General features: G+C 35.7%; 86 protein-coding genes and 2 pseudogenes (1 of these 88 cut by a window edge). 36 read left to right on the top strand and 52 right to left on the bottom strand.

What is annotated here, in order from left to right; all coding sequences use genetic code 11:
- Positions 1–183: 183 nt before the first annotated feature.
- The 7 genes from KZH69_RS12025 to KZH69_RS11995 form a co-directional block, all read right to left on the bottom strand.
- Positions 184–792 carry a putative outer membrane beta-barrel protein gene (locus KZH69_RS12025; RefSeq protein WP_219317722.1) on the bottom strand — a complete coding sequence of 203 codons (609 nt, stop codon included), beginning with the start codon at positions 790–792 and terminating at the stop codon, positions 184–186.
- A gap of 174 nt (positions 793–966) precedes the next feature.
- The gene (locus KZH69_RS12020) at positions 967–1626 is read right to left on the bottom strand and encodes a CoA transferase subunit B (RefSeq protein ID WP_219317721.1); all 660 of its coding nucleotides are present in this window, start codon (positions 1624–1626) and stop codon (positions 967–969) included.
- 121 nt (positions 1627–1747) lie between these two features.
- On the bottom strand, positions 1748–2449 hold the full coding sequence (locus tag KZH69_RS12015) for a CoA transferase subunit A (RefSeq protein ID WP_219317720.1): 702 nt from the start codon (positions 2447–2449) through the stop codon (positions 1748–1750).
- A gap of 247 nt (positions 2450–2696) precedes the next feature.
- Positions 2697–5015, bottom strand: a complete 2319-nt coding sequence (locus KZH69_RS12010) for a penicillin-binding protein 1A (RefSeq protein ID WP_219317719.1) — start codon at positions 5013–5015, stop codon at positions 2697–2699.
- A gap of 9 nt (positions 5016–5024) precedes the next feature.
- Complete coding sequence (locus KZH69_RS12005; protein ID WP_219317717.1) at positions 5025–5504, bottom strand: gliding motility lipoprotein GldH; 480 nt, start codon at positions 5502–5504, stop codon at positions 5025–5027.
- Positions 5488–6873 (bottom strand): PSP1 domain-containing protein, encoded by a 1386-nt coding sequence (locus KZH69_RS12000; protein ID WP_219317715.1) that lies wholly within the window; start codon positions 6871–6873, stop codon positions 5488–5490. Before KZH69_RS12000 ends, KZH69_RS12005 begins: the two co-directional genes overlap by 17 nt.
- A 328-nt stretch (positions 6874–7201) precedes the next feature.
- On the bottom strand, positions 7202–9445 hold the full coding sequence (locus KZH69_RS11995) for a tetratricopeptide repeat protein (RefSeq protein WP_219317713.1): 2244 nt from the start codon (positions 9443–9445) through the stop codon (positions 7202–7204).
- Between the two features lie 422 nt (positions 9446–9867).
- Here KZH69_RS11995 and KZH69_RS11990 point away from each other — a divergent pair, with 422 nt between their 5' ends.
- Positions 9868–12258 (top strand): arylsulfatase, encoded by a 2391-nt coding sequence (locus KZH69_RS11990; RefSeq protein ID WP_219317711.1) that lies wholly within the window; start codon positions 9868–9870, stop codon positions 12256–12258.
- A 128-nt stretch (positions 12259–12386) separates the two neighbouring features.
- Here KZH69_RS11990 and KZH69_RS11985 read toward each other — a convergent pair whose 3' ends face one another.
- From KZH69_RS11985 to KZH69_RS11960, 6 genes are all read right to left on the bottom strand, one after another.
- Positions 12387–13880, bottom strand: coding sequence for a hypothetical protein (locus KZH69_RS11985; protein WP_219317709.1), 1494 nt, complete (start codon positions 13878–13880; stop codon positions 12387–12389).
- Between the two features lie 70 nt (positions 13881–13950).
- Entirely contained in the window at positions 13951–14181 is a 231-nt protein-coding gene (locus tag KZH69_RS11980) for a ferredoxin (RefSeq protein WP_219317708.1), read from the bottom strand.
- Positions 14181–15422 (bottom strand): peptidase U32 family protein, encoded by a 1242-nt coding sequence (locus tag KZH69_RS11975; RefSeq protein ID WP_219317707.1) that lies wholly within the window; start codon positions 15420–15422, stop codon positions 14181–14183. Before KZH69_RS11975 ends, KZH69_RS11980 begins: the two co-directional genes overlap by 1 nt.
- Before the next feature lie 6 nt (positions 15423–15428).
- On the bottom strand, positions 15429–16787 hold the full coding sequence (gene trhO / locus KZH69_RS11970; RefSeq protein WP_219317706.1) for an oxygen-dependent tRNA uridine(34) hydroxylase TrhO: 1359 nt from the start codon (positions 16785–16787) through the stop codon (positions 15429–15431).
- Between the two features lie 387 nt (positions 16788–17174).
- Positions 17175–18857 (bottom strand): SulP family inorganic anion transporter, encoded by a 1683-nt coding sequence (locus KZH69_RS11965; protein WP_219317705.1) that lies wholly within the window; start codon positions 18855–18857, stop codon positions 17175–17177.
- A 23-nt stretch (positions 18858–18880) separates the two neighbouring features.
- Positions 18881–19852, bottom strand: coding sequence for a polyphosphate kinase 2 family protein (locus KZH69_RS11960; protein WP_219317704.1), 972 nt, complete (start codon positions 19850–19852; stop codon positions 18881–18883).
- Between the two features lie 327 nt (positions 19853–20179).
- On the opposite strand from KZH69_RS11960, the gene KZH69_RS11955 reads away from it, so the two are divergent.
- From KZH69_RS11955 to KZH69_RS11945, 3 genes are read left to right on the top strand one after another with little or no spacing between them, the layout of a single operon-like run.
- Positions 20180–21301, top strand: coding sequence for an efflux RND transporter periplasmic adaptor subunit (locus tag KZH69_RS11955; RefSeq protein WP_219317702.1), 1122 nt, complete (start codon positions 20180–20182; stop codon positions 21299–21301).
- A gap of 19 nt (positions 21302–21320) precedes the next feature.
- Positions 21321–24491 carry an efflux RND transporter permease subunit gene (locus tag KZH69_RS11950; protein ID WP_219317700.1) on the top strand — a complete coding sequence of 1057 codons (3171 nt, stop codon included), beginning with the start codon at positions 21321–21323 and terminating at the stop codon, positions 24489–24491.
- The gene (locus KZH69_RS11945; protein WP_219317698.1) at positions 24484–25851 is read left to right on the top strand and encodes an efflux transporter outer membrane subunit; all 1368 of its coding nucleotides are present in this window, start codon (positions 24484–24486) and stop codon (positions 25849–25851) included. Before KZH69_RS11950 ends, KZH69_RS11945 begins: the two co-directional genes overlap by 8 nt.
- Positions 25852–25919: 68 nt before the next feature.
- Here KZH69_RS11945 and KZH69_RS11940 read toward each other — a convergent pair whose 3' ends face one another.
- The 4 genes from KZH69_RS11940 to KZH69_RS11925 all read right to left on the bottom strand — a co-directional run bounded on the left by KZH69_RS11940 (position 25920) and on the right by KZH69_RS11925 (position 30355).
- On the bottom strand, positions 25920–26330 hold the full coding sequence (locus KZH69_RS11940; protein ID WP_219317696.1) for a BrxA/BrxB family bacilliredoxin: 411 nt from the start codon (positions 26328–26330) through the stop codon (positions 25920–25922).
- 100 nt (positions 26331–26430) lie between these two features.
- Positions 26431–27594 carry a lycopene cyclase family protein gene (locus tag KZH69_RS11935; protein ID WP_219317695.1) on the bottom strand — a complete coding sequence of 388 codons (1164 nt, stop codon included), beginning with the start codon at positions 27592–27594 and terminating at the stop codon, positions 26431–26433.
- A gap of 16 nt (positions 27595–27610) precedes the next feature.
- Positions 27611–28078, bottom strand: coding sequence for a thioredoxin family protein (locus KZH69_RS11930; protein WP_219317693.1), 468 nt, complete (start codon positions 28076–28078; stop codon positions 27611–27613).
- Positions 28079–30355, bottom strand: a complete 2277-nt coding sequence (locus KZH69_RS11925; RefSeq protein WP_219317692.1) for a TonB-dependent receptor — start codon at positions 30353–30355, stop codon at positions 28079–28081.
- An 88-nt stretch (positions 30356–30443) separates the two neighbouring features.
- Here KZH69_RS11925 and KZH69_RS11920 point away from each other — a divergent pair, with 88 nt between their 5' ends.
- The 3 genes from KZH69_RS11920 (at position 30444) to KZH69_RS11910 (ending at position 34224) form a co-directional block, all read left to right on the top strand.
- Positions 30444–32315: an Nramp family divalent metal transporter gene (locus KZH69_RS11920; RefSeq protein WP_219317690.1), complete on the top strand. Its 1872-nt coding sequence runs from the start codon at positions 30444–30446 to the stop codon at positions 32313–32315.
- Positions 32316–32385: 70 nt separating this feature from the next.
- The gene (locus KZH69_RS11915; RefSeq protein WP_219317689.1) at positions 32386–33039 is read left to right on the top strand and encodes a metal-dependent transcriptional regulator; all 654 of its coding nucleotides are present in this window, start codon (positions 32386–32388) and stop codon (positions 33037–33039) included.
- A 105-nt stretch (positions 33040–33144) separates the two neighbouring features.
- Positions 33145–34224, top strand: a complete 1080-nt coding sequence (locus tag KZH69_RS11910; protein WP_255557899.1) for a hypothetical protein — start codon at positions 33145–33147, stop codon at positions 34222–34224.
- Between the two features lie 402 nt (positions 34225–34626).
- Here the strand turns inward: KZH69_RS11910 and KZH69_RS11905 are convergent, their stop codons facing one another.
- The 9 genes from KZH69_RS11905 to KZH69_RS11865 form a co-directional block, all read right to left on the bottom strand.
- Positions 34627–35112, bottom strand: a complete 486-nt coding sequence (locus KZH69_RS11905) for a YybH family protein (RefSeq protein WP_219317688.1) — start codon at positions 35110–35112, stop codon at positions 34627–34629.
- A 314-nt stretch (positions 35113–35426) separates the two neighbouring features.
- A complete protein-coding gene (locus KZH69_RS11900; protein ID WP_219317685.1) occupies positions 35427–35549 on the bottom strand; it encodes a FeoB-associated Cys-rich membrane protein in 123 nt (40 codons plus the stop codon).
- Between the two features lie 6 nt (positions 35550–35555).
- Positions 35556–37655 (bottom strand): ferrous iron transport protein B, encoded by a 2100-nt coding sequence (gene feoB / locus KZH69_RS11895; protein ID WP_219317684.1) that lies wholly within the window; start codon positions 37653–37655, stop codon positions 35556–35558.
- Entirely contained in the window at positions 37652–37894 is a 243-nt protein-coding gene (locus KZH69_RS11890) for a FeoA family protein (RefSeq protein WP_219317681.1), read from the bottom strand. The genes feoB and KZH69_RS11890 overlap by 4 nt, the downstream gene beginning before the upstream one ends.
- A 71-nt stretch (positions 37895–37965) precedes the next feature.
- The gene (locus KZH69_RS11885) at positions 37966–38643 is read right to left on the bottom strand and encodes an SCO family protein (RefSeq protein ID WP_219317679.1); all 678 of its coding nucleotides are present in this window, start codon (positions 38641–38643) and stop codon (positions 37966–37968) included.
- 115 nt (positions 38644–38758) lie between these two features.
- Positions 38759–39709: a DMT family transporter gene (locus KZH69_RS11880; RefSeq protein WP_255557897.1), complete on the bottom strand. Its 951-nt coding sequence runs from the start codon at positions 39707–39709 to the stop codon at positions 38759–38761.
- 1 nt (position 39710) lies between these two features.
- Entirely contained in the window at positions 39711–40535 is an 825-nt protein-coding gene (locus tag KZH69_RS11875) for an NAD-dependent epimerase/dehydratase family protein (protein ID WP_219317677.1), read from the bottom strand.
- A 20-nt stretch (positions 40536–40555) separates the two neighbouring features.
- Positions 40556–41005: a GNAT family N-acetyltransferase gene (locus KZH69_RS11870; RefSeq protein ID WP_219317676.1), complete on the bottom strand. Its 450-nt coding sequence runs from the start codon at positions 41003–41005 to the stop codon at positions 40556–40558.
- Positions 41002–41892 carry a LysR family transcriptional regulator gene (locus KZH69_RS11865; RefSeq protein WP_219317675.1) on the bottom strand — a complete coding sequence of 297 codons (891 nt, stop codon included), beginning with the start codon at positions 41890–41892 and terminating at the stop codon, positions 41002–41004. The genes KZH69_RS11870 and KZH69_RS11865 overlap by 4 nt, the downstream gene beginning before the upstream one ends.
- 146 nt (positions 41893–42038) lie before the next feature.
- On the opposite strand from KZH69_RS11865, the gene KZH69_RS11860 reads away from it, so the two are divergent.
- Complete coding sequence (locus KZH69_RS11860) at positions 42039–42434, top strand: rhodanese-like domain-containing protein (RefSeq protein WP_219317674.1); 396 nt, start codon at positions 42039–42041, stop codon at positions 42432–42434.
- A gap of 119 nt (positions 42435–42553) precedes the next feature.
- On the opposite strand, the gene KZH69_RS11855 is transcribed toward KZH69_RS11860, so the two are convergent.
- The 3 genes from KZH69_RS11855 to KZH69_RS11845 form a co-directional block, all read right to left on the bottom strand.
- The gene (locus KZH69_RS11855; RefSeq protein ID WP_219317673.1) at positions 42554–44947 is read right to left on the bottom strand and encodes a M20/M25/M40 family metallo-hydrolase; all 2394 of its coding nucleotides are present in this window, start codon (positions 44945–44947) and stop codon (positions 42554–42556) included.
- A gap of 11 nt (positions 44948–44958) precedes the next feature.
- Positions 44959–45306 (bottom strand): DUF2116 family Zn-ribbon domain-containing protein, encoded by a 348-nt coding sequence (locus tag KZH69_RS11850; RefSeq protein WP_219317671.1) that lies wholly within the window; start codon positions 45304–45306, stop codon positions 44959–44961.
- A 255-nt stretch (positions 45307–45561) separates the two neighbouring features.
- A complete protein-coding gene (locus KZH69_RS11845) occupies positions 45562–47091 on the bottom strand; it encodes a bifunctional GNAT family N-acetyltransferase/carbon-nitrogen hydrolase family protein (protein ID WP_219317669.1) in 1530 nt (509 codons plus the stop codon).
- 374 nt (positions 47092–47465) lie between these two features.
- Here KZH69_RS11845 and KZH69_RS11840 point away from each other — a divergent pair, with 374 nt between their 5' ends.
- Positions 47466–47789 (top strand): single-stranded DNA-binding protein, encoded by a 324-nt coding sequence (locus KZH69_RS11840; protein ID WP_219317668.1) that lies wholly within the window; start codon positions 47466–47468, stop codon positions 47787–47789.
- Between the two features lie 704 nt (positions 47790–48493).
- Here the strand turns inward: KZH69_RS11840 and KZH69_RS11835 are convergent.
- Positions 48494–49009: a ferritin gene (locus KZH69_RS11835; protein ID WP_219317667.1), complete on the bottom strand. Its 516-nt coding sequence runs from the start codon at positions 49007–49009 to the stop codon at positions 48494–48496.
- A gap of 253 nt (positions 49010–49262) precedes the next feature.
- On the opposite strand from KZH69_RS11835, the gene serS reads away from it, so the two are divergent.
- The 11 genes and pseudogenes from serS to KZH69_RS11780 all read left to right on the top strand — a co-directional run bounded on the left by serS (position 49263) and on the right by KZH69_RS11780 (position 60272).
- A complete protein-coding gene (serS, locus tag KZH69_RS11830; protein ID WP_219317666.1) occupies positions 49263–50534 on the top strand; it encodes a serine--tRNA ligase in 1272 nt (423 codons plus the stop codon).
- Positions 50535–50605: 71 nt separating this feature from the next.
- Complete coding sequence (locus KZH69_RS11825) at positions 50606–52384, top strand: tetratricopeptide repeat protein (protein ID WP_219317664.1); 1779 nt, start codon at positions 50606–50608, stop codon at positions 52382–52384.
- Positions 52385–52451: 67 nt separating this feature from the next.
- Positions 52452–52763 (top strand): DUF4286 family protein, encoded by a 312-nt coding sequence (locus KZH69_RS11820; protein WP_219317662.1) that lies wholly within the window; start codon positions 52452–52454, stop codon positions 52761–52763.
- Positions 52764–52845: 82 nt separating this feature from the next.
- On the top strand, positions 52846–53625 hold the full coding sequence (rsmA, locus tag KZH69_RS11815; protein ID WP_219317660.1) for a 16S rRNA (adenine(1518)-N(6)/adenine(1519)-N(6))-dimethyltransferase RsmA: 780 nt from the start codon (positions 52846–52848) through the stop codon (positions 53623–53625).
- On the top strand, positions 53615–55021 hold the full coding sequence (gene mgtE, locus KZH69_RS11810; RefSeq protein WP_219317659.1) for a magnesium transporter: 1407 nt from the start codon (positions 53615–53617) through the stop codon (positions 55019–55021). The genes rsmA and mgtE overlap by 11 nt, the downstream gene beginning before the upstream one ends.
- Positions 55022–55067: 46 nt before the next feature.
- A complete protein-coding gene (gene proC / locus KZH69_RS11805; RefSeq protein ID WP_219317658.1) occupies positions 55068–55844 on the top strand; it encodes a pyrroline-5-carboxylate reductase in 777 nt (258 codons plus the stop codon).
- A gap of 258 nt (positions 55845–56102) precedes the next feature.
- Positions 56103–56684: an LOG family protein gene (locus tag KZH69_RS11800; protein WP_219317657.1), complete on the top strand. Its 582-nt coding sequence runs from the start codon at positions 56103–56105 to the stop codon at positions 56682–56684.
- 73 nt (positions 56685–56757) lie between these two features.
- A pseudogene (locus KZH69_RS20690) lies at positions 56758–57060 on the top strand (glycoside hydrolase family 92 protein); the annotation flags it as partial.
- A pseudogene (locus KZH69_RS20685) lies at positions 57055–57359 on the top strand (glycoside hydrolase domain-containing protein). The pseudogenes KZH69_RS20690 and KZH69_RS20685, both read left to right, overlap by 6 nt.
- A gap of 192 nt (positions 57360–57551) precedes the next feature.
- Positions 57552–58289, top strand: coding sequence for a hypothetical protein (locus KZH69_RS11785; RefSeq protein WP_219317655.1), 738 nt, complete (start codon positions 57552–57554; stop codon positions 58287–58289).
- A gap of 441 nt (positions 58290–58730) precedes the next feature.
- Positions 58731–60272: a hypothetical protein gene (locus tag KZH69_RS11780; RefSeq protein WP_219317653.1), complete on the top strand. Its 1542-nt coding sequence runs from the start codon at positions 58731–58733 to the stop codon at positions 60270–60272.
- Between the two features lie 28 nt (positions 60273–60300).
- On the opposite strand, the gene KZH69_RS11775 is transcribed toward KZH69_RS11780, so the two are convergent.
- The 4 genes from KZH69_RS11775 to metG form a co-directional block, all read right to left on the bottom strand.
- Positions 60301–61710 carry a hypothetical protein gene (locus KZH69_RS11775; protein ID WP_219317651.1) on the bottom strand — a complete coding sequence of 470 codons (1410 nt, stop codon included), beginning with the start codon at positions 61708–61710 and terminating at the stop codon, positions 60301–60303.
- Positions 61711–61787: 77 nt separating this feature from the next.
- A complete protein-coding gene (locus KZH69_RS11770) occupies positions 61788–62417 on the bottom strand; it encodes a chloramphenicol acetyltransferase (RefSeq protein ID WP_219317650.1) in 630 nt (209 codons plus the stop codon).
- A gap of 133 nt (positions 62418–62550) precedes the next feature.
- A complete protein-coding gene (locus KZH69_RS11765; protein WP_219317649.1) occupies positions 62551–63240 on the bottom strand; it encodes an HAD family hydrolase in 690 nt (229 codons plus the stop codon).
- A gap of 73 nt (positions 63241–63313) precedes the next feature.
- Positions 63314–65374 carry a methionine--tRNA ligase gene (gene metG, locus KZH69_RS11760; RefSeq protein ID WP_219317648.1) on the bottom strand — a complete coding sequence of 687 codons (2061 nt, stop codon included), beginning with the start codon at positions 65372–65374 and terminating at the stop codon, positions 63314–63316.
- Positions 65375–65709: 335 nt separating this feature from the next.
- On the opposite strand from metG, the gene KZH69_RS11755 reads away from it, so the two are divergent.
- The gene (locus KZH69_RS11755) at positions 65710–66132 is read left to right on the top strand and encodes a lipocalin family protein (protein ID WP_219317647.1); all 423 of its coding nucleotides are present in this window, start codon (positions 65710–65712) and stop codon (positions 66130–66132) included.
- Between the two features lie 106 nt (positions 66133–66238).
- Here KZH69_RS11755 and KZH69_RS11750 read toward each other — a convergent pair whose 3' ends face one another.
- Both KZH69_RS11750 and KZH69_RS11745 read right to left on the bottom strand, forming a co-directional pair.
- A complete protein-coding gene (locus KZH69_RS11750) occupies positions 66239–67123 on the bottom strand; it encodes a 3-keto-disaccharide hydrolase (protein ID WP_219317645.1) in 885 nt (294 codons plus the stop codon).
- Between the two features lie 168 nt (positions 67124–67291).
- The gene (locus KZH69_RS11745; protein ID WP_219317643.1) at positions 67292–68194 is read right to left on the bottom strand and encodes a PhzF family phenazine biosynthesis protein; all 903 of its coding nucleotides are present in this window, start codon (positions 68192–68194) and stop codon (positions 67292–67294) included.
- A gap of 226 nt (positions 68195–68420) precedes the next feature.
- On the opposite strand from KZH69_RS11745, the gene KZH69_RS11740 reads away from it, so the two are divergent.
- Together KZH69_RS11740 and KZH69_RS11735 are read left to right on the top strand one after the other, a co-directional pair.
- Positions 68421–68591 carry a hypothetical protein gene (locus KZH69_RS11740; protein ID WP_219317642.1) on the top strand — a complete coding sequence of 57 codons (171 nt, stop codon included), beginning with the start codon at positions 68421–68423 and terminating at the stop codon, positions 68589–68591.
- A 69-nt stretch (positions 68592–68660) separates the two neighbouring features.
- The gene (locus tag KZH69_RS11735; RefSeq protein ID WP_219317641.1) at positions 68661–69200 is read left to right on the top strand and encodes a DMP19 family protein; all 540 of its coding nucleotides are present in this window, start codon (positions 68661–68663) and stop codon (positions 69198–69200) included.
- 115 nt (positions 69201–69315) lie between these two features.
- Here the strand turns inward: KZH69_RS11735 and KZH69_RS11730 are convergent, their stop codons facing one another.
- Positions 69316–71232 (bottom strand): M1 family metallopeptidase, encoded by a 1917-nt coding sequence (locus tag KZH69_RS11730; RefSeq protein WP_219317640.1) that lies wholly within the window; start codon positions 71230–71232, stop codon positions 69316–69318.
- Between the two features lie 240 nt (positions 71233–71472).
- On the opposite strand from KZH69_RS11730, the gene KZH69_RS11725 reads away from it, so the two are divergent.
- Positions 71473–71916 (top strand): hypothetical protein, encoded by a 444-nt coding sequence (locus tag KZH69_RS11725; protein ID WP_219317638.1) that lies wholly within the window; start codon positions 71473–71475, stop codon positions 71914–71916.
- Between the two features lie 84 nt (positions 71917–72000).
- Here the strand turns inward: KZH69_RS11725 and KZH69_RS11720 are convergent, their stop codons facing one another.
- The 7 genes from KZH69_RS11720 to nhaA all read right to left on the bottom strand — a co-directional run bounded on the left by KZH69_RS11720 (position 72001) and on the right by nhaA (position 81795).
- Positions 72001–72519, bottom strand: coding sequence for an outer membrane beta-barrel protein (locus KZH69_RS11720; RefSeq protein ID WP_219317636.1), 519 nt, complete (start codon positions 72517–72519; stop codon positions 72001–72003).
- A gap of 236 nt (positions 72520–72755) precedes the next feature.
- Positions 72756–74363 carry a DUF1501 domain-containing protein gene (locus KZH69_RS11715; protein ID WP_219317635.1) on the bottom strand — a complete coding sequence of 536 codons (1608 nt, stop codon included), beginning with the start codon at positions 74361–74363 and terminating at the stop codon, positions 72756–72758.
- Between the two features lie 87 nt (positions 74364–74450).
- Complete coding sequence (locus tag KZH69_RS11710; RefSeq protein WP_219317634.1) at positions 74451–76292, bottom strand: DUF1800 domain-containing protein; 1842 nt, start codon at positions 76290–76292, stop codon at positions 74451–74453.
- Positions 76293–76468: 176 nt separating this feature from the next.
- Entirely contained in the window at positions 76469–77836 is a 1368-nt protein-coding gene (locus KZH69_RS11705; protein ID WP_219317633.1) for a hypothetical protein, read from the bottom strand.
- A 3-nt stretch (positions 77837–77839) separates the two neighbouring features.
- Positions 77840–79858 carry a hypothetical protein gene (locus tag KZH69_RS11700; protein ID WP_219317632.1) on the bottom strand — a complete coding sequence of 673 codons (2019 nt, stop codon included), beginning with the start codon at positions 79856–79858 and terminating at the stop codon, positions 77840–77842.
- A gap of 6 nt (positions 79859–79864) precedes the next feature.
- Positions 79865–80524: a hypothetical protein gene (locus tag KZH69_RS11695; protein ID WP_219317631.1), complete on the bottom strand. Its 660-nt coding sequence runs from the start codon at positions 80522–80524 to the stop codon at positions 79865–79867.
- A gap of 104 nt (positions 80525–80628) precedes the next feature.
- The gene (gene nhaA, locus KZH69_RS11690) at positions 80629–81795 is read right to left on the bottom strand and encodes a Na+/H+ antiporter NhaA (RefSeq protein WP_219317630.1); all 1167 of its coding nucleotides are present in this window, start codon (positions 81793–81795) and stop codon (positions 80629–80631) included.
- 123 nt (positions 81796–81918) lie between these two features.
- Between nhaA and KZH69_RS11685 the strand changes: the two genes are divergently transcribed.
- The 3 genes from KZH69_RS11685 (at position 81919) to KZH69_RS11675 (ending at position 83786) form a co-directional block, all read left to right on the top strand.
- Positions 81919–82869: a 2-hydroxyacid dehydrogenase gene (locus KZH69_RS11685; protein ID WP_219317629.1), complete on the top strand. Its 951-nt coding sequence runs from the start codon at positions 81919–81921 to the stop codon at positions 82867–82869.
- 91 nt (positions 82870–82960) lie between these two features.
- Positions 82961–83344, top strand: a complete 384-nt coding sequence (locus KZH69_RS11680) for a DUF4234 domain-containing protein (protein WP_219317628.1) — start codon at positions 82961–82963, stop codon at positions 83342–83344.
- A gap of 4 nt (positions 83345–83348) precedes the next feature.
- A complete protein-coding gene (locus KZH69_RS11675) occupies positions 83349–83786 on the top strand; it encodes a DUF2752 domain-containing protein (RefSeq protein WP_219317627.1) in 438 nt (145 codons plus the stop codon).
- An 86-nt stretch (positions 83787–83872) separates the two neighbouring features.
- On the opposite strand, the gene KZH69_RS11670 is transcribed toward KZH69_RS11675, so the two are convergent.
- Positions 83873–85675, bottom strand: coding sequence for a GNAT family N-acyltransferase (locus KZH69_RS11670; protein WP_219317626.1), 1803 nt, complete (start codon positions 85673–85675; stop codon positions 83873–83875).
- A 202-nt stretch (positions 85676–85877) separates the two neighbouring features.
- Here KZH69_RS11670 and KZH69_RS11665 point away from each other — a divergent pair, with 202 nt between their 5' ends.
- From KZH69_RS11665 to KZH69_RS11655, 3 genes are all read left to right on the top strand, one after another.
- Positions 85878–86639 carry an exodeoxyribonuclease III gene (locus KZH69_RS11665; RefSeq protein WP_219317625.1) on the top strand — a complete coding sequence of 254 codons (762 nt, stop codon included), beginning with the start codon at positions 85878–85880 and terminating at the stop codon, positions 86637–86639.
- 212 nt (positions 86640–86851) lie between these two features.
- Positions 86852–87790, top strand: coding sequence for an OmpA family protein (locus KZH69_RS11660; protein WP_219317624.1), 939 nt, complete (start codon positions 86852–86854; stop codon positions 87788–87790).
- A gap of 184 nt (positions 87791–87974) precedes the next feature.
- On the top strand, positions 87975–89012 hold the full coding sequence (locus KZH69_RS11655) for an aldo/keto reductase (RefSeq protein WP_219317623.1): 1038 nt from the start codon (positions 87975–87977) through the stop codon (positions 89010–89012).
- A gap of 61 nt (positions 89013–89073) precedes the next feature.
- Here the strand turns inward: KZH69_RS11655 and KZH69_RS11650 are convergent, their stop codons facing one another.
- Entirely contained in the window at positions 89074–90729 is a 1656-nt protein-coding gene (locus tag KZH69_RS11650; RefSeq protein ID WP_219317622.1) for a DUF4139 domain-containing protein, read from the bottom strand.
- 128 nt (positions 90730–90857) lie between these two features.
- On the bottom strand, positions 90858–92018 hold the full coding sequence (locus KZH69_RS11645) for a vWA domain-containing protein (protein WP_219317621.1): 1161 nt from the start codon (positions 92016–92018) through the stop codon (positions 90858–90860).
- A gap of 375 nt (positions 92019–92393) precedes the next feature.
- Here KZH69_RS11645 and KZH69_RS11640 point away from each other — a divergent pair, with 375 nt between their 5' ends.
- Positions 92394–94211: a tetratricopeptide repeat-containing sensor histidine kinase gene (locus KZH69_RS11640; RefSeq protein ID WP_219317620.1), complete on the top strand. Its 1818-nt coding sequence runs from the start codon at positions 92394–92396 to the stop codon at positions 94209–94211.
- A complete protein-coding gene (locus tag KZH69_RS11635) occupies positions 94208–94954 on the top strand; it encodes a LytR/AlgR family response regulator transcription factor (RefSeq protein ID WP_219317619.1) in 747 nt (248 codons plus the stop codon). Before KZH69_RS11640 ends, KZH69_RS11635 begins: the two co-directional genes overlap by 4 nt.
- Before the next feature lie 27 nt (positions 94955–94981).
- Here the strand turns inward: KZH69_RS11635 and KZH69_RS11630 are convergent, their stop codons facing one another.
- From KZH69_RS11630 to panC, 5 genes are all read right to left on the bottom strand, one after another.
- Positions 94982–96943: a transglycosylase domain-containing protein gene (locus KZH69_RS11630; protein ID WP_219317618.1), complete on the bottom strand. Its 1962-nt coding sequence runs from the start codon at positions 96941–96943 to the stop codon at positions 94982–94984.
- A 174-nt stretch (positions 96944–97117) separates the two neighbouring features.
- Positions 97118–98479 (bottom strand): DNA repair protein RadA, encoded by a 1362-nt coding sequence (radA, locus tag KZH69_RS11625; RefSeq protein ID WP_219317617.1) that lies wholly within the window; start codon positions 98477–98479, stop codon positions 97118–97120.
- Positions 98480–98481: 2 nt separating this feature from the next.
- On the bottom strand, positions 98482–99753 hold the full coding sequence (locus KZH69_RS11620; protein WP_219317616.1) for an alpha/beta hydrolase: 1272 nt from the start codon (positions 99751–99753) through the stop codon (positions 98482–98484).
- Between the two features lie 90 nt (positions 99754–99843).
- Positions 99844–100194, bottom strand: coding sequence for an aspartate 1-decarboxylase (gene panD / locus KZH69_RS11615; protein WP_219317615.1), 351 nt, complete (start codon positions 100192–100194; stop codon positions 99844–99846).
- A 9-nt stretch (positions 100195–100203) separates the two neighbouring features.
- On the bottom strand, positions 100204–101052 hold the full coding sequence (gene panC / locus KZH69_RS11610; protein WP_219317614.1) for a pantoate--beta-alanine ligase: 849 nt from the start codon (positions 101050–101052) through the stop codon (positions 100204–100206).
- Positions 101053–101159: 107 nt separating this feature from the next.
- Here panC and KZH69_RS11605 point away from each other — a divergent pair, with 107 nt between their 5' ends.
- From KZH69_RS11605 to KZH69_RS11590, 4 genes are all read left to right on the top strand, one after another.
- Positions 101160–101966 carry a glycogen/starch synthase gene (locus tag KZH69_RS11605; RefSeq protein ID WP_219317613.1) on the top strand — a complete coding sequence of 269 codons (807 nt, stop codon included), beginning with the start codon at positions 101160–101162 and terminating at the stop codon, positions 101964–101966.
- A gap of 21 nt (positions 101967–101987) precedes the next feature.
- On the top strand, positions 101988–103571 hold the full coding sequence (bamH, locus tag KZH69_RS11600; protein ID WP_219317612.1) for a BamH family beta-barrel-assembly machinery protein: 1584 nt from the start codon (positions 101988–101990) through the stop codon (positions 103569–103571).
- A gap of 8 nt (positions 103572–103579) precedes the next feature.
- Complete coding sequence (glmS, locus tag KZH69_RS11595) at positions 103580–105427, top strand: glutamine--fructose-6-phosphate transaminase (isomerizing) (RefSeq protein ID WP_219317611.1); 1848 nt, start codon at positions 103580–103582, stop codon at positions 105425–105427.
- A gap of 302 nt (positions 105428–105729) precedes the next feature.
- A protein-coding gene (locus KZH69_RS11590) for a TonB-dependent receptor (RefSeq protein ID WP_219317610.1) crosses the window boundary here: on the top strand, positions 105730–106617 show its 5' portion. 1950 nt of this gene lie beyond the right edge of the window; 888 of the gene's 2838 nt are visible here — the first part of the coding sequence; its start codon is at positions 105730–105732; the stop codon falls past the right edge of the window.

Raw genomic sequence — 106617 nt, 5'->3', positions numbered from 1 at the left:
TGACGTATCGAATAAATACTCTTAGCAAACAAGCGATTGAGAATAGAATTTCCTCTATTCAACAATCGCTTGTCTTTTAAATCTTCAAAATGTCTTGTCTGCATTTTTTTATCTCAAAGATAAAAAAAGTTGTGTCCAGACGGTAGCTCAATTGAGTTGCTTTTTTTTATGTAGGTTTCTTTCTTATTTAAAGTTGAAACCAAAGATAGCACCCAGCCCAAATTGATAAGAATAGGCATAATCCTGCACTGCTACAGGGCCCCAATATCCCCAATAGGTGTCCGTGCCAGAAGGAGCAACAGTTGATATAAGATTAGCTTGAAGGCTTATAGAAACAATAGAAGCAGTTTTTATTTTTACACCTCCTTTTATTTCCCACGCAAAGTTGGTATCACTTCCTCCGTATGGACCTTCAGTAATTGCAACACCAAGTCCACCTCCTAAATAAGGAACCGCATTATTTCCGTTATCAAAGTAATGATTGCCCCCTATTAAGATATAGTTGAAAGCTCCGTCACCATTAACATCGTTAGCGGCAATTGGTACATCTACATCCATTGAAGTGTCAAACCTTAAATATTTAAGTTCTACAGATGTTGATTTTTGAGGAAAAAATTCAAATCCGGCACCATATGTAAGGCCATCTCCAATTTTAAGGTCTCCATAATCAAAGTTAACGTTATTTGAAAACGTGTAGCTGCCATAAACATCAAGCACTACTGAACCTCTATCTTGAGCCATCATACCTGTTGAAAATAAAAGCGCGATTAGTATTAATTTGTAATTTTTCATAATTTTTTGTTTTGTTTGTTTCTAACAAATATAAATAAAAAATTAAAAAGATTACAAATTATATGTTAAAGAAACTGTTTAAATGGTTTATATTTTGGCTAGTTAGGTTAATCTTGTTTTAAGTCTAAAAACAATTCCTACGAGTAATTTTTTTAATCTAAATTGGACCGTTTGTTAATTAATTATCATTTCTGGTATTTCTCCTTCTATGATTAAGTCAGCTTCAGTAGATGCAATAATATGTTCAACTGTAACTCCTGGTGCGCGTTCCAATAACTTAAACCCTTTTGGGGTAATCTCTAAAACGGCTAATTCTGTGACTACTTTTTTTACACAACCCACACCGGTTAAAGGCAAAGTGCATTTTTTAAGAATTTTGGACTCACCCGCTTTGTTGACGTGCATCATGGCAACTATGATATTTTCGGCGGAAGCGACTAAATCCATAGCACCACCCATTCCTTTTACCATTTTCCCAGGGATTTTCCAGTTGGCGATGTCTCCATTTTCTGAGACTTCCATAGCACCAAGAATGGTCAAATCGACATGTTGTCCACGAATCATTCCGAAACTGGTTGCGGAGTCAAAAAAAGAAGCTCCCGGTAAGGTCGTTATGGTTTGTTTTCCTGCATTGATGATGTCGGCATCTTCTTCGCCCTCAAAAGGAAATGGCCCCATGCCCAGAACGCCATTTTCGCTTTGAAATTCGACGTCAATTCCTTTCGGAATATAGTTGGCAACCAATGTCGGTATTCCAATCCCTAGATTAACGAAATAGCGGTCTTTTAATTCTTGTGCAATTCGTTTTGCAATTCCTATTTTATCTAATGCCATGTGCTTTTATGTTTTAAAATCTAAGATTATCTGTTTTCTAAAATCCGACGGCTATATTCTGTGCTCTCATATTTGCAGTCTGAAATCTGGGTCTGCTCCCGAAAGCCTTCGGAACTAAAATTTATTCTCTTTTTCTGGTTGTACGTTGTTCAATTCGTTTCTCATATTTTTTTCCTTGGAATATACGTTGCACCAAAATTCCTGAGATATGAATTTGGTTTGGATCTAATGTTCCAGCTTCAACCAATTCTTCGACTTCGGCCACCGTAATTTTGGCGGCACCACACATACAAGGATTGAAGTTTCTGGCTGTTCCTTTGAAGATGAGGTTTCCTGCGGTATCTCCTTTCCAGGCTTTTACTATGGCAAAATCGGCTTTGAAGGCGTGTTCCATAATGTGCATTTTACCATTGAATTCCCGAACTTCTTTTCCTTCAGCAACTTCGGTTCCATAACCGGCGGGTGTGAAAAAGGCAGGAATACCCGCTTGTGCCGCTCGGCATCTTTCGGCCAAAGTACCTTGTGGGATGAGGTCTACTTCAAGTTCACCGGAAAGCATTTGGCGTTCGAACTCAGCATTTTCCCCTACATAGGAAGAGATCATCTTTTTGATTTGTTTTTTTTGCAGAAGCAATCCAAGTCCAAAATCATCAACACCTGCATTATTGGAGATGCAGGTCAAGTTTGTGGTTTCTTTTTGAACCAATTCGGCTATAGAGTTTTCGGGTATGCCACATAATCCGAAGCCACCAAGCATAAGGGTCATTCCGTTTTCAATTCCTTTTAGTGCTTCTTGAACGGTATTTACTTTTTTGTTAATCATAATGATTTATTTATAACTATATCGATTTCGTTTATGAGTTTTGAAAATTAGTGCATTTCGATTTTCTGTGAAGTATTACTATTTAATGTATTAAAAAAAGGACCTCAATTGAAAATAACTAATTTTTAAAGCAAATTTAGTAAAATAATCACATTATTTGTTTTCAAAAATTTTATTAAATGTGGACAAACAAAAAAAGCCATTTTAGATTGACTAAAATGACTCTTTGAATTCTATTATGTATTTTTTACAATGAAAACTCTTCGGTATCTTGTTCCGGAGTGGCAGTGGAGTCTTTAACTACGGCTGCTCGTGGGGTATAACAATCTACTTTGATGGAAAGATTCTTAGGTCTTTCAAAATCTTCCTTGGATATGTTTAATCCTTTGTCATCATAGCATTTTTTCATGAAATAACCCCAAATTGGTAATGATGTAGCTGCTCCTTGTCCAAACGTAAGCGTTTTGAAATGTGCAGAACGGTCTTCACAGCCTACCCAAACACCTGTTACTAGGTTGGGTACCATTCCCATGAACCAACCATCGGATTGATTTTGTGAGGTTCCTGTTTTTCCGGCAATTGGATTTGTAAACATATAAGGATATCCTGTCCAGCGTTTGTCCCCGTTTCCTCCATTTTGAGTTCTCAATCTGGCACCAGAACCAGTTTCGGTTACACCTTCCAATAATTTAATTACTGCAAATGCGATGTCTTTGTTCAAAACGTCATGCGATTCTGGGATAGGTTCGTAAATAACTTCACCGCTTTTATTTTCAATTTTAGACAAGAATTGCGGTTTGGTATAAACTCCTTGGTTAGCAAATGTACTGAAGGCAGCCACCATATCTTCTACTGTAATTTCCACAGCTCCCAAAGCGATTGACGGCTGATTGATGATTTCAGATTTCACTCCTAATTTATGCGTCAGTTCAATTACGGCTTCTGGGCCAACTTTGTCAATCAATTTGGCCGAAACAGTATTAATTGAGTGAGCCAATGCTTGTTTTAAAGTTACCATTCCTCGATAGTTATTATCGGAGTTTCTAGGTTCCCAATCTTCGGTTACGTGGTGACGTCCTTTGCGAATGATAAATGGACCGTCAAGTATCGAATCGCAGGGAGACATATTCAATTGTTCTATAGCGGTTGCATAAACAAAAGGTTTGAAGGTAGAACCAACTTGTCTTGCACCTTGCCCTACGTGGTCGTATTGAAAATACTTGTAGTTGATACCACCAACCCAAACTTTAATATTACCCGTTTGAGGTTCCATAGACATTACACCTGCTTGTAAAAAGTGTTTGTAATAACGAATGGAATCCAGAGGAGTCATGATAGTATCTCTTTCTCCTTTCCAAGTGAAAACGGTCATTTTTGTTTTTTCGCTGAAAGTTTTGATGATTTCTTCGTCGCTTTTATCTTGTTCTTTCAATGCGGTCCATCGGTTAGACGATTTCATAGCCTGATTGATGATACGTTGTGTTTCTGCTTCAGAAATGTTTACAAAAGGCGCGTTTTTATTGCCTTTGGCTTGATCGAAAAATTCTTCCTGCATATTGGCCATGTGGGCCGCAACTGCTTCTTCGGCGTACGCTTGCATTCTGGAATCGATAGTGGTGTAGATTTTAAGTCCGTCTTTGTAAATGTCGTAATCAGAACCATCAGGTTTTTTGTTTTCTTCCACCCATTTTTTCATATAATCACGAAGGTATTCTCTAAAATAAGTAGCAGTTCCTTCTCTATGGCTTTCTAGTTTGAAATGAAGCGTGATAGGCAAGCTTTGCAATTTAAGTTTTTGGTCTTCGGTAATAAGGTTTGCTTTTTCCATTTGCAAAAGCACTACATTTCTTCGGTTTTTTACTCCAACTGGATTTTTTACTGGATTGTAAAGCCCTGAGTTTTTGAACATACCCACTAAAATAGCGGATTCGTCAATGGTTAAATCTTTGGGCTCCTTTGAAAAATAGGTTTTTGCGGCGGAACTAACCCCTACGGAATAGTTTCCAAAATCATACACATTACAATACATGGCAATGATTTCGTTTTTGGTGTATTGTCTTTCCAAACGAATAGCGATGATCCATTCTTTGGCTTTTTGTACAATTCGAAAAGGCAAAAACTTAGACCCTTCACCGTGAAATAACTGTTTAGCCAATTGTTGGGTTAAGGTACTGGCTCCTCCACTAGTTCCCAAACTGGCGATGGCTCTTAGGGTTCCTCTTCCATCAATTCCAGAATGCTCATAAAAACGAGCATCTTCAGTAGCAATCAAGGCTTGAACTAAGTTTTTTGGTAAGTCAGAATATTTTAATGCAGAACGGTTTTGTTTAAAATATTTCCCCAAAACCACTCCATCAGAAGAGATGATTTCGGTGGCAAGATTGGAATCTGGGTTTTCTAAATCTTCAAATGAAGGCATAGATCCAAAGAGACCCCAAGATGCAAACAGGAAGAATAAAGCGACAATTCCCAATCCATAAAAGTAAATTTTCCAAAATTTATTGGAATAATATTTAACATCTTTATCGATGCCTTTTGTCTGAGCGTTACTTTTTTTAATAGCCATAATCGTGTTCTAATCTTTATTTTCTATTCTAAAACCTACCTCTGTGATTCCTTCTAAAAAAGTAACTCCTGGCACTTTTCCGTTTTCTCTCACTGCTTGTTTGATATGTACTTTGTATTTACCTCTAAAACGAACATTTTCTTTGTAGTAGAGTTTGCTTTCTTTGAGATCAGTAAAGCCATCGCCTAATAACGTCCCGTCAGGTTCGGCCATTTGGTATTCTAAAGTATCTACTTTAGTATACCCATTTGGACTTTCTAAGGACACAATTAGAAACAGATTGTTGTATTTGTAATTGTTGTTATTTCTTAAATTTACAAATAAATTGTATCTTTTTGTTGAATCCAAATCAGGCAAATCAAAAGTGACTATGCTGTCTTTGTTCCAGGCGCTACCCACAGATTTATACTCGTCAAAAACTCTTTTTTTATCACATGAAAAAAGGAGTGCTGTTACAAAAAGGAGTAAAAGACTATTCTTTATTGTCATTTTTTTTAATAATTATTGGTTTTCTAGGCTGTTCTGTTTTGTTCTCAGCTGAAGGAGGACGATTGTTGTTGGGTTTCTTGCGATTATTTTTATTACGATTTCTATTTCCATTGTTGCCGTTAGGATTTTCCTTAACAGGATTCTCTTTGTTGGGAACGTTAGCGTTTACATTGCTCGGGGGACTATTTTTTTGAATAGTTGGTTTATTTGTACTATTAGGCACGATTGCATTTTCTCCAGCTACTCTAGGTTTTTTGGCTGGTTTTTTCTTTCTCTTTGGTTGGTCAAAACGAGTTAAACTTTCTTGACCCATCGCATTATTGAAATTTTGCTCTGGTTCTGCAACCTCTTCAATAGCATAATCTTCTAGTGACGAAACTTTGTTTTTTAATTTGTTTTCGGCAATAATTTCTTTGACTTGGTCAATTTTTAAAATGTGCCAATTAGCAAAATTATTGGTGTAGGCGAACCACATTAAACCTTTAAAAATGTCTTGCTTTTGACAAATAGCATCCCCTTTTTCGGTAATCAATTTGGTGTCAAATTCTGGAAAATCTTTCAAAGCATCCATGTAAGTGTCCAATTCGTAATTCAAACAACACTTCAATTTACCGCATTGACCGGCTAGTTTTTGCGGGTTTAAGGACAATTGCTGGTAACGCGCCGCAGAGGTGTTAACACTTCTGAAATCTGTTAACCAAGTAGAACAACATAATTCTCTACCACAAGAACCAATTCCGCCCAAACGAGCTGCTTCCTGACGGAAACCAACTTGTTTCATCTCAACTCTGGTACTAAATTCTTTGGCAAAATCTTTGATTAAAAGCCTAAAATCGACTCTGTCATTGGCCGTATAATAGAAAGTAGCTTTCGACCCGTCACCTTGAAATTCAATATCAGAAATTTTCATTTCCAGTTTTTGTGCAATCGCCAATTCTCGTGCACGCACTTTCATTGGTTCTTCTTTGTTTCGGGCTGTTGTCCAAATATCGATGTCTTTTTGAGTTGCTTTTCGATATACCTTCGGTACTTCATTACTCAAATGATTTACCCCCTTTTTCTTCATTTGAATTTTTACCAATTCTCCTGTAAGTGTTACAATTCCAATATCATGACCAGGTGAAGCGACAGTTGCCACAATATCACCCATGCTTAAAGTCAAATTCTCGGTATTGCGGTAAAATTCTTTTCTACCATTCTTAAATCGGACTTCGACACAGTCAAAAGGAGCTTCACCATTGGGTAAACTCATGTTCGAAAGCCAATCAAAAACAGTCAATTTATTGCAGCTATCGGTGCCGCAAGTCCCATTATTTTTACAACCCTTTGGTGAACCACCGTCTGAAGTTGAACAACTTGTACATGCCATAATGATATATGTAGTATTGCTATTGAAGCAATTTAAGTTCGTATTACGTTTAATGGGTAAAGATAGTATTTTTTTGGTTTATGTTACAAGAGCTGAAAACGCCAAATATTCATAAATTTATGCTAAAGAAAAACTATAGAAATTCGCGATTTAATAAAAACCATTGTAGTCCAAATTAGATATTTTAAACCTAAAAAATTCTCTTTTGAACCCTTTTTTGTAAATGGATTATGCCGAGTTTAATCGAATACAAAATTATTTATGATGTGTTTTTTTTTACATTTTTTTATGAATTAGCGTTGTGTTTTTGCTATTGCTTTTAGATCCATTAGTATACTCCCATATTTTTAAATAATCCTTGGTATTCAGGATTGTTTGGATCCAATTGCTTCAATTGAAGTACTGCTTTCTGTGCTTTTGTTGTGTCGTTGGTTTGTATATAAAGAAAGGTCAATGCATAATAAAGTTCAGGTGCCGATGGATTTATTGCGATTCCTTTGTTTAGCACCACTTCAGCTTCTTTGAATTTTTTGCTTTGAATCAAAAGTAAGCCGTAATTATAGTAAACCCTTGGATTGTCTGATTTCAGAGCGACCGCTTTTGCAAAAGCTTTTTCTGCTTCGGGCTGGTTGCTCATTTCGTTATAAAGCAATGCCATATTGTAATAAATACGCGCGTTTTTTGAATCGTTTTTCAAGGCTCTTTCCAATGATTTTAAGGCTTGTTCATTATTTCCCTGCAAATTGTAAGTTGTAGATAAATTAAGTAAAGCATAATTCATTTGGCTGTCTTTTTTCAATCCTTTTTCATAATAATTTACCGCATTGCCATAATCCTTCAGCTTAAGGTAGTAATCAGCCAGCATTACGTTTCCGACAGAAAAATCGGTTTGATAGTGCAAATATTTTTTTAGCTCTTTGTGCGCGGCCACAAAAGCATCTTTGTGCTGACTTGGTATTTGTTCTTGGGGAATAGTAATATAAAGATCGGCTGCCGCTATTCTCACAGCTCTTACTTTATCCGAGAGTAAATATCCTACTTGATTTATCCAGCTCCTTGGCTCAAAATTTGACAGACTTCTCAATGAGCGGTATCTTACTTGCGCATCTTTATTTTTTAAAGATTTTAAGAGTATATTTAGGCTAGGTTCTGTTTGAATGTTCCCCAGATAAAAAGCGGCAGTTGCTTTAATTATGTCTGGTGTTTGACTGTTTTCAATCAGTTTTATCAGGTGCGCTTCACTTTTTGAGTCCAATTGACTTCCCGGAATAAGATCATCGGAAAAATGGTATTTTCTTTTTGGCCCATACCATTTTACTATTGCATCAGCTAGATACTTGTTTGATTTTTCCTGATGACAGCTGCTGCAGGCATTTGGCGTTCCATACTTTTCGGATAAGTCTGGCCTTGGCACTCTGAAACTGTGGTCGTGTCTCAAATCGTTACCCATATATATTTTTCCTGGCATGTGACAGCTCACACAGAGTGCAGATTGGCTTCCCACAGGATGAAAAGTATGAGTAGGTAAATTGTATTTTTGCGGATTATGACATTGTAAGCAGGTCTGATTGTCTATTTTTTTTAGTTTTGTCGAATGCGGATTATGACAATTACTGCATTTTACCCCCTTGCTGAACATTTTGCTTTGCAGGAATGAAGTGTAGATATAATCTTCGTCATCAATTTGTCCATCTGCAAAGAAATTCTCTGTATCGGGAATCTGCGGAATATAATTGTCCATGATTTCATTGCTCCGAATATGATTATTGCTAATCTCAGATGCCCGGGCATGACAAGGAGCACAAGTGTTTATCTGTTCAAGCTGGTTTCCGTTTTTAATCAATTTAAGAAAACTGCCTTTTATTTTATTACCGTCTTTATAATCTTCGTTCTTAATGTAATCACTGTGCTCCTTTCCAGCTCCGTGACAGCTCTCGCAGCTCACATTTATGACACTATAGCTCGTTTTGTAAGTATTTGTTTTGTCATCATATTTTTTTTGGAGATTGGTCGAGTGGCAGGAAGCGCACATCGTATTCCAGTTTTGAGAATTTCCAGTCCAATGCAGCCAGTCGTGTGAAGAGACGGTTTGTTTGGCATATTGGTTAAACCACTTTTTTTGTTTGGTGTCCCAACTCACCCTTGGAACCTGTAGTCTCCCTCCTGGGAATTCAACCAGATATTGCTGTAATGGAGTAAAACCGAAGATGTATTTTACTTCGTAATCATGATTTTTGCCATCCTCACCCTCTGTGTTGATGAAATATTTGTTTCCTTTTTTAAAGAATCTGCTGGTAACTCCGTCGGCTATATGAGTGATGTTATCAAAATTTCCCTTTACTGTTTTTTCCGATGGCGGTAACATTGACATAAAATGATGTGATTCTTTCCATTCCTTATGCTCTGCTTTGTGACATTCTTTACAGGATTGGTCACCTACATAAGTACTTTTTTCATTCGATATTAAACTGTATTTTTCTTCTTTTGAAGAATAACTATCTACTATAAAAATTCTAAATGCAACGAATGAAAGGAGAATTAAAATAATAAATAAGACGTACTTACGCTGCATAAAACAAGATTTTGTTTAAAAATAATTTCAAAATGAGAATAGGATTCGGAATTATAATTCAAGTGTTTCACTATCAATTTAAGATGAATATTTTAATTTATTGATTTTGTATTTTGAAACGTCTGATAGGTAAAGATAGTATTTTTGGGTTAGGTTACAAGGAGTAAAAAAGCCAAAAGAGCATAAAGTTATATATACGAAAAAAGAAGATTTTTTTTACATCAATAATAGTTTTGAGGAAACCAAAAAACAATCGCCTTTGTATTTTGTAATCATTAAATTTAAGTATAAACAATTGTTAATATGTGTTTTAAATGTTAATTAATTATTTCTTACGGGTTGTTGCTTTTTTTTTATCTTTAGTACTTTCTTTTCTAACAGTTTTTTTATATAAATTCTATTAATTTAAAAATTCAGTAATTATGAGTATGAAAATTGTATTATCATTTGTAACAACAGTATTACTTTATCACTGCAGCTACGCACAACAGCCCACTTTTAAAGGAGATGTAAAATTAGATGTCCGGGAATCGAAAGCAGACTGGACGCCATACATTCGCAAAAAAGCCCCAGAAGGTTCGCCTAACGTTCTTATCATTCTTTACGATGATACAGGATTAGCGGCATGGTCACCTTATGGAGGAAGAATCAATATGCCAACGATGGACAAATTGGCTGCCGATGGTTTGACGTACACCCAATGGCATACCGTAGCACTTTGTTCGCCAACTCGTTCATGCATCAATACAGGTCGTAACCATAATTTGAATGGAATGGGTTCTATTACAGAAGGAGCTAATGGATTTCCGGGTTACAGTTGTCAATTGCCTCCACAGGCAGCTACGATGGCACAAATTCTTAATGATAACGGATGGAGTACTTTTTGGTTAGGAAAAGACCACAATGTTCCCGAAACCGATCTTTCTGCGGGAGCGAATAAAAGTCAATGGCCTTTGCAGCAAGGTTACGATCGTTTTTATGGATTTATTGGTGGAGAAACAAACCAATGGTATCCTGATTTAACTGAAGACAACCACGCGATCGAACAACCGTATGGTCCTGAAAAAGGATACCATTTATCTAAAGATTTAGCGGATCAAGCGATTAAGATGATTAGTGATCAAAAATCGGCCAATCCTTCTAAACCTTGGTTTATGTGGTTTTGTCCAGGAGCGAATCACGCACCACACCAGGCGCCAAAAGATTATATTGCAAAATACAAAGGAAAGTTTGATGATGGTTATGATTCGTATCGCAAATGGGTATTACCTCGTATGATTCAAAAAGGAATTTTACCTGCTGGTACTAAATTAACAGAGTTTAATCCGATGCCAACAGATCAGGCTGCTCCTGGTGATTTTGTGCGCCCGTGGGATAAACTTAATCCAGATGAGAAGAAATTGTTTTCGCGTTTGTGTGAGGTGTATGCTGCTTTTTCAGAATATACCGATGTTCAGATTGGCCGTCTTATTGATCATTTGAAAGCAACAGGACAATATGATAATACCGTTATTATGTATGCTTCTGACAATGGAGCGTCTGGAGAAGGAAGCCCTAGTGGTTCTGTAAATGAGAATAAATTCTTTAATGGTTTTCCTGATGAATTATCAGAAAACATGAAATTAATTGACGAGTTGGGGGGACCCAATACTTACGAGCATTATCCAACCGGATGGGCAGCAGCCTTATCCACTCCTTTCAAAATGTTCAAACGTTATTCTAATTATGCCGGAGGAACAGAATGTCCGTTAACGATTACTTGGCCAAAAGGAATTAAAGCCCGAGGTGAAATTCGCAATCAGTACCACCATGCGGTAGATATTGTTCCGACTATTCTTGATATTTGTGGGCTTGAGATGCCAAAGGTGTACAAAGGTGTAGAGCAATATCCTTTATCAGGGGTTTCTATGAGATATTCTTTTGATGCCAAACCGGATACTCCAACTCAAAAACACGTACAATATTACACCATGCTGGGAACTCGTGCCATTTGGCAGGACGGTTGGAAAGCAGTGGCTGTTCATGCACCACTTACTGGTAAAGGTAAATTTGACCAGGATAGATGGGAATTATACCACGTAGATGTGGATCGTTCCGAATCAGTTGACTTGGCCAAGAAAAATCCCGAAAAACTGGAAGCACTGAAGAAATTGTACATGGAAGAAGCGTTGAAAAATAATGCCTTGCCTCTAGATGACCGTTCTGCTACCGATATACTAACTATTGAGCGCCCTACAGAAGAAAAAGAAAGTGATAGCCATACGTATTATCCTCATACCAGTTCAGTACCAGAAGCCGTAGCTGCTAATGTTAGAGGAAAATCATATAAAATTGTTGCCAATGTTGAGATTAAAGATGCTAATGCTTCTGGAGTGATTTTTGCTCATGGTTCTCGTTTTGGAGGTCATAGTTTGTTTATCAAAGACCACAAATTGTATTATGTTTATAATTTCCTTGGAATTACGGAACAGCAACTAGTATCTTCTGAACCTGTTAAAGTTGGGAAATATACAGTTGGAATGGAATTCACCAAAGAGAAAGCTGGAGAATACAACGAATCCATTGGTACTGCCAAATTGTATGTAAATGACAAAGAAGTAGCCAAAAATAATATGAAAGCACAAGTAGGTAAATTTACGCTTGTTGGTGATGGTCTTTGTATAGGTTATGATAGTGGTGATCCTGTAAGTAAGCTTTATTCATCACCGGGCGAATTTGAAGGTGGAAATATTTCTTTCGTAACGGTGAGTACAGGTAAAGAGCAATATCTTGATTTGGAACGAGAAGCGGCGAGAGCTTGTAGTAAAGAATAACTATGTTAAACAATAATGAATTTTTATAGTTTATATAGATTCATAACCTAAAAAAGAAAAGAGGTTATCCATTTGGACAGCCTCTTTTCTTTTTTAGGTTTTAATAATTCACATCTGAAAAACGATATTTAAAGCATGGAATTAAAAGGGACTGTAGAAAGCATAATTAAAATGGACAGTATTTTTTCATCAGTGGGATTGGAATACAATAATCCAAAAACCGGCTTGTTATTGTATATTTTTAATGTCATGATTTCTTGACCACTGATTTCAATGTCCATTTGGTTTCCAGCTTTGCTATTTTCAATGATAAAAGGCACTTTGTTTAATTCTCCTTCAAGACTGAATGGTATTGTTTGTCCATTTTGCCCCGAAAATGTATTATTCCAAAATTCAGGCATCTTGCTGATGGTCGATTCGTTTTTACCATCCCAATATTGTGAAAAGTGTTTTTTTGAATCTTTTCGGTCTCCCATTGTAATTTTAAAACTGCCAATGGTGTCTTTTTCGCAGAGTATGTAATTCTTTTTGGAGTCGTCCAAAAATCTTTTGGTTCGCTCTGATCCACCTTCATGAATAATGGTATTTCCTACTTTCCAATCCGATTCTACCCTGTTTTCTTCAGTAAAAGGAATTTCACACGAATAATGTTTGTTTTCGTTGATGTTTAAAAACCCAAATTTTGTTTTATAAATCTTTGCAGTAATTTGATCTGTTGGTAATCCAAATAGTAAATTAACAGCAACATTTGTTATATTATCCCCTGTTTTACTGACTCTTTTTACTTTTTTGGTTGTACTGTTTTGAATAATCCATTCTTGTTTTAATTGAAGTTGCTCTATAATTGAGTCGTTTTTAGTAACGAAGTTTAACTTTTGAATATTGGGGAATTTCTTGTCAACATCCAAAAACAAACAGGCAGGAATTACTTTTAGTTTTAAATCTTTTTCAGGAGTGCTGGAAAAGAAATTTTGCAAGGCCCTATCAAACGCCTGCAAAAAAGAGTCAGTAAGTGCTGGAATTTTGCGAAGTAAAATTTGTCCATCAGGAATGGCCTCTCTTTGCATTTCGAAAGTCATCTCATTCGAAAAAATTTCAGAACCATTAGTACCATCAACGATTATGGCCTTGAAGCGCATATGATATGGAGCATAATCTAGGTTTTCGAAAAAGGGGCTGGAATCAAATAGTAAAGACAACATATTCTTTTTCTTATCCATCAAAGGATACGGCCCACTATCAGTCACCTGAAAAAATAGATGCCAATTGCCTGGAATTCCTTTTTTTAATTCTGTCTTAAGTTTTGGCGTTTTGTATGAAGGTTCTATTTGTTTTAACTTCCATTGAGGCTCTAGGACGGTTGCATTCCACCGGCTGCTTATTGCTGAAACAATACTTTGTTTCATTTTTTTTGCCAGTATGGAATCCTCTGCCAAAACAACGCGAGAAATTAAACCATAATTTGTGGCTTCTTTGACCCAAGGGTAGTAGTTGTATTCCATTTTTTCAACCCGAATCACTTGTTTATCTGTAGATTGAGAAAAAGAACTATAGGTCAACAAGTAGAATAAATAAGTTGCGAATGAGTGGATTGTTTTTGTAATATTAAAACTGCTTTTCATTATATTTCTAATTAAATTAGTACAGTTTACTACTATCAAAGATACAACTTTATGGAATTACTTAAATTACTTAGGTTTCTTTCACCGAAATGATTTTCACTGGACAAGCTTTGGCAGCCAATTCACAACTTTCTAAAATGGTGTGATCGGGTGATTTCAAAGTATAAAAACCTTTGGCATTTATACTTTTAATCAACACCGATTTTCCATCCTTTTTGGACATTTGAAATTGAACGGGTGCCATTTCCACACAATAATTGCACCCAATGCATTTATCTCTTTGTAGCGTTACAATAACCATTAGGCTTCTACAATTTTATATAATTTGTCAGACATACGGATTCTGAAAGGCAATTTGAAAGTGCAATCATCTCCTTTTGTTGCTTTTTCTGCAGTTACATCATTCACATACATCTCTTCGATAACCATTTCCTGAGCTCCGGTGCTTGGTCCTGTCACCAATATTCTGTCCCCAACTTTAATGTCGTAGGCTTCGATTTTGAATTGGCCAATTTCCGCTTTTGGGAAAAAGTGGGTTCCTTTCCCCACATACACTTTCTTTTGGGTGGCTACAGATCCCGAAACATCGCTCCATTCTCCCAATTCCTGTCCGAGGTAATAACCCGCCCAAAAACCACGATTGTAAACGGTATTCAGCGCTTCCATCCAAACCGCTACTTTTTCTTTGGTAAAAGTACCTTCGTAATAACTGTCTATCGCTTCTCGGTAGGTTTTAATTACAGTGGCCACATATTCAGGTGCTCGGCCGCGACCTTCAATTTTCAGGACTTGAATACCCGAATCAATCACTTGGTCCAGAAAATCCAGCGTGCATAAATCTTTTGGAGACATCATGTATTCGTTGTCCAATTCGATTTCAAAACCAGTTTCCTGATCGATAACAGTATATTTTTTACGGCAATTTTGTTTGCACGCTCCACGGTTTGCCGATGAGTTATTCGAATGTAGACTCAAATAGCATTTTCCCGAAACCGCCATGCACAATGCGCCATGACCAAAGATTTCGATTTCCACCAATTTGCCGTTTGGTCCTTTGATTTGCTCTTTTTCGATTTGTTCCGTGATTTTTTTTACTTGACGCAAACTCAATTCACGGCTCAAAACCATGGTATCTGCAAATAAGCTGTAGAATTTGATGGTTTCGATGTTGGTAACGTTCAATTGGGTCGAAATATGAACTTCTATCCCGATTCCTCTCGCCATCGCAATTACGGCTTGGTCGGAGGCAATTACGGCGGTGATGTTGGTTTCTTTGGCTTTGTTCAACAATGTTTTTACGACTGATAAATCGTGGTCGTAAATGATGGTGTTCAGCGTCAAATAACTTCTAACGTTTTTGGCTTCACAACGACGGGCGATTTCAGGTAAATCATCTATTGTGAAATTGACCGTGGCACGGGCGCGCATGTTCAATTGTTCTACGCCAAAATATACAGAATCGGCGCCATTATCCAATCCAGCCTGAAGCGACTCAAAGTTCCCTGCGGGAGCCATAAGTTCTATTTTATTGATTGTTGTCATGATAAATTAATTTAGAATTTTATATAATTTATCAGACAATCTAATTCTGAAAGGCACTGTGAAGGTTACTTTGTCGCCTATTTTGGCTTGAGTGCTTTCGGTTCCGTTAACCAACATTTTGTCTAAAACCATTTCTTGGTTTCCGGTTGTTGGCCCTACGATTAAGATTTTATCACCCGAATTCAATTCTTGGTTTTCTATGGTGAAAAGGCCCACTTGCGCTTTTACGTAATAATGTTCCGCTTTGCCAAGTAATGCTTTTTTAACTTTTATCTTTTTGCGAATATCAGTTGTTTTTGGAGCTGTTGCCAAAGCTGTGTCTGTCAATTCTCCAGAATGTTTAAATTTTAAACTTTCCGATTTTCCTTTTCTGAAAACTTTATTTCCAACTTGCTTTCCTGTTCTCAATCGTACTTGATCGACCAAAGGCATATGGATAATTTCCAGACATTCGGTAGAACAACAGTTTTCCATGGCTGTTTTGCATTCGTCACATTGAATAAACAACAAATGGCATCCGTCATTTTCACAATTGGTGTGATTGTCGCAAGGTTTTCCACATTGGTGGCATTGCGAAACGATATCGTCTGTAATTCTTTCACCTAAGCGATTATCGAAAACAAAATTCTTTCCAATGAATTTGCTTTCCAAACCTTCTGCTTCAATTTGTTTGGCGTAATTAATGATTCCGCCTTCTAATTGGAAAACATTTTTGAAGCCTTGGTGTTTGAAATAGGCACTTGCTTTCTCACAACGAATTCCACCGGTGCAATACATCACTAGGTTTTTGTCTTCTTTGTGATCTTGAAGTTGCTCGTTGATTATCGGCAGACTTTCTCTAAAAGTTTCAACATCGGGAGTTATGGCACCTTTAAAATGACCCACTTCACTTTCATAGTGATTTCTAAAATCAACTACTATCGTGTTTGGATCATCCAGGATTTCGTTGAATTCCTTGGCTTTTAAGTGAACTCCTTTGTTAGTTACATCAAATGTATCGTCGTTCAAGCCATCTGCAACAATTTTGTGACGGACTTTGATAGTTAGTTTCAAAAAGGCGTGATCGTCATGTTCTACGGCCACATTCAAACGAATGCCTTTCATAAAATCATAAACTTCCAGAGTTTCTCTAAAAGCTTCGAAATTTTCGGCAGGAACATTCATTTGGGCGTTGATGCCTTCATGGGCAACGTAAATTCGGCCCAATGCATCGAGTGCATTCCAAGCAATAAATAAATCGTTACGAAATTGTGTGGGATCTAGAATTTTGGCATACGCATAGAAAGACAACGTAAGACGTTGTTTGCCAGCTTGATCAATAAGCTCGGCTCTTTCTTCTGCGCTTAAGGTGTTATACAGTTGCATGCTATAAACGTTTAAGTGAGAAAATATGTTGTGAGTTCTAAATGGAAGAACTCAAATCGGGTGCAAAATTAGTGAACTTTTGTGATTTTGTATGCTAATTAGCGGAATATTGTGATTTCTGATTTTAGACTTACCCTTTTTGATTTTTAGAAGTGAAAACTAGGTGTAAAATATTTTAAATCATTAACCCGTTAGTTAGGATTATTTTTAACACATAGAAACATAGATTTTGGTAGCTCAAAAGTAGGCGTTTCACTTATTTAAAATACACATAGCTTTCTATGTGAAAGAAATGTATTTCTTTTTTGTGTTCTTTTTTTAAATAAAATCTATGTTTCTAATTAAAATTTCATGAATTACACCCAATAAATCTTAAATCAAAAATCGTTAATGTGCATTCTTTAATTCTTTGGTTGCTTCAACAACTAAATCGTCTACTGCTACAAAACGGCTAATGTGTCCGAGAAGATCTTCAAGGTTTTCGGAACGTAAGATGTCTCGAACTTCGGAGCGGGCTTCGGCAATTTTTAAGGATATATTCTTTGCTTTCAAATCGATAAAAAGTTGTTTTAAAAAGCGGGCACCTGCAATATCAATATGAGGGGAGGAGTTGAGGTCCAGTATTATTGTTTTTAATGTGCTAATTTCACTGTCGATTTTGAGCCATAATTGTTCTTTTATAAATTCACAATTAAAATATAAAATAGCCGATTCAATACGAACAATTAATACTCCTTCAATTTTTTCGTTATCCGGATGTCGTGCCATATCTGTATAACGTTTGGTGCCTGGTATTCTGCCCAAGAAAGCGACATTTGGTGTAGAGGTTGCTTTGATTAACAGCAATAAAGTTACTATGGCTGCCAGTAAAACTCCGGTTAGGATCCCCCAAATGAGTACTCCGATAAGGGCTATCATGGCAACATAAAATTCTTGTTTGTTGATTTTGTACAAATGTTTCATTTCCTTTAGATCAAAAAGACCTCTGATGGCTACCAAGACTATCGATGCCAAGACTACAGTAGGTAAATTTTGTAAGTATCCTGTTAAAAACAGCAAACATATTGCAATTGTTACTGAAGCAAACACTAAGGATAATGGTGTTTTGGCGCCAGCAGTATCATTTACGGCAGATTGTGACAATCCTCCAGCTACGGGGTATCCCTGTCCGAATGCTACGGCAGCATTGGCTATGCCAAGAGCCAGTAATTCTTGCCGAGGGTCAATGTTGTATCCGTTTTTTTGTGCCAATGTTCTTCCTGCCGATACACTTTCGATATAAGAGAGTAAAAAACAAGCCAAAGATAATGGAAGTACTCCGTCTACATCGCGGATGCGGAGTGAAGGCAGATGAAATTCAGGCAGTCCGGTTGGGATAGCTCCGACGGTTTTGAATCCTTGTATCCCTAATGAGGTGGTCGAAATAAGTACTATGGATGCTATTACAATTATAATGGCCACTGGTCGTCCCGGCGCTACTTTTTCGCCAATAATTAGAATGATAATGGCAGAAATTCCGAAAATAAAAACAGCAGTATTCATGTCCGGAATTTGGTGAAAGAGAAAAAAAACTCGTTCTAAAAAATTTTCCCCACCGCCTTTTACTCCAAATAATTTGGGTAATTGGGTTAAACCTATGGTTATAGCGGCACCCGCTTTGAAACCAACCAAAACCGTTTCACTAATAAAATTGATAATACCACTCAATCTTAGAAAATAAGCAAGTATTGCCATTACTGCAAAGATCAATGCAGTGAGCGAAGCAATATCTCCCCAACGTTGTATGTCACCATGAGCCAGATTCGCAATTGTTGTGCCTATAAGAAGCGAGATTGCAGAGGTGGGGCCAATAGCCAATTGTTTGCTGGTTCCTAATAAGGTGTAAAAAAAACCACCAATGAGATAACCATAAATTCCGTATTGAGGAGGCAATCCAGCAAGTGTGGCATAGGCGAGCGAAACAGGAATTCCATAAGCAGCCAATGTTATTCCGGCAATAAAATCACTGTTTAATGTTTTGGTATTGTATGCTGCAATCCAATCAGCTGGAGGGAAAATTTTTAGTGCCATAATTCGAAATTAAATAGAGGAGATTATTTTTTTTCGTCTAGTAATGCTTTTTTAACAGCATTTAATTCGGCTATTTTCTCAGCACTTACTTTTGGATATTCTAATTCCATTTCATCCAATGCGTGAATAATTGCCGAAGCAATGGCGATTCGTGCATAAGATTTATTGTCGGCAGGAATCACATACCAAGGGGATTTTTTGGTCGAGGTGTTTTTTATCAATTCCTCATAGGCATGCATATAGTCATTCCAATATCCTCTTTCTTTGGCGTCTGCAGCACTAAATTTCCAGTTTTTGTCTGGATCATCTACACGCTCGATAAAGCGTTTTTTTTGTTCGTCTTTGGAAACATTAAGGAAAAACTTGAGTACAATAGTTCCGTTTCGGGTTAGGTATTTTTCAAAGTTTCGGATGTCTTGAAAGCGTTCCTCCCAAATGTCTTTAGTGACTAATTTTTCAGGTAGTTTTTGGCCTTTTAAAATTTGTTCATGTACGCGTACTACTAAAACCTCCTCATAATACGAACGGTTGAATATTCCAATGCGGCCCCGCTCTGGTAAATGTTTTTGGCAGCGCCATAAAAAATCGTGGTCTAAATCCTCGGAACTTGGTGCTTTAAAAGAAGAAACTTGACAGCCTTGTGGATTTACACCAGACATAACATGTTTGATAGCCCCATCTTTGCCTGCCGCATCCATCGCTTGAAAAACAAGGAGTAATGACCATTTGTCCTGAGCATACAGTATGTCCTGCATTGCTGCAAGCGCATCAACCCCCATTTGCAAGGTTTGATTTACCAATGGTTTTCCTTCTTCACCTAAATTGAAACTGGCTTTGGTTTCGTAATCTTTAAGCTTAAAGCCATCCCCATCGCCAACACAATATTGTTTTGAAAATTTTTTAGCTCTTTGAATAAGTTCTTTTTTACTTAAGGAAGTTATATCAATTAACTTTTCCTCGAAGTCATTCAATTCTTTTTTATTGCTTTTAGACATGATTTTAAAATTTAATGTTATTAAATGGTTGATTGAGATTAAAAAATAATTAATATTTTTCCGATGTTTTGAATTGTAGAAACCAATGAACTAATTTAGTAAAAATATAATAGCAGGAATTATTTATGAAAAGAATAAATGTGAAATTCGGAAGTATAATTTAAACTAATAATAAATTATTTATTTTTTTATTAGTTATTAAGAATTATTCGCTTGTTTTTTGTAATTTACTGCCACTGATAAAGTTTAATCAGTATTTTTGTTTCTACTAATTTTAATACTAATTTTATGAATGCATTGAAAAAGGTTAAAATATTTTTTTGTGTTATGGTTTTCTCATCCTTATGGATTTCTTGTAAAAAGGAAGCTGCGCCGCAAGCCAAACCACTCGAAATATCGGTTGTAAAAGTGCTGCAGCAGGATGTGAGATTGGAGTCGGAATTTACTGGACAAACCTTTGGGCAATCCGATATACAGATTAACCCTAGAGTTGATGGTGTGATTGAAAGTCTCAATTTTAAAGAAGGAAGTTTAGTGACTAAAGGACAGTTGTTATATACCATCGATCCATTGCCTTATCAAGCAAAATTAAACGAGGCAGAAGGATCATTGGCTGAGGTTGAAGCTCGATTAGCAAAAACCAAATCAGATTATGATATGATGATTCCATTAGCCAAAATGAATGCAGTTAGTCAAAGGGAGTTAATATCAGCAAAAGCAGCTTACAATGCTTCTGTAGCATCTATAAAAGCGGCTTCGGCGAATTTAGAAAACGCAAAAATAGAATTAGGATATTGCTCAATTGTTGCCCCAATTTCAGGATTGATAGGGATATCAAAAGTTAGGGCAGGGGATTATGTCCGCCCGGGTGCCGCATCCGTTTTAAATACCATCTCTGATTTAGGGGATGTGAGAGTTCGTTTTACTTTAAGTGAGCAAGAATTTCTTCGTATTTATAGAGAGGTCAATAAGAAAAATTCATCATTAAAAGGAGCTGGACAATCAATTTCACTAAAATTGTCAGATGGATCAATTTATCCACAAACAGGAAGGATTAGTTTTGCTGACAGACAAATTGATCCTACAACTGGAGCAATTACATTTGAGGCATCATTTCCAAATCCTGATAAATTATTGCGGCCAGGTCAATATGTAAAAGTTGGGTTGGTCACTGATGTTCGTGCTAATACATTTCTAATTCCTCAACGATCAGTAATTGAAATGCAAGGTATATACCAAGTATATGTTTTGGGTGATAGTAGTAAAGTTCATATGCAAATTGTTAAACCAGGACCCGCCTATAAAGATGGTTATGTTATTGAAGATGGTTTGAAAACTGGAGATAAAATTGCAATGGGTGGTACCTCTTTGTTAAAAAATGGTAGTGTTATTACACCAAAACTAATCGAATGGCAACCAGGTCAGCAAGAAACAGCGCCAACTAAATAATTTAGCTAATATATTAATTATGGGAGAATTTTTCGTTAGAAGACCAATTGTCGCTATGGTTATTAGTATCATTATAGTGTTACTAGGGCTATTGGCATTACAAAAAACACCAGTTTCTCAATATCCTGATATTGTTCCTCCAGTTGTAAAAATAACAACAAGTTTCACAGGAGCCAATGCTTTGAATGTGGAACAAGCTGTGGCAACACCTATAGAACAAAAGGTTAATGGTGTTGAGAATATGTTGTATATGAAATCCATCAATACTTCTGATGGAGCCCTAACACTTGAAGTAACTTTTGACGTGGGCACCAACTTAGACAATGCCAATATGCTTACTCAAAATCGTCAGGCACAATCGGCTCCATTTATGCCTGCAAGTGTTAAACAACAAGGGGTAGTGGTAAAAAAATCGCTGTCTTTCCCATTGATGTTGTTTACTTTAACTTCCAAAAACCCTAAATACGATGCAAAATTTTTAAACAATTATGCGAGTATTAATATCGCAGATCGATTAGCTCGTATCAAAGGAGTTGGTGAAGTTACGCTCTGGGGTAGTGATTATTCGATGAGGGTTTGGTTGAAGGCTGATGTAATGTCTAGACTAGGTGTTACTGTTGAAGATGTTAAAAATGCTTTGAATGCCCAAAATATGATTAGTCCAGGAGGAAAGTTTGGGTCTCAACCTGCACCAATTGGCACTGAATTTACCTATGGTGTTACACTCCAAGATCGATTGGTTACTGAACAACAATTTGGTAAAATTGTTGTTAGAAGTAAAGAAGACGGAGCTGAAGTGCTATTAAGTGATATTTCTCGCATTGAATTAGGTACTGAAAATTATAGTACAAATGCTCGAAGAAATGGTAATCCGGCTGCTGCAATTACGATTTTCCAAATGCCAGGAAGTAATGCATTGGAAGTAGCTGCTGAAGCCAAAGCAGCAATGAAAGAAATGTCTCAGAGATTCCCTAAAGACATTGAGTATCAAGAATCATTAGACACCACCCTAGCCATTACAGCTGGTGTAGAGGATATTGTTCATACGCTTTTTGAAGCAGTATTATTAGTTATCCTTGTGGTTTTTATTTTCCTTCAAAATTGGCGTGCTACCTTAATCCCTTTGATCACTGTGCCAGTTTCATTAATTGGAACAATTGCCGTTTTTCCTTTATTAGGATTCTCCATAAACACTCTGTCCTTATTAGGGTTAGTGTTGGCCATTGGTATTGTGGTCGATGATGCCATTGTGGTGGTGGAAGCCGTAATACATCATATCGAACACGGTAAATCCCCTAAGGACGCAACAATTCAGGCTATGAAAGAAGTTTCGGGACCTGTAATTGCTATTGCGTTGATTTTGTGTGCTGTATTTATTCCTGTAGCAATGACTCCCGGAATTACCGGACGTTTTTATCAGCAGTTTGCTATAACCATTGCCGTCTCGGTGGCATTCTCTGCATTTAGTGCTTTGTCATTAAGTCCAGCCTTATGTGCGATGCTCCTAAAACCCACAAAACCAGTCGAAGAGCAAACAGGATGGTTGGCTAAATTTTTCACAGGATTCAATAGAATTTTTGAAAAAGTTACTGGAGGGTATCTTAAAGGGGTGAATTTTTTTGCTAAAAAATCGATGCGTATAGTTGCAATGTTAGGAGTTATATTAATAGCAGTTACATTTTTAGGAATAAAAATCCCGTTAGGATTTATTCCAGAGGAAGATCAAGGGTATGTTTTGTTAAATATACAATTACCACCATCATCATCTTTACAACGCACAGAAGAAGTCTCTAAACAAGTAGATGCTATTTTGAAAAAGGAGGATGCTATTCTCTCTTACACCACAATTAATGGATATAGTTTACTTACGAGTTCGAATCTTCCTAATAATGCATTTATTTTTATAGCATTAAAACCTTGGGAAGAACGTTCTTTTACAGCCAAGGAATTTACGGATCAATTGAATGCTAAACTAGCAATGCAAGTAACCAAAGGAACGGCTTTTGCATTTGGGCCTCCTGCAATTCAAGGATTAGGAGCTTCGGCTGGTTTTAGTTTAATGTTGCAGGATAGAGGAGGAAATACGCCAGAATATTTGGCGCAACAAACGCAATCTTTTATTGCAGCTGCTCAAAAAAGACCTGAAATTCAACGTATTTACACCACATTTAATGCCGCAACACCTCAAATAAAATTAGAAATTGATAATGAAAAAGCGATGAAATTGGGTGTGCCTGTTTCAAGGGTTACGGAAGCATTAGGAGCCTTTTTAGGAGGAACTTATGTAAATGATTTCAACCGATTTGGGCGTCAATATAAAGTGTTCTTACAAGGGGAAGCTTCAGATCGTGTTAAACCTGAAAATTTAAATTTAATTTACATTAAAAACAATAATGGATCTATGTTGCCAATTTCTACGTTGGTTACAGCTACCAAAGTGACGGGTCCAGATTTTACAAATAGGTTAAATTTATTTAGATCAGCCGAAATTGGTGGTAGTGCAAATGAGGGTTACAGTAGTGCGCAAGCCTTGGATGCTCTGGAAGAGGTGGCTAAAGAAACGCTTCCAAATGATATGAGTTTCGATTACATTAACTTGTCGTATCAGGAGAAAAATTCGCCAGGAGGAAGCTCAGTGTTTTTAATGGCATTGGTATTCGTGTTCTTAATTTTAGCAGCACAATACGAAAGTTGGAAACTACCTTTTAGTGTATTGCTTGGAGCACCATTGGCTGTGTTTGGAGCGTTTTTAGGTTTGTTTTTGGCACGATTTACAAGCGACGCTTATGTGAATAACGTTTTTGCTCAAATTGGATTGGTACTGCTGATTGGACTAGTTGCAAAAAATGCTATTCTTATCGTTGAATTTGCCAAAGAAGAACACGAAAAGAAAGGTGTGCCTCTGTATGAAGCGGCAATGGTATCAGCAAAATTGCGTTTCCGACCTATATTGATGACTGCTTTTGCATTTATTCTTGGAGTTGTACCCTTGCTTACCGCTACAGGAGCAGGTTCTCAGGCTCGTATAGTTATGGGAATGGCTGTGTTCAGCGGGATGCTTATAGCCACTATCCTTGGGGTATTAATTGTGCCAGGTCTTTATGTAATGATTGAAAATATTGGAAAAAAGAAAGATGTGGTAGCCTTAAATGATAATAGTATTGAATCAAAAACACCAGATCATGAATAGTAAATCAAAAATAATTGTCATCATTCTTATACTTGCTATACTTCCTGTCGGTTGTTTAGTTGGGCCTAAATATAATAAGCCGGAAGATCAAAATGCAGAAACTTTTCGAAATGGTCCAACAAATGTTGATACCTTGGCTTCTGTTGTTAATGTAAAATGGTTTGACTTATTTAATGATGATGTTTTAAAAGATCTAATCAACAAAGGGTTAGTCAATAATTATGATATGAAAATTGCTATGGCTCGAATTGATCGCTCCAGAGCTGAATTAGGCTATACGAAAGCCGATTTGTTGCCAGCAGTTGGTTACGGTGCTAATTTGAATAGTAATGAAAAAATGGTTCCCACTTCAAATGCTTCAGCTTCTCTATCTTGGGAATTGGACTTTTGGGGGAAAATTCGACACGAAAATAGAGCGGTTCAAAATGAATTATTTGCTAGTGAAGAAGGCCGTAAAGTAATACTTTCTAATTTGGTCAGTGATATTGCGGTAGCCTATTTTCAGCTTCGCGATTTTGACAATCGTTTGCTCATTTCAGAAAAAACTTTAGAATCTAGAAAAAAGGCATATGATATCATAAATAGTAGGTTTAAAGAAGGCTATGTTTCCGAAGTTGATTTGGTGCAAATCGCACAGCAAGTTGCGATTGCAGAAGCTACTATTCCAGCTATTCAGCGTCAAATAACCAATTTTGAAAATATAATTTCAATTTTATTAGGACAAGCTCCCGGTCCAATTCAAAGAGGTAAATCTAATCTTGAACTTCAAGTAGCCAATGAAATACCTGTCTCAATTCCGTCCCTACTATTACGTAATAGACCCGATGTGAATCAGGCAGAAAGAACCTATATGGCAGCAAATGAAAGAGTCGGAGTTGCTCAAGCAATGCGTTTTCCATCGTTTAATATAGCTGCAATTGCTGGATTTGCAAATAGTTCGATAAGTTCATTATTTGATGGTTCTTCATACATACAAAACGCAAGTGCAGGTGTCACTGGTCCAATTTTTAATTTTGGAAAGAATAAAAGAAGAGTTGAGATTTATCGTCAAATTGCCGAGGAATCGAGACTTACTTATCAAAAAACATGCATAGTTGCTGTTGCTGAGGTAGAGCAATCGTTGCAAGATTTAAAAACGTATAGGGCAGAATGGGAAGCAAGAAATAAACAAGTTACGGCAGCTAGAAAGAATTTGGAATTATCAAGTGCAAGATATTATAATGGGTACACTTCATTTTTAGAAGTTTTAGACGTCGAGAGATCTTTATTTGAGGCCGAATTAAGTCTGTCTGAACTTACACAAAATCAACTCAGTTCTTCAATAAAATTGTACAGAGCTTTGGGTGGTGGTTGGAACTAATCCAATTTTTTAAACCCATAAAAAAACCATTCGCCGCGGCGAATGGTTTTTTGCTTTATTAATATTTCTTAGCAATACTCGTTGAAAGCATCTTTTAAGTTCTCTGCAATAGTTTCGGCTGGGCGTCCTTCGATATGGTGACGCTCTAGCATGTGAACCAATTCACCATCTTTGAACAAGGCAATGCTTGGAGAAGATGGAGGGAATGGGAACATGAATCCTCTTGCAGCTTCTACAGCTTCACGATCTACACCTGCAAAAACAGTTACTAGATTTGATGGTTTTTTGTCATTGTCTAAGCTCATTTTTGCGCCTGGACGTGCATTTCTTGCTGCGCAACCACAAACAGAGTTTACTACTACAAGTGTGGTTCCTGCTGATTTTATGGCACTTTCAACAGCGTCAGCAGTATGTAATTCTTGAAAACCAGCAACTGTTAATTCAGCTTGCATTGGTTTTACCATTTCTTCTGGATACATATTTTTTATTTTAAGTTTAACTTTTAGAATTGCAAAGTTACAAAGTTTAGTTGCAAGAACTTAATTTGAATTATAAAGTTTTGTTATAGTTTGATTGCTATTAGTTTACTTTAAAAACGAATCGGAACAGTGCTTTTATGAAAATTGCTTTCGGACATTTTAAAATAACACGTAAATCTTCTAAAAAGGATGTTTCTTCATCTAGGAATTTGAATATAAGTGTGGGGTTGCCTTTTTGAAAAAGGGAAGAAAATATCAAAGAACCTAATTCGTTATTACGGCTTAGGATGTTCAATAGTAATAAATCATAATACCAGAATTTTGTTTTTTTATGAAAGGATTTAAAGTCTTTTTCTGTTTGAAGAAAGGCAACTAATTCAGTTGATTTTTTATCCGAATTTTTAAAAGTATATCCTGTACTGGCTTTTGTCCATCCTCCAGCGGTGCCAATATTCAGTACGCGTTTGGTGTTTTTTTTCCAAAAAGGGAAACAAGTCATCGGGATACTTCCTTGCTCTTTTTCAATAATTTCATAATTTTCAGCTCCTAATTTAGCGAGATACTCCTGAATTTCTTTTTCGTATTCTTCTATTGGAAGCAGATCTTTTGAAAACAGCGTGTATTCTATCAAAGCTTCTTTTTTTGATGCTGGCAACACATACATAAAACGGGTATTCCCTTTTTGAGGAACCGAAAAATCCATAAAAGTTGCCTGATCCGGATTGAATATATCTGTTTCGGTTTTGACAAACCAACCTATGAAATGTTGCTGTAAAACTGGATATTTTTGTTGGGTTTCAACGAATTCTTTTGAGTAAATACTGTTGTACAGCGATTCACAAGTGTATCTATTTGTGTCCGTTCCGACAAAAACGTGAGTGACTAATTCATTGATGTCTATGACTTTTTCATTCAAAAAAGTAATATTTTTTTGCTTCAAAAGGATTTCAAAAATGAAATTGTAAAAATCCAACCCTCGAATCTGATTGTATTGATAGGGTTTTAAATCTAAAACTCGCTTAAAATTTACATCAGCAAACAAGGCTGAATTCCATTTTTGACTTATTATGGAATCCCAAATAGTTTTGTTTTTATCCCAAAAGCACCAAGTTCTGTCGTTTGTTTTTTTGGTATTCGAATCTAAAAGTAAAATGGTTTTGTCTTCAAATTTTTTAGAACAAACCATTTTATAAACTGTCATCAAAGTTGCTAATCCGGTACCGGAAAAAATGTAATCGAAATGTTTTATTTGTGATGAAATCATTCTCAAAAATAGTTTATTATTCGTTTAATTTTTCTAATACAATTAAAAAATCTTTGGTAGGAAGGTAATTGCTTTGTTGAAAAACGATATCATTTTGGGCATTCAAAATACAAATTGTTGGATAAGAAGTTTGATTGTTTATCGTTGCCAGTTCATGAGCCAATTCGTTAATTCCTGCAGTATTTCCATAAGTTTTGAAAATGAATTTTCTTGATTTGAAAGTAATTGCACGTTTTTCTTCGGCATTTAATGATACAAGATAAAAATTTTCGTTAAGATTTTTAATGACTTCTTTGTTTTTGAAAGTACTGTTTTTCATCGCTTGACAATATTTGCACCAATCCGTATGGATAAACATGATTACTTTCCTTTTTTGAATGGTTTGTAAACTGTCAATTTGTTCGAAGGAATAGGTTTTCAGTTGTGCAAAACCATTTGGAATTGCCCAAAAGAATATCAATAGCATGTAAATCCATTTCTTCATTTAAAATAAATTATATCGTAATCCGAAGAATCCCCTAATTCCTTGATTTGGTCCGTAAACATAAGTGGTGTCAAATGTTAAACCATAAGGATTGTCCAGAGTTACCAGTACTTTTCCGTTTGGATCGTATTGCACATTTTTGTCAAACGGATCTTCGGTTCTGGAAATCAGGAAAGGATTGTTTTGTTTTGGAGTAAAGTTAAGCAGGTTTTTGATACCAGCATATAGTTCAAAGCCTTTAATTCTGGTGTAAGTAAACTGTATGTTTTGCAAACTGTACCAAGGAGAGTATGGACTGCGGGGATCTGTCTCACTCAATAATGGTAACTTCATCGGGCTATACACATTCCCAGTGTAGTCAATGGCAAGATCCATTTGCTTTATTTTGTAGGAAGCACTCCACGTAGCCGTGAAATTCTCGGTTAGGTAAGGTCTTGTTTTTATTCCGTTTTCTATATTGGAAACATCCATATATGTGGCCCCAAGTATGAGTTTTAATCCGTTGGTGAAATTTGTATCAATATTACAACTGATTCCCTGACTTAAAGCATAACCGTCTATGTTGTTATAAATAATTTTGTTTGGGTCTGTTGCATAATCAGATACTATTTTATTGCTGAATTGGGTATAAAAAGCGGTAGTTTCGATGCCAAAAAATGTGCCGTTATTTAAGTAGATTTTCTTGATATAATTAAAATTAGCATTCATTGATTTTTCAGGATCCAGATTGCTGGCAATAACCACTTCTCTAGACCCAGTCAAAGCTGCATGGTCTTCGGTGAATAAATTGACAACCCTAAAACCGGTTCCAGCGTTAAATCGCAGAATATTGTTTTCGTTAATTTTTAATTTATAGGCTATTCGAGGTGTGAAAATATTGCCGTGAATTGAATTGTAATCGTATCGCAAGCCGAACAGTACTTTGTGTTTCTCGCTGAACGTAATTTCATCCTGGGCAAATATTCCTGGAAGCCATGTTTTTTCAGGATTGTTTTCGTTTAAAAGCGAGGTAGATTGCGTATTGTCATCATAATAGGTGTAACGTGAGGCTATACCAGTCAGTAAATCGTTTTTGCCTATTTTTTTGTCCCAAGTCAGTTGAAGAAATCCAATTTTTTGATTCGCAATATAGGAGGTTGTTCCATATCGACTGTCTTGAAAATGTATCGTTCCCGAAAAGGAAAGCATTAGTTTTTCGGTGGTTGGCAATTGGTAACTTCCTAATAATTCGCCTCTTTTGGTATAAATGCTCTCTCCATAAATTTCATCGCCCCCACGGTATTTTTTCTCCCAATTTACATCACCGCCCCAACGATCTTCATACATTCCCCGAACGGCAATTGTGAATAATTGGTTTTGAGGCCTGTTGAAATTCCATTTATTGAAAAGCGAAATTCTGTTTTGAGTCGTTACATCCGTAAATCCATCATGGTCATTGTCTATGGTTTGGTTGTAATTGTAATAATTTAGTCCCAATAGAGAAGTTGCCTTTTTAGTAATGTTAAATTTAATTCCCAAATCAGCATTGGTTTCTAGCCAAGAAGTAGTAAATACATCAAAAGAAAAAAGGGGAGCATTAGTTGGGTTTTTGGTTATAATGTTGATTAAACCCCCTACGGCTTCACTTCCGTACAAAGAAGATGCGGGGCCTTTTACAATTTCGATGCGTTCCACCAATGAATTTGGAATCCCTGACAATCCATAAACAGTAGATAAACTGCTCACTATCGGCATTCCGTCAATCATCACCGAAGTGTACGGACCTTCGAGACCATTGATGTGAATGTCTCCTGTATTGCAAATGCCGCAGTTGAGTTGCGGTCTTACTCCGTTTACATTTTGCAACGCTTCATAGATGCTGGGTGTTGGGTTTTTCTTGAAAAAAACTGGGGTGTAGACTTCAACAGGAACGGCACTTTCAAGTCGTTTTACAGCTTTTAAAGTTCCGGAAACTACAACCTCGTTGAGTTCATTGTCTTCTATTTGTAATTCAAAATTCAATTTAATTGTTATTTCGTCTTGTTTTGTGAGGTTTTTTCGCTGGGTTTTATATCCTACAGCAGTTACTAGTATTTTATAGTTGCCTTTTGGAATTTTTTGAAAGGCGTAGATGCCTTTGGAATCTGTTTGAGTGTTGTAATTGGTTCCTATTATCTCTACGGTTGCATTTTCAATTGGGGTTGATTTGTGCATAACTATTCCTTCTATAGTTTTGTTTTCTTGACAGTATATTAATTGAATTGCGAGTATTATTATAAACGAAAATAATTTTTTCATTTTATTAAATTAAATTTTAGACAAAGCTAAAAAAATAATTTCATTAATGTAAAGTTATTTTATATATTTGTTTTTTAAACTATTAAAAATGTCCAAATCACTTGAAGAAGTAAACCAATCGGTCTCTACACAAAATAAAAAAACAGTACTTAAAAAAATATTGGCCTTTTTTGGTCCAGCCTATTTGGTTAGTGTAGGCTACATGGATCCTGGAAATTGGGCGACAGACATCGCCGGAGGTAGTCAGTTTGGGTATGCTTTATTGTGGGTTTTGTTAATGAGTAACTTAATGGCGTTGCTGTTACAAAGTTTAAGTGCCCGATTAGGAATTGTTACACAACGTGATTTGGCGCAAGCGTCACGAGAAACCTATTCGAAATTCATTAATTATATTCTTTATTTTCTTGCCGAAATTGCTATCGCAGCCTGTGATCTTGCTGAGGTCCTAGGAATGGCTATTGGTATCAATTTATTGTTTGGAATTCCATTGGTAGAAGCAGTAATGATTACTGTTTTGGATACCTTTTTATTACTTTTTCTAATCAATAAAGGGATACGCAAAATGGAAGCTTTTATCATTGTATTAGTAATGATTATTGGATTGTCATTTATATTTGAAATGATATTTGCCCAACCCGAAATGGGGAAAGTGCTTTACGGTTTGATCCCTTCTTTACCTAATGAATCGGCACTTTATATTGCTATTGGAATCATTGGGGCCACTGTAATGCCTCACAATTTATACCTTCATTCCTCTCTGGTACAAACCAGAAAATTTGACCGAAGTCCTGCAGGAATCAAGCAAGCTATAAAATATAATTTTATAGATTCAACAATTGCTTTAAACTTGGCTTTCTTTGTTAATGCTGCTATTTTAATTTTGGCGGCAGCCACTTTCTATAAAAACGGAATGTTTGAAGTGGCCGAAATTCAAGATGCTTATCGTTTTCTGCAACCGATATTAGGAACGAAATGGGCACCTATTTTGTTTGCAGTAGCATTAATTGCTGCAGGTCAAAGCTCGACGGTTACAGGAACGTTAGCAGGACAAATTGTGATGGAAGGCTATTTGAATTTGCGAATTCAGCCTTGGGTTCGCCGAATCATTACACGTTTAATTGCGATTGTACCGGCCATAATTGTCATTTTGATTTTTGGTGAAAGCGTAACCGGAAAAATGCTGATTTTGAGTCAGGTAATTCTAAGTTTACAGTTAGGGTTCGCCATCATTCCGCTTATTCATTTCGTGAGTGATAAACGAAAAATGAAAGGTTTTCATATTAGCAAAACCACTCAAATAGCCTCATGGATTGTGGCTTTGATTATTGTTTCGCTTAACGCCAAATTAGTTTATTCTGAAATTCAAGGATGGTTGGAAACTTCAGAAAATCCATTAATTCTTTGGTTAACAGTTGTGCCTTTGGCAATCAGTTTCTTGATTTTATTGCTTTATATCGTAATTAAACCTTTTGTGACGAAATCAAAACCGGATATTCAAAACCATTCTCCGCATCTTTTGGCTTTGAAGTTTTCTTCAACGGGAACCTATTCTTATAAAAACATTGCTGTTTCGGTTGACTTTTCCACTGCAGATGAAGCCGCTTTAAACCATGCTTTTGAATTGGGAGGAATGGATGCAAAATACACCTTGATGCATGTGGTTGAAACCGTTGGCGCTATGATGTATGGCAATGAAGCTGATGATCATGAAACCACAATAGATGAAACGCTATTGCTGGAATATAAGGAAATGCTTTCGCAAAAAGGCTTTAAAATCGAAACAGAATTAGGATTTGGAAATCCAACGAAGATTATACCAACAATAATTAATAATGGCAGTTTTGATATTTTGGTCATGGGAACGCATGGGCATACAGGCTTGAAAGATCTAATTTTTGGAACCACAGTTGACAAACTGCGCCATAAAATTTCAATACCTTTGTTTATTGTAAAAAATTAATTGCAATTGGAAAAATCAATTTCAATTGGAAATCTGCAATCTTAAATCATAAATCTGCAATCTAAATCGCATGACTTTCTCCGAAGAAAATTATCTTAAATCCATTTATCATCTTACCACTAGTTTAGACAGTGAAGTAAGCACCAATGCTATTGCAGAAATGATGGAAACCAAAGCTTCGTCTGTGACCGATATGCTTAAAAAATTGTCTGAAAAAGACTTGGTCAATTATAAAAAATACCAAGGGGTTTCATTGACGGAAAACGGAAAACTAGCTGCCAAAATGATTGTTAGAAAACATCGTTTATGGGAAGTTTTTTTGGTTGAGAAACTTGATTTTTCGTGGGATGAAGTGCATGATATTGCCGAACAATTGGAGCATATAAAATCTGAAAAACTGATTAATAAGCTTGATGATTTTCTAGGAAATCCAACTGAAGATCCACATGGCGATCCAATTCCCGATGCGCAAGGTCGAATAATTGCGATTGAAAAGCAATTGCTATCTGAGTTATTGGCTAATCAATCAGGAATTTGTGTGGGGGTGAAAGACAATTCTTCTGATTTCTTGAAGTATCTGGACAAACAGCAAATTGGTTTGGGAACTAAAATTGTAGTGGTCACAAAGGAACCTTTTGATTTATCCTTAAAAATAATAGTGAACGAAGTAGAATTGTCTATTTCTAATAAAATTGCAAGTAATTTGTTTGTGAAAGTAGTTTAGGATTGATATGATTTTGAACTTTTTGATTCAATATATTCAACTCAGAGAATAATTTATTAAGTTTTGTTTGCTATATTTACACTGCAATTTTAAATCGTAATAATTATGAAAATAAGATTTTTAACTATTATAATAATAGGAATGTGTTTGTCTGGTTTGACCACTTTTTCTCAAAATGAAGCGGCTGCGGGTGAATTGGGTTTGCCTGGAGACAATTTGGATCTTTATGCCGTATTGGATCTTTTTCAAAAATCAAAAACGATTGAAGACTTCGAAAAGTCATTAAATGACGAAAAGAAGAAAATAAATAATTTGGATTTAAACGACGATAAAAAAGTTGATTTTATCAAAGTAGAGACCAAGAAGGATGGTGATGATTTTACATTTATCCTAAGAGATCCTATAAGCAAAACTGAAACGCAGGATGTAGCTGTCATTATGGTGTCAAAAGACAAAAATAAAAAGATAAGCTTGCAAATTATTGGAGATAAAGATTTATACGGAAAGGACTATATTGTTGAGCCTAGTGCAAAAGGTAGCGGTGGAGTTACAGCCAATCCAGCCTATACAGGTGCTGACCCAGTTACCGTGAATGTACCAGCCTCGACTACCACAATAGTAGTTGAGCAAGCCCCAATTGTGCAGTATGTTTATTCGCCTGCTTATGTGCCGTATTATCCTCCGTATTATTACGGGTATTATCCACCTTGGTTTGGATTCGCAACGGTGATGGCAGTTGGTATTTATCGTTCTAATCATTATTATTACCATGGAGGAGGCTATGGTTATCACAATACAAATGTTTATGTGAATCATAATAATTACAATAATTACAATAATAATAGCAGAAACACTTCTAATCGAGTATCGCACAACAACATAAATAATAGTAGGAATAATATTAATATCGGCAATAATAACAACAGAAATAATAATTCGTCAAGAGACGCAAATAGAAATTCTGCCTCAACGCGTGATAATAAGTCTTCAAGTCGCGATGCGAATAGAAATTCAGCTTCAACACGTGATGCTGGAAGGTCATCTACTTCATCAAGACCTTCTGCTTCTAATTCTATGAGTTCTTCCCGTTCCTCAGGCTCGAGCTTTAGTGGGGGCAGTGGCGGTTACCGTTCAGGCGGCGGCGGCGGCGGCTTCAGAGGCGGCGGAGGCGGAAGAAGACGTTAATGTTTTTTTCTATTTATTTAAAAAACAACCATACCATTATAGCTAACCCCGACAACAAATTTTGTGGTCGGGGTTTTTGTTTGGAAATGCAGAGACAATATCATTAATTTAAGGATTTCTTGATCTGCTTTCCTTTGAAGAAATTTACTTTTTTTAAACTAATCCAAAGTAAAGGCAAAGTCGTTAAGAAGCAAAGAAAGTAGTTCTAAATTTTGCGTCCTTGCGCCTTGGCGAGAAAAATAAAAATTTAACTTGATGACATACAGTGCTAAGGTTTGCTCCGAATTTTCAGTAATGGTTTTTTAAGCTAGGTTAGGAGATAAGTTTGACAGTCCAATAGATATAAAAAAGGCTACCCAAAATTAATTTCGGATAGCCTTTTTAGAAAGAAGGGGACTATTTTTAATTGTTTGGCTGATCAGATGCGCTCATATCTCTTAGGCAAACATATTTACCGTCTTTTTTTACAAATAAGCTCATATAATTTCCAGAGTTTACGGTAGTATCTGTAGAATCAACTACTTTGTAATAGCCAAGTTCAACTACTTGTGCCCCATCATTTGATACAAAAACTTCGCTAGTTTTAAACGAAATTTTGTGCCCTACAGAAGTAGAATCTCTATGGGTTTTTAAAAATGTAACGATTGCTGTTTTACCCACTATTGGTTTGCTGTTTTGCGGGTAGGTAATGGCATCATCAGCATGATACCCTATATTTTTCACAATCCCAGCATTGTAAGTATCAGCAAATTCATTCTCCTTGGCTTGAATTTCTTTTTTGATTTGGTTAGTGTCAATAGTAGCTGCTACTGGTTCTTCTTTTTTGCAGGCAATTAATAATAACAATGCACTTGATACAACTAATCCTTTAATAAACGGTTTTTTCATAATAGTAAGTTTTTTTTAAATATAGGCATTAAGTAATTGAAAATTAATGACATAAATTTAAGATAAAAAAATGTAATGAAATGTTTTTTGTACTAGAAATTCGAGTATTTCGTGTCTTTTTGCTTTAAGTTTTTAGAGTATTTTGTGTTTTTTGAGCAAAAAAAGAAGAGAAAGAAGATTAGTTTTAAAAATAATAGGTGGAAAATAACCAAAAGTAAAGCTTTAAAAGTGCTTAATAGAAGTCATTTGCTTACTAATAAGGCAAGTTCATTTTGATAAGAATTGAATTTTTATGAATAAGTTCAAAACTTAAATTAACTACACCCACAGTCTCCGCTTCCACAATTTTTATCCGATTTTTTTTTGAATAAAAACTTTCGAATCAAAAAAGCAAGGGCAATTACAAGTATAATGAAGGCAATTATTTCTTGAATCATAATGTGCTATTTTAGAATTTGAAAAGCAATTAAGGCAACTATATATGCCAAACTACTCATGAAAACCAACTGTCCAGCGGGCCACTTCCAAGAGTTGGTCTCCTTTTTTGTAATGGCAAGTGTACTGGCGCATTGCATGGCAAAAGCATAAAACATCAATAATGAAATTCCTGAGGCAAAATTGAATATTTTTTCGCCCGTTACTGGATTTACTTCTGCCGCCATTTTGTTTTTTATGGTATTTTCATTGTCACTTCCGCCGACACTGTAAATTGTTGCAAGTGTTCCAACAAATACCTCTCTCGCCGCAAAAGAACTGATGATGGCAATGCCAATTTTCCAGTCGTAACCCAAAGGAGAAATTACAGGTTCTATGGTTTTTCCCATTAAGCCAATATAAGAGTTTTCCAGTTTTTGCGAAGCAACAGCATTATTGAACTCGATTGGCGACAATGGATGCGCTTTGGTGTTTTCTAATATTATCTTTTCTGCATTTTTGAACTGTTTTCCAGGGCCGTAAGAAGCCAAAAACCATAATATAACCGATATTGCCAGAATGATTTTTCCAGCCCCAAAAACGAACGCTTTTGTTTTTTCGATTACGTTAATGGCTACATTTTTGAACATTGGTAATTTATAATTGGGCATTTCGACCACAAAGAATGTTTTGCCTTTCACTTTTAGAATAATATTCAAGATATATGCAGCTAATATTGCCGTACCAAATCCAATAACGTACAAAAGCATTAAGGTCAGTCCCTGTACATTTAATATTCCCAAAACATAGGTGTCCGGAATAACCAACCCAATAATAATCGCGTAAACAGGAAGTCGTGCGGAGCAAGTGGTAAACGGAGTCACTAGAATTGTGATTAAACGTTCTTTCCAGTTTTCGATGTTTCGAGTTGCCATAATTGCTGGAATGGCACAGGCTGTTCCTGAAATTAAAGGAACGACACTTTTGCCCGATAAGCCGAATCTACGCATGATTTTATCCATTAGGAAAACCACACGGCTCATATAACCGCTTTCTTCGAGTATGGAAATGAATAGAAATAAGAAAGCAATTTGTGGAATGAATATTAAAATGCCGCCAATTCCGGGAATTATTCCTTGAGAAATCAAATCGGTCAGCATTCCTGGAGGCAAATGTTCACCTGCCAATGTACTTAAAGTGGCAAATGTACTGTCGATAAAATCCATAGGAATTTTAGACCATTGAAAAATTGACTGAAAAATCACAAACAGAATAAGGAAGAAAATAACGTAACCCCATATTTTATGGGTCAATATACGATCTAATTTACTGCGGAAGTCTTTGGCAACACTTGAATCTATTTTTAAACCAACTTTTAATACGTCGTTGATGAACTGATAGCGTTTGATGGTTTCTTTTTGTTGCAATCGTTTCAAATCCGAATGCGATTTGGTAAATGAACTGCGAATTTCGTTACGTTCCAGATTCAAAAAGTTGACGTCTTGGGTAATAACCAACCACAATTTATACAACAATTGGTTGGGGAATGCTTGGCGAAGGCTATTGAAATATTCGGCATCAATAATCGAAGCGTTTAAGCAAGGTTCACTTGAAATGGTTTTGTAACTAACGATTAAATTTTTTAATTCTTCAATTCCGTAGCCTTTTCTGGAACTTATCAACGCAATCTTGGTTTTTAAGTGTTCTTCGAGATAAGGAATATCAAGTGAAATACCTTTGTGTTCCATTCTATCGGCCATATTGATGACTAAAATGGTCGGTATTTCAAGGTCTTTTATTTGGGTATAAAGGAGTAAATTTCGTTTCAGATTCTCCACATCGGTAACCACCAAAGCTACGTCAGGATAGAGGCGGTCATTTTTGTTAAGCAAAAGTTCAATAACAACACTTTCGTCAATAGAACTTGCGTTTAAACTATAGGTCCCAGGTAAATCAAGAATATTCGCTTTGATATTGTTGGGCAGTTTGCAAAAACCCATTTTTTTCTCCACAGTAATTCCGGGATAATTCCCTACTTGTTGGTTCAAGCCTGTAAGTTGATTAAAAACCGAAGTCTTTCCTACGTTTGGATTCCCGATTAGAGCAACGTTTATGTTTTTTAAACTCATTTTTGTTTGTTTTTAATGAGTTCCACGTTAATAAGTTTGGCAGTTTCAATGCGAATGGCAAGATGAGATCCGTTGATATTTAAATACAAAGGGTCTCCAAGGGGTGCAATTTGAAGTAATTCGACTTCATTACCTGGCAAACAGCCCATTTCTAATAGCTTTAATGGAATAACATCAATATCAAAATCCAGTATAATGGCTTTTTGGCCTTTTTTGAGAGAATGTATCGTTGTTTGCAAAGCTTATTTAGATTGAATTAAGATTACAAAAATACATTTTTTATTATAATTAAAGGTGATAATTATCAGTTTTACTCATTTTTTTCATTGGTGCAAAGCCAATTAATATCTTCAATCAATCGTTTTATGTCCTCTTTCTTTGTACCGTCATAAAAACCACGGACACGTCTTTTTTGGTCGACCAAAACAAAATTCTCAGTATGCACCATATCGTACAATTGGTCAGGTCTGCCTAGTTTTACAGCCAAATAGGATTTTCTGGCCATGGTATATATTTCTTTTTTGTCCCCAGTTACCAGATTCCACTTTCCGTCAATGACACCATATTTTTTTGCATAAGTTTTTAAAGCTGGTACACTGTCTGTTTCAGGAAAAACGGTATGGGAAAGCAACATTACTTTTGGATTGTCCTTAATCGCCTTTTGCACATCGATCAAGTTGGTGGTCATTTTGGGACAAATAGAACCGCAAGTGGTAAAGAAAAAGTCCGCCACATATACTTTTCCATTGTAGTCTTTTTGAGTAATGGTTTTGCCATTTTGGTTTACAAATGAGAAATCGGCAATGGTGTGGTATTTGCGAATGTATTGTATAGTAGTGTCGACCAATTCTGGATTCACATCGGCAGGATTGTAGATGGGCAATGTTTTACTAGGTTTTAAAGCACCATAGAACAAGTAAAGGGTTATAATGGAGAAAAGCGATACAATACCAATATAGATTCTGTATTTTTTTAGAATAGACAACATAATTTTAATTTGGTGCAAAATTAAATAAAAAAATCAACCCCTATGAAATTTAAAGAGATATAAGATTATTCACTTTCAATGCTTTTTTTTCAAAACATGTTCTCATTATCTGAAATTAATTAATCTCTGTTATAGGCTCAATGCTATTTCTCTTTTTTCGCATGGCATAATTAATCAAATACAATCCGATTAAAGTGATACTGCCGCCAAAGACAATTGCCACGGTTAATGGTTCACCAAAAATAAAGGAACCCAAAATAACGGCTACTATCGGATTGACATAAGCATACAAACTACTCAACTCAGTAGGGAGTTTTTGCAGGGCATAAATAAAAGCGATAAAGGTTAATACCGATCCTATGATGACCAAATAAGCTATTGATAACCAAGAATTCATTGGGATTTCAGAAAGTGGAATGCTTGCACCTGTGGCACCTACAAAGGCAAACAGGAAAATACTGGAAATAAACATCTGTAATCCTAAACTAAAATAAGGATTGAAACTAGCCGCTTTTTTCTTGGTATATAAAGTCCCAAATGCCCAAGTAATCGTCGCGGCTATCGAAAGTACGATGCCAAATTGAAAGTCAGGTTGTAAAAAATCGAGTAGGTGTTCGTAAAAGATAACACAAACTCCACCAAAACTAATCACAATTCCCAAAATTGCTAATCTGGTAATTCTTTCCCCCTTAAAAATACTGATAAACACAATCCACAAAGGAACCATGGCACCAATAATGGCACCCAATCCGCTACTGATGAATTTTACACCCCAAGTGCTGAGTCCGTTACTTAAAACAAAATTGAGCAAACTAAGGATAATAATGGTTTTCCATTGTTTTCCTTTTGGCCAAGGCGTTCTCTTCAATAAGAAAAAGGTAAGATATAAGGAGCCACCAATAAATTGTCTAATTCCTGCGAGTTGTAAGGCCGGCATGTGTTTGACACCTTCTTTGGAAGCCAGCCAAGTGGTTCCCCAAAAAAAACTAACCCAACATAAGGCCAAAATGGGCAATCCAATGGCATTAACTCTTGACTTAAAAGCGGTTTTTATTTTTGTTCTCAACTTATAAATTGGTTTTAATAAAGGAATAACCCAAAACGTTTTCTATTTTGCTGCTCAAAATTAGTTTTTTAGCAGATGGCTCGCAATGGTCAAATTGCGGCAAAGGTAAGCCTAATTCGGTTGCTTTTTGTGTATAATAAGTTTCTCTTGTGGGATGAAAAGGGCTGACACCATTGTAGATTTCGTCCCAGGAATTCGTAAGTAATATTTTTAGGATAATCCCAATGCAATCCTCTTGGTGAATGAAGTTAATGGGAGTTTCCGGATTTTCCAGATTTGTTTTCCCGGCCATAGACTTGGTTGGATTTCGGTCTTCACCAATGAGTCCGCCAAAACGCAGAATCGTAGTTTTGAAATGCGGATTGTCTCGCAAAAGCGATTCTCCTTCTAACAATTGTTTACCACTTTCGGTATCGGGTTTTGCAATGGTTTCTTCTGTTATTGTTGCGTTGGTTTCACCATAGACCGAAGTGGAACTTACAAAAAGTACGTTCTCAATTGTCGATTTTTCTATATATGGAATAAGTGTTTTTATTTTTTCTACAAAGACCTTTTCATTCACAGTTGAAGAATCATGTTTTTTTCGTCTTAATTGTGGCGGAATATTGATAACTAACGTTTTACTTTCGTTAAGGAAAACTTCAATTGTAGGAGTACTACTTTTGCTATCAAGCGCTATCAAAAACGGATCAATTCCGTAGGCTTTCAATACGGGAAGTTTGTCTTCGGTAGTAGTTGAACCTTTTACAGAAAACCCATTTGTTAATAAGGCTTTCGCCAAAGGCAACCCCAACCAACCGCAACCCAATATGCTTATTTGTCTCATTTTTTGTTTTTTGATACCCATTATAAATCAAGAAAAAAGCGTACTTTTTCTTTTCCAGTTCCGCCAATGCGATGGTAGAATTTAATTGCTCGTCCGTTGAATTTTGGCGTATGCCATTGTATGTTACTGCATTTTCTTTCTATTGCTATTTGTTTTAATTTTTCGATTAGAGCTTCACCAATTCCAAAACCACGAGTTTCTTCTTCAAGAAACAAACAATCCATATACATAAAAGTGGCAGCATCCCAAGTGGAAAAATCAAAAGTATAACTGGTGTAGCCAACGATTTTATTATCAAGCTCGACAACCAAACAAAACAATTTGGGTTGTTTATCAAAGAAGGCCTTTTTGAGTCCATCTTCTTTTCCTATCGGATTAAAAGCAGCTCTTTCATATTCAGCATGTTTTTGGCACAATTGAACCACGTCATTTATATCTGTTGGTTGACAATCTCGAATTAAATAGTTCATTGCAAATTGATTTCGGTTTGTAAAAAGCCAATAAAATGGTTAAAATAATCAGGATATTCCTTTTCAGCTCTAATAGCAATATAATGTTTTCTTTTCAGTCCGTTTTTGCCAATTTTTATGGCTTTGATGGGGCTATTTTTTAAATAAGGCTGCAAGGCCCATTTTGCCATTGACATCACACCCATATCGGCTTTAACCATTTCGATAGAGGCCTCGGTAAGAGGTAATGGAGTTACTTTTTTAGGCGTGATATTGGCGGGAGCCAAAACCATTTGATGAATGGTAACTGTTTCCATCGGTAGTGAATGAATGATTAAATGCTCATTGGCAAAATCTTCGGCAATCACATATTTTTTATTGGCCCAAGGGTGATTTTCAGAAACTGCCATGACCACTTCATCCTGAAAAAGTTCTAGGTATTTTATTCTGTCATCTTTAATTTGGTCACTGACTATTCCAATGTCAATTACATTATCCAATAGTTTTTGAAGCGGATAATGAGTAGCCTCGGTAACGATTTTCAATTCAACATTGGGATACAAATGGTGGAATTGCTTTAAAACGGAAGGCAGCCAATGGTAACTTGAAAAACATTCGGTACTGATTTTTATTTCTCCAAATTCCCCAAAAACCATTTGTTTGATTTGCAATTCTGTTTCCGAAAGTTTATCGAGAATCTCATTGGCAACTTCATATAATTTCTCGCCTGCTTTAGTCAGAATCAGTTTTTTATTGGTTCTCAAAAAAATCTTAGTACCAAGTTGATATTCGGATTCTTTGAGTTGATGGCTTAAGGCAGATTGTGTCAAATGTAGTTTGCCTATCGCTTTTGTAATGCTACCTTCTTCGACAATTGCTTTAATCAATCTTAAATGTCTGATTTCCATTTTTGAGAATTATTTTCACAAAGGAACAAAATTTATGCTTGGATTTGCATGAAAAGAATTCATGTAATGGATGAATTCTTTTCGTTTTTATCCCAAATGCAGTTGACCTAATTTTGAAAAATCAAATAACATTAAAAACAAAACATATGGAAGAACAAATAAAACATTATGAAAACAAGTTGGCATTTGAAATGGATCCGTCCGATTTGTTTGATGCCTTGAATAATGGAGTAAAAGTGATCGCTCTCGATGCCCGGAAAGCTTTTGGGTTTGAGGCTGAACATATTCCAAATGCGATTAATATTCCGCATCGAGAAATGAGTCTGGAAACCACCAGTCATTTGGATAAAGAAGTTTTGTATGTAACCTACTGCGATGGGATAGGCTGTAATGCCTCAACAAAAGGAGCTCTTAATATGACCAAATTAGGATTTAGAGTAAAGGAATTAATAGGTGGAATCGAGTGGTGGAAATTTGACGGTTACGCAACCAACGGAACTCAAGGGAAAAAAGATGGTGAGAAATTTGAGTGTGCATGTTAAAAGAAGAAAGTTTTTTTGCAAAGTGACACAAAGTTAAAACAGAGATAACCAAAGGTTTTTTTTCTTTGGCATATCTCTGTGTTTTTTCTTTGTCTATCTCTGAGACACTGCTTTTAAATTTACTTTATTCGTAAACTATCCTTGATTATTTTCAAACTATCCATCACTTCTGGTTTTATTAGTCTAGTCTTCAAAAGAGGAGCAACCACTTTTGGAGTTCGTCTTAATTTTTGGGTAATGATTATTGCATCATTTAAAACAAAAGGAGTTGGGATCATCCAGTCTTCTCTTGGAGTCATCGCGAATAATGGATTAACCATCAAATCAAACGAACTTTCCATAACATCCATATCAAGGACAGTTGCTCTGTTTATGGTAAATTGTAAAACAAGCGGTTCGTTATTGACCACATAATAACTCAGCAGTTTTTTGCCGTTTCGTTCCAATTCCGTTCCTTTTTGACCCAAAGTTGTTACTCCATTCGCTTTGAAATTGAAAAATGTCATAATTTGGTTGGCAAAAATATCATAGCGATTGACCTTTCGGTTTGGGGTGATTTGTATTTTCAAATATCTTTTGAATCCTACCACACTGTCTTGAATAAAAGTAATTGTTGGTTTAGCAATTCCTTTGTTTGGTGCTTCTGCGGCATAGGTGAACTCCGAATTGTATTTGCTAAACAGCTTCAAATCATTGAATATTTTTGCTCCTTTTGGTTTTTCACCCAGATACCCTTTCGTCCAAGAATCGAGATTGGTGTCGTAAGTAAGCCAATAAGTCCTGTTGTTATCAGCATTGTAGAGATATACCAAACTGTTGGATTTGGCTTCGCCTAATTCGTAACCCGAATGGTATTGTGCTTTGCCTAAAAAGGTAATAGCCGTTAAAAAGAAAAAGAATGACCAAGCTCCTTTTTTGGTAAAAGCCCCAAAAATTGGAAGCAATATGGTAAATGCTAAAACAGTCAAAATGGCACTTCCAAACAGCACTTTCAATCCCAAACCTATTGGGAACATTTGAATAAACGGAGCAATAATCAGCAACGCTGGAATTCCACAAATGAGGTTTACAATCCAATTGGATCTTTGGCTAAACACAAAAACTGCAAAGGCAATCAGTCCAAAATAGACCGGAATAATCAGGAATCCTGCACCACGCAAACTGTTGGCCAGAAATCCATTTAGCACAATCCAAAATAGTAGTGGAATCACGTAATGGTTCATCGTTACTTTTGGCTTGGAGGCTATTTGGTAAAAGAAAAAACAAATCGAAAGGCTCAGCAATACAAAAGCGGCTATGTAATCGTGCCCGTTATACGTAAAGCCAATGAGCAAATCATTGTATTGCGGATTCAACCACAACAACCCTTTCCAGCCGTAATAGGTTATCAAGCCCGTGAAAATCAAAGCACCCAAAAAAGGGAAAAACCCTTTCATAATTTCGTTCAACTTCAGCATTCTTTTGGCTTTGCCCAGAAAAACCAAAATAATTAATAAACCAGCCGCAATTAATGTCATTGGTACTACCCAATCAAAAGGATAACTGATGAAAGTAAAAGGAATTGTAAAATAAACATCATCTGTTGTCGAAGCTGTAGCATTTAAATCGGCATTTGAGAAATAATTCAGCAACGGCATCAAATAAGAGCCTTGGTGTTTCAAAGTGCTTTTGTCCAAATGGGCCACATCATCTTGTTGGGTATGATAATTGAAATGGCCGTCTATAAAAGCAAAATTAAATCCTTGAATATTGCCTTGCTCCCTAAAAACCGTTAAGTCGGTATCATTTGGTAACATTTTGTAAATGCTATACATCAAGGAATTCGAAACCGGATACGTAGCGCCCGCTTTGGCAAATTCCTTAACTAGGCCCGCATTTCCTTTGTTGGTTTCCATCAACATATAACTTGGTCCCGATGAACCTCGTGCCTCAAAATTCAACACCAAACCCACTTCTTTGGCCCACTGATGTTCAGTAACAAAAAGTGCAGCGCCATTCAAACCCAATTCCTCGGCATCAGTAAATAGTATAATGATGTCGTTTTGGTGCTTGGTCTTTGCATTCAAAAAGGCACGAACACCTTCTAAAATTGTAGCTACACCCGATGCATCGTCACTTGCCCCATGCGAAACCGAATGTGGTGCGCTGTCATAATGCGAGAGCAGAAGCAATGCTTTGGTGTTCTTAGTCCCTTCGATGCGGCACATTATGTTTTTTGATTTGACCAAATTCCCCCAATCACTCAGGGTAAAACCTTCCTGAACCGTTGTTTCCAACCCCAGTTTTTGCAATTCATTGATGATATAATTAGCCACAACTTCGTGGTTTTTCGTGCCGACATAATGCGGTTGTTTCGCAATCGCATTAATATGTTCCAATGCTCTGCTAGTCGAAAACTCTGTGACTTTTTTGTCTTCATTAACCGACCACGAAGGCATTAAGGACGCAAATAAAAATCCCAAAATCCCAAGGATGATGACAACACTTATAATAGAAGAATAGTTCTTTTTCATTATTTGAGGTTTTAAATATCTTTTTTAACGAGCATATAATAATCATTGTCCAAAACCATGTAGCCTTGATCATACAGGAAATAGTAGGTATTCCCCGATTTAGTATGGAGAACATTAGTAAAAAACTCAAAATCAAAACCCTTGCTCATCAGCTTGGCTCGAGTCGTTTTCGATTTGCCCTCCAGATTAAGTTCCGACAAAATTCGGTAATTTTTGCGCAATTTGTTGTTGATATTGCGCATATAATTCGTACTATCTTTATTTATTTTGTTGTTGTAGGCATTTCGGCAACCATCGCTGCAGAATTTCTTGTCTTCACGACCTACAATGGGATCTCCACATTCAAGGCAGGTTTTCATAATACTATCGTTTTATGTTCAACGTTATTTCATTTTTTTAGGAGCCAATCATTAGGCTTTATTTTTGGGTATTGGTTCCTGCTCTCATTCCAATCCACGCCCAAAAGCGTGGGATTTTCCCTTCCATCAGGGCTAGTTAGGATTTATGGTTTTGGCTTTGTTTTTCCATCCCTTGTATAATTGGCCATTCCCGATAGCTATTGGGAGTGGCTAATTTATCTATGTAGAATCCGTGCCATCCGTGTCCAATTTGCCTCAATTCTCAATCTTTTTTATTTGATATAAATCGGTTCTTCTGTCTTTCAGGATGCGCACGCTTCCATGTTCGTGCAATTCTTTTAGCAATCGTAAATCGACATCAACAATCAAAGTCATTTCAGTATTTGGAGTAGCTTCGGCTTTGATACCATTACTAGGAAATGCAAAATCCGAAGGTGTAAAAACCGCCGTTTGTGCATACTGAATATCCATATTATTTACTTTAGGCAAATTCCCCACACAACCCGCAATGGCAACATAACATTCGTTTTCTATCGCTCGGGCTTGAGCACAATGTTTTACTCTAATGTAGGCGTTTTGAGTATCGGTCAGGAAAGGAACAAAAAGAATATTCATTCCCTCATCGGCCATAATTCGCGAAACTTCGGGAAACTCCACATCATAACAAATCATAATTCCAATTTTACCACAATCGGTGTCAAAAGTTTTGATTTCAGACCCGCCTTTCATGCCCCAATGCTGTACTTCGTTTGGTGTGACGTGAATTTTGGTATACATCTCCGATGTTCCATCTCTCTTGCATAGAAACCCCACATTGTATAAATTGCCATTTTCCAGGTACGGCATACTGCCCGAAATGATATTGATATTATACGAAATGGCCAATTCCTGAAACCGTTTTCGGATAGGTTCAGAATGTTTCGCTAATTCACGAATCGCTTCAGCTTCGGTCAAATGATTATAATCGGCCATTAAAGGAGCGATGAACAATTCTGGAAAAACAGCAAAATCACAAGTGTAGCCCGAAACTACATCAATAAAAAATTCTGATTGCTCGAATAATGCCTCAAGATTGCCAAGTGATCGCATTTGCCACTGAATTAGGCCTAGCCGAATAACATTTTTTTCAGTATTTATTAATCTTGGACTTTCGTCAAAATAGATATTGTTCCATTCCAGCAAGACTGCAAATTCCTTCGAATCTTCGTCACCAGCCAAATAATTTTTCATGATTCGCAATACGTGAAAATCATTACTCAACTGAAACGATAGCACTGGATCGTGCAATTGTTTACTTTTTACTTTCTCAATGTATTTTGTGGGCGTCAGTTTATTGGAGTATTGACCGTAACTCGGAATTCGTCCCGCAAAAACAATCGCCTTAAGGTTCAACTGTTCACACAATTCTTTTCGGGCATCGTACAAACGCCTGCCCAAACGCAACCCACGATAATTGGGGTGGATAAAAACATCGATACCATACAATATTTCCCCTTGTGGATTGTGTGTCGAAAACGAATAATCACCAATTATCTGTGAGTAATTGTGTTTTTTATCGACCAATTTTTCGGCTACAATCAAAGACAGAGCGGAACCCACCACTTTTCCGTCCACTAAAATAACCAATTGACCTTCGGGAAAAATACCCAAGAGCCGTTCAATATCATTAGCACGCCAATAAGAATCAGCCATTTCTGGATACGATTCCACCATCGAGTTTTTGAGTTGTTTGTAATCCTCAAAAGCTAAGTTCCGCAATTCTACTTTTTTTATTTTGGCCTGCATAATAATGAGAGAATTTATGGTGAGTAATTAATTTAAAATACTTTTTTAGAGCCAATCCTTAGGCTTTCCTCGTAGGTATGGGTTCCTGCTATCGCTTTCTCTCTTCAGTCCGTTATGAGGATATCGGCTCGCGTGAGCGTTGCGAACTGGCAAATAAATCAAGGCTAATTCTGCTTTTTTATGCCATGTTATATTTCAAATATAGTAAAATTTATCCATTTACAAACGGTTACAAGTAATTACAACCGAAAGTAAGTAGTTAGCAACCGAATAATTTTTGCAAGCCATCGCATCTTTGCCCTGTCGAAATGAAACAGTGCAATGTCAATTTCAATAATAATCATATACACACTAACATTTAAATTTTACACGCCATGAAAAACAGAGTACAATTAATCGGAAACGCAGGAAATGACCCAATCATCAAATCGTTTGAAGGAGGAAAAAAATTAGCTAATTTGACTATCGCCACTAATGACAGTTACAAAAACGACAAAGGAGAACGAGTAGACCAAACCGAATGGCACACTATTGTTGCGTGGGGAAAAACAGCCGAGATTATCGAGAAATTCGTGACCAAAGGAAAACAAATTGCCATAGACGGAAAGCTAACCCACAGAAGCTACGACGATAAAAATGGTGAAAAACGCTATATCACCGAAGTGGTTGTTAGCGAAATTATGCTTTTAGGGAAGTAGATTTCTGAGAGTAGATTTAAGAAAGCAGAATTGTGAAGGCAAACAATTATCCGATTTTAGTAGAACAAGAAGGTTTTTTTTGGTCATGCTTTATCACCCAATATTATCATCTCGACGATGGAGAGATCTTTACGATTTACTCAACAATCAATGTTGGCAATGTTGTCAGAAAAACGAGATGACTATATTGAGAAATCCTTTTATCGAAAAGAACGAAACGAGTATTTTTAGTCTCGTTGTTTTCAACAAAAAAAGAGTCCCTTGGGACTCTTTTTTCATTACTATAAATTAACTATTGCGACGGTTCATTTAAAAATAAAGCTACTGCATAACTGATTACTAAACAGAGTACAACTATACGCTGCCAACTGAATTCTGCTAATAAAAAAACTAAGACGCTTTTTTTATTAAATCAAACATCGGGCAACGGCTGCAACGTTTTTTTTCCCCTTTTTTAAATTTTTCGCAACAGCTTGACTTGCAGTTTTCGGCCACTTTTATTTTTTTAAGGAGTTCTTTCTTTTTGTCCTTTTTTTTATCTTTCTCTTTTTCTTTCTTGCTCAATGTGTGAAGAATTAAAAACCAATGCAAAGATAAGTTATTTTTATCTATTCTAAATAAGTTTTAACATTTTTTGGAGCAAAAAAAATCCCAAAATGCAGCTAAAGCATTTTGGAATTATTTTTTAAGAAGTTTTCTCTTAATTATTTGGCTGGTGCGGCAGCGCTTGCAATAGCTACTTGCTGAATGTCTCGGTCAAAAAGGTATAATCCGCCTTTATCGTCACCAATAAGGTTGATTTTATCTAAAATGTTTTTGGCTGTTGCTTCTTCTTCAATTTGTTCGGCTACATACCATTGCAAGAAATTATGGGTAGCATAATCTTTTTCTTCAAAGGTGATGTGTACCAATTCATTTATCGATTCCGAAACAAAAATCTCGTGTTTGTATAGTTCTTCAAACATTCCCTTGAACGTTTCGTAAGTGGTTTTTGGAGCTTTTAAATCGGTTATTTTTGAATGACCACCACGTTCGTTTACATACTTGATTAATTTGAGCATGTGCAAACGCTCTTCATCAGATTGTGCATACATAAACTGCGCAATTCCTTCCAATCCATTTACTTCGGCCCAACAAGCCATAGATAGATAAGTTTGAGAAGATTCGGCTTCTATACGGATTTGTTTGTTTAGTGCGGTTTCGATATTTTTTAATAGCATGATTTCTAGTTTTTAGTAAAATTAGAAAAAAAATAGTTTAATACTATTCTTTTTAAGTCAAAAATGAAACAATCTATATCAAGTTAAAATCTGTAAATACGTTTTCGATGGTGCTAAAATGGTGAAAAGGTGGTGTGTTTTCGTCAAAATTGTCTTGTGAAAACCAAAATGCAACCAGATAAGAAACTTTGTCTCGTTGTTATCAAACATTTCCTTAAATTTGCTACCATTATTTAGGTATAAAAAACAAATTATGTTACAAATCACATTTATTAGAGAGAATCAAGAGAAAGTAATCAACGCTTTGGCCAAAAGAAATATGGATGCCAAACAAGTTGTTGAAGAAGTGGTACAATTGGATGAAAAACGTCGCGCTACACAAGTAGAGTTGGACACTATTTTATCCGAATCTAATAAATTATCCAAAGATATTGGTGATTTGATGAAAGCGGGGGAGAAATCGAAAGCGGCAATTCTTAAAGAAAAAACAGTTTTGTTAAAAGAAAAAAGCAAAATTTTAGCTGAAAATGCTGTTGTTTTGGCCAATGAATTAACAGAGAAACTATATACATTACCGAATCTTCCTGCCGATATTGTTCCTGTTGGAAAAACACCAGAGGATAACCTTAATGTTTTTGAAGAAGGCACTATTCCGGTTTTACACGAAGGCGCACAGCCACATTGGGAATTGGTAAAAAAATACGATATCATTGATTTTGAATTAGGAGTAAAAATAACAGGTGCTGGGTTTCCAGTTTATAAAGGAAAAGGAGCTCGTTTGCAACGGGCTTTAATCAATTATTTTTTAGACAAAAATACTGAAGCAGGATACAAAGAAATGCAAGTGCCGCATTTGGTAAACGAAGCGTCTGCTTATGGAACTGGACAATTGCCGGACAAAGAAGGTCAAATGTATCACGATGCTACAGACGATTTGTATTTGATTCCAACAGCTGAAGTTCCGGTAACCAATATTTTTAGAGACGTTATTTTATCCGAAAGTGAATTGCCGGTTAAGTACACGGGTTATACGCCTTGTTTCCGTCGTGAAGCGGGTTCTTACGGAGCGCATGTACGCGGATTGAACCGTTTGCATCAATTTGACAAAGTGGAAATCGTTCGTGTGGAGCATCCCGATAATTCATATTCTGCATTAGATAATATGGTGGAACATGTAAAAAGTATTTTGCAGGATTTGAAATTGCCATACCGAATTTTACGTCTTTGTGGTGGAGACATGGGTTTCACATCGGCTTTGACATATGATTTTGAAGTATATTCTACAGCGCAGGAACGTTGGTTGGAAATTTCATCAGTATCTAATTTTGAAACTTTTCAGGCCAATCGTTTGAAATTGCGTTTCAAAGACAAAGACGGAAAAAATCAATTGGCACACACTTTAAACGGAAGTTCATTGGCTTTGCCAAGAGTTCTTGCCGGAATTTTAGAAAATTACCAAACGCCAGAGGGAATCGTAATACCAGAAGTATTGCGTCCTTACTGTGGGTTTGATATTATAGATTAATTTAGTTTTCGGTTTTCAGTCACAGTATTCAAAGCTGTGACTGTTTACTGTGACTGCGACTAAAAAAGGAAATGAAAAACCTAATCCTCTATATAATCCTGTTTTGTTCAACGTCAATTTTTGCCCAAAACGAGCAATTGGCGCAGTATTATTATGACAAAGGGGATTTTGATAAGGCATTGGTCAGTTACCAGGAATTATCGGATGGATTGCCAACGAATCCTTTTTATTTTCAACGAAAAATTGATTGCATGCAGCAATTGCTTCAGTTTGAATCTACTGAAAAAGCCATTCAGGAGCGATTGAGCAAATACAAGCAAGCCACACTTTTGGTTGAATTGGGTTATAATTTTCAATTGCAAAAAAATGAATCTAAAGCCAAAAAGTATTACGATGAGGCAATAGACAAAATTAGAAAAAATCCAAACGAAGTGTACGGAGTTGCCAATACCTTTGAAAAAAAGGTATTGCTTGAATATGCTTTGCAATCGTATTTAGTGGCCAGTGAGTTGATACCAACCTATGATTTCAAATACCAAACGGCATTGCTGTATGGTCAATTGGGAAAAAATGATGAAATGATTGCCAATTTTCTGGAAGAAGCAATCGAGAATCCACAATCGGCAGTGATGATTCAAAACCAACTGACACGTTATATGTCAACCGATGGGGATTCCAAGTTCAATGAAAGCCTCCGAAAAGCTTTGATTGTAAGGGTTCAAAAAAATCAGGATGTTTTTTGGAATCAGTTTTTGAGCTGGTTTTACATGCAACAAAAAGAATTCGGAAAAGCCTTTATTCAAGAAAAAGCCATCTACAAACGCAATCCCGAATCACTTTCTAATATCCTTAGCTTAGGACAAATGGCAATTGAGGAAGGGGATAATGAAGTAGCTGCAGAGGTTATGAATTATGTGTTGGAAAATACCACCGATGTAGAATTGATTGTACAAGCCCATACTTATTTAATGAAAATGAAGATGGAAAAGGCGCAAGAAAAAGATTTTGCGGCGATCAATGCTCAATTTGATCTTTTGTTAAAACAATATGGCTTAACTCCAGTTACCTTATCTTTGCAACTAAAACAAGCACATTTTGTGAGCTTCATAATGAAAAATCCTGTTGAGGGAAAATCCATTATTAAGCGAGCGATGGAAATGCAACTGAATCTATACGATCAAGCACAATGCAAAATGGGGTTGGCGGACATTTTACTTTCCGAAGAAAAATTCAATCAGGCCTTGCTTTATTATTCACAAATAGAAGAGAATTTGCAAAACAATGTGATGTCGCATGAAGCAAGTTTGAAATCGGCTAAAACCAGTTATTTTAAAACTGATTTTGAATGGGCACTAAAACAGTTCAAAGAACTGAAATCAGCCAGTACACAGTTGATTGCCAACGATGCTTTAGAATATTTTTTGTTAATCAATGACAATACTGTTGCCGATTCGACCCAAACGGCGCTGAAGCAATTTGCCAAAGGAGATTATCTTTTGTACCAAAACAGAAATCAGGAAGCGATAGCACAGTTTCAATCGATTTTGAAAAGTTTCAAAGGACAGGAAATCGAAGCGGTGACCTTGTTGCGATTGGGGAGATTGTATGAAAAACTTGGTGATTATACATTAGCTTTGGCACAATACCAAGATATAATTGATCATCATAGCGATGGAATTTATATAGATGAAGCGCTTTATTTTTCGGCGGATATTTACAACAAACAGTTGCAGCAACCTGATAAAGCCAAGGCTTTGTATGAAAAAATTATTTTCGGGCATCAGGACAGTATTTATTTTGTAGATGCCAGAAGGAAGTTCAGGGAATTGCGCGGAGATACTAATTTATAAGGGAAGAGTTTAATCGTTTAACAGTTTATTCGTTTCATCGGATCGGTTAAACAAATCAACAGCAAAAATGATAATATATAACGTTACCACAAACATACACGAAAGCGTTCACGACCAATGGATGATTTGGATGCAACACAAACATATTCCGGAAATGTTGGCTTGTGGAAAATTTACCTCGGCTAAATTTGTTCGGGTTTTAATTGAAGAGGAAATGGGCGGAGTCACTTATTCGGTTCAATATACAACAGATAGTAAAGAAACATTAGAGAAATATTATCAAGAGGATGCTCCTAGATTAAGGGAAGAAGGTTTGAAATTGTTTGGCGATAAAATGCTGGCTTTTAGAACCGAATTGGAAGTGATTAGTGAGCATTAATAAATAGATTATTCGATTTTTAGATGGTTCGAGAACTCGAAAAATCTAACGATCTAATATTCGAAAAATCTAAAAAGAAAACATGGAAAAAGTAAAAGCCAAAAAACACCTCGGACAACATTTTTTGAAGGATGAAAGTATTGCAAAAGATATTGCTGATACCTTGAATTTAGTAGGATACGAGGATGTATTAGAAATAGGACCGGGAATGGGCGTTTTGACCAAATATATGTTAGACAAGCCCATCAATACTTATGTAATCGAAATTGATGACGAGTCAGTGACTTATTTGGATGCCAATTATCCAAAACTTAAAGACAAAATCATTTCTAAAGATTTCTTGAAATACGATATTAATGAAGTTTTTAAGGGGAAGCAATTTGCCATAATTGGTAATTTTCCGTACAATATTTCGACCCAGATCGTTTTCAAAGCATTGGAATACCGCAATCAGATTCCTGAATTTGCAGGAATGTTCCAAAAAGAAGTAGCAGAACGTATCTGCGAAAAAAAGGGAACAAAAGCGTATGGAATCCTATCGGTTTTGGTGCAGGCTTTTTACAATGCAGAATATTTATTTACTGTAGATGAAAATGTGTTTAATCCTCCCCCCAAAGTGAAGTCGGGTGTACTGCGTTTGCGCAGGAAAGATGACTTTAGTTTGCCTTGCGGAGAAAAATTGTTTTTTACTGTTGTAAAAACGGCCTTTCAACAACGCAGAAAGACTTTGAGGAACAGCTTAAAAACCCTAAATTTGTCCGACATTTTGAGAGAGGACGAGGTTTTTAATCTTAGACCGGAACAATTAGATTACTCAGAATTTATAGCATTGACCCAAAAAATAGAAGCCGATGGAATTTAAAATCAGTAAAGAGCTTATTAAACAAATAGCTCAACTCATCCAAGCTAAGAATAATCACGAGTTGGAGATTTTGTTGAATGATATGCATCACGCTGATTTTGCAGAAATTCTTGACGAGATTGATATAGATGAAGCTACTTATATTTTTAAGGTATTAGATAGTGAAAAAACGGCCGAAATTCTTCTGGAGTTAGAAGATGATTTACGGGAAAATATATTAAAAAGACTTTCGGCAAAAGAGATTGCCGAAGAGCTTGATGAATTAGAGACCAATGATGCCGCGGATATTATCGGGGAACTTTCGAAAGAAAAGAAAGCTGAGGTAATATCTGAATTGCAGGATGTTGAGCATGCCAAAGGAATTGTTGATTTGCTTCGTTATGATGAGGATACGGCAGGCGGAATCATGCACAAAGAGTTGGTTAAGGTCAATGAAAATTGGAATGTACTTACTTGCGTTAAAGAGATGCGTATCCAAGCTGAAAACATTTCGAGAGTTCATTCTATTTATGTGGTAGATGATGACGACCGTTTGAAAGGACGATTGTCGCTCAAGGATTTATTGAGCACTTCTACACGAACACCAATTAGTGATGTTTATATCAAGAAACTGCACTTTGTAGATGTAGAAACTCCCGATGTAGATGTGGCTAGGATCATGGAAAAATACGATTTGGAAGCAATTCCGGTTGTTGATGAGTTGGGACGATTAGTGGGACGAATCACGATTGATGATGTTATTGATGTCATCAAAGATGAAATAGAAAAAAGAGATACCGAAGATATTCAGAAATTTGGGGGTTTAGAGGCACTCGACTTGCCTTATGTGCAAACCCGACTTTTTGAAATGGTAAAAAAAAGGGCCACTTGGCTTGTTGTACTTTTTCTCGGAGAAATGTTTACCGCTTCGGCGATGGGATTTTTTGAAGGTGAAATAGATAAAGCAATTGTTCTTACATTATTCATTCCATTGATTATATCTAGTGGAGGGAATTCAGGTTCGCAGGCGGCAACTTTAATTATTCGTGCGATGGCATTAAAGGAGTTGACGTTGAGAGACTGGTGGTATGTAATGAAAAAAGAAATTGCTTCTGGTTTTTTATTGGGCTCTATACTTGGAATTGTTGGTTTTATCAGAATCTTGGTCTGGCAAACATTAAACTTTCATGATTATGGAATTTACTGGTTTTTTATTGCAATGACCGTTTCTGTTTCTTTGGTTTTTATCGTTTTGTGGGGAACACTTTCAGGCTCTATGATTCCTTTTGTGCTAAAAAAATTCAAATTAGATCCAGCAACATCGTCAGCTCCATTCGTTGCTACTTTGGTAGATGTGACGGGGCTAATTATTTACTTTTCGATAGCCATGCTTTTCTTGAAAGGCAAATTATTATAAAAAAACAGAATAAAAGTTAACCAAAAAAACAACCAAAAACAACCAAATGAAAGTACATATTATAGGCGGCGGAAACCTTGGAGCTTCCATCGCAATAGGAATTGCAAAATTCACCACTAATAATCAAGTAACTGTAACCAGACGTAACATTGCACCTATTTCACATTTAGAGGATTTAGGAATTACCATTACTACAGATAATAAACACAATATTCAAGATGCTGATGTTATCATCCTGACTATAAAACCGTATCAGGTAGATACCGTTTTGGCCGAGATATTACCAGCGATTTCAAACAAAGTTATTGCATCAGCCGTAAGCGGACTATCGATAGAAAATTTACAGAACAAAATAGGGGATAATCATAGTGCTGTTCGCATTATGCCTAATATTGCTGCACAATTTGGCGCATCGGCCACTTGTATCGCTTTTAATGAAAAAAACAAAGCCCAAGCCCAAGCAACTGTAGCGCTTTTTCAAGGATTAGGAACTGCACCTATTATTGACGAAAAATTAATGGATGCGGCTACCGTACTTGCGGCAAGCGGGACAGCTTTTGCCTTGCGTTACATCCGTGCGTCCATGCAAGCGGGAATCGAAATTGGATTTGACTGGCAAACTGCTTTGGCCATATCAGCCCAAACCGTAAAAGGTGCTGCCGAAATGCTACTCGAAGAAAAAGGACATCCAGAACAATTAATCGACCGCGTAACCACACCTCAAGGATGTACCATCGCAGGCTTAAACGAAATGGAATTGCATGGTTTTAGTTCTTCCTTAATCAAAGGAATCAAAACTTCTCTAAAACAAATTAAAGGATAAAGCATATTTTGGGCGTGCCACCATAAAGAAAATGGGCTAACTCATCGCTATGGTGAGTTAGCCCATTTTCTTTATGCTGTCGGGCTATCCGCGCTACTTCGGTAGCTAGCTTCTATCCCTCACGTATTTTGCAAGACCTTTAGTCAAAAGAGAAAGTTGATGTTAAGAACCAAAATGCATCTAATGATTGGTGTTGTTAATATGTATATTTGATTCTCTTAATTTCAAAACATTTGGAGTTGCTTAATAATCAAAAAAATGAAACGAATAACTGTATTCTGTGGATCCAGTTCTGGAACCGAAGAAATCTATACTACTCAAGCAACTTTGCTTGGACAAACCTTAGCCAAACGAAACATTGAATTAGTGTATGGTGGTGCCAACGTTGGACTTATGGGAGCCGTTGCTGATGGCGTTTTGAACGAAGGCGGAAAAGCAATCGGCGTGTTGCCTAACTTTTTGAGGTCAAAAGAAATTGCTCATAAACAACTAACGGAATTGATTTTAGTCGGCACCATGCACGAACGAAAATCCAAAATGAATGACCTTTGTGACGGTGTAATTGCCTTGCCGGGCGGATTTGGAACGCTAGATGAACTATTCGAAATGCTGACTTGGGCACAACTGGGATTACATAAAAAACCAATTGCGATTTTAAACGTCGATGGTTATTATGATGCTTTAATTGATTTTGTGCACACGATGGTTAACAAAGGACTTTTGAAAGAAGTAAACCAACAAATGCTTTTGGTAAGCGACTCGATTGATGAACTGTTGGACAAAATGGAAAATTATGTTGCACCAACGGTGGGAAAATGGATTGATAAAGAAAATATTTAAAATTAGCTATCCACTTCGTCAAGCTACAGAATTTTTGTAGTTATTTAAAACAACGATTTAATATTTTAAAGAAATGAAATACGTACTGTCTGTTATTTTTTTGTTCCATTTTACTTTTAGCAACGCGCAACAAAACTTAGTTAAATATGTAAAACCGATTATTGGCACTGAAAAAATGGGGCATACGTATCCCGGAGCAACTGTTCCGTTTGGAGCGGTACAATTAAGTCCGGAAACCGATACAATTTCGTATGAGTTGAACGGGAAATACAATGGAGAAGTGTATAAGTATTGCGCAGGATACAAATACGAAGACAAAACGATTGTTGGTTTCAGTCACACCCATTTAAACGGGACGGGACATTCTGATTTGGGTGGTAATGATGATTGCGGACAAATGAGCGCTTGGTATATTTTTTCGTCTTTAGGATTTTATCCGGTTGCCCCGGGTTCAAATGAATATGCTATTGGTTCTCCTTTGGTAAATAATGCGGTATTGACTTTAGAAAACGGAAAACATTTACTGTTGAGGCAATTAACCAAAAAGACAATAATGTATATGTTCAAAAAATCCTGCTAAATGGAAAGCCTTTACCAACGTTGTTCATAAACCATAGCGACATTATATCCGGAAGTAAATTGACATTTTTCATGGGATCAAAACCTAAAAAATAATATTGTTGACGTTTTTATTGAATCTACTGAAATATTTATCGGAGATTTGCAACGAAATTATATTTCCTCTTGGGGATTTTTGTTTACATTTAAATTTTTAGAAAAAGATTTTTGAATAGGGACGTTTTAATGGTTTATTCCGAAGTTTTCGAGAGCCAAGAAGTCCATGAAAATTGATTAAAATCAATCAAAATGAAGAAAGATACCGTTTCGATACCCTTAGTGTCAATTGTTGAAAATTCAGTACCCGATCCCCGAATTAAGATTGCCAATTTTGCTCCCAATCCAAAATCGCGTTTGGATTCTATGGAAGAGAAGTGGAAACCCATTTATGATTCCAGTATTCCCTACAGAGACTTGACCAATCTTGCGACAAAAAAGGAAAGTTACACCAAACTTATTGATAAACTGGATGTTGAGAATAGCATTCGATACCAAAGAACAATTGAAGATACGTATTGCAATGTCTATACTTTTGATTATTGCTATTTTTCCAACGTCTATGTTCCAACGATTTGGTGGACACAGGAAGCACTTCAAAAAATAGTAGACGGAGAAGATCTAGAAGTGATTTACGGGGAAACCGTAGATCATATTTATTCCAGTGCCATTCACGATTGGTTTTTACAATGGGGAGCTAGTTTTGGTTGGAAAAGGATGTTTTCAGTCGATGAAATGCAATCTCAAGTGAATACCAATGGCGGAATTGGAATCATTTGCGCCAAAAGAAGAGAAAGGGGACTTTCTGGACATATCGTTCCCGTTGTACCCGAAACGGATTTGCATCAGGCGTATCGAGAAAATGGAGTGGTCCTATATCCACTGCAATCACAAGCTGGGAAAATCAATTACAATTACTTTTCGGAGGTTCGAAAAGATTGGTGGAATGACGAGTTATACTCCTCTTTTGTGTTTTACTACCACGATTAAATCCAATTGATTAATCTGACAACTCAAATATTTTGTGTTATTATTGATTTTCAACGAATTAACTACTTGGAAATACGATAATAATGAAGTACTTTTGCAACTTGGAAAAAACAAGGATAGCAAAAGTTGTATTTAGGCTATTCATTTACTTAAATTATTGATATAAAAGTGATTAATGACAATAGTAATTTTATAACCCCATTATAAGGTTTTACTTTTTTATCAATCGTTCAGTCCATACAAAGGCAAAATTTCTGAGACCACAATAGAATTTCTTACAATTTAAAAGTAAAAGAAAACTTTTTTAATGGATGAAACAATTATGTTTAGGCCATTAGAGGATTTTTGTCTCTGATTTATAGTGGATTAAATTTGTGTTTTCGAATAAAAAATAAAGATTAAAAAAAATCAGCAAACCAAAAAAAAAGAAAATTAGTATAAATGAAAGACAATCAGACAAAAAAATATTATTGGGGAATAGGATTAGAAAACGAAACCTACATGCAATTTGAAGAATCCCTAATAGTTTCTGGTGAGTTTATACAAGAGAAAATTGGTTTTGAGAAATACAGTATTGATTATAGAAAATGCTACAAACCAGACAGCATCGCTCCTATGCTGAAAAAAGCTTTTGGCTTGAATGAAAACTACAAAGTGAGCCGAATGATTAATAGTCATTCACTTGAAAAGTTGGATATCAACTATCAGCACAAAATGTTGTCGCCATTAAAACCATTTGTTGGTGCAGAAACTGCTGAGGTGAGCGCACAACCACTTGAAAATCCTGAATATCTTGGAAAATCAATAATGGAACTTTTCCTTGAGGATCAGCCGTACAACATTCAAAGTATGATTACCCAAAGAAACAAAACGATGGGATCGGTGCATTTTGATGGTGATTCTATTGAATTTGTAACCAAATATTTTGAAAACAGAACGATAGCTGATTCCTGCAAAGAATTAAAAGCCACCAAAAAGCTATTTCTGGATAAAATCAATGAGTCATCTGTTTTGAATGGAAAATTGAGTTTTCCAGATTATAATAACGGTCTGAATATGTTCATGACCAATCAGGAAAACCTTGTTTTATTTAATAATGGAACCTATCATTTTCATATTACGTTGCCTTCATTAACGGAAGACAGCAGAATTGTAGATTACAATGATTTTGATAAAACACACGCCAATGCCATTTATTTGTTGCAATGGTTTGAACCTTTTTTCATAGCAACGCTTGGAAGTCCCGATATTATGGGCGTGATAAGTGATAAATACAGTTTGGACAAAAAATTTACTTTGGGTTCTATGCGAAATGCAATGTCTCGTTACATAGGTGTAGGAACTTTTAACAAAGAGATGCCAAAAGGTAAAATTTTGACCTACAAAGTAGATGATTTTAGAAAATTACTAAAATTTGAAAAAGAGGAAAATATTTGGTGGAGAGATCAGATTGAAGCTGAAATGGAATATGAAATGCTTTCGGAATTAGGACTTGATTTTAATCAGGAAAAAATGTACCAAAGTGGTTTTGAAATGAGAAGTTTTGATGAATTTCCGGCAGAGTATCTGAATGATGTTCTTTTTTCTATTATTCTAATCTGTGAACATTCTCTAAATCTTCCTAATGTTCAATGGGGACATGACAGTGTGGTTTGGAATAATTTGGTTTTTAAAACCTTGAAAATGGGTTATTTAGCCGAAATTAATGAAGATGAAAAGAAAACGGTTTTGGATTTATTGCAAATATTAGATCCGTCAGACAGTAATTACGATACACTGAAATCCGAATTTGGGTCAATTGTAATGCTTGATGAATTTTTCTTCAAAATATTGGCTGTTTTGCACGAAAAGTACAAGGACAACAACATTTGTTTGGATTCTATGTACGGACAAAAAACAAGTTTTCCTCCAAAATGGGATAACTTCAACAAATACCAAACTGAGAGACATTTGCAACAAATAGGGTCTTTCTGCGAGAATTAGATCTTTTTTAGGACAGAATCCAACTTTCTTAAAATGAACGGTCAAATCCATCAATGAATTTTCGCATCGTATATTGTTTCGCATACGTGTCGTAATAACCCATGATATAATAGTTTTTGTATCGAATGATGCTTGGAAAAAGTACTTCGAAGTGCTCCTCTCTAAAGCGAGAAATGAAATCTATGGCAAGTGGATCCTGTTCTTGTTTGCTGTGTTGTAATTTTTTGTCGAATACACTTTCGAAGTAAACGGTTGTTGGTCCCGTATAATTCAGTAATTCATATGCGATATCTGTAAAATTCCCTGAGACTGAGGCGTTAATTCCTGTGGAAAGATCATAATTGCTTTGGCCTTCATTAGTTCCTCCTAGAGTGATTAAAATACTTTTAGGCGTTTTGTAAACAGTTAACCCCACATTCAAAAATAACATTCGTTGCAAAAACTTGGCGGTGTTTTTTATCTCTTTGGGTTTTTGCCCACTCATTTGAACCCATAAAGGAGAGTTTTTAAAAAGAATCGTGTCGGTTTTTGGAACTAGAATATTTTTGATAGTTTCGCCAGATTGATACTCCTTTATTTCAAAGATCAACTCGTCTTCGTTGGTGGTCAATTGGTAGATTTTATTTTCGTGATAATACGAATTAGACAATCCTGTTTGTTTTTTGGTTGCGGGCTGTGGAAACTTCTTTTCCTGTATTTCAAAGGTGCTTAAATCAATGTCAAAGACTTGTGTTTCCTTATAATTATGGTCCAAAGTAATAAGCAGTCTGTTTTTTAAGACGTATAGTTTTGTTTTTTGAGTGCCTTTGAACAATGGATTGAATTGATTGGTTTCCATTTTTTCGATTGGACAAACTTCTAAAATCTGATTTAATGTCAAGGCCTCAGTTTTTTTATTTTCAAATTTAAAAGAAGTGAAATCAAGTGTTTTTTCTTCTTTATTACCATTCTTAAAAATATACAACATTAATTTTGGACTTAAATCTTTTTGCGAAAGGATATAAAATGTATTATTTTCTTGAAATGATGTGACAATACTTTCTTTAGAAAATTGAATATCAAAGTTAGACGCAACGGTGGTCTTGGTGTTCAAGTCATATTGAACGGCCATTATTTTTTTTAAATCTTCGGATGACCAATACAAAGTTGGGTTTTCTTCATTATTGAAACTATATCCCGCTAATAGTTTATAAGTAAGATCAGGTCTTGGTAGTGAATATTGATTGGACAGAAACAAAGCGCTATTGTATTTTAGTATCGTAAGCGTTTCTTTGTCGGATGCAAATACAAATACATCATGTGTATTGGTATTTTCTGCATTTATGATTTGTTTGTATTCTTTGGATTTTTTGAGTTCCAACGGAAAAGTGGTCAATATCGTTTGACTTAAAAGAAAATTACATTGAATTAGAATCAAAAAAGCGATTAATTTTTTCATCGGTTCAGGACTTACTGCTATTGTTATTTCGTTTAAAAGAATCCAAAACAAGGAAGGTGTTTATCTCTGAGATCTATTTATTGATTCATTATTTCTTGAAAATAGTCCACCATTTGACCTACATGCATGGCGTCCATCAATCCGTGGTGAACGTGAATAGACATGGGCATAGTTCTTTTTCCATTTCGATCAATTGTCATTTTTCCAAAAGAAATTTTGGGACAACTGTCTGGAAATGTCATGCTGCGGGCATGAGAAAGTGAAGTGAATTTTAACCAAGGTATGGCCGAAAAGTGAATCAGATTCTCCGCATTAAATTCACGGGTAAATAAACCAGTTGTATTTTGAATGCGTTCAATCTCTGCCAATGCGGTTTCTTCAAAAATTTGATAATCGGGATGGTATTCAATTAAAGAGAATCCAAAAGTGCCATCAGCTCTACTTATAGTTGCCGATCCATCAATTCGATCATGAACATAGACATGTGTATTTAAAATTCGGTATCTAAAATTCTCAAATGCATTTACGGCGGTCAAGGTTTTGTGTAAATAATAAATAAAAAAGGAGGTATTTAAGAATTTAGAATTTATGTAAGCTTTCGAACAATCTATATCAACTGTTACACCAAAGAAAGGTTCTTGCATTTGTTTAAAGAAAAGAAAATGTTCTTTTCTATTCCAATCGTCGATGTCTAAAAGCGTTTTCATTTTTTAGTGTTTATGTGAGTTCAATATGTTAGTTATTCAAGCTTTTTTACCGAAACGTGTCTAAATTTAAAACCTAGCTAAAATACTAAATAAAAAGCATTTTAACTAGGTTCAATTTATAAAAAAAACGATTTTAAACGTCCAATAACTTTAACACTTCTGTTATTTTTTCGAAGGCCTGAAAGTTTTTATGTTCTACTTTATGGTCGATTTTTTCATGAGCCCAAGTGGTGTGAAACGGAATATGCACAGCGTGACCGCCAATGGCCAAAACGGGTAAAACATCAGATTTTAATGAGTTTCCAATCATAAAAAATTCCTTTGATTGAATCTCCAAGCGTTTGATCAAATCCGAATAATCCACTTCTTGTTTGTCTGACATCACCTCGATATGGTGAAAATAATGCCCCAAACCTGAATTGTGCAGTTTTCGGCGTTGGTCCAATAAGTCGCCTTTGGTGGCAACCACCAATTTGTATTTTCCATGCAAAGTTTTCAACGTTTCCTCAACTCCGTCTAATAAAACTACTGGTTTTTCAAGTAGTTCTTTTCCGTATTGGATGATTTTTTCGATAATTTCAATCGGAATTGTATTGTTCGAAATTTTCATCGCCGCCTCTATCATCGAAAGAATATAGCCTTTGATTCCATAACCGTACAATTTAAGATTATCGATTTCAATCTTGAATAACTCCTTCGAAATTCCTTGATGCGACAAATAGTCTTCCATCAAACCACAGAATTTTTTCTCGGTTTCATCAAAATAGGTTTCGTTGATCCATAAGGTATCATCGGCATCGAAGGCAATTACTTTTAGGTTCATTGTTTTTGTTTATTTAAACACAGATTTCACAAATTAATCTGTGAGAATTTGTGAAATCTGTGTTGCTCTTTTTCTAATTTATCGTTTCTCCATTCGCGACACCATCTACATCAGGATTCACAAAAACCAATTTTCCTTCGGTATTGGTGGTCATCAAAATCATTCCTTGACTTTCTACTCCACGAAGGTTTCTTGGTGCCAGATTCACGAGAACAGTCACTCGTTTTCCAATAATGTCTTCCGGTTTGAAGCTTTCTGCAATTCCGGAAACGATCGTGCGAACGTCAATTCCAGTGTCAACTTTCAAAATCAAAAGTTTGTTGGCTTTCGGCATTTTCTCCGCTTCCAGAATCGTTCCCACACGAATATCCATTTTTGCAAAATCCTCAAATAGGATCAAGTCTTTCTGTGGCTCGGCTACTTTATTCTCAGCTTTGTTGGCGGTTTTTGTCGCCTCCAACTTATCTATTTGTTTTTGAATTTCCTCGTCTTCAATTTTAGAGAACAATAATTCAGCTTCTCCAATTTGATGCCCTGCAGGCAATAAATCTGAACTGTCTGTAATGGTTTTCCAGTCTAATGGCGATTCAATTTTTAAGATTCTTGATAGTTTTGTAGCAGTAAATGGCAGGAAAGGCTCACAAAGTGAACTCAAAGTAGCAGCAATTTGCAAGGCAACATACATTTGGGTTTGTACGCGGGCTGGATCAGTTTTTACCATTTTCCAAGGCTCTTCGTCAGCCAAATATTTGTTTCCAAGTCTGGCAACATTCATCATTTCGCCAAGGGCTTCTCTAAATCTATATCTTTCCAATGAACTTGAAATCACGGCTGGATAGGCTTTCAATTCGGTCAAAGTCGCTTCGTCAACTTTTGATAATTCATTCGGTTGAGGTACGATTCCGTTGTAATATTTATTGGTTAAAACTACCACACGATTAATGAAATTCCCATAAATTGCAACCAATTCGTTGTTATTTCTGGCCTGAAAATCTTTCCAGGTAAAATCATTATCTTTAGTTTCGGGTGCGTTTGAAGTCAAAGCATAACGCAAAACGTCTTGTTGGTTTGGAAATTCTTCCAAGTATTCGTGCAACCAAACTGCCCAATTTTTAGAAGTCGATAATTTGTTTCCTTCTAAGTTCAGGAACTCATTGGCAGGCACATTGTCGGGCAGGATATAACTTCCTTCAGCTTTTAGCATCGCTGGGAAAATTACGCAGTGAAAAACAATATTGTCTTTCCCGATGAAGTGAACCAGCTTCGTATCTTGATCTTTCCAATATGGTTTCCAGTCTTTTCCTTCGCGTAGAGCCCATTCTTTGGTCGATGAGATGTATCCAATTGGCGCATCAAACCATACATATAATTTTTTCCCTTCTGCGCCTTCTACCGGCACGTCAATTCCCCAATCCAAGTCACGGGTTACCGCGCGAGGTTCTAGTCCCCCATCGATCCAAGATTTCACTTGTCCGTAAACATTCGGTTTCCAGTCGTTTTTATGCCCAACGAGAATCCACTCGTTTAAGAAATCGGAGTAACGATCCAAAGGCAAAAACCAGTGTTTCGTAGATTTCAAAATGGGAGTTTCGCCTGTAATGGTCGATTTTGGGTTGATTAAATCAGTTGCATTCAGCGTAGAACCACATTTTTCGCATTGGTCGCCATAGGCTTCTTCGTTGCCACATTTTGGACAAGTTCCTACCACAAAACGGTCTGCTAAAAACTGATCCGCTTTCGCATCATACAATTGTTCTGTCACTTCTTCAATAAAATCACCTTTGTCATATAGGGTTCTAAAAAATTCCGAAGCGGTATCGTGATGAATTTTAGCCGAAGTTCTGGAATAATTGTCAAATGAAATACCGAAATCAGAGAATGATTTTCGAATAATTCCATCATATTTATCAATTACTTCCTGTGGCGTAATCCCTTCTTTTTTAGCTTTCATCGAAATGGCAACCCCATGTTCATCGCTTCCGCAAACAAACAAAACGTCTCTTCCCTGCAAACGTAAGTAACGGGAATAAATGTCCGAAGGCACGTAAACCCCCGCCAAATGCCCAATGTGTATAGGCCCGTTTGTATAAGGCAATGCCGCCGTAATCGTATATCTTTTTGGATTCTGTAACATAATTCAGTTTAATTTGTTGCAAAAATAAGCAATTATTTATTGTCATCCTGAGTGAAATCGAAGGATTAGGTGGTAATCAAAGGATGCGTTGTAAATATATTCACAGAATTTAGTTGCAAATAAAATGAAACGTAGTAATCGGGGTTTGGCATATCGTTTCATCCAACATCAGTCCTTACGCCACTATTTTATCTCGTCTTCTCGATTTTCAAAGCATAGTTGAATTTCTAAAATTCTACAAATCCGTAATAATGCAAATCAGATAAATAATTATATAACAGTTTTCATACACTCTAAAGCTAATTTAGCCATTATTAATTATAAATAAATAGAGCATGAAAACTAGAAGCATATTATTTGCATTAGCATTAAGTATCGGATTATTTGCAACGTCTTGTAATTCTAATGATGAAAACGAAGGAGACACATTAGCCCCCTTAGAAGGTAAATGGAATATTGTCAAAGTTGGAACGACGACTAGCAATGGAGCAGAAACATTGATGGATCCACCACAAAATGTAAGTGGCTGTAACCATGATTATATTGATCTAAAGATTAATAATACATTAATTTCAGGAGATTATGATTCGACCGTTAGTGCATGTCAACTAACAACCACGTCGGGAACTTATTCCAAAGGAGATAGTAAAGTAACACTTGTTGTAAATGGTATAAGTACTACTTATGATATTGTTAATCTAACACTTACTGAATTGAAATTAAAGAATGGTAACGCTATTTGGGTTTACACTAGATAACTAATTTATTTTGGTGTCTCTGCATCTTTTTGGATGTAGTATAAAAAAACGGGAATGACTTTTTAAAAGTCATTTCCGTTTTTATGCATATACGAATTATGCTTGCCTAAAATAATTTTTCAAACTCAGCAGGCATTTTGTTTATTGGTTTTATTTTAATGTTTTTGTAGAAGACTTCGCCAGCTTCACTTTGCAGTTGTATTTTTCCTTCGGTTAAAGGCTGAAATTTTTCACCATCAAAATAACGGGAATTCTGCAAAACCATAACCACTTTACCGTTGATGATGTGAAGACTTTTCCCTTCAAAACAAACCAACTCTATTTCTGTCCAATCGTTATTTGGCGTTTCAGCTCTCATTTTTCGCATGCAAAACCCAGTATTTTCGGTATGTGTGCCAAACGGAATAAATTGCTGGCTTTCGTCTGCCACAGCATTCATTCCTCCTTCCGGAAGATACGCCCGAATGTCGATAGCTGCATTGGCAATATTCCAATAATCGCCAAAATGGCCTTCCATTATTTGAAATTCCTGCGATAACATCCAAGCGCGCCAGTAGTCCACACCCGCTTTTCCCTGCGAATGATAGAGCACACCTGCATCCATGAGTTTATCTGTTCTTGGTTCCCATTTTTTGGTTCCAAATTTGACTTTGAGCTTCAAGCGGTAGTTTTTGAAGTTTTCTTTGGTAAAAACACAACCATAATATTCCCCGGTAACTTTAAGTACAGGGTCTTTGTTTTCTTGAATCACCGTAAACATATTGTTTACATTTTTATTATAACCAATTGGAGGAATTTCATTCCCGTTAGCATCAGTTGGAATTTTGCCGGAATATCCGTTCTGGTGTTTGTAGCTTAGATACATGTCCCATTTACTGAGGTTGTTGTCCAGCAGGTTTATCCAGCCATCTTCTGATGAGTTCGTGTTTTTAGTTGCTGAGGTCAAGCTAAAAAGAAGGGCAAGCGCTATTAGTGCTGAGTATTTTTTCATCTGGTAGTTTAATAATTGAAATAGAAATGATTTCTCAAATCTACTGAATAATGTTCAGGAGAGATTATGCTTTTTATTCAAAATCAGATATCATTTTTACATTTTATCTTTCTGGCGAATGCCATTACAAAAGGATTTGAAAACGTATTAAGAAATTTCTTTTTTGGGTTATAGGTACAGTTCACCTCGCATTGTAATTATAGATGATCCGCCAACCAATATATCATTTTCTCTATTCATAACTTCAATCAGTGAGGGCTGTTTTAATTTTACACCCTGCAGAATTTTATATTCTTTATTGGGGTGCGTATATTTCTTTTTTGTCAAGAGACCGATTAAGGGTCCTGCGGCCGTTCCTGTGGCGGGGTCTTCATTTATTCCAATTATTGGATTGAAAAACCGGGTCTCGGCTATGTTTTCTTGACCTTTATCGGAAAGTGTAAAACAATAAAATCCTTCAAATTTATATTCTTTTGAAATTTCAATCAAGAGTTTGTTGTCAGGAACGCAATCATTGAGTAATTGACTGTTCTTGATTGGGACCATAGTGTGAGCAACTTCTGTTTTGACGATTGTGGGAACAAAGTCATTACAGTCTAAATCCTCAATTTTTAGACCAAGTGCCACTGCTATTTTATAGGTAGGTATTTCCTCTTTAATCACAGCTGGTTTTTGATGCATTTGTACAATAGGATATTGAGTAATTGGGTCAAAACTTGCCGTTATTTTTATGGGAGAATGTTTCATTATAACAAAACGATCGGTTTCACTTTGCTCATGAAAAATGGGTATTTGTTTTAATAAAGCACCACAAACCGCCCCTAATAAATTGTGTCCCGCTCCTTCTATTTCGATTCCTGTAGGTGTAAACGAACGAACTGTCAATGCTTTTTGTGCCAAGGAATAATAAACAAATGATGTTTCAGAATATCCAAATTCTTTTGCAATATTTTGATATACCTCTAATTTCAAATTTCCGTTTGTAAAGACGACTGATAATGGGTTTCCTTTGTAGCTTTTATTCGAAAACACATCCAAAACGTAATATTCTAATGTAATCCTTTCTTCCATTTTAGGTCTTTTTTACTTTTTTTGAACAAATAAAGTTACTACTTGTCAGTGAATCAAAGCAATAATGGTGTAAATTTTAAGTTTTTTACAACGTTTTTTATCTCGGATATTAAATTTATTGCTTTTACAAGTCTTGAAATTCTCAATTTTTTCTTGTTTGGGTGTCATAATCCAATGGATCATTACTTTTTTTATATTTGTAAGCGAATTTAAAAAATTATAAATTATGGCAAAGGGACCTGAAAAAAATACTAAGAATAAGGCTTTGCATACCAAATTGCTAAATCGAAAGAAGACCAAACTTCAAGAAGAAAAAAAAGAAAAAGCATTGCGTTTGAAAGCTTTAGTTGTAAAAATGAATGAGAAAAAGAATAATATCGAATCTGATAGCATATAAATCAATTTGTATTTCTTTTCTGTTTTTATTTAACTGAAATTTGCAGCAAAGTATTTAAATAGTAAAAACATGGAATTCGGTAGAATAATAGTTTCAGAAACGGCCTTCAATAGTGAAAATCTTCAAGATTTAATTCACTCTAGTATATCAGTAATCAACTTAATGCGTGAAGAAGGCGTGAACGATGATTTAATTCATGAAGACGCTTTGATGAGTTATTATTTGGATTATTATTACTCGCAATATGTTACGGGAAACTTTGCGCAATTTGTACATCAATCTGGTTGGAATGCCGAATTAAATGAGCTGATTGAAGAGGGTTTGGCATTGATTGGTGCCTACAACCATTTGGAATTATTTCAACAGCTATCCAAAAGAGTAAAACTAATGAGCAGTGTAAAGCTCAATAAATTTCTGAAAGGAAAGATGGAAGGTGTAAACCCCACAAGAGATTTACTTATTAATGACACTTTTTTTGAAATAGAAGAAAACCTGGTTGCGTTGAATGCTGAATTTTTAAAAAACCACCCCGATTTCGAAGTGCTTTCGGTAGACGAAATGTTTGCCTCTTTAGAAGAATTTGTGGGGCACGAGATTAAAAGGGAATAGGTTAATTATTTCGCAAAGACACACAAAAAAAAGCCCAAAGATATACAAATAGTTCTGTAGAAATATAAACCTTTGTGCATCCCCTGTTTCTGTATTGTGCGTCTTAGTGTAATTCCTAATTCTTCACAAACTTCAATTTCTTTGTGCCAAAATCTGTCTCAACCTTCATAAAATAAACTCCAGAAGTCCAAGAGCTAATATCCCAAGAAGTTGCCGAATTGGTTGTTTTTATTTTTTGGCCTGACACATTGTAAAAGACTGTTTTATCAATTGTTATTCCGCTCGTAAGGTTGAGGGTAAGGATATCGTTTGTTTGATTTAGTGACAATTGTGCAGTCGTCAATTCAAAATTATTCCGCCCCAATGTTGCAGCGTTGCTTTTTGAAATAATATTTTTATTGGGATCGAAAATGATGCTTGTAATGGTAAAAGGCACATTTTCGGTAAAACTTTCCCCATTAACGGTGTTGTTCAAAACCAAATCCAATTGTTGACCACCTGTTCCAAAAACACGAATTGGTACTGGCATTTCAAAAAACGAAACCGAAGCGTCCGATTGTGTTTGATTGATAGTAAATTTGGCTTGGCCACCTCCTAAATTTTGGGCTTTAATATTATAAATAGGATAGCCCTGATTGTAAATCCAATCGTTAAAAAATTCTTCTAGACTACTGCCGTAGACCGCTTCCAAATGCGATTGTAAGTCGGGAGTTTTGGCATATTTATAGGCTAGACTGACATCTTTTAAATAATTTTTTACTCCTTGGAAAAATAAAGCATCACCCATTTTAAAACGTAGCATGTTCAACACCATGGCCCCTTTATTATAGGTTAATCTGGAACTGAAAATTCGATTGACATCCGTTAGCTCGGCATCGGTCAAATAGACAGCTCCATTTGTTTTGGAAGTAATGTTGCTAATCATTTTATTTTTTTCGGTTACAAAAGCTGTTTGACCATCAAAATTTTCAATAACCATAGCGGCTAGATAAGTGGCAAATCCTTCGTTGAGCCAAATGTCTTTCCAGCTGCCACATGTGATTTTGTCACCAAACCATTGATGCGCCATTTCGTGTGCAATAAGATCTCTTTCAAAACTTACCATAAATGAAACCGTGGTATGTTCCATTCCGCCACCCCAGCCAAATTGTGCGTGACCATATTTTTCGTTATGAAAAGGGTAAATCTCGAATAGATTTTCGTATAAATTTAGAATTAATGGGGTCTGATCCAGTTGCGTTTTGACTGCTGTTAATGTCTCTGGATAAATGTAGTTGATGATTGGATATTGGTTAGGAGCTGTGCCACCCATTTGATTGTAAACACTATAATTGGTTACCGCAATGGCAATTAAATAGGCCGGAATAGGATAGCCATGATGAAAATGGGTTGTTTTGTAGGGACCGCTGATGATTGGCATTGTAGTTTCTATGCCATTTGCAACGCTAATGTATTGGGATGGCGCCGTAATATAAACATCAATACTATCAGCTTTGTCATTCAAATCTTGCTTGCAGGGCCACCAATCGCGAGCGCCATAAGGCTCTGATAAAGTGTATAAAACCGGCGAACCATCGTGGACTGATGTAGTAAAGGCCTGTTCTCCATTTGCGGGAGCTCCAGCATAAGAAATGATAACTGTTGCCGAAGTTCCTGAATTGAGGCTGTTCGGAAGTGTAATAACCAATTCGTTATTGCTGTTTTGTGTAAAAGCTAATGGCAGTCCATCTTTGGTAACTGAGCTTACAATTAATTGATTTGTTAAATCGAATATTACCGTTGAAAGATTAGACAATGCAGTAAAAGTCGTCTTTACAACCCCAGATATGTAATAATTAACAGGATCTACGCTAAAACGAAGTTCATGATAGGTAATATCGTAGTTTTGAGTATTGGGATTGACACGCAAATTCATTTTTTTGCTGGCCATCTTCTGCTCGAGAACTGCAATATCTTGTGTTTGATTTTCTTTTTTTTGGGCGTGTCCCAAAAAAAACACTAACAATACTATCAAGAAGCAACTTTTTTTCATTTTAAATTTCATTTGAGTACCAAATATAGTTAATGATTTGGCTTTAATCATTCTGAGTTACTGATTTTTAAATTTTAAAGCTGTATCAGCATATGTATATATTCTTAAATATCAATGCTTTATTGTTAATTTTCAACAACATAAGCAAAAAATAAATACCTTTATGTTTATAAAATAGAAGCTTTTTTGTTTTTTATTTGCCCCAAGTTGTGTTTGATTGTTTAACATAAAAATGGATACATGCAAAAAATTACTATTTTAATTAGCGGGTTTTTACTTTTCTTTTTTAGTGTTGTTATGCTTGCTTTTTCAGCAAAGACAAATGAAAAGACTTCTTCTTTATTAAACTCTGTTGATCATTCACCATCAGAAATTCAAGATAGAAATTTAATTAAAGGGAATTGGCAAAAAGATGGTTCTGCAGTTGAATTGCATATTTCACGACTTCGTGATAATGGATTGCTAGAAGTGAATTATTTGAACTCGAAATTTATTTTTATTGAGAAAGCGGGTTGGACTAATTCTTCCGATGTATTGCGGTTATTTGTTGTATACAGGCAAGATGATAGTCCAGGCTATAGTTTATCGTTAAATTACGAGGCAGAAAAAGATTTACTGGTAGGAGCTTATGTTGATGGATCCAATAACAAAACCTATAATGTGACTTTCAAGAGAATTAAGTAAATTTATTTAGAATTATTAGGTTTTAAACCCAACAAAAAAGCCATCTGAGAAATCAGATGGCTTTTTGAAATATATTTAATGATGCTAAAGTTTGAAAGTAACTCCAAATTTTGCACCGCTAGTGCCTGTGTTTCCACCTAATTCTAGATTAATACCAAATTTATCGGTAAAGAAATAACGACCACCTACTTGAAGACCAAGACCTAAAGAAGTATTGTCCGGATGCGGGTTATTGTTATAATCATCATAATTCCAAATGTAATAGGTAAGGCTTGCACCAGCATAGAAATCAAATTTGCTTGGCATATCCAATATTCTGTTGAAATGGTAATTTCCATTAGCTCCGATTCCTATTGCAGTAGAATCGTAATTGTAATCATTTCCGCCATAATAATACGGATCATTATCTGTTTGAAAAGATAGTTGTCCTCCAAGTGTAAAATCTTTGGCAATTCCGTAATCAAGACCAAAATAGACAGGAACACCCCAGCCTGAAAGACCAACTCCTGCGTTTAGTTGTACTCCGCCTTCTTCAAGAGGAGCTTGTGCAAATATGCCAGTTGATATGAAACCAAAAGCGAATAATAGAATAATTTTTTTCATAAGTTAGTTTTTTAAGTACAACGCAAAAATATTATTTTATTATGGCTTTCCTTTTAATTTTGAGTAAAAAAGTCATATTTCAGTGAATTTTACAAATAAATACCATATTTGATTAAAATTTAATTTACTGGAATATTTTTATTGAGAACTCTTTACAAAAGAAATTGGATTGATTTTGTATTAATGTTTTGGCGACATAAAAGAAATAATTTTTTTAATTCGGAATGGTTATCAAGCTACAATACGAGCATTTTGGTATTGAACTTGGTTCCATTATAAATGACCTGTACAATGTAGGTTCCGCTGGCCAGTATTTTATCGGTATTGAAACTCAAAATATCCCCATCTACAGCATAGGAATTTCCAAAAATTCTGGAACCCAACATCGTATAAATAGTCACGCCAATTGTACTATTTATAAAATTATAAAACTGAAGATTAATTTGATTGGTTGTTACTGGATTTGGAAAAATCTTCATGAAGTCTTCATTTGGATAATAAATGGATTTGTCTGTTTTAAAAATAGGCAATTTTTCAAATGACCCACCCAGCACCGCTTCCGACTGAGCTTCGCTCATGCACAACCAATCTTGCATAATCGTGGCATATATTTGTCTAAAATCATACTGAAAAGGAACTTGGTCATTAACTGTAACGGTTTGGGGTAAATCTGGTGAAGTACCAATCATACCCGAAATAGGATTTGGCGTTCCTTCTACAGTTCCTCTGCCAGTATTTAGCGCCGCTCCGAAAAAAAGTACGGGTGCTCCAGAACCATGATCGGTTCCAGAACTGTCGTTGCTCTTTATCCGGCGTCCAAATTCGCTAAACGTCATGCCGGTAACAATATCGGCTTTGCCCATCAGTTTTAAATCTTCCTGAAATGCACCTATGGCTTGGGAGAGGATGCTTAAATTTTCGGCTTGTTTGCCTAATTTTTTATCCGAATCCAAAACCTGATTTTCGTGACTGTCAAATCCTTTTGGGTGGTTCACAACATAGATGGGGGTTTGCAATCCGCCATTAATGAGTTTGGCAACAATTTTCAATTGATCGGCCAAACCATTTTTATTGGGATAAATTGGTGATTGCGGTTTAGGTACATTATATGCTTTTTGAATCGATTCTCTATAGGCATTACTTTGGTCTTTCATTAACCTCAAAAAAGTGAGTTCATGGCCATAATCGGAGTTGGGAGCTGGATCAGATGTGGCATTAATCACATTTAGTAAATCTTCAGGTCTAGGCACACTGTAGGCCATGTTTATTTTGGGACCTTGTAACGAAAAGGGTAATGTAGAGCCTATTTGTATGGCCAATGGATCTGGCATGTCGGCATTGGGATAAGCTGTTGGGAAGTTTGGGTATACAGTATCCAATGCCCTTCCTAACCATCCAGATTGTAACGATTCATCACTATCGGATGCAGTAAACCAAATGTCGGTTGCTCGAAAGTGGCTGTAACTTGGGTTGGGATAAGAGACCCCTTGAACAATAAGCATTTTGCCGTTGTTGTACAATTGTTGCATTTCCTTCATAGCAGGATGCAAACCGGTAGTTTCGTTATAATGCAAGGGCAAAACATCGGTTTCTTTCATTAAAATATTAGAACGGGCATTGGTCAATTCACTCCATTTGTCTCTGGGTAAAACGGTGTTTAAACCATCGTTCCCGCCATTCATTTGAATAATAACTAATATTTTTCCACATCCGGCGGCGGCTGTAGCTAGTAGTTGTAAACTTTGACTCTCGATTTGAGACGATGCCATAACCGGAATATGATTGAAGACCAAAGGAATTGTTGATGCAATAGCAGTTGTCTTTATAAATTTTCTTCTTTCCATTTTTTTATTTAGTTTCTAAGTTCCTAAGCTTCTGAGTTTCTAAGAATCGGGGTGTCTTAGCGACTTATAATCTTAGCCTCTATGGAGCTACATTAACTGATATTCAGCAAATTCAACAATAGTGAGCAATAAACTTCGTATTCTTGTTTTTACAATCTGTAGGTTCATATCTGTTGGGTCATTGATATAGGAACGCCAAGCACCCGACCAATAATAATCGGCATCCTGACCTGTTAACAAGGTTTGTTTCTTTATGGCATCTTTGGCACTTAGGCTAAAATCTATTGGCACTAAATAATGGATGCATTCGCTAACCAATAAGTTTGGATCTTCGCAAGTTGCATTTGGAAACTGTTTCACAAATGTCATAACATCGACTTCCATTCTTGTGGTCAATCCATTTTTTTCAATATCAAAACCATAAAATAAATATTCAATCAGGCCATAACGTCGTTGAATCGAATTGGAGTTAATCCAATATTCATGAAAAGAGGGTTTTTGGTAAAAGGCTTGCCAGCCCGCTACATTTGGAATTGATCCCATGGCTTGTTGCATATCGTACATGGCATAATTAAAGGTGTTCCAAAGATTATATTGTGCCTCATAATTGGTAGCATCTGCCACATTATAGTTGAGGTTGAACGTACGCATTGTGCCCACAATAACATCTAGGGGTGATTTGATGTAAACCCCACGATTGGCCATATCAAAAAAGTGTTCACTTTTGAATAATTTGTCCAAAACGGGTAGAATGTTCCAATTATTGGCTACAAAATGTTGTGCCAAAGGAACAATTACATTCGCTTCAATATTGGCATCAATGTCATAGTATACAAAGAAGCGATACAATCGGCGGCAAATGTATTCGGATACGACTTTTGATTTTGCGAAAATCATATCAATAAATAAATCCAATTCTGCCGCGCCAGTATTCGGAATCACGGTATTGTTGAAAAAGGATGAAAATTGTTTGCTGCCAGTAGCATGGATTTTGTCTACAAAATTAGTGGCTTCTGCTGTGGTATTTAAATTTTGTACTCTCCAGCCGGTAAGTACTTTGGCAGCTTGGATGACATCGGCTTCGGTGTATTGGCTGGCTTCTTCTTTGCCTAGTGTAAAAAGTTCCATGACTTCACGGGCAAAATTTTCATCCGGTGCTGATTTGGTATTGGCCTGATTGTTCAAATAAAACATCATCGCGGGTTGCGTAGCCATATTACGAATTAAGGATTTGTAATTCCCTGTCGCATTATCCCGAAACATTTTTATGTATTTGTAACAAATTCGTGCCGAATTGGTATTGCAAAACTCATTGGAAGATTGTTTTATGAACTCAAAATCAACAGGGATAAAATGATACCAAAAAAGTGTCATTTTTTCTCGAATGGTAATGTCTTGATTAAAAGTAAGTCCTAACCACCAAGAGCTTAAACCTGAAGTTCGATTTCCGTTGGTGTCACCCCCGATATCATTGGCTGCAAAAGCATCATTGGTCCAGTCGCTACCATAGGGAAGTCCATTCTCGTCTGGTTTTTCATTGTTGTAATGATTTACAGGAGGAGCGGGAGGTGTATTATCAACGGTTAAAATCAAGTTAACGGCTTGAGTCATGGAGATGCCCAATAAAGTATCAACATCCGATTTTTTGAATCCAAAACCTGTTCTTCTTAGTAAATGCAAAGCTTCAGAGGTTGACCATGTGCCCGTATAAGGTGCAAGACCGCTGGTAACATTAGTCACACGTTCAGTTTCTGGTCCAGATTTAGCGGTTAGGTCTTTTTTTGGATTTGTTAAAGAAGAATAGCGGCGTCCGTTGTATATTTTTCGAGAATATTTTTCGAAGAGAGGATCTTTTTCTTGGGCATTTACCAATAACTTTTTCAATAATTTGGTAAATAAGGCACGCCTAGTCACAGTAATGTTTCCCATAAAAAATGATTTCTAATTTTGATCGCCATAAACATAATGACTAAATACAAACGACAAATATATAGAAATAGGTATAAAAGGTGTAAAAATAACTGTATAACGCGTAATTTTACGTAGTACGTAAGAAAAAGACGTAATATTATTTTTTGGTTTTTATGAGCTGATTCTGAAGTGTTTTACTTAATTACTTCAATTAAACTTTTTTGGTCTTTTGTTTTTAAACGAGCTTGAAAATGAACTAAGTTATTTTCTTGCGTAAGATTAATTTCCAAAACTTCCAATGATTTAAAATGTTCTAAATTTTTGTTTTTACCAATAATATAATGCCATTCTTTAGGTTCAAGTTTGTTGAAATGTACTTGCAAATAGCCTATTTTCGGTTGGGAAGTTTGAAGATAATTATGCTTTGAAAGATTAGCCTCTAGTGTCAAAGCATTATTCCTAATAGAAGTTTTGGTTGGGGCCAAAGGGAAATTTACGAATATTTGATGGTTGTCGATTGCCTTTTTTGTTTTTAAGTAAGTGTAGACTTTTTGAGAATCTTTCGTTAGCATTGAGAAATAAAAGGAAGGTTCACGGCTGGTATGAACAATCACTTTTTTGATTGGATTAAAATCATCATCATAGTCGTAACTAATAGCCGAATCTTTCTTTTCGATTATTTCATTCAACACTAATTCAGTTTTGGTTGGTTCGTGAACAAAAACAGAATCCAAATCGAAACCAATTATTTTGTTGATTTGAATAGAATGAGGTTTGAGAATATTTAGATCATGAACCATTTCAAAATTAAAGCCAAAAGACAATAAAGCATTTGGGTTTTGCGAAAATGTGGTTTCTTTTTTATACTTCGATTTTAATTGTAGCTTCCCGTCGGCGACTACTTCTTGTTTTTCTAAAGTTATATTTATAATTCCATCTTCTTCAAGTAAACTATTTTTTTTGATCCAAAGCGTAATTGCATTGTTTGTATCAATCGTTTTTTCTGTTTTTTTAGCATCCAAAAAAAGTTTTTTCAAAAATAAATCTTCGGCTGTTTTCTCTGCAATTGCCTTTTGATTTTCAGGAATTTTCGAAATTAGAATTTGGTTCAAATGTTTTATAAACAAAAGTCTCATTGACTTGGAATAGTAGGAACTCATTCCGTTGTTGAGGTTTTCTTTAATGTAATGTGTTTTGATTACTTCTTGTTCAAATTCGGTTTCATTTTCAATTTTTGCAACTGTAAACCATTGGGTTATCGGTTGGTTTTTGAGATGAAAATAAGCAAAATAATCGGGTGTTTCAATGCCAAAATGGTAAAGATCCAGTTTCTTATTTATTCGAAAAGCAGTGGAACTCCATTGAGAAGGGGTCTTTAGAAAGGAAAAAACAAAATAATTCCGAACATTTTTCACATCAATCATCACAATTGCATCAGCATTTTGTGGGATATATTTTGCGTCAAATCTTTTATGAAACCCAAACCAATAAAGGATTGCCGTACTTCCAAAAGTGATAAGAAGCACGGCAATCTTAAAAGAAAAGCTTTTTATGGGCTTCATCAATTACTCCGTAACGGTTGTTTCTTTTTTGTTTTCTGCGTACAACTCATTAATGATATCAAAGAAGTATTGCAAACTATTTGCGTGTTCCCCTTTGATTGTATAAGTTGCTTCCGAGACAATAGCGCCATTTTTGAATTTAGATTCCATAGTGATTTCACCGGCATTTTTCAAGGCGATATCATAATAGTTGGTTTTAGCATCTTTGGTAAATTCTGCTTTAGAAGCAGTAATTATTTTTTGAAGATCAAACCAAGCAGCAGAATTATTTTTTGAAATGGATTTTTTGAAATCAGCTTGCAATGGCATTACTTTTTGTTGAATGAGGTTTTCAATGTTTTCCTTTGAAGTAGTTATCATAACCACACCATTTTTTAGACCAAGATATAAGTTTTCAAGCAGATTGTCTTTTTCAAAATGAATGGTATAATATCCATTCGTCAATTGATAGTCGGTAGTAGTAAATTTACTTTTATTTAAAGGAAGTCGCAATAGTTTGTTGATAAAAGACTCGTTTCGTGTATTCATAAGAAACGTGAAATTAGGTTGTATTTCCTCTTTGTTGCCTTTGGTTTCGATTTGCTCATAATTCTCATCATAATCAAAGGTAATGAAATCCCGCTGAACTTTTTTCAAATCGTGGAGTACAAAAAGAGCATTTCCGGGAATTAAATCTGAAATTGCTTTTTCGTCCAAAAACAGGGCAACTGCATCAATCAAAACATCGGCTTCGTTACCACTTGCGTCTTTACTGTAGGACTGGTAAACTGAATTTAAAGTGTTTTTTAATACTTTGTATTCATAGTTTATAATGGCCTGGGTGTCTACTGAAATTGAGTAATATCCCAACACATTATTACCAATATAATTCAATAGGTTTTTGTCAATTTTCGAATCACATATTTCCTGATATGATTTTTTGGTTTCTTCACTTTTAGGTGTCATTACTTGACTTAGTCGAATTCTGTCTTTTTCAAAATAACCATTGAGGTAGTAATTACTGTCTAAGATTCCATTCTTATAAATTCCCATTAAAGCGGAATTTCCTCCTGCAAAACTAGAGTAGAGTTGATTGGTTAATGCGTCCAAATCGGCGAAAATAAAAAAGTCTGATTTAGGGTTGTTGTTTTTAAAAATTGCTGAATTTGCTGCAACGGCTTCTGTTTTGGAATCAAAAGCTTCTTTGAAAATCGACTCAACAACGGGGCTGATTTTTAGTCTTTCTATCGAATCTGTTTTTTTTAATTCAAGTTCCAAAAGCTTTCTGTTGGTTTCTTCCAATTCAGCATTGGCTTTATCTTGGGCGGCATAAATTTCTTCTTCGGTAGGCTCGACAACTACAGGTTCTTCAATTATTTTTTTGGTTTTCTTTCCTTTCTCGCTTTTTCCTTTTTTGGAGTTTTCCTTTTTTTCCGGAATAGGTGTCGATTTTATTTCTTCGGGCACATTTGCTGGTGCTATTGTGTCATAGGTTACTGCTGCAGTGTCTACCAAAACGTCTGTTGTATCCATACTTGTTAGATCTGAGTATGGTTCAGTTTCGTTGTAAATGTTTTTATACGGTTTTATATAAGTGGCATTTACCATAATAGCAAATTTATCATTCCAAGCCAAATGATGATTTTTTGAAGTAGCAACACTATTATAAGTTCCTTGTTTTTTAACTTTAAAACTATCACCATATTTAGCTTGAACCAATTTTTCGAACAGGGCAGAATTATTTAGTGGAATTAGCACTACATAATTCATTACAGAGTCTTTGTTGATGTAGTATTGATATTGTTTGTTGGTTAAATCAATGCCTGTTTGACTTAAATCTTTTGGTAAAAACTTCAATTCTTTTTCTAACAATGCTTGCATCCAAGGATATTCCTGAATGGTTTTGATCGCCACTTTATCATTAAGGTTTTTGCCGTTAAAGCACAAAGCAAAAGGCGCATTTTCAGGAACTTTGTTGGCTAAATCTTGCGCATACATTGTCACAGAGATGCAAATGGCAAGGAATAAGAAATATTTTTTCATATTATTTTAATTGAGTGTAATTGTATTTTCTATTTTTTCGTTTCCGTTAATTACATTGATTACTGAGCCATTAAGTTTGATGGCTTTTTTGCTTTTGGACGCTATTGCGTTTTTATTGGAATACGATTTAATTGTCGAGTCAAATTTGTATACTGATGTGTATTTTGCAGTTTGAAAAACCTCTTTGTCAGCTTTCTCCAATTTGTCATAAAGGGCTTTTATGGGCACTTTTTGACTGCGAACAAATTTTTTATCGTTGAAGGTGAAATAGTCTGTAGCGATGTTTGGATCTATTTTTTTGCTGTTTTTTAGTTTTAAAAAAACAGCATTCAGATTACTTATTTTTTGAAAATCCAAATCAACCACAAAAATATAATTCGTTAAATCGATATTGGTTTTTATGTTTGAAATTCCAGTGGTGTTCTGTGCCAGAGCTACTAGTTTTGAAGCTTCTTTTTTAATTTCTTCTTTGGAAGGAATGGTATAGCCGTTAATTTTTTCCATTTTCAAAACCGAATTGATTTTCGTTTTACTTTGGCTAAAATTAATCACGAAATTAAAATGCCCTGACCCATCGTCTTTTATTCTTACTTCTTCAATGACTTCAAAGCAACTTTGAAACATAAAAACAAGACACAATAAGGGTATAAAATAAACTTTTTTCATGATTTAATTTGTTACAAGGTTTTAAGAGTAATACTTGTAATCAATGACGGTACAAAGAAAAGGATAAAAAATCTTTTTTAGATTTATTTAACACGTTTTTTATCCTATTTATTTGGTTTTAATCGTTTTGTTGGAGCTTTAAAAGTCAACTTTAACCATATAAAACCAAAAACACCGGATAAAAATGAAGCAATTAATATGGCAATTTTCGAATAAGTAATAACTTCTTCGCCATCATTCTTAAAAGCCAATAACGTAATGAAAATTGACATCGTAAATCCTATTCCCCCCAGCATTCCTGCTCCTATAATGTTTTTCCATTTTAGATCTTTGGGTAAAGTGCAAATTCCAAATGTAACTGCAAGAAATGAAAATAGCCAGATTCCTAGCGGTTTCCCCACGACAAGCCCCAAAATAATTCCAATTGAATTTTCATGACTCAATCCCTCATACCAGTTGCTATTAATGGCAATGCAGGTATTGGCAATAGCAAATAGAGGGAGGATAATAAAGGCTACAGGTTCATGCAGAAAATGTTGCAGCTTATAGGAAGCGCTATTTGTGCCACCATCTCCAAACGGAATTACAAAAGCCAATAGCACTCCTGTTATTGTCGCATGTACTCCAGAATTCAACATAAAATACCACATAAAAACACCACCAATTAAGTAAGGGGCAAGATGGTGCACTTTGCGTCTGTTTAAGATAAATAATAATCCCATAATAGCCAATGCAATCAGTAAATTATCAAATGCAATGGTTTGGGTATAAAATATGGCAATGACAAGTATTGCGCCCAAATCATCTATGACGGCAAGAGCTGTCAGGAATATTTTCAGCGAGGAGGGAATTCGATTACCTAATAATGACAAAACCCCAATTGCAAAAGCAATATCGGTGGCCATAGGAATTCCGGCTCCGTTTTGAGTCTGTGTTCCATAATTCAGTGCCAAAAAAATCCCTGCGGGTACAATCATTCCGCCTAAGGCTCCAAAAATAGGAAGAATTGCGTTTTTGATATTAGCCAATTCACCATGGTACATTTCACGTTCCAATTCCAATCCGATTAGTAAAAAGAAGATAGTCATTAATCCGTCATTGATCCAATGGGTGATTGAATGATGTCCAATTTCCGTATTCCAAAAAGCAATATATTCAATTTGAATCAATGAATTGGCCAATAATAATGAAACTACGGTTACAAAAAGAAGCAATAGTCCACTCGCTTTTTCGCTCTGAAAAAAATCAGTAAATGTGTTCGTTAATCTCATCTCTATGGTTCGATTTAAAATAGGAATGGCTAATTTAAGCATTGTAGGTTAATTATTCTAGGTTCAAACCTTAAACTGTAATTTTTTAATTAATTTTGAGATTCTAAATTACTAATTCACATCATGGACATCAAAATTCTTCATATTGACAGCAATCATCCCTTACTTTGGGAGCAATTGGAACAGGCTGGTTTTATCAATCATGCCGATTTTACTTCTTCTAAGCAAGAAATTGAAGCCAAAATTAAAGACTATCAAGGAATTGTAATTCGAAGTCGTTTTAAGATTGATAAACAATTTATCGATAAAGCTACAAATTTGCAATTTATCGCTAGAGTAGGGGCAGGTTTAGAAAGTATTGACTGTGATTATGCAACATCCAAGAATATTGCATTGATTGCCGCGCCCGAAGGAAACTGTAATGCTGTTGCCGAACATACTCTGGGAATGATATTGTCGTTGTTTAACAAATTGAATATTGCTGATCGCGAGATTCGGTCTGGTGAATGGAATAGGGAGAAAAATCGTGGATATGAACTAGACGGCAAAACGGTTGGAATTATTGGATATGGAAATATGGGAAAAGCTTTTGCCAAAAAACTTCGTGGTTTTGACGTGGAAGTATTGTGTTATGACATCAAAGAAAATGTTGGGGATGCCAATGCGAGACAAGTTTCATTAGAAGAGTTACAACAAAAAACCGATGTATTGAGTTTGCACATTCCTTGGACACCCGAAACCGATAAAATGGTGAATTCAGATTTCATTAATGCTTTCGCAAAAAATATTTGGATTATCAATACTTCAAGAGGAAAGAATATTATAACAGCCGATTTGGTTACCGCCATGCAATCCGGAAAAGTGCTGGGAGCTGGCCTAGACGTTTTAGAATACGAAAAACTATCTTTTGAAACACTCTTTCAAGACAAAAATACACCAGAAGCTTTTCAGTATTTATTGGATGGGAGGAAAGTGATTTTGACTCCCCATATAGCAGGCTGGACCTACGAAAGTCACGAACGTTTGGCGCAAGTGATTGTCGATAAAATTAAAGCATTGTACGTAAAAAATTAGTATTGTAAGATTTTTAACGCCCTAAAAAATAGGTTTTTGTGATATTTTTCATAATTTAGTCCATTAACAAACAAAAACTAAAGTATAAGTTATGGAAAACAAACCGGAAGAAACTTGGAACACACCAGTGAGCCCAATCCCAACCTTTAAAGTAGACCCTGTTGTGGTGTTAATTTTAAGTTTTTTGACCTGTGGATTGTATTTAATCTATTGGAATATAAAAGCTGCGGAGGTATTAAATGCAGTTTACGAAAAAGAAATTATTTCTCAACCTATTGCCATTTTTGCAGGTTGTTGTTATCCGGTAAATGCCTATTTCTTTTATTTGGTGGGTAAAGATGGTTTGCCAGCGGTTCATAAAAGAGTTGGATTGCCAATGAAGGACGATTCTGTGCTTTTATTAGTCTTAGGGTTGTTATTCCCAATGGTTGCAGCAATGATTGTGCAAAGCGAAATCAATAAATTGTATTCATAAAAAAATGAAACGAGATAGAAAAATATTCGGAATTATAGGGGCTGTTATAACTCTTGTAATTCCGTTTTTTTTAATGTTGCATAACCAGAACAATCATCTTGAAACGGATCAGTCTTTGTGTCCTTTCAAAATGCTTACTGGTTTCCCTTGTCCTGGCTGTGGGATAACCAAGTCATTGGTGTATTTTTATGAAGGGGATCTCTATAAAAGTTTGTATTATCATATTTTGGGTCCGTTCGTCGTTCTCTTTTGTGTAGTGACAATACTCGTCCTGTTAGCTGAATTGATTACTAAAAAGGATTATCTAAATGGAATTTTATACAATAAAAAACTAGCATACGTTCTAGCTTGCTTTTTGATTTTTTATCAAATCGTTAGAATAACCTATTTTGTAGAAAATAATACCTACGATTCAATTCTGAAAGAATCCATTTGGAAATAAACATAAAAAAAATCCCTTTTGGGATTTTTTTTTAATTCTAAATTCTTGACTCTATTTTCATCGCTGTAAATTCTGCAGTCTGTAATCTACTCTTCCTTATCGTTCAACTTTCGTTCCAATTCGGCTTGAAATTCTTCCATAACAGGTTTCATTGTGCTTTCAGGAATGTCCGCTATTCGAATGTACATTAATCCATCAATTGCATTATTGAATAATGGATCGACATTAAAAGCAACCAGTTTTGCGTTTTGTTTGATGTATTTTTTAATCAATACAGGAAGTCTCAAAATCCCCGGTTCCAATTCGTCAATAAGTTTATCAAATTTATTCAAATCAGCTTCTGCTTCATCAAAAATGAAATCCTTATCAGCATCTTTTAGTTTGACTTTGAACTCCTTTTTCGGGTGTACGTATTGCGCGATATAAGGATCGTAGTAGTGTGACTTCATGAATTCAATCATCAATGATTTAGAGAAATCTGAAAACTGATTACTGATACTCACGCCACCCAATAAATATTTATGTTCTGGATAATGTAAGGTGGTATGTATAATTCCTCTCCACAACAAGAATAACGGCATTGGTTTTTGTTGGTATTCCTTGATGATGAAAGCTCTACCCATATCGATAGACTTACTCATCATGTCATGCAATTCGGGTTCAAAACGGAAAAGCCCGTTCAGATAAAAACCTTCAATACCATATTTCGGAAAAATGTGAGATCCCAATCCCATACGGTAAGCCCCTGCAATTTGTTTGGTATCATCATCCCACAAAAAGAGGTGACGATAGTATTGATCGTATTTGTCAATGTCAATGGATTCGTTTGTTCCTTCACCCACTTCTCTAAAAGTAATCTCACGCAAACGACCAATTTCATGTAATATGTTTGGAATCTGTTTCGCCTCGGCAAAAAACACTTCGTAGTTTTTACTTTGTAAAAGGCGAAGATCTTTTGTTCTCAAAACGTCCACTTCGGCAATCATTTTTTCGGTACTGGCGGGAGTGACAATTTTTTTAGGGCTTTTGGTAGGAATCAAATTAGCCGTATTCAAAAAATTATTCTCTTTTTCAAAAGGATTGGCCAGCATATACGTTTTCTTTCTCAGGAATTCCGTGTAATCTTCAATCGATTCATGTTCGTTTTGTTCGGCAACCGAAATGGGTTTCCCAACACGCACTTTGATAATACGATCTTTCTGTGTGAGTAATTCCGATGGCAGCTTAGCTGTTCTCAACGTGTCATTTATTTTGGACAGAAAATAAAACAAACGACTGTTTTTGGCATGAAAGTAAATCGGAACTACAGGGACTTGTGCTTTTCGGATTACTTTGATAGCCCCTTCTTCCCAAGCTTTGTCAACCACCAGTTTTCCGTCTTTATAAGTAGAAACTTCACCAGCGGGAAACATTCCCAATGGCTTACCATCTCTTAAATGCCGCAAGGTTTCCTTGATTCCTACCACGCTAGACTTGGCGTCTTTGTGGTTTTCAAAAGGATTTACCGGCATAATATACGGTTTCATCGGGTCAATACGATGCAGTAAAAAATTGGCTATAATTTTAAAATTAGGTTCTCTTTCAAGCATTAATTTCAAAAGTAAAATGCCATCAATTCCCCCAAGAGGATGATTTGAAATTGTTATGTAGGCGCCATCTTTTGGTAATCGTTTAAAGTCTTCTTCGGGTATTTCAAACTTAATTTGAAACTCATCCAATATAGCATTCAAGAACGGCAACTCTTTCAAATGTTTGTTGCGGTCGTATATTTTGTTTAACGTTGAGATTTTCAAAACTTTCATTAACAACCAACCTGAAAAAGTACCGAAAACGCCGTACTTGTCCGTGTTTATTGTCTTTGCAACTTCTTTGGCGGTAACTAAACCCATTTATTTTTTCTTTTTTGAGCAAGACACAAAGATAGCAAAATACTCCATTTTTTTATGTTTTTTTTTGAATCAATCTTTTTACTTTTTACTACTTTTGGATTCCACAGAAAAAATAATATTCCGAGGTTCTAATAAAAAATGGGTTTTAAAGAACCTGTTTATTGTTAAAATTCATTTCGGATGTAACATAAACACTAGTTAAATGAAAATAATCTCATACAATGTAAACGGAATTCGAGCTGCTATTAACAAAGGATTTATAGAATGGCTGCAACATGCCAGTCCTGACGTCATTTGTTTGCAGGAAATCAAAGCGACAGAAGAGCAAATCCCGGTTGCTGATATTACCGCTGCGGGCTATCCATATCAATATTACTACCCTGCGACTAAAAAAGGATACAGTGGCGTTGCCATTCTTTCCAAAACAAAACCGAACAATGTAGTGTACGGAACCGGAATACAGCACATGGATTTTGAAGGGCGTAACCTTCGTGCCGATTTTGCTGACTGTTCCGTGATGAGTTTGTATCTGCCTTCGGGGACCAACGGAGATCGTCTAAGCCATAAGTTTATGTACATGGATGACTTTCAGTACTATATTGATCAACTCAAAAAAGAAATTCCCAATCTAATCATTTGTGGTGATTACAACATTTGCCATGAAGCAATTGATATTCATGATCCTGTACGAAACAAAAATGTGTCCGGTTTTTTGCCCGAAGAAAGAGCCTGGCTAGACAAGTTTATGAAATCCGGTTTTGTCGATAGTTTTCGCCATTTCAATAGCGAACCGCACCAGTATTCGTGGTGGAGTTACCGTGCCGGAGCCCGCGGAAATAACAAAGGTTGGCGTATCGATTACAATTTAGTGAGTGACTCTCTAAAACATAAACTCAAAAGAGCCGTTATACTGCCAGATGCCATGCATTCCGATCATTGTCCTGTTTTGGTGGAAATAGAGTAGAGGAAATTCAATATCAATAATAATCGCAATGACAATATCAATTTCAAAATAATAAAAGGGGTCAGGAGCTAATCCCGCTATTCGTTGCAATCTTTTTATTTTTTAAAGAAAAAAATAAAAAGGATTTCCACTTCTATCGGGGCTAGGGCATTACATTTTACAAGAACTTTTGACCTCAAATACTGCATATAAATATTTAAAAATTAACCCAAATGATTAAAAAAATTTCCGTCGGACTTTTAATTCTCGCACTGTCCAGCTCTTGTGTTTCCAAAAAAATCTATAATGATCTTGAAACCAAATTTGCCGATTTAAAAAAGGAAAACAGATCCATTGCTGATGAAAATGCAGCACTTTTGGCTTCCAAAAAACAACTGGAAACAGAGAAAGCAGCTTTGCAAACCAATCTGGATGATGTCAATTCCAATTTGGCCAAAGTCCAAGCCGATTATGCTGCCGCAAAAGACAAGATGAAAATAATGCAGGATTCCTACGCTGCTTTAGAGAAAAACAGCAATGAATCATTGGAAGCCAACATGAAAAAGAACCGTGAATTATTGGCACAACTGGACGCTAAAGCAAAAGCATTGGCATTGGAACAAGAAAAATTAAATGTAAGTAGCCAACGTTTAAAAGAGCTAGAAGATCTTATCGCTGCCAAAGAAGCCAGCATGAAAAAACTAAAAGAAACACTTTCTAAAGCGCTAAACGGTTTTGAAGGTAAAGGTTTAACAGTGGAACAAAAAAACGGAAAAGTATATGTTTCTATGGAAAATAAATTGCTTTTCAACTCCGGTAGTTGGGCAGTAGGTTCGGAAGGTAAAAAAGCAGTTGTTGAAGTAGGGAAAGTATTGGGTGACAACCCCGACATTTCTGTATTGATAGAAGGTCACACAGATAATGATCCGTACGAAGGCTCAGGACCAATAGCGGATAACTGGGATCTTTCGACCAAAAGAGCTACGGCGATTGTTACTATTTTGGGAGAAAATAAAAAAGTAAACAAACAAAATCTTACCGCTGCCGGAAGAAGTGAATACTCACCATTAGCAAGTAATGCTTCTGCCGACGGGAAAGCCAAAAATCGTCGAATCGAAATTATTTTAACTCCAAGATTGGACGAAATTTCAAAAATGTTGAATGATTTTTAAGAGTAAGACACTAAGTTACTAAGATACTAAGTAGCAAAGTTTAGAAAAGGTTCGCGTGAAAACGTCGAACCTTTTATGTTAATATTAGGAAATGTCAAACCAAAAAAGAAGAACTAATTTTTATCTTTGCTTTCAAAAAAACTTAGCAACTTAGTTTCTCTGAATCTTAGCCTCTTAAAAAAAAATGAAATACACTACTTTACCGAATACCGACATAGAAGTCAGCAAAATTTGCCTTGGAACAATGACTTTTGGGCAACAAAACACAGAATCTGAAGGACACGCCCAGATGGATTATGCACTTGAGAAGGGTGTTAACTTTTTTGACACTGCCGAAATGTATTCCATTCCAGGAAAGCAAGAAACCTACGGAAGCACTGAAAGAATCATTGGTTCTTGGTTCAAGAAGTCCGGAAAAAGAGAAGAAGTGGTTCTAGCATCAAAGATTGCCGGACCAAGTCCGATTTTTGGTTATATGCGTGAAAAATTGGATTTTTCCCCTGCAAGTCTTCAATATGCTTTGGATAATAGTTTACAGCGTCTTCAAACGGATTATTTGGACCTTTATCAATTGCATTGGCCGGAACGCAAAACCAATTTTTTTGGACAAAGGGGTTTCAAAGTGCAAGAGGATGATTGGGAAGACAATATCCATGCTGTTTTGGAAGCCTTGGATGGATTTGTCAAAGAGGGTAAAATCAAGCACATTGGAGTTTCCAATGAAAATCCTTGGGGAATGATGCGTTTTCTGGAAGAAAGCAAATACCATAATTTGCCAAGAATCAAAACGATTCAAAATCCGTATTCGTTACTGAATCGCCTTTTCGAAAATGCTTCAGCCGAAGTTTGTCTTCGCGAAAATGTGGGATTATTGGCGTATTCACCTTTGGCTTTTGGTGTTTTATCAGGTAAGTTTTTGACAGGCGAAAGTCATCCCAATGCACGATTGAGTTTGTTTCCTCAATATTCAAGATACAGTAGTGCCAAATGCACCGAGGCTACCCAATTATATCAAGAATTAGCACATAAAAACGGGTTGACTTTGACGCAATTGGCTTTGGCATTTGTGGAGCAACAACCCTTTTTGACCAGTACAATTATTGGTGCAACAACAATGGAACAACTGAAAGAAAATATTGACACCATTATTGTCACATTGACCGAAGATATTCTGAAAGAGATTGATGCTATCCAAGCTGTTATTCCAGATCCAGCACCTTAATCACTAAATGAAATAAATTAAAAAACCTGTCAGTTTTTGAATCTGACAGGTTTTTTGCTGTTTACAAATTATCTATGACCTGATCTTTAGGATAGCGAACTTTGTAACTTATCCTAATTTTCTTGGTTTCATTCGGTTTCATTTGCAATTGCCAAGAGAGAATTCCGGTTTCCAGATTTACTTTGGCATTATCACTTTGCAGTAATTCAACTTCAATATCTTTATTAGAACTCAACGGATATTGATCTTTCAATACCATTTCAATTGCTTCTTTCTTGTTGTTTCTAATAGTGATATCAAAGGTAAAAGTTTGCTCTTTTTTGGAAGATAAAAACTTGGTTCCCGATTGATCCACAACTTTCTCTCGTTTGATAGTCACTTTTTTATCACGGCCCATACTTAAACTCAAAGTGTCGCTGGTTTGGCTTGGTTCGATAAAAGTTTTGCCCACATACATGCCTTCAAAAATGATATTGGCTTCACCTCTCAACAAATTGTATTTGCTGTAATCGGCAATTTGAGCCAGTAAAAAAGCATCCTTGTCTGCTCTTGGCACTGCATAAAATTTATAGGATGCAGGAAGTTTGATTTCTTTTAGCGAAACGCTGTGCACTTTTCCATTTGATAAAATATCATAAGGGATGTCAATATCAAAGGAGACATTCAGTTGGTTTTCGAATACTGTGGTGTAGTTTGAAATAGATGATTCTGATTGCATAATTGGTTGTGCGTCCATTTCTTCGTTAGCAATTTGAACTCCTGCAACTCTTCCTTGTAATTGATTTGTTACTCCTTTTTTCTTAGAGCCATAGCCCATCACAACTACTTCTTGCAACCTTTCATTCGTTCTATAGTTCAAGAACCAGGAACTTAATAAAGGGGCTTGATTGTTCTGATTAGGTACGCCGCTAGACAAAGTTAGTTTTACTTTTTTCCAGTCGATTCCCGTATTTTGAATGACCTGCGCTTTGTACATCATGTTGATGGGTGCCGTTACACTCTCGGTACGAAGATCATAGAAAGGTGTCCATGAAGCATTATTCGACAAATAAGTAATGTCCAAAGGAACGGCTCCAGCCAAATTATTCATCACTTGAACAATCAATTTACCAGACGAGGTTTTCTCTTCTTTACTCGTATCTACTTCGAGTTTGTTGTTCAGTTTTTGAAGTATTTCATTCAGTTTTTGTTCTTTTTCGGTTAACGCATTTATGGTATTGGCGATTTCGGTCTGTTTGGCTTTGTAATAATCGACCATTTTCATTAATTCCATCACATTCAAACCCGAATTTACGCCTGAAACTTGTTGGTTTTTATCTAAAAGAGCCAGTGTTTTGGTTTCCGAGTTTTTGGCATTGCCTACTTTTAAAATCTCTTTTTGTACCAAAACAATGCTGTCTTTTACTTTTTTTAAGACGGGCGATTTTAAATCTATTTCATATTCCGAAACATAATCGTTGGTGAATTGAACAGAAAGTACAGTTACAGATGCAGGTGCGCCTATTTGCACTGAATTTTCATTTAGGTTAACCGCTACGTTTTTGATAACAATTTCACTCGTACCCATCGGTAGATTTACGTTGGTGGTTTGCGAAATTTCGGCAGCATTAAAATACACGGTTGCCGCTTTTACTTTTGCAGTTGTGAAAATTGGTTTTTGTGCGAAAGTAAAGGCTGTAGCCAATAAAAAGGCGAATAGTGTTGTTTTCTGAAACATAAGTTGTTATTTATTGTTTTAGTATGATATTAATTACAAATAACGTATTTTTCGAACCATATAAGTCATAGAAGCTAAAAATATTGACTTCAACTTAACTTATATGACTTATATGGTTAACAGTTTTTTTATCGTTCTACTGAATACCCTTTTGCTTTTGCCAAAGCGAGAATAGAAGTGTTTATAGCATTTCCTAAATCGTCTTTTGATTTAGTTTTTTTGCTTTCGGCATCGATATATTGTTGGCGTTTTTTAGCCAAATCGCCAATTTCTTTCTGAATGTTTTCTCTTTCTTTGGTTTTTTGAGTAACAATGACTTCCACTTCAGCTTCCGATTTGTTTTGAAGCTCCGCGGGTAATTCCTCTTTTTTAATTTTTGCAATCGCTTTGGGATCTTCTTTTACACGGTCAACTAAGTCCCAGCTTTCATTTTTATAGACTGCTTTCGATTTACTTACGGCACGCTCGGCATAATTTGCAGAGGAAACTCCTTGTGCATTTTTATCTTGCGTTTCTTGATTCATTTTTTTAGAAGAACCTTTTGCTCCATAGCCAATATAAGTGGTATTTATCTTTACATTGCATTTGGATATCTGATCGTCATAAGGCGTTGATACGTATTGTATTGAAAGATTAGAATCAATATTGAAGTATTTCCCTTTTCCATAATCGGCACCATCTTTCCAAAAGGTATTAATGCCTTCCATACTGCTTCCACAGAAAATAGTGTTCACATAAATATCGTTTTTCATTGCATCGCTTATGGCTTCTTTGTAGTTTATTCCACCTTGATTGAAAGCCTCATTTCCTGCAATGTAGATGAGTTTCATATTGCTGTTTGCTGCCCCCCATTGTAATTTCTGAGTTGCATCTTGAATTACCGCACCGCAGTATTCGTTACCCCCGTTGGTTCTTAAAGCAAATAATTTTTCGGAAATCAAGTCCAAGTCGGTGGTGAGAGGCGTTACTTGTCGAATGTAATTGGATTGTTGCGCTAATCCATCGTTGCCGTATTCATACAAAGCAATTTCGATATCGGGAGTTTTACCGGAATATTTAAGCGTAGTCAATGTGTTTACAATATTCCAAAGTCTCGATTTGGCTTGGTCGATTAATCCGTCCATACTTTTGGAAGTGTCCAATAAAAGGGCAACTTGAATTTTGTTGTTTTCTGATGTTTTTGGTTTTTCTGTTCCAATGTTTTTTATCGGTTTTGCATTAGAAGAATTACAGCTCGCGAAAGAGATTGTAGTTGCCAAAAGTGCTGAGATAAATAGAGTCGTTTTCATGATTTATAGTTTTTAAGGGTTGATTATAGACCAAACTTAAAAACTAAAAACACTGCTTTTTTGGACAAATGGTGAAACGTCCTTTTGACTTGGTGAAACGAGTTGTAAAAGGAGTTTAAAATACTTTACTTTACACAGTGGATTTTTTATAGTTGCTAAGAGGCTGTTTTACTAAGATTCTAAGTGTCTTAGAAACTTAAAAAACAAAATGCTGACTCTTAGCCCCGATTGCAGTGGAAATCCTTGTTTGCCGGTCCCGATAGCTATCGGGAGGCAAACAAGATTGTAACGTAAAGCGGGACTAATGCTGATAAAGAAGCCAAATCTTTCTGCTCCAAATTATTATTAATTCACTTAGAAACTTAAAAACAAAAAATGCGTTTACTAACTATATATTTCATCTTCCTTCTTACGCTGCTGGTTCCCATCGGAACAATGGCTCAGGATTCTTTGTATAAAAGTAAATCGATGCCCGCGTCTAAAATAAGTAAGGTCTCTAAAGATTTAAAAATGTCTTTGGAGGTAAATGATGAAGCCCAAATTGCCCAAAATTATGAACGATTGGCCAATGAGTTTGTCAATAAAGGTGATAATGCCAAAGCCGAGGAATATTTTAAAAAAGCGATTGCCAGCTACACCAAATTAAAGCTTTCGGAGGACAAAACCCGCGTGACCAGAAGCCTTGCCAAAGTGCAGGAATCGCAGAAAGACTATAAATCGGCGATTAAGAGTTATGAAGTGGCGGGTGAAATATCGGAAGATAAAAGCCTAGAAAAAATCAATTCGAATGATGCTAATCGCTTGCGTTCTGTGGCGAGTCCAGCGGTTCAGGAAAGTTATGTTAATTCGAATATTGAGTTGCTCAAAAAGGAAAATAAAGAAGAAGAAGTTGCAGCAGCCTATGTCCAAAAAGCCGAAAATTCTTTGAAACAAAAAAACAAGGAAGTTGCTATAGAAAGTTATAATCAGGCGCTCACTTACGCAAAAGGAAAGCCGGCAACGATCATCAAAATCAATAATGAAATTGCAAAGGTTTACGCTTCGGACAACCAGTTTGACAAGGCAATTGGCATTAATGAAAAACTATTGGCTGATGCCAAAACCAAGCAAGATTTCAATACTCAAATTAAACAATTGCAGTCATTATCGGTTCTTTATTTTAAAAAGGAAGATCCGAATAAAGCGATTACAGCTTTGAAAGAAGCCTTTGCTTTGGCAATGCAAAAGGGGAATTCAGCCGAAGCCAAAAAGAGCCTGATTTCCTTAACTCAGTATTACAATGAAAAAGGAAATAACAAAGAAAGTTTGGTTTTGTACGACCAATTTCTTCAAAATTTTGACCAATTAGTGCAATCCGATACGACTTTGATTGACACAAAAGCGTTTCAGGTCAGCGAAGATAAAATTCGTCAATTGGAAAAAGAGAAATCATTGAAAGACGAACTAATCACTAAGACAAATACTTTCAATTACTTTCTTTTGGGTTCGATAGGATTACTTTTAATGTTGTTTCTGTGGATTGTAAAATCGCTTTTTTCCATTAAAACAAAAAACAAAGAAATCGCATTGCAATCGTTGCGACGCGAAATGAATCCGCATTTTATTTTCAACAGTCTCAATAGCGTGAACCAGTTTATAGCAGAAAATAAGGAACGGGAAGCCAATAAATACTTGACTTCGTACTCAAATTTGATGCGAAATACGATGGAGAATTCCAATAAGGATTTCATTACATTGGATAATGAATTGGAACAATTGAAAAAGTATTTGGAATTGGAACATTTGCGTTTTCAGGATAAGTTTGATTTTAAAATCACTGTTGACCCTGAATTGGATGCCGAAGGAACGATGGTTCCCAATATGATTATTCAGCCTCATTTGGAGAATGCTATTTGGCACGGATTACGTTATTTGGATGCTAAAGGACTATTGCAATTGCAAGTTCAGTTAAACAACGGAAAAGTGGTAATTCGTATTGAAGACAACGGCATTGGTTTGACTAAAAGCCAAGAGCTGAAAACAAGCAATCAAAAAGTGCATGAATCAAGGGGAATGAGCAATACGAAAGAGCGTATTAGTTTGCTCAATGAGCTGTATAAAAAGAACATTACTTTTCAAATTACTGAGAAAGCCTTTCCGGAAACGGGAACTACAGTCGAAATTGTTTTTCCATTAATTGATAAAATAGGATGAATTTTCAAAAGATAAAAAGCGTTATCGTCGAAGACGAATTGGCAGCTCGCGAAGTGCTCAAGAATTATTTGAGTAAATATTGCCCGCAAATTGAGGTTATTGGCGAAGCCCAAAACATTAAGGAAGCCGTTCCGCTTTTGCACGAATTACAACCACAGTTGGTTTTTTTGGATGTGGAAATGCCTTTTGGAAATGCTTTTGATGTGCTTGAAGCCTGCAAAGATTTGCATTTTGAAACTATTTTTGTAACGGCTTTCTCGGAGTATTCTTTGAAAGCCTTGAATCAAAGCGCGGCTTATTATTTGCTGAAACCAATTAGCATTGAAGAATTGATTGTAGCGGTGAACAAAGTGCATCACCAAATTCTTAATCATGAAATTTTTAATAGAAATAAAATAATAGTTGCCAATTTTCAGGAACCCAAACCCGAAAAGCAACAGGTAATTCTGCCAACATTGGAAGGTTTTGAAGTCGTAAAAATGGAGGAAATTATTCGTCTTCGTGGCAACGGTAATTTCACCGACCTGTATCTCCATAATGGAAAAAAGAAAATGGCGTGTCGTTTTTTGAAGCATTTTTCCGAAATCTTGCCTTTGCCTTTTATCAGAGTTCATAAATCCCATATCATCAATTTAAATTGCGTGAAATCGTATAATAAAGGCGGAATTATTACGCTAAATGACGCTACCGAAATTGAGGTATCCCCAACGTATAAAGAGGATTTTTTGAAGAATTTTAAGTAATTGGGTTAAATTTTTTTTAGAGATAGTTTAAAAATCAAACTCTTCTTTTACCGATGTTGAATCAATAACAGTTGTATCTTTTACTTTGATATTCAATAAAGAATGCGCACGACCGGAAAGTGTTATTGGAGCGGACAGCCCAATAGTGTCTTCGGGTACCAATAAACCGCGACGAAACATAAGGTTTCTCAAGAAAGTTTGTTGCTTAGTAGCGTAGGCTTTTTGCAAACCTTCCTGATCAAATTGCCACATGAATTTTTTAGGTTTTGGGATTATCGTAGCTAGGAATAAACATTCTTGTACATTCAGATCCGCGGGTCTTTTTTGGAAGTAGAATTCGGCAGCTTCGCCAATTCCATATACGTTTGGACCCCATTCGATAATATTGAAATAAACCTCAAGCATACGCTGTTTGCTCGTGATTCGGTTGTTTTCTATGATGTACACCAACAGAATTTCTTCCAATTTTCTCGACAAGGTTTTTTCTCGGGTAAGGAATACATTTTTGACCAATTGCATGCTTATGGTACTCGCGCCACGAGAGAATTTTTTGGTACGAATATTTTTCAGAATAGATTGTTTGAAGGCTTCGTTTATAAAACCGTGATGCGACATAAAAGAAGGATCTTCGGAAGTTAAAACACATTTTTGCAAGTAAGGAGATATTTGATCCAAAGGAGTGTAATACGGATTGCTTGCCCCAACAAAAACAGGGCGTTGCAGAACACCTTTGTCAATGGCTCGATAAGTAAATTCTCCGTTTAATTTGGCTAGGTCTATATTTCCGTATTTGGTTATGTTTAGATTTTGTTTGTTTATGTTGCTTTTGAAAATAATGGTATTTGGTCTGTTTTTATTAAACATGAAATCCAATTTATAATCAAAATCACCGGTGGCTTCCATACCTTGAAAATGGGTAAACAATCCATCGGGAAGGGAAACGATGAAATCTTGCGCCTTCATTTTTGGGATGGTGACTTTGAGTTTATAAACCGTATCTTTTTCGGTGTTATAGGATAGGTAAGGGTTAAATTTAATTTTATTGAATTGAATTGTCGAACTGCTGTCGATAGAAATAAAATCAGAACCCAATAAGAAGCGATAATCAAATCTTGCGTTTTTGATGACAACATCTTTATTGGCGATTCTTTTGTGGTTCATTTTCAAGTTTGTAATCGAAGTGTAACCGTCCAAGTGTAATTCACCACCACTCATATCAATATTTTGAACATTGAATCGAATGGAGTCAAAACTGGCTTTTAGGTTATAACGTTCGTCAAAATAAGGAACTTTGATTGCTCCTGTATCAATATTGAAAAAGCGTAAATCTCCCTTTTTGTTTCTTGGGTCAGCAATTCCATTGATTCTCCATCGTTGCGCAAAAGTATTGGTCTGAACCTCGATGGATGATTCTAGTTTGGTTTGATATAAAGTTAGTTTTTTGAAGTCTACGGTTGCTTTTTTACCATTATCATCCAGTTTGAACACTAAATTTTCCAGCGTCATATCTGTTGGGACTAAATTGAGAACTTTGGAGACAATACGATAGGCAAATTCGGCGTAATCTCTTTTTTTATTTGTTTTGGGTTCGTTTTTGTCTCTTTTTAAAAATGCACCAAAGTTTTTGATTTTTCCTTTTTTGGTTAACTGAACATAACCATTTTTTATTTCAAGAGTTCCGAGTTGAAGATCGCCAATTAGCAATCGCCATAAATTGATACTTGTTTTTATTTTTTGAATTTTAAAAATAGTATCTAGGTTTTTTGGTGCCAGAGTAATTTCGTCCAATTCTATGCCTGAAACACCGTCAAAAGAAGCTTTTTTGATGGCAAACTCACTATTGTATTCTAGTTTCATAGTTGTTGAAACTTTATCGATGGCTTGATCCAAAAGTTCGTCTCTAAACACGAGAAAGCCTATTAGTAGAACAGCAATAACGATTCCAAGTATTTTGGAAGCCAATAGTAACTTTTGTTTGTTAGTTCTCATGTGTGAAATAGAAAGAATTTTTTTATAATTTTATATAAGATATCTTAATGAGCTGATTCTGGAAGTAAAAAAACATAAACGGATGAATGCTAATTTTTTTAACACAGATTTACAAATTTAAAAAAATTAATCTGAGCGAATTTGTAAAATCTCTGTTAAACTTATTGCTCGCTTTTACCCAAACAATTGGCTGGCTACATCTTCGATTTTGGCAACCAACTGGATTTTTATCCCTGTGTTTTTTAAAGCGATTTTATTGTATTTGGATACAAAAATAGTCGAAAATCCCAATTTTTCAGCTTCTTGAATGCGCTGGTCCACTCGGTTCACAGGACGAATTTCACCCGAAAGCCCAACTTCGCCGGCAAAACAAAAATCTTTGTTGACCGGAATGTCTTCATTTGATGATAAAATGGCGGCCACTACTGCCAAATCTATGGCTGGATCATCCACCGAAATTCCGCCAGTTACATTCAGGAAAACGTCTTTGGCGCCAAGCCTAAAGCCTGCTCTTTTTTCCAAAACAGCCAAAATCATATTCAGTCTTTTGGCGTTGTAACCCGTGGTGCTTCGTTGCGGAGTCCCATAAACAGCGGTACTTACCAGGGATTGTATTTCAATCATCAAGGGGCGCATGCCTTCAAGCGTGGTGGCAATTGCTGTTCCTGACAATTCTTCGTCTTTGTGCGAAATTAATATTTCGGATGGATTGGATACTTCACGTAATCCACTTCCAAGCATTTCGTAAATACCAATTTCGGCAGTTGATCCAAAGCGGTTTTTTAGAGAACGCAAAATACGATAGACATGGTTGCGGTCTCCTTCAAATTGAAGCACGGTATCAACCATGTGTTCCAATATTTTTGGACCTGCAATAGTTCCGTCTTTGGTAATATGTCCAATCAAGATAACTGGTATATTGGTTTCTTTGGCAAATTTGATTAATTCGGCTGTGGTTTCCCGTATTTGGGAAATACTCCCGGCAGTGGATTCAATATAATCGGTATGTAAAGTCTGAATCGAATCGATTATGACAATTTCAGGCTGAATGGCTTCAATCTGTTTGAAGATATTCTGGGTTTTAGTTTCGGTAAGAATAAAGCAGTTGTCGCCATTTGGAGTAATACGTTCTGCACGCATCTTGATTTGCTTTTGGCTTTCCTCACCAGAAACGTATAAAGTTTTGTAAGGCAGTTTCAAAGAAATTTGTAATAAAAGCGTACTCTTACCAATTCCAGGTTCACCGCCTAAAAGGATTAGAGAACCAGGAACGATTCCGCCACCCAAGACTCTATTTAGTTCGTTATCGGTAGTATCGAGTCGGATTTCTTCGGTACTGTCAATTTCATTGATCCGTAACGGTTTTGGTGCTTTACTGGTAGTAGATGGCTCACTTTTCCATGCGACCTTTTCCTGTTTTTGTATAATTTCCTCAGCAATAGTATTCCATTCTTTGCAGGAATTGCACTGTCCTTGCCATTTGGCATATTGTGCACCACAATTCTGGCAAAAAAAAGTTGTTTTTACTTTGGCCATTATTATTGTTTTTTTTCTTCGGTAACAGGAGTGTCTGTAGCTGGGGCGTCTGATGCAGGAGTTTCTTCAATTACTTCCTGTTTTGCTTCAGTATCTTGACCTACTTTACCTTTTATTTTTGGTTTTTTAGCATAGGTTTTTTTTAATTCTTCTGCTTTGGCAAACATCATATCTTTTGTTAGGTCTGCAATTTCTTCTTTGTTGAATCCTGACATATAGTAACGTACGGCTCTAGGATTGTCTCCCTTTTTTTCAAACATAGTTGCCAATTCGTAATCTCCCAACATGCTTTTTGGATAATTTTTATCAGCAAGGATAGCTAATGCGTCTAACTCATTGTAATCTTTATTTTCCAGAATTGCGGCTTCAATTGCTTTAAAATCAGTAATTCGAATTGGATTTTTTATTCCAAATGAATTTTCAATGATATCGTATTTATTTTTTAAATAATCGACATAGCCTTCCTTGAGAGTGACTATTTTTGTTTCATATTCTAATGTAGATATGGGTTGTGCTGCTGTGAAAATCTGGTATAAAGCTGTTGGAATGGAATGTAAAACCAAAGAAAAATGGGATGCATCATTAAAGTTTTCAAACTTGTAATTCAAATTTGGATTTTTAATAGTTTGGATTTTGGTGTCAAAATTTTTAATTCTTTCTTGCATTTTTTTATCATCACCATCTGCAGTTGATAAGTAATAAAAAAGAGGCAGTTTTGCTGAAGCCAAAATTTCGGGTAACTCATCTTCCATGTTTATCGGCAACTCAGGACTTAAGCATATATAAGCATTAAATAATGGGTTGTCTTTATATAAAAAGAAATTTAAGAAGGCTGCAGTTGTATCATGTCCTGCAATAATTTTGAAATTAGTGGTTCTGTAATCATGCTGGATTAAAGGAATTAGTTCTAATGATATAAAATCAAAGAAATCTACACTTTTGTCATCTGGCATACCAGTTACGTTGTCTAAACCGCAATCTATGGATCTTTGGTTATTTTTACTTTGATTTATTCCTACAATAATTACTTCAGGTAAATCATCCCAATGTGAGCCGTAGATTAAAGTTCCTAAAAAGGGATTTAGTAAATAATCGCCATCCATTAAAATTAATAGAGGGTATCTTTTGGTTGGATTTTTTTCATAAGAAGCAGGTAACGAAACATAAAGTTCTCGTTTCCCCTGAAGCTTTGCTGAGTCGAAATTGATCGTTTTTATTTGTGAGAAACAAGAAATTGAAAAAATGGCCAGTAATACTGCAAATAAATGTTTCATAGAGGAAGATGTTGGTTATTTTATGATAAAACTAGTTAGCAATATAAACAATTATTTAATGTATTTTATAAAGAAGAAATAGACAGATGATTACGTCAATGAATTGTCTTTTTCATTTGGGAAAACAATCCAAGGTTTGAACGTTTTGGCTTCTTCAAATTCTAGAGACGCATACGAAATGATGATGATGATATCGTCCTTTTGTACTTTACGTGCTGCAGGTCCATTTAAAGTAATTATTCCAGAATTTTTTTCACCCACGATGGCATAAGTGTCAAAACGTTCTCCATTATTGATGTTTACAATCGATACTTTTTCTCCCTCAATTATATTTGATGCTTCTAATAATGCTTCATCTATGGTGATACTTCCGATGTAATTTAAGTCAGCTCCTGTGACTCTTACTCGGTGAATTTTTGATTTAACAACTTGAATGTGCATGATGTTTTTTTAATTTAATGAAATGGTGTCTATTAATCGGATGTTGTTTACAAATACGGCTATGAAAGCTCTGTATTTTTTGTTTTTACTTTTTCGATTGCAGGTAGTAAGTGTAGTTTCATCGGCAATTTCAAAGTATTCTAAAGTAAATGTTTTATTTTTTTTGAATTCGTTTTTAACCCATTGGGTTGTTTTTTTAGCGCTATTATTGGAGAATTTTGCTTTGGCACTGTTTAGTATTTTATAAATAATCCCCGCTTCTTCTCTTTCGTGCAAAGTTAAGCGTTCATTTCGAGAACTCATGGCTAAGTTGTTGATTTCTCTATAAATAGGGCATACGACAATAGTGACTTGTAGGTGGTTTTTTTCAACCATCTTTTTAACTATTTGCACTTGTTGAAAATCTTTTTCACCGAAATAGGCTCTTGTTGGTTGTACGATTTCAAAAAGTCGTTTTACGATAGTGCCCACACCATCAAAATGGCCGGGTCTAAACTTTCCTTCCATTTTATTTTCTAATCCATCAAAATCAAAAGATTGAGATAAGGTTTTTCCTTCATACATATCATCAACAGTTGGTGCAAAAACGATAATGTTTGGATTGATGTTGGATATTTTTATGAGGTCAGCATCCAAAGTACGTGGGTATTTTTCCAAATCTTCAGGATTGTTAAATTGAGTGGGATTCACAAAAATACTAACAACAGTTATGTTATTTTCTTTAGTAGATTGAAGCATTAACGACTGATGTCCCTCATGCAAAGCACCCATTGTTGGAACAAATCCAATTGAAGAATTTGTAGTCTTTAAGGAGGATAAATAGTCCATTAAAGCCGCTTTTCCATAGAAAATTTGCATGGCAGTTTTGTTTAAATTAGGTGCAAACTTAATATTTTAGTCCATAACTGCATAAAATTTTGTAATTTTGCATGGTTTTTATTGCCAATAATTAATCAATTTATACTATGAAAGATAAGAGGATATTATACGTATCATCTGAAGTTGTGCCTTATCTCGCTGAAAATGAGGTTTCATTAATGTCTTATGACGTACCAAAAATGATTAATGATCAAGGTGGACAAATTAGAATTTTTATGCCGAGGTATGGGAATATTAACGAGAGAAGACACCAATTGCATGAAGTGATTCGTTTGTCTGGGATGAATTTGGTTGTGAATGATTTGGATATGCCACTTATTATTAAGGTTGCTTCTATTCCAAAAGAAAGAATACAAGTTTATTTTATAGATAACGAAGAATATTTTAAAAGAAAAGCCACTTTTGCGGATGAGGAAGGGGTAATGTATCCTGATAATGATGAGCGCGCTATTTTTTTTGCTAAAGGTGTTGTAGAGACCGTAAAGAAATTAAATTGGGTACCGGATATAATTCACGTGCACGGTTGGATGGCAGCAATGTTGCCTGTTTATATGAAGCATTTCTACAAAAATGAAGCTTTATTTTCGGATACTAAAATCGTAACGTCTGTTTATAGTCAGTCTTTTGATGGGACTTTAGATGTTGAAATGATTAACAAAGTGAGATTTGACGGTGTTCCGGATGAAGCCATTACTGAGTTGGAAGTGCCAAACTATGAAAATATTATAAAAACGACTGTTCGCAATTCTGACGCAGTTATTATTGCCTCAGAAGGACTGTCTCCAAGTTTAACAAAATTTATAGAATCTTCAGGTAAACCTTTTCTACCTTTGAAACATAAAGAAGAATTCGCTGTGGCTTATACGGAATTCTATAAAAACATGTTGTTATAAATCAATCTTTTACGAATAAGTATGCTTAAAAATTCTTTTTTTAAAACAATTCCTTTCCTTTTATTTATTGTGCTTTTTAATTCATGTGATAAAGAATTAAATGTTATTGGTGAAGATCTTATCGGAGATGGTTCTTTTGGTATTACAAAAGATGACTTTTCCGTAATAGCATATAATGAAAAGATAGGTCCAATACAGTCTAATAATCTCCCAATTAATCCATTAGGAATATATGATAACCCTTCTTTCGGGACTACTACTGCAAATTTTGTAACTCAAGTGGCTCTAGAAAAAGAGAATCCTACTATAGATGCTGCGACTGCTACAATTACAAGTGTGTTGTTAACAATTCCTTATTTTTATGATAAATCAAAGACAGTTTTGAATTCAGATGGGAGTAGTAACTATGTTTTAGATTCCATTTATGGTGAAGATAAGAAGGCTAAAATGAAGCTCAGTATATATGAATCAGGTTATTATATGGCTGATTTAGACGGTAATTCGCAAAATTCAAAAACACAAAAATTTTACAGCAATCAATATTCAGAATTTCATGCGCAATTGCGACCAAGCGAAACATCACCTCTTCTTTTAAATAATGAGCCTATTAAATCTCAAAATGAAGAGTTCTTTTTTGATGATGCTGAGCATGTTATACAGCCCCCTACTGATGATGTTACAACTACAACTAGAACACCTCCAGGTATTCGATTTCATTTAAATAAAACTTTTTTTGAGGACAAGATTTTAAAGGCACCAGCAGGTTCGTTGGTTTCAAACGCTGTATTTAAAAACTATTTTAGAGGGTTATTTTTTAATATGGAGCGCATAGGAGCTGGTAAAGGAAGTATGGCAATGCTCAATTTTAAAGGAGGTAAGATTACAATTTCTTATGCAGAAACGGTGGATGGAAAAAAAGAGCCTAAGACAATTACGTTATTGTTAACAGGTAACACGGTTAGTTTGGTGAATCAAAGTAATACGAATGCTGATTATACCAATGCCACCACAACGAATGTGAATAAGATGGAAGGTGATGCTAATTTGTATCTTAAAGGAGGAGAAGGATCTATGTCGATTTTAAAAATATTTGGAGATGATAAATTTGGTCCTGATGGTGTTACTGGAATTCCAAATGAAGTGCCTGATCAATTGGATATCATTCGAAAAAACAAATACCTTATCAATGAAGCAAATTTAGTTTTTTATGTAAATTCGACTAAAATGGGTTCGAGTCATGCTCCACAAAGAATTTACTTATATGATTTTACTAACAGTAAAATTTTAGCTGATTATACAGGAGTTTTAGGGGGTACAATTACAGGTGGTGGTGCTTATTATAAATTTAGGATTACCAATCATATTAGGAATCTTGTTATTAGTACTGACCCTAAGAATGTTGAACTAGGTCTTGTTGTTACGGAAGATATCAGCAAAACTAATTTTTATTTTTTAAGGGATGAAACAGTCTCGCCTTTTGTAGTTCCTATGGCTTCTGTCATGAGTCCTCTAGGGACTATTGTCTTTGGGAATAATATACCCACAGATGATTTAAATTACGATAAAAGGCTAAAATTCGAAATTTATTATACAAAACCTAATTAAGAGAAACTATGTGTGGAATTGTTGGATATATAGGTTATAGAGAAGCTTATCCTATAATTATAAAAGGATTGAAAAGGTTAGAGTACCGTGGATACGACAGTGCTGGTGTCATGTTGTATGACGGTGAGAGTATAAAATTGTCTAAAACTAAAGGTAAGGTTTCTGATCTTGAAGAGAAAGCGCAAAAAGAAATAACGACTAATGGTACTATAGGGATTGGACATACGCGTTGGGCAACTCACGGGGTGCCAAATGATGTCAATTCACATCCTCATGTTTCTAATTCTGGTGATTTAGTAATTATTCACAACGGAATCATAGAAAATTATGCTCCCTTGAAAGTCGAGTTAATAAAGAGAGGCTATTCTTTTTCTTCGGATACTGATTCTGAGGTTTTGATTAATCTAATCGAAGAAGTACAAAAGAAGGAAAATTTAAAATTAGGAAAAGCTGTTCAAGTGGCATTAAACCAAGTTGTTGGTGCTTATGCTATTGCTGTTTTTGATAAAAAAAACCCAAATGAAATTGTTGCTGCCAGATTAGGAAGTCCATTGGCTATTGGGATTGGTGAAGGTGAATATTTTATAGCTTCTGATGCTTCCCCATTTATTGAATATACTTCCAATGCGGTTTATCTGGAAGATGGTGAAATGGCTAATATTAGGTTGCATAGACCGATGAAGGTTCGTAAAATAAAAGATGACTCTATCGTTGATCCATATATTCAAGAGCTGCAAATGAATTTGGAGCAGATTGAAAAAGGTGGTTATGATCACTTTATGTTGAAAGAAATCTACGAGCAACCAAGTGTAATTAAAGATACATATAGAGGAAGATTGCACGCCAATGAAGGGATTATTCAAATGGCAGGAGTTGAAGACAACTTAGAGAAATTCTTAAATGCAGAAAGAATTATAATTGTGGCCTGTGGGACATCATGGCATGCTGGTTTGGTTGCTGAATATGTTATTGAAGAGTTTGCTAGAATCCCTGTTGAAGTCGAATATGCTTCCGAATTCAGATATAGAAATCCAATTATCAATAGTAAAGATGTGGTAATTGCTATTTCACAATCAGGTGAAACAGCAGATACTATGGCTGCTATAAAATTAGCAAAAGAACATGGTGCATTTGTTTTTGGGGTATGTAATGTAGTAGGTTCATCTATTTCAAGAGAATCTCACGCAGGAGCATATACACATGCGGGGCCTGAGATTGGGGTAGCCTCTACAAAAGCTTTTACTACTCAAATTACTGTTTTGACGATGATAGCTTTGCGTTTGGCAAAAGCGAAAGGGACATTGACACATTCTGAATTTCATATGTATTTGCAGGAATTAGAAATTATACCAGAAAAAGTAAAAGAAGCATTAGAAACTAATGACAAAACAAAAGAAATTGCAGGTGTTTTTAAGGATTCTCCAAATTGTTTATATTTAGGGCGTGGGTATAACTTTCCAGTTGCACTCGAAGGAGCTTTAAAATTAAAAGAGATTTCCTATATACACGCTGAAGGATATCCAGCTGCTGAAATGAAGCATGGTCCTATTGCTTTAATTGATGAATTAATGCCTGTTATTGTAATTGCGCCAAAACAAGGTCATTATGATAAAATTGTTAGTAATATTCAGGAAATTAAATCAAGAAGCGGTAAAATTATTGCTGTAGTGACCAAGGGAGATACACAAGTTCGTGAATTAGCAGATTATGTTATTGAGATTCCTGAAACATCAGATGCATTGTCGCCATTGATTACTACCATACCATTACAACTGCTATCGTATCACATTGCTGTTATGAGAGGTTGTAATGTAGATCAACCAAGAAACTTAGCAAAATCGGTGACGGTTGAGTAATTAAATTACAAGGAATTATAAAAAAGCGAGATTTATTTCTCGCTTTTTTTTTGTTTTATACTTTTTACGAAATCGTTGTAATTTTTGTGATAAATTTAATAGAAATACGAAATTATTATGTATGCATAATATATTATATGAATATATGATTATTTTATTAGTAATTATGCAAAATATAAAAATATTGAATTGTTATATATGTACCTATTTTGTTAATAATAATTATAAATATTTTTATTTTTGTTGTTGATAATTAAAAAATATGTGTAATTTGCCGCCACTAACCAACAAAATTTTACCAAATGAGATTGTATTTACTTTTTTTAACATTGTTCTTTTGCAGCATATCTTTTGCGCAAAATTCTATCAAAGGTGTAGTTAAGGATGAGAATAATCAACCTATTCCCGGAGCAAATATTAATTTGGCAGGGTCGAAAGAGGGCGCTATTTCTGATTATGATGGCTCTTTCGTTTTAATTACTAAGGAAACACCGCCTTTTTTAATTGAAGTTACCGCTGTTGGATATTCCTCTTCCAGTCTAAATGTAGTGTCAGTGTCACAAAAGATTCAAGTAATAATGAGCTCAGAAGAAACAAAATTAAACGAAATAGTGGTTTCAGCTTCTAGAGCCCCTGAAAGAGTGCTACAATCTCCTGTTACTATTGAAAGAATGGGAATTGCACAAGTGAAAAGTACTACGGCTCCCACTTTTTATGATGGTTTAGAAAATTTAAAAGAAGTACAATTTAATACGAGTAGTATCTCTTTCAAAACGGTAAACACGAGAGGTTTTGCTGCTGTAGGAAATACCCGTTTTATGCAATTGGTAGATGGAATGGATAATTCGTCTCCAGCATTGAACTTTGTTTTGGGGAACTTAATTGGTCTTTCAGATATTGATGTGGCTAGTGTTGAACTTTTGCCAGGAGCATCTTCTGCTTTGTATGGAGCTAATGCATTTAATGGGATTTTGTTCATGAATAGTAAAAATCCATTCGTGCATCAAGGAATTAGTTCTTATGTGAAATATGGTCAAACTTCGCAAGATGTTGCAGGTACTAATGATTATTTTGATATGGGAATTAGAGCAGCTACTGCTTTTAATAAATATTTTGCCGTGAAAGCCAATTTCAATTATATGAAAGCTACGGAGTGGATAGCTGATGACAGAAGAAGTGTAACAGGTGGT

The organism is Flavobacterium taihuense, from assembly GCF_019351435.1.
Taxonomy (GTDB): Bacteria; Bacteroidota; Bacteroidia; order Flavobacteriales; family Flavobacteriaceae; genus Flavobacterium; species Flavobacterium taihuense.
The sequence above is the reverse complement of the archived record's forward strand: the minus strand, read 5'-3'. Positions and strand labels throughout refer to the sequence as shown.

Coding starts and splice junctions, on each gene's coding strand:
- KZH69_RS12025 (WP_219317722.1), bottom strand. CDS start 792: ATGAAAAATTACAAATTAATACTAATCGCGCTTTTATTTTCAACAGGT.
- KZH69_RS12020 (WP_219317721.1), bottom strand. CDS start 1,626: ATGGCATTAGATAAAATAGGAATTGCAAAACGAATTGCACAAGAATTA.
- KZH69_RS12015 (WP_219317720.1), bottom strand. CDS start 2,449: ATGATTAACAAAAAAGTAAATACCGTTCAAGAAGCACTAAAAGGAATT.
- KZH69_RS12010 (WP_219317719.1), bottom strand. CDS start 5,015: ATGGCTATTAAAAAAAGTAACGCTCAGACAAAAGGCATCGATAAAGAT.
- KZH69_RS12005 (WP_219317717.1), bottom strand. CDS start 5,504: ATGACAATAAAGAATAGTCTTTTACTCCTTTTTGTAACAGCACTCCTT.
- KZH69_RS12000 (WP_219317715.1), bottom strand. CDS start 6,873: ATGGCATGTACAAGTTGTTCAACTTCAGACGGTGGTTCACCAAAGGGT.
- KZH69_RS11995 (WP_219317713.1), bottom strand. CDS start 9,445: ATGCAGCGTAAGTACGTCTTATTTATTATTTTAATTCTCCTTTCATTC.
- KZH69_RS11990 (WP_219317711.1), top strand. CDS start 9,868: ATGAGTATGAAAATTGTATTATCATTTGTAACAACAGTATTACTTTAT.
- KZH69_RS11985 (WP_219317709.1), bottom strand. CDS start 13,880: ATGAAAAGCAGTTTTAATATTACAAAAACAATCCACTCATTCGCAACT.
- KZH69_RS11980 (WP_219317708.1), bottom strand. CDS start 14,181: ATGGTTATTGTAACGCTACAAAGAGATAAATGCATTGGGTGCAATTAT.
- KZH69_RS11975 (WP_219317707.1), bottom strand. CDS start 15,422: ATGACAACAATCAATAAAATAGAACTTATGGCTCCCGCAGGGAACTTT.
- trhO (WP_219317706.1), bottom strand. CDS start 16,787: ATGCAACTGTATAACACCTTAAGCGCAGAAGAAAGAGCCGAGCTTATT.
- KZH69_RS11965 (WP_219317705.1), bottom strand. CDS start 18,857: ATGGCACTAAAAATTTTCCCTCCAGCTGATTGGATTGCAGCATACAAT.
- KZH69_RS11960 (WP_219317704.1), bottom strand. CDS start 19,852: ATGTCTAAAAGCAATAAAAAAGAATTGAATGACTTCGAGGAAAAGTTA.
- KZH69_RS11955 (WP_219317702.1), top strand. CDS start 20,180: ATGGTTTTCTCATCCTTATGGATTTCTTGTAAAAAGGAAGCTGCGCCG.
- KZH69_RS11950 (WP_219317700.1), top strand. CDS start 21,321: ATGGGAGAATTTTTCGTTAGAAGACCAATTGTCGCTATGGTTATTAGT.
- KZH69_RS11945 (WP_219317698.1), top strand. CDS start 24,484: ATGAATAGTAAATCAAAAATAATTGTCATCATTCTTATACTTGCTATA.
- KZH69_RS11940 (WP_219317696.1), bottom strand. CDS start 26,330: ATGTATCCAGAAGAAATGGTAAAACCAATGCAAGCTGAATTAACAGTT.
- KZH69_RS11935 (WP_219317695.1), bottom strand. CDS start 27,594: ATGATTTCATCACAAATAAAACATTTCGATTACATTTTTTCCGGTACC.
- KZH69_RS11930 (WP_219317693.1), bottom strand. CDS start 28,078: ATGAAGAAATGGATTTACATGCTATTGATATTCTTTTGGGCAATTCCA.
- KZH69_RS11925 (WP_219317692.1), bottom strand. CDS start 30,355: ATGAAAAAATTATTTTCGTTTATAATAATACTCGCAATTCAATTAATA.
- KZH69_RS11920 (WP_219317690.1), top strand. CDS start 30,444: ATGTCCAAATCACTTGAAGAAGTAAACCAATCGGTCTCTACACAAAAT.
- KZH69_RS11915 (WP_219317689.1), top strand. CDS start 32,386: ATGACTTTCTCCGAAGAAAATTATCTTAAATCCATTTATCATCTTACC.
- KZH69_RS11910 (WP_255557899.1), top strand. CDS start 33,145: ATGAAAATAAGATTTTTAACTATTATAATAATAGGAATGTGTTTGTCT.
- KZH69_RS11905 (WP_219317688.1), bottom strand. CDS start 35,112: ATGAAAAAACCGTTTATTAAAGGATTAGTTGTATCAAGTGCATTGTTA.
- KZH69_RS11900 (WP_219317685.1), bottom strand. CDS start 35,549: ATGATTCAAGAAATAATTGCCTTCATTATACTTGTAATTGCCCTTGCT.
- feoB (WP_219317684.1), bottom strand. CDS start 37,655: ATGAGTTTAAAAAACATAAACGTTGCTCTAATCGGGAATCCAAACGTA.
- KZH69_RS11885 (WP_219317679.1), bottom strand. CDS start 38,643: ATGTTGTCTATTCTAAAAAAATACAGAATCTATATTGGTATTGTATCG.
- KZH69_RS11875 (WP_219317677.1), bottom strand. CDS start 40,535: ATGAGACAAATAAGCATATTGGGTTGCGGTTGGTTGGGGTTGCCTTTG.
- KZH69_RS11870 (WP_219317676.1), bottom strand. CDS start 41,005: ATGAACTATTTAATTCGAGATTGTCAACCAACAGATATAAATGACGTG.
- KZH69_RS11865 (WP_219317675.1), bottom strand. CDS start 41,892: ATGGAAATCAGACATTTAAGATTGATTAAAGCAATTGTCGAAGAAGGT.
- KZH69_RS11860 (WP_219317674.1), top strand. CDS start 42,039: ATGGAAGAACAAATAAAACATTATGAAAACAAGTTGGCATTTGAAATG.
- KZH69_RS11855 (WP_219317673.1), bottom strand. CDS start 44,947: ATGAAAAAGAACTATTCTTCTATTATAAGTGTTGTCATCATCCTTGGG.
- KZH69_RS11850 (WP_219317671.1), bottom strand. CDS start 45,306: ATGAAAACCTGCCTTGAATGTGGAGATCCCATTGTAGGTCGTGAAGAC.
- KZH69_RS11845 (WP_219317669.1), bottom strand. CDS start 47,091: ATGCAGGCCAAAATAAAAAAAGTAGAATTGCGGAACTTAGCTTTTGAG.
- KZH69_RS11840 (WP_219317668.1), top strand. CDS start 47,466: ATGAAAAACAGAGTACAATTAATCGGAAACGCAGGAAATGACCCAATC.
- KZH69_RS11835 (WP_219317667.1), bottom strand. CDS start 49,009: ATGCTATTAAAAAATATCGAAACCGCACTAAACAAACAAATCCGTATA.
- serS (WP_219317666.1), top strand. CDS start 49,263: ATGTTACAAATCACATTTATTAGAGAGAATCAAGAGAAAGTAATCAAC.
- KZH69_RS11825 (WP_219317664.1), top strand. CDS start 50,606: ATGAAAAACCTAATCCTCTATATAATCCTGTTTTGTTCAACGTCAATT.
- KZH69_RS11820 (WP_219317662.1), top strand. CDS start 52,452: ATGATAATATATAACGTTACCACAAACATACACGAAAGCGTTCACGAC.
- rsmA (WP_219317660.1), top strand. CDS start 52,846: ATGGAAAAAGTAAAAGCCAAAAAACACCTCGGACAACATTTTTTGAAG.
- mgtE (WP_219317659.1), top strand. CDS start 53,615: ATGGAATTTAAAATCAGTAAAGAGCTTATTAAACAAATAGCTCAACTC.
- proC (WP_219317658.1), top strand. CDS start 55,068: ATGAAAGTACATATTATAGGCGGCGGAAACCTTGGAGCTTCCATCGCA.
- KZH69_RS11800 (WP_219317657.1), top strand. CDS start 56,103: ATGAAACGAATAACTGTATTCTGTGGATCCAGTTCTGGAACCGAAGAA.
- KZH69_RS11785 (WP_219317655.1), top strand. CDS start 57,552: ATGAAGAAAGATACCGTTTCGATACCCTTAGTGTCAATTGTTGAAAAT.
- KZH69_RS11780 (WP_219317653.1), top strand. CDS start 58,731: ATGAAAGACAATCAGACAAAAAAATATTATTGGGGAATAGGATTAGAA.
- KZH69_RS11775 (WP_219317651.1), bottom strand. CDS start 61,710: ATGAAAAAATTAATCGCTTTTTTGATTCTAATTCAATGTAATTTTCTT.
- KZH69_RS11770 (WP_219317650.1), bottom strand. CDS start 62,417: ATGAAAACGCTTTTAGACATCGACGATTGGAATAGAAAAGAACATTTT.
- KZH69_RS11765 (WP_219317649.1), bottom strand. CDS start 63,240: ATGAACCTAAAAGTAATTGCCTTCGATGCCGATGATACCTTATGGATC.
- metG (WP_219317648.1), bottom strand. CDS start 65,374: ATGTTACAGAATCCAAAAAGATATACGATTACGGCGGCATTGCCTTAT.
- KZH69_RS11755 (WP_219317647.1), top strand. CDS start 65,710: ATGAAAACTAGAAGCATATTATTTGCATTAGCATTAAGTATCGGATTA.
- KZH69_RS11750 (WP_219317645.1), bottom strand. CDS start 67,123: ATGAAAAAATACTCAGCACTAATAGCGCTTGCCCTTCTTTTTAGCTTG.
- KZH69_RS11745 (WP_219317643.1), bottom strand. CDS start 68,194: ATGGAAGAAAGGATTACATTAGAATATTACGTTTTGGATGTGTTTTCG.
- KZH69_RS11740 (WP_219317642.1), top strand. CDS start 68,421: ATGGCAAAGGGACCTGAAAAAAATACTAAGAATAAGGCTTTGCATACC.
- KZH69_RS11735 (WP_219317641.1), top strand. CDS start 68,661: ATGGAATTCGGTAGAATAATAGTTTCAGAAACGGCCTTCAATAGTGAA.
- KZH69_RS11730 (WP_219317640.1), bottom strand. CDS start 71,232: ATGAAAAAAAGTTGCTTCTTGATAGTATTGTTAGTGTTTTTTTTGGGA.
- KZH69_RS11725 (WP_219317638.1), top strand. CDS start 71,473: ATGCAAAAAATTACTATTTTAATTAGCGGGTTTTTACTTTTCTTTTTT.
- KZH69_RS11720 (WP_219317636.1), bottom strand. CDS start 72,519: ATGAAAAAAATTATTCTATTATTCGCTTTTGGTTTCATATCAACTGGC.
- KZH69_RS11715 (WP_219317635.1), bottom strand. CDS start 74,363: ATGGAAAGAAGAAAATTTATAAAGACAACTGCTATTGCATCAACAATT.
- KZH69_RS11710 (WP_219317634.1), bottom strand. CDS start 76,292: ATGGGAAACATTACTGTGACTAGGCGTGCCTTATTTACCAAATTATTG.
- KZH69_RS11705 (WP_219317633.1), bottom strand. CDS start 77,836: ATGAAGCCCATAAAAAGCTTTTCTTTTAAGATTGCCGTGCTTCTTATC.
- KZH69_RS11700 (WP_219317632.1), bottom strand. CDS start 79,858: ATGAAAAAATATTTCTTATTCCTTGCCATTTGCATCTCTGTGACAATG.
- KZH69_RS11695 (WP_219317631.1), bottom strand. CDS start 80,524: ATGAAAAAAGTTTATTTTATACCCTTATTGTGTCTTGTTTTTATGTTT.
- nhaA (WP_219317630.1), bottom strand. CDS start 81,795: ATGAGATTAACGAACACATTTACTGATTTTTTTCAGAGCGAAAAAGCG.
- KZH69_RS11685 (WP_219317629.1), top strand. CDS start 81,919: ATGGACATCAAAATTCTTCATATTGACAGCAATCATCCCTTACTTTGG.
- KZH69_RS11680 (WP_219317628.1), top strand. CDS start 82,961: ATGGAAAACAAACCGGAAGAAACTTGGAACACACCAGTGAGCCCAATC.
- KZH69_RS11675 (WP_219317627.1), top strand. CDS start 83,349: ATGAAACGAGATAGAAAAATATTCGGAATTATAGGGGCTGTTATAACT.
- KZH69_RS11670 (WP_219317626.1), bottom strand. CDS start 85,675: ATGGGTTTAGTTACCGCCAAAGAAGTTGCAAAGACAATAAACACGGAC.
- KZH69_RS11665 (WP_219317625.1), top strand. CDS start 85,878: ATGAAAATAATCTCATACAATGTAAACGGAATTCGAGCTGCTATTAAC.
- KZH69_RS11660 (WP_219317624.1), top strand. CDS start 86,852: ATGATTAAAAAAATTTCCGTCGGACTTTTAATTCTCGCACTGTCCAGC.
- KZH69_RS11655 (WP_219317623.1), top strand. CDS start 87,975: ATGAAATACACTACTTTACCGAATACCGACATAGAAGTCAGCAAAATT.
- KZH69_RS11650 (WP_219317622.1), bottom strand. CDS start 90,729: ATGTTTCAGAAAACAACACTATTCGCCTTTTTATTGGCTACAGCCTTT.
- KZH69_RS11645 (WP_219317621.1), bottom strand. CDS start 92,018: ATGAAAACGACTCTATTTATCTCAGCACTTTTGGCAACTACAATCTCT.
- KZH69_RS11640 (WP_219317620.1), top strand. CDS start 92,394: ATGCGTTTACTAACTATATATTTCATCTTCCTTCTTACGCTGCTGGTT.
- KZH69_RS11635 (WP_219317619.1), top strand. CDS start 94,208: ATGAATTTTCAAAAGATAAAAAGCGTTATCGTCGAAGACGAATTGGCA.
- KZH69_RS11630 (WP_219317618.1), bottom strand. CDS start 96,943: ATGAGAACTAACAAACAAAAGTTACTATTGGCTTCCAAAATACTTGGA.
- radA (WP_219317617.1), bottom strand. CDS start 98,479: ATGGCCAAAGTAAAAACAACTTTTTTTTGCCAGAATTGTGGTGCACAA.
- KZH69_RS11620 (WP_219317616.1), bottom strand. CDS start 99,753: ATGAAACATTTATTTGCAGTATTACTGGCCATTTTTTCAATTTCTTGT.
- panD (WP_219317615.1), bottom strand. CDS start 100,194: ATGCACATTCAAGTTGTTAAATCAAAAATTCACCGAGTAAGAGTCACA.
- panC (WP_219317614.1), bottom strand. CDS start 101,052: ATGCAAATTTTCTATGGAAAAGCGGCTTTAATGGACTATTTATCCTCC.
- KZH69_RS11605 (WP_219317613.1), top strand. CDS start 101,160: ATGAAAGATAAGAGGATATTATACGTATCATCTGAAGTTGTGCCTTAT.
- bamH (WP_219317612.1), top strand. CDS start 101,988: ATGCTTAAAAATTCTTTTTTTAAAACAATTCCTTTCCTTTTATTTATT.
- glmS (WP_219317611.1), top strand. CDS start 103,580: ATGTGTGGAATTGTTGGATATATAGGTTATAGAGAAGCTTATCCTATA.